Below are 109,451 nucleotides of genomic sequence, written 5' to 3'. Positions count from 1 at the left end.
CGGGGCAAGATGCTTGCCGGGGCGCTCGGTGTTGGGTTTCTCGCCCTTCAGCACCTTCTTGACGATCCCCTTGGGGAAGCCGCCCGGCGGCTGGCCGAGGTTGCCGCGCATCATGTCGATCACCGAGTCGGGGAAGCTGACGTCGCTCTTCGGATCCTCGACCTGCGCGCGGGTCAGCCCCTGGCTCACCATCATCAACGCCATGTCGCCCACGACCTTCGAGGACGGGGTCACCTTGACGATGTCGCCGAACATCATGTTGACGTCGGCATAGGTCTTGGCGACCTCGTGCCAGCGCTCTTCCAGCCCCAGCGAGCGCGCCTGCGCCTTGAGGTTGGTGAACTGCCCGCCCGGCATCTCGTGCAGGTAGACCTCCGACGCGGGGGCCTGCATGCCCGATTCAAATGCCGCGTATTGCCCGCGCACCGCCTCCCAGTAGTTCGAGACCTCGCGGATCACGTCGACGTCGAGCCCGGTGTCGCGCTCGGTGTGGCGCAGCGCCTCGACGATCGAGCCGAGGGTGGGCTGCGAGGTGTTGCCCGAAAGCGCGTCCATCGCCGCGTCCACCGCGTCGACCCCGGCGCGCGAGGCTTCCATGATGGTGGCGATCGCCGCGCCCGAGGTGTCATGGGTGTGGAAGTGGATCGGCAGGCCGACCTCCTCCTTCAGCGCCTTCACGAGCGCGCCGGCGGCGGAGGGCTTCAGCAGGCCCGCCATGTCCTTGAGACCCAGCACATGCGCGCCGGCGTCCTTCAGCTGCTTGCCCATCTCGACGTAGTACTTGAGATCGTACTTCGCGCGCGCCGGGTCGAGGATGTCGCCGGTGTAGCAGATCGTGCCCTCGCAGATCTTGCCGCTCTCGATCACCGCGTCCATGGCGACGCGCATGTTCTCGACCCAGTTCAGCGAATCGAAGACGCGGAAGACGTCGACGCCGCTCTCCGCTGCGCGGGCGACGAAGCTCTGCACCACGTTGTCGGGATAGTTGGTGTAGCCGACGCCGTTGGAGGCGCGCAGCAGCATCTGCGTCAGGATGTTGGGCATCTTGGCGCGGATGTCGCGCAGCCGCTGCCACGGGCATTCCTGCAAGAATCGGTAGGCCACGTCGAAGGTCGCGCCGCCCCAGCATTCCACCGAGAAGAGCCCGGGCAGGTTCGCCGCATAGGCCGGGGCGACCTTGATCATGTCGAGCGAGCGCATGCGGGTCGCCAGCAGCGACTGGTGGCCGTCGCGCATGGTGGTGTCGGTGATCAGCAGCTGCTTCTGCGCCGCCATCCAATCGGCCACGGCCTGCGCGCCCTTCTCTTCCAGCAGAGTGCGGGTGCCGGGCGGCGGCGTCTCGGCGCGCAGTTCGGGGGCGCGGGCGGGCTTCAGCTCGGCATGGGGCTTCGGGCGTCCCTGCACCTCGGGGTGGCCGTTGACGGTGATGTCGGCGATGTAGGTCAGCACCTTGGTGCCGCGGTCCCGGCGCTTCTTGAAGTCAAAGAGATCGGGCGTCGTGTCGATGAACTTCGTGGTGTACTGGTTGGTCAGGAAGGTCGGGTGCTTCAGCAGGTTGATCACGAAGTCGATGTTCGTGCTCACCCCGCGGATGCGGAATTCGCGCAGGGCGCGGTCCATGCGGGCGATGGCCTTCTCGGGGGTCGGCGCCTTGGCGGTGACCTTCACCAGCAGCGAGTCGTAGTAGCGGGTGATCACCCCGCCGGCGTAGGCGGTGCCGCCGTCGAGCCGGATGCCCATGCCGGTGGCCGAGCGGTAGGCGGTGATCCGGCCGTAGTCGGGGATGAAGTTGTTGGTCGGATCCTCGGTGGTGATCCTTGTCTGCAGCGCGTGGCCGGTCAGGCGGATGTCGTACTGGCTGGCCTTGCCGGTGGCCTCGGCGAGGCTCTTGCCCTCGGCGATCATGATCTGCGCCTGCACGATGTCGATGCCGGTCACCTCTTCGGTGACGGTGTGTTCGACCTGCACGCGGGGGTTCACCTCGATGAAGTAGAACTTGCCGCTGTCCATATCCATCAGGAATTCGACGGTGCCGGCGCATTCGTAGTTCACATGGGCGCAGATCTTGCGGCCGAGCTCGCAGAGCTCCTCGCGCTGCGCTTCCGAAAGGTAGGGCGCGGGGGCGCGCTCGACGACCTTCTGGTTGCGGCGCTGCACCGAGCAGTCGCGCTCGTAGAGGTGGTAGATGTTGCCCTGTTTGTCGCCGAGGATTTGCACCTCGACGTGGCGGGCGCGCAGGATCATCTTTTCCAGATAACCCTCGCCGTTGCCAAAGGCCGCCTCGGCCTCGCGCCGGCCCTCGAGCACCTTTTCCTTCAGCTCCTTCGGTCCCTCGATCGGCCGCATGCCGCGGCCACCGCCGCCCCAGCTGGCCTTGAGCATCAGCGGGTAGCCGATCTCCTCCGCTTCCTTGGCGATCGCCTCGAAATCATCGCCCAGCACCTCGGTCGCGGGAATGACCGGCACGCCGGCCTCCATCGCCACCTTGCGGGCGCTGGCCTTGTCGCCAAGCGCGCGCATGGTCGCCGCCTTGGGGCCGATGAAGGTGATGCCGGCCGCGTCGCAGGCATCGACGAACTCGGGATTCTCCGACAGCAGCCCGTAGCCCGGATGGATCGCGTCGGCGCCGGATTCCTTGGCCACCCGGATGATCTCGGGGATCGAGAGATAGGCCGCGACCGGCCCGAGCCCCTCGCCGATGCGATAGGCTTCGTCGGCCTTGAAGCGGTGGAGCCCCAGCTTGTCCTCCTCGGCAAAGACGGCGACGGTCTTCTTTCCCATCTCGTTCGCCGCACGCATGATGCGGATCGCGATCTCGCCACGGTTGGCGATGAGGATCTTCTGGAACTCGGGCATGTATTCCTCCTGAATGTGTGCGAAAAAGCCGCCCTCCTGGCTTCGCATTCCGAACTCAAGGGCATGCCGCGCTGCAGCGCAAGGGGCTTTGCAAATTATGCAAATGTTAGCGCAAGATTTGCAAATCCACCGAAGGTGACCCGACGTCCGTACGCCATTTCTAAACGACATTACATGATCCTGATGCGACAACCCGCTGCCATCAACCAACGCGGACAGCCAGCTCACGGAGGCCCTTCTTGGCGTTTGTCTTCGGAATCATCGAGCTTTCGAGCATCACCGGAACCGACCCGCTCAGCGGCTCGATATCGGATGACACCGCGACCGTGGGGTCCACCGTCGGCGACGTGCTGAGCTTTTCCAGCGCCGCCGACGTGCAGGCGCAGACCGCCGACGGCGACTATCCCGACGACGATGGCGCGCTGTTGACCGCCGCGGTGACCCTGAACGGCGTGACCTACCCCTCCGGCGCCGTGATCGAGGCGGACTGGGAGATCATCACGGTTGACCCGGATACGGGCCATTACTTCCGAATCACCGGTCTCTACATCGGGAACAGCCCGGTTGGTGTCGCGATTTCGCGGGCCTGGGACGCGGGCACGGGCAACTACATCGGTGGAGCGGCAGGAGTCTATCAGCCCGGCACCGATCTGGTGCACATCGATGGCGACGATCTTGACGGTACGCCCAACATTGGAAATTTCGCCACTGACACGGGCTACGCCACCTATGGCAGCCAGCACGGGATCGGCAATGATGCCCATTTGACCGACAGCAACGGCGTGATGCTGTGCTTCGCCGCGGGAACGCTGATCGAGACCGTCAGAGGGGCCGCCCCCGTCGAAACGCTGGACATCGGCGATCTGGTGATCACCGTGGATTCCGGCCCGCAGCCGCTGCGGTACCTCGGTCGCCACATCCTGAGCGGGGAAGACCTCGCTGCCCGGCCGCGGCTGAGGCCCGTGCGTATCCGGGCCGGCGCGCTCGGCCGCGGTTTGCCGAGCAGCGACCTGCTGGTCTCGCCGCAGCACCGGATCTTGCTGCGCTCGCGCATTGCCGAGCGCATGTTCGGAAGCCCCGAGGTGCTGGTCGCGGCGCACCACCTGCGCAGGCAGAGGGGTGTCACATCGATGCACCCTGATGGGGTAGACTACTTCCATCTGCTGCTTGATCGCCACGAGCTGGTGCTGGCCAATGGCACTCCTGCGGAATCCCTGCTTCTTGCCGCCCGCACGTTGCAGGGTCTGCCCGTCGGGCCTTGCCCCGACATTGGCGGCCTGGCCTCTGGGCGCGAGCGCGATGCGCGCGCCTCGGTCCGGCCGCTGGTCATCGGCGCAAGGGTGCGCAGCCTTTTGCGCCGCCACCGGCGCAACCGCCAGGAGCTGATCTGCAGCGGGTTTCGCCCCGCAGCCATCTGAGACCTGCGGCGGGCGCGGCAGGGCGGATCGCGTTCGATCAAAATTCCGAACAAAATGAGAACGCACCTTTCGCAGCGCCCTGCGGCGCGCTAGATTTGCGGCATGAGCAGTTTCGACGACATGGAAGCATTCGAGGGAGCCTCGCTGTCGCAGCGGGCCATGGCGGCGCGCCCTGCGCCCTATCTCGACGATCTCAACCCGGCGCAGCGCGAAGCGGTCGAGCGGCTCGACGGCCCTGTGCTGATGCTGGCGGGTGCGGGCACCGGCAAGACCAAGGCGCTCACCGCGCGGATCGCGCATCTGCTGACCACCGGCCGGGCGCGGCCGAACGAGATCCTTTCGGTGACCTTCACCAACAAGGCGGCGCGCGAGATGAAGGAGCGCGTCGCGCGGCTGCTCGGCCATGCGGTCGAGGGCATGCCGTGGATGGGCACCTTCCACTCGATCTGCGTCAAGCTGCTGCGCCGCCATGCCGAACTGGTCGGTTTGAAGACCAATTTCACCATCCTCGACACCGACGACCAGATCCGCCTGCTGAAACAGGTGATCGCCGCCAACAACATAGATGAAAAGCGCTGGCCTGCCCGGCAACTCTCGGGGCTGATCGACAACTGGAAGAACCGCGCCTGGACGCCCGACCGCGTGCCCGCGTCGGAGGCCTCGGCCTTCAACAACCGCGGCACCGAGCTTTACGCCCAGTACCAGACCCGCCTGCGCGAGCTGAACGCCTGCGACTTTGGCGACCTGCTGCTGCACGTGGTGACGATCTTCCAGCAGCACGCCGATGTCCTCGAGCAGTATCAGCGCTGGTTCCGTTTCATCCTGGTGGACGAGTACCAGGATACCAACGTCGCGCAGTACCTCTGGCTGCGGCTGCTGGCGCAGGGCCATACCAACATCTGCTGCGTCGGCGACGACGACCAGTCGATCTACGGCTGGCGCGGCGCCGAGGTGGGCAACATCCTGCGCTTCGAGAAGGATTTCCCCGGTGCGCATGTCGTCCGGCTGGAACAGAACTACCGCTCGACCGCGCATATCCTTGCCGCCGCCTCCTCGGTGATCCGCGGCAACGAGAACCGGCTCGGCAAGGAACTCTGGACCGAGGCGCAGGGCGGCGAAAAGGTGCGGCTGATCGGCCATTGGGATGGCGAGGAAGAGGCGCGCTGGATCGGCGAGGAGATCGAGGCGGCGCAGCGTGGATCGCGGGGGATGCACGCCTTCTCGCTCGACGACATGGCGATCCTCGTGCGCGCCTCGCACCAGATGCGCGCCTTCGAGGACCGGTTCCTGACCATCGGACTGCCGTACCGAGTGATCGGCGGCCCGCGCTTCTACGAGCGGCTCGAGATCCGCGATGCCATGGCCTATTTCCGGCTGGTGGTCTCGCCCGAGGACGATCTGGCCTTCGAGCGCATCGTCAACACCCCCAAGCGCGGCCTTGGCGACAAGGCGCAGCAGAAGATCCAGCTGAAGGCGCGCGAACATGGCGTGCCGCTGCTGGTGGGCGCGCGGCTGCTGCTGCGCGACAAGGAGATCACCGGCAAGGGCGCGGCCAAGCTCGCCACCTTCGTCGACCAGATCGAGCGCTGGCACGAGGTGGCCCGGCAGCAACTCGGCCTGCCCTCCGAGGTGCAGCAGGACGACGACGACCTGGTGCTGATCGACGAGGACAAGCCGCTGAGCCGTGCGGTCAGCCACATGGAACTGGCCGAGACCATGCTCGACGAATCGGGCTACACCGAGATGTGGCAGCTCGACAAGAACCCCGACTCGCCGGGCCGGCTCGAGAACCTCAAGGAACTGGTGAAGGCGCTCGAGAGCTTCGACAACCTGCAGGGGTTCCTCGAACACGTCGCGCTGATCATGGACAATGAGACCGAGGAAACCGGCGCCAAGGTCTCGATCATGACGCTGCACGCCGCCAAGGGGCTGGAATTCCCGGCGGTCTTCCTGCCGGGCTGGGAGGACGGGCTCTTCCCCTCGCAGCGCTCGATGGACGAGAGCGGGCTGAAGGGCCTCGAGGAGGAGCGGCGGCTGGCCTATGTCGGCATTACCCGCGCCGAGGAGCTCTGCACCATCTCCTTCGCCGCCAACCGCCGGGTCTTCGGCCAGTGGCAGTCGGCGCTGCCGTCGCGCTTCATCGACGAGCTGCCCGAGGCCCATGTCGAGATCCTCACGCCGCCCGGCCTCTACGGCGGCGGCTATGGCGCGGCGGGCATGAGCGGCGGCTTTGGTGGGGGTGGCTACGGCGGCTCCGGGCTGGAGTCCCGCGCCGCCGAGGCCAATGTCTACAATTCGCCCGGCTGGAAGCGGCTGCAGGAGCGCTCGTCGAGCGTGCGCCCGGTCAGCCAGCCGCGCGAGAGCCGCAACACGGTGATCGACCTTCAGGCGGTCTCGGCCTTCACGATGGGCGAGCGGGTGTTCCACCAGAAGTTCGGCTACGGGGCGATCATCGGGATCGAGGGCGACAAGCTGGAGATCGAGTTCGAGAAGGCCGGCGTGAAGAAGGTGGTGGCGCGCTTCGTCGCCGCGGCGGATTCCGCCGGTGACGTACCGTTCTGAGCGCATCGGCGGATGCAGCCCTGTGCCGGCAGGAACCGGGGGCGCTGCCCCCTCGGCGCTGCGCGCCTCACCCCCGGGATATTTCGGCCTAGAAGAATCGCGGTCGCGGCTGCGCCTTTCTTCTCTTTGACAAGTACGCCCGCCGGAGGCGGTCCGGCAATTGCGCTGGGCGGGAGCTCTCCGGGGCGGGGCCGAGGGCGGGACTTGGCGGCGGAGCTGCGGGCAGCCGGGAAAAGCATGTGGGCGTCTGGTGCGCGCCGCGCGGCTCTAGTAGGGTCGCGCGCATGACGGCGCCCGCGATCAGTTTTTCCGAGGATCAGGCCGAAGCCTGGGACCGCGTGGCCGAGATGCTGCGTGGCGCCGGCGTCGATTTGGATGAAGGCACCACCGAGCCCGCGCACGAGGGCCCGTCAAGGCTCATGGCGCTGATGGGCAAGGCCGGCTCGGGCAAGACATTGCTGCTGGCCGAGCTTTGCAAGGCGTTGCAGGAGGCGGGCTGCGAGATCGTCTCGGGGGATTTCGAGAGTCGCAGGAAGCGCGACAAGCGCACGCTGGCGGTGCTGGCGCCGACCAACAAGGCGGCCTCGGTGCTGCGCATGCGCGGCGTGCCGGCGACCACCATTCACCGCATTCTCTACACCCCGGTCTACGATCCGGTCTACGAGCGCATCGCCGAATGGCTGATGGGCAACGAGGAGCGCCCGGAGATCGAGGCGCTGACCGACGAGGCCCTCGATCGCGCCTATGCGTCCTACCAGGGACACAAGTCGGTTCCGGCTGCGCTGGCCGCGGCCGGGCTGCGCGGCAGCGATTTCATCACCGGCTGGAAGCGCCGCGAGGAGCCGCTCGATATCGGCTTCGTCGATGAGGCCTCGATGCTCGACGACCGGCAGTTCGAGGACCTTCAGGAGATCTTCCCGAACCTTCTGCTCTTCGGCGATCCGGCGCAGCTGGCGCCGGTGAACCAGTCGGGCAAGATGGTCTTCGACGCGGTGCCCGAGGACCGCAAGATGGAACTCAGCCGCGTCCACCGGCAGGAGGCCTCGAGCCCGATCCTCGATCTGGCGCATGCGCTGGCCGACCCGGAGGTGGATTTCTACCGTTTCGAGCGGCTGGTCGAGGAGATGGCGGCCAAGGACGACCGCGTCGTCTGGGGCCAGCGGGTCGAGGTCGATCTCATGGCGCGTTCGCCGGTGTTGGTCTGGCGCAACGCCACGCGCATCCGGCTGATCAACGCCTTCCGCGCCGTGCATGGCGCGCCCGAGACCGAGCTTCTGCCCGGCGAGCCGCTGATCTGCGACGGCATCGAGCTGCCGCTCAAGCACCGCAAGAAGCGGCTCGACCTCGAGGCGCGCGGCCTGATCAAGGGCGCGCAGGTGGTCTACCTCGGGCCGGGCAAGAAGCCCGGCTTCTCGCGCCTGCACGTGATCGGCGCGCCCGACCCGCAGGTCTCGGCCGCCTCGATCGTGAAGATCGAGAAGCCCGACGAGGAAGAGCCCTTCATCCCCTTCGCCGCGCGCATGGGGGCGACCTTCCTGCACGGGGCGGCGGTGACCATCCACAAGGCGCAGGGCTCGCAATGGGAAAACGTGCAGGTCTTTGGTCCGGATCTCTATGCCGCGGCGCGCATGGGGCGGGTCGAGGCGGGCCAGCCGCTGTGGAAGCGGCTCGCCTATGTCGCCGTCACCCGTGCATCGGACCGGCTGTACTGGATCGTGCGCAACAGGCTGTCGCGGCCGTCGGCTCCGCTGCGCGTGGATGACCTTGGCGGCGCGCCGGCGCCGCTCGAGCTGGAGATGCAGGGCGAGGACGCCGAGGGCTGAGGCACCTCGGCCCGCGCGGAGACCGGGATTTGGTCTTGCCAGCGGTCGGGCCGATCCGTCACTCTGCCTCGGACTTTTGGCTGATACAGGAGACGGGATGCGGCGGGTGACAACACCGGACGGGGGGCGGGCGGATGCCGGCTGAGGCAATATTGGAGATGGAGCCCAAGGTCTCGCGTTGGTTCCTGCTCGATGCTGATACCGTCGCCCGTTTCGGCGAGGTGACCGGCGATCTGAAGTTCTTTCACGCCGACGCCGAGCGCTCGGCGGAGTTCCTTTTCGGTGCGCCGGTGGCGCAGGGGTTCCTGACGCTGTCATTGCTCTCGGCGATGTGCGCCGATGCCGTGCCGCCGTTTCCCGGACAGATCGCGAATGTGAACTACGGCTTCGACCGGGTGCGCTTTGTCACCCCGGTGCCGGTTGGCGCGCGGGTCCGCGGGCATTTCACCGTCGGCGGCGTCGAGGAGGGGGACGAGCGGCTTACCGTTCACTGGGATGTCGAGATCGAAATCGAGGGCCATGGGCGCGATGCGCCGGCGCTGGTGGCGCAATGGCTCACCTTCCTCGAATTGCGCGATTGAGCCGCGCGGGTTGACGCTGCGCCGCGCAGGGCGGAGAACGGCGGCGCACAGCAGGAGAGCCCCATGGACACGCAGAGCGCGGATATGCCCGTCACCGAAGCCCCCTCGGGGTACCTGTCGCATCTTGGAATGCGGATGACCGGCTGGCGGGCCGATCATGCGCGTTTCGAGATCGCGCTTGGCCCGGAGCATCTCAACCGGCATGACAATCCGCACGGCGGGGTTCATGCCTCGATGCTCGACACGGCGATGGGGTACGCCGGCTGCTGGACCGGCGACGCCGACGACAAGCTCATGGCGCTGACCCTGTCGCTCAACGTGCAATACCTGTCGCGGCCGCGCGGCACCCGTCTGATCGCCGAGGGCGTCCGGACCGGCGGCGGCAAGAGCACCTTCTTTGCCGAGGCGACGATCACCGATGAGACCGGCGAGCTGATCGCCAAGGGCACCGGCGTCTTCCGCTACCGCAGCCGGGCTTGAGCCGTCAGGCCAGCGCTTCCAGCGCGGCCACATCCGCCGCCTCGAGCGCGGCGCGCGCGGCGGCGATGCGCGCCGGCGGCCAGTCCCACCACGCAAGGCGCAGCAGCCGGGCGATCTCGTCCTCGCGGAAGCGCAAGCGCACCACTTGGGCCGGGTTGCCGGTGACCACGGCATAGGGCGGCACCTCGCCGCGCACCACCGCGCCGGCGCCGATGATCGCACCCGAGCCGATCCGCGCGCCCGCCAGCACCACTGCGCCGGTGCCGAGCCAGACATCGTGACCGATCTCGATCCCGCGGCGGTCAGGCTGGTCGTCGTGCATCGCCTCGGGATCGAAGGCGGTGAACGGGTAGGTGGTGATCCCGCGCATTGCGTGATTGGCCGAGCCGCCGATGAAGCGCACACCGTGGGCGATCTGGCAGAACCTGCCGATCACCAGCCGGTCCTTCGAGAAGGGGAAGAGATAGGGTGCGAGCCGTGCCAGCCAGCCCTCGGGCGGGGGCGGGTCGAAGTCCGAGGCGTAGGTGTAGGCCCCGATCTCGACGCGGGGGTGGTCTGCGACCGTGCGCAGATGGACTGTGCCCGCGTGGGGCGTGCCATCGGGAAGGATGATGGGATACACGGCATCCGACAGGGGAAGGGCAAAGGGCATGGGGCCTCCTTTCTGAAACGCATCTTTCGGTGTTTCAAAGGTGCTGGTCCATGGCTCCCTCCCTTGGTGGTTGATCGGTGAACTAGGGCTGGGCGCGCCTGCGGAAAGCCGGCGCGCGCAACCCTGCCTTATTCCCCCGGCCGCTTCAGCGAGAAGACCTCGCGGATCACCGAGTAGTCGCGGTAGCCGAGCCGGGTGAGCGGCTGGAAGGTCGTGACGTCGAAGATGCCATCGACCAGGCAATCGTCGCGCATGTGCACGCCGGTCACCTCGCCGAACACCGCGTAGTTCGCCGCGCCCTCAAGCGTCACGATCTGCGTGACCTTGCACTCGAGCGAGGCGGGCGCCCCGGCGACGCGCGGGCAGTCGATGGTCGCGCATTCGGCCTTTTCGATCCCCGCCAGCTCGAATTCGTCCTTTCCCGCGGGCCAGGGGCCGGAGCTGAGGTTCATCACGTCGCGCGCCGCGTATTCCACGATGTTGACGCAGAAGACGCCGCTTTCGCGGACCTGGGCGACGCTGTCCTTGGTGCCCTCGCGATCGTCCTTGGCCGAGGTCGAGGCGAACATCACCTGCGGCGGCACGTAGGCCACGGCGTTGAAGAAGGAGTAGGGGGCGAGGTTGTCGCCCATCGTGCCGCGGGTGGAAATCCAGCCGATGGGGCGGGGCGTCACGATGGCATTGAACGGATTGTGCGGCAGGCCGTGGCCCTCTTCCGGACGGTAGAACATGCCTGTCCTCTCAGCTATTTGCGCGTGTGTCGGACCCGTGATAGGGCGGATTCGACCGAAACACCACGGGGAGAGCGGGCCTCTGTACAGTTTGTCTCAGGAACGCCCGGATGATCTCTGGGAGGTCGAGGCCCTCTATGACCTGTGCTTTGCGCCGGGTCGGACGCTGCTGTCCTCCTACCGCCTGCGCGACGGGGTTCCCCCCGTGGCCGAGTTATGTCGCGTCGCCAAGGACGAGGCCGGGGTGATCGGCGGGGTGATCCGCTACTGGCCCATCCGCATCGGTGCCGCGCAGGCGCTGCTGCTCGGGCCGGTTGCCGTGCATCCGACGGCGCAGGGCGAGGGGCTGGGCGCGGCACTGATCCGCGACACGCTGGAACGGGCACGCGATCTCGAATGGGGCCGGGTGCTGCTGGTCGGCGACGAGCCCTATTACCGCCGTTTCGGCTTTGCCAAGATCGAGGATGTCGAGATGCCTCCGCCGACCAACCCCGAACGGGTGCTGGCGCTGGAACTGCGCCCCGGTGCCTGGAGCGGCGTCACCGGCACGGTCACGCGCAAAACTTGAAATCCGGCGCGGCACGCCGATCTTCTAGGGAAGCCCCAAGGAGATGCCCATGACCGCCCCCGTTACCGGAACGCAGCTCGTGCCCCTCAGCATCGACGCCGAGATCGCCGCGCTGGCCCGTCGCCACCGTGCCGCGGGCGGCGTGGGAATGCAGGTGCTCAACATCATCGGCGGCAAGGCCGAGAACCTGCTCGAACGCCTGCCCGATCGGGTGAAGGAGCGGCTCGAGGGCAGCACGGCCAAGGCGCTGGAACTGGCGCTGAAGGCCGCGTCGGAATCGCGCCGCGCCGTGCCCGACCAGAAGGGCTGGCTGAACACCGCGCTCGCCACGGCGATGGGCGCGGCCGGCGGGGCAGGCGGGCTGCCCACGGCGCTGGCCGAACTGCCGGTCACGGTAACCGTGCTGCTGCGCGCCATCCAGGGGATCGCCGCGGAATACGGCTTTGATCCCGAGATGCCTGAAATCAAGCGCGAATGCCTGAGTGTCTTTGCCTCGGCTGGGCCGCTTGCGGCGGATGATGGTGCAGATCTGGGGTTCCTCGCGACCCGCGTGACGCTGACGGGCGCAACGGTGCACGGGTTGATCGGCAAGATCGCGCCGCGCCTCTCGCTGGCGCTGGGGCAGAAGCTGGCGGCACAGACCGTGCCCATTCTCGGGGCGGCGGCCGGGGCCGCGACGAATTACGCCTACACGAGTTACTACCAGCAGATGGCGCATGTGCAGTTCGGCCTGCTGCGGCTCTCGGAGCAGACCGGAAGGCCGCGCGAAGAACTGGTCGCGGCCTTGCAGGAGAAGCTGTCGCTTCGAGGTTAACCGCTTTGCAAGGTTAATGGCTTAGGTCCGGTTCGGGGCGCGGTGAAACCCGCGCCGCCGCGCCCGCGCAGAACGTGCGGGACGTGTCCCGTGCCAGAAGGGCCGGCGATGCGCGCGAAGTGATTATCGCCCGGTGCGCGGGGGACCGACGCGCCGGGCGAGCCTGAGAGCCGGAGCCGGGCAGCGCTGCCCCTGCCTCAGCCCGTGTCTCAGCCCGTGTCTCAACCTTGCCAGCGCATGTATTCCATGACCGCTCCACGCACCGATTGCTCGCCGCGCTCGCGGGCGTCGCAGATCACGTCATAGAGCGCATCCAGGTCGGTGCGCATGATCAGGCTCTTCACCGGCCCGATCGAGGCGGGGCGCATCGACAGCCGGTGCAATCCGATGGCGGCGAGGCAGATCGCCTCGATCGGACGGCCGGCATCCTCGCCGCAGAAGCTGAGGGGCGTGCCGGTGGCCGAACAGCGCTGCACAATCTGCTCGAGGAAGGTCAGGAAGCTGACGTTGAGCGTGTCGTAACGCCGCCGCACCCGCTCGTTCTCGCGGTCGGCCGCGAAGAAGAACTGCTTGAGATCGTTGCCGCCGATCGAGACGAACTCGACCTCTTCGAAGAACTTGTTCGAGGCATAGGCAAGGCTCGGGGTCTCGAGCATCGTGCCGACCGAGATTTTCTCGGGCACCACGTGACCAAGCTTGCGCTCGATGGCAATGGCCTTGTCGACCTCGGCGCGGGCGGCGCGGAACTCTTCCCATTGCGCGACGAAGGGGAACATCAAAGTTAGCGGCCGCCCCTCGGAGGCGCGCAGAAGCGCCTGAAGCTGCATCCGCATCACGCCAGGCCGGTCCAGCCCGACGCGAATCGCCCGCCAGCCGAGCGCCGGGTTGGGCTCGTCGGTGGGCTTCATGTAGGGCAGCACCTTGTCCGAGCCGATATCGAGCGTGCGGAAGATCACCGGCTTGTGGCCCGCCGTTTCGGCGGCCTCGATCACCCGTTTGTAGACCCTGACCAGTTCGGTGCGCGAGGGCATCTTGTTGCGTACGAGAAATTGCAGCTCGGTGCGGAACAGGCCCACGCCCTCGGCACCGGAGTTCTCCAGCGAGGGCAGGTCCGCCAGCAGCCCGGCGTTCATGTAGAGGCTGATCCGCTTGCCGCAGAGCGAGACCGCGGGCTTCTGCCGGATCGAGGCGTAGCGCTCCTGCGCCTCTGCCTGCATGGCGATCTTGTCGCGGAAGGCCGTGACCACCGTGTCGTCCGGGCGCAGGTGCACGATGCCCTGATCGCCGTCGACCATGATGTGATCGCCGTTCAGCGCCTCGGTGGTGATGCGCGGGGCGTTGATCACCAGCGGGATTGCCAGCGCGCGGGCGACGACGGCGGCATGGCTGCCAACCGAGCCTTCCTCGAGCACGATGCCGCGCAACTGGCGGCCGTATTCCAGAAGCTCGCCGGGACCGATGTTGCGCGCGACGAGGATCGGGTCGGCGGGCATCGAGGCGCCGGTGTCCTTGCCTTGTCCGGTCAGGATGCGCAGCAGCCGGTTCGACAGGTCATCGAGATCGTGCAGCCGTTCGCGCAGGTAATTGTCGGCGACCTGGCTCATCCGGGCGCGGGCGGCGGATTGCTCCTTTTCGACCGCAGCCTCGGCGGAGAGACCGCGCGAGATGTCCTCTTCCATACGCCGCCGCCAGCCCTTCGAGTTGGCGAACATGCGGTAGGCCTCGAGCACCTCGAGCTGCTCGGCATCCTCGACCGCTCCGGCCAGCATTTCGTCGACGCTGACCCGCAGTTGTTCGATGGCGGCGGCGAGCCGTTCGCTCTCGCGTTCGGGATCGTCGGCGACAAGATTGGTGACCATGACCCGCGGCTCGTGCAGCCAGACATGGCCTTCGGTGGTACCCTCCTGCCCGGTGCCGCCGCGCAGCATTGTCGGCTGGGTATGGCGCGCGGAAAGCGCCGCCGTGTCGCCGACGAAAGCGCCGAGCTCGGTCATCTCGGCCAGCACCATGGCGACCACTTCCAGCGCGTAGACCTCGTCCGAGGTAAATTCGCGCTTCTGTTTGGTCTGCACGACCAGCACGCCCAGCGTCTCGCCGAGGCGCTGGATCGGAACGCCGAGGAAGCTGGAGTAGATCTCCTCGCCGGTCTCGGGCATGTAGCGGAAACCCCGTTCCGAGGGCGCGTCGGCGGTGTTCACCACCTTGCCGCTGCGCGCGACCCGGCCGACAAGGCCTTCGCCCATGCGCATCCGGGTCTGGTGCACGGCCTCTTTCTTCAGGCCCTCCGTGGCGCAAAGCTCGAGCGTGTCCTCGTCCCGGAACAGGTAGATCGAGCACACTTCCGACCCCATGGAATCGGCGGTCAGATGCGTGATCTTGTCGAGGCGCGCCTGCCCGGCGGCATCCTCGGCCATCGTGTCCCGGAGCCGCCCCAGAAGCTTGCGGCTTTCGCTTTCCGTGCCATCCGGCATTTTCGTGCTCGACTTAATCCGTTCCGCTCTCGATCAGCTATATGCGGTTTGCGACAGGAAAGGAAATGGCATCAAATACCTCAAGGTAATTCCTGCGCGACCGAAGAAAGAATGCCGCGCGTTTCCGCTCTTGCGCCGGGAGAGAGAGGCGTCAATTGCGCTCGGTGATGAATAAACCGATGGTCATCGCGCGGAAAAAAAGCGGCGCCGGGAGGACCGGCACCGCTTTGGGAATTCGCTATCGGTTCATATCGCCGCGCGGCGCGGCGCCATGCCCGTTTCAGTCGGCCTTTTCGAGCTCGAAAGCGTCGTGCAGGGCCTGCACGGCAAGTTCCATGTACTTGCGCTCGATCAGCACCGAGATCTTGATCTCAGAGGTGGTGATGACCTGAATGTTGATGTTCTCGTCCGAGAGGATCTTGAACATCTTCGCCGCGACGCCGGCGGCCGAACGCATGCCGATGCCGACCACCGAGACCTTGGCGACCTCGGTTTCCGATTCGAGCTTGTCGAAGGTCAGCGTGCCAGCCGCCTGCGCATCGGCCAGCGCCTTCTCGGCGCGCTTCACCTGGTTCACCGGGCAGGAGAAGGTCATGTCGGTGACCCCGCCCTCGTGGCCCTGGTAGTTCAGTTCGGACACGTTCTGCACGATCATGTCCACGTTGACGCCCGCATCCGCCAGCGTGCCGAAGATGGCTGCCGCGATGCCGGGACGGTCCGCGATGGTGACGAGGGTCATCTTGGCCTCGTCGCGCGAGAAGGCCACACCGGCCACAACTTTCGATTCCATGATATCCTCCTCGTCACAGACGAGCGTACCTGCCTCGTCGGACTGTTCTTCGAAGCTGGAGAGCACCCGCAGCTTCACCTTGTAGCGCATTGCCAGCTCGACCGAGCGGGTCTGCAGGACCTTGGCGCCCAGCGACGCCAGTTCGAGCATCTCTTCGAAAGAGATGCGGTCGAGCTTGCGGGCCTTCTCGCAGACGCGCGGGTCGGTGGTGTAGACACCGTCGACGTCGGTGTAGATGTCGCAGCGTTCCGCGCCGAAGGCGGCGGCGAAAGCAACGGCGGTGGTGTCCGAGCCGCCGCGGCCAAGCGTGGTGATGCGGCCCTCGGGGCTGATGCCCTGGAAGCCGGCGACCACGGCCACTTTCATGCCTTCCCCGAACTTGCGGGTGATGTTCTCGGTCGGGATCTCCTCGATCCGCGCGGAGCTGTGCGCCGAGGTGGTGATCAGCGGCACCTGCCAGCCCTGCCAGCTGCGGGCCGGGACGTCCATTTCCTGCAGCGTCAGCGCCATGAGGCCGGCGGTCACGTTCTCGCCCGAGGAGACGACGGCGTCATACTCGCGCGCGTCGAACAGCGGCGAGGTTTCCTCGACGTAGCCGACGAGCTTGTTGGTCTCGCCCGACATGGCCGAGACGATGACGATCACGTCGTAGCCCTTGGCCACTTCCACGCCGACGCGTTTGGCGGCCCGGCGAATCCGGTCCAGCGTGGCGACGGACGTGCCGCCGAATTTCATCACGAGAACGGGCATGGCATTTCCCCGAGGGTGGTATCCTTGAATCAGCGGTCCTTTACGCGGGGGGGCGGGGCTGCGCAAGGGGATTGCGCCGCCGGGACGAGCGATCACTGCGCGGCAACCGGGGGTTTCGAGTATTTTCGCAAAGATGAAAGCGCCTGCATGTCGCGGTTCTGCCGGTGCCGGCTCCGGGCTCCTGTTTCAGCCGCGGCGATAGCTGGTCGGGGAAAGCCCGTCCCGCGCCAGGAAGGTCTCCTGTCCTGGCATGACCTCGGTGTTCTGCGCGGCGACCGCCTGCCAACCTGACGCCCCGCGTTCCAGCACGAAGATGAGGATGGTCTGCCGCGGCCCAGCCTCCGCACCGTCGGGCGCGCGCTGGCCGTCCATGTGGAAGCGGCAGCGCACCACGGCGTGCTGCGGGCCGAGTTGGCGGACCGAGACACGGCCGGGGCGCAGCGTTGTTTCTGCAAAGAAGCTCTTGAGGGCATAGTCATGCGGGCGGGCAATTGCGTCGCGCCCGGTCCACCACAGGCCGGTGACATTCACGAACTCGGCGTCTTCAGCAAAAAGCGCGGCGATGGCGGCACCGTCGCGCCGGGCCCAGGCGTCGGCGAAAGCGGCGGGAAAATCCTCGGGCCGCCGTGGCGGCTCAATAGGGGTGGGCGCGGCCATCCCAGGTCTCGAAGCAGCCGGTGGTCTCGAGGTTCAGCGCATCGAGCCGGTCGGCGAGCCCGGTCGCCGATTGCTCGGGCGTGAGATCCGCTTCGGCGCCGCCCATGTCGGTGGCCACCCAACCGGGATGATAGATGCCCACCGCGATGCCGCGCGGCTTGAGTGCCACGGCCAGGTTGGTGCCAAGGTTCAGTGCCGCCGCCTTCGAGGCGCGGTAGATCAGCGCGTTGCCCTTGGCGAGGGCGTTGGCACCCATCTGCGACGAGACGATCATGATCTTCGGCGTCGCAGTTCGCTCGAGCAGCGGCAGCATCGCCTGCACGGTGAGAAACACGCCGGTGACGTTCACCGCGAACATCTCGGCCCACATCTCCGGCGGGTAGCCGGTGTCGAGAGGCTCGGGCTTGTCGAGATAGGCTCCGGCGTTGCAGATCAGAGCGTCAAGCGCGGTGTCGCCCAGTTCACTTGCCAGAGCGGTGATCGAGGCAGGCTCGCTCACGTCTAGCGGAAGCAGGCCCGGCGTGTTGCGCGCGGTGCCCAAAACCCTGTTGCCGCGGGCTTCGAGGGTTCTTGCCAGTGCCGCGCCGATGCCGCGGTTTGCGCCGGTGATCAGCAGGGTCATGGGAATACTTTCAGTTGGATTTGCGTGTCGGCATGAAGGGCAGGGGGGCGACGGGCACCCCGTCCTCGATCAATGCCTTGGCCTCGTCGCCGCGGGTCTCGCCCCAGATCGGGCGGTGCGGCGCATCGCCAATGTGCATGGCGCGGGCCTCGCGCGCGAAGTCGCGGCCAACGTAGTCCGAGGTCTTCTCGACGTGCTCGCGCAGGGCGCGCAGGGCCTTTTCCGCCTCGGAGGCCGGTTCGGAGAGTTTGGGCTTCTCGGGGGCGGCGGCCGGTTCGGGCCGCGCCGCGCCGCTGTTGACCCGCGGGGCCATCAGCACCTTTTCGACTTTCGGCGATCCGCAGACGGCACAGGCTACCATGCCGGCGGCGTGCAGCTTGTCGAAGGCACCGGCCGATTGGAACCAGCTGTCGAAGCGGTGGTCCTCCGCGCATTTGAGAGAGTATTGGATCATGCGGCTTTTCCGAGATGATCTCTTTTACCTAGTCAAATTCGGCGCAGGTTCAAGCGGGTGTCAGTGCTTGCGCAGGTGCGGGTGGAACTCGCGCAGCAGCCGTGCGAGCTGCGGGTGCTCGACAAGTTCGGCGGCGCGTTTCGGGCTGACCCAGCGCTGCTTGCGCTCGCCGCGCTCGGGGAACTTCTTCTCCTGCGAGACCACCTCCAGCTGGTAGACCAGTGCCATGTGCGGATGCGGCGAGGTGCGCTTGGTGTAGGTGAAGCCGCCGACGCAGGTCTCCAGGACCTCGCCCCGGACGCCGGCCTCTTCCCAGGCTTCGCGGGCGGCGGCGCGCGCCGGGCTGAGCCCCGCCATCGGCCAGCCCTTGGGCAGGGTCCAGCGTTGGCGGCCCCGGCTGGTGATCAGCAGCACCTTCACCTTGCCCTCGCGGATGCGAAAGCACAGCGCGGCATATTGAACGTGGGTCCGCTTGGGCAGCTGCCGTGCGCCCGGCGCGGTAAGGTCGATGTTCAGTGAGGTGCCCATCCTGTTGCCCTGCTCGTTTTGAGCTGATGCTGCGCCGGTTTTTGTCAGGCGTCCATATGTTGTGTCAGATCTTTCACGAGTTCCGCCGCGGATGCTTCCGGTTCGAGCAGAGTTCGGGCCGCGGCACCGGCGCGCTGCTGCGCGGCATCGCCGCCGAGGGTGAGCAGCGCGGCGGCCAGCCCGGCGGCGTCCTCGACGGGCAGCGCGGCTCCGGCGGCGTCGAGCAGGGCAAAGGGGGGGCGGAAATTACGGACATCGGGTCCGTGGATCAGAGCCGCGCCGAAGGCGGCGGGCTCGTAGGGGGTGTGACCGCCGCGATCTGTGAGTGTGCCAGCGACGAAGACGCGCCCCGCGAGGCGGTAGAACAGCGCCATCTCGCCGAGCGTGTCGGCCAGGTAGACATCCGCGCCACGCGGAGTCTCGCCAAGGCTGCGCCGCGCGCAGCTGAGGCCCTGCGCGGCGGCGAGGCGGGCGATCTGCTCGGCCCGGCGCGGATGGCGCGGCGCGAGAATGAGCCGCAATCCGGGCTCCTGCCGACGCGCCTCGGCGTGGGCGGCGAGCACGGTCTCGTCTTCGCCCTCGTGTGTGGAGGCGGCAAGCCAGGTGCTTGCGCGGGCAAATTCCGCCTCAAGCTCCGGGTCGTGTTGTTCGGGAGGGGTGTAGAGCGCCTTGAGATCGACCACAGGGCCGAGCGCCGCCTTCGGAAGGCCAGCCGCAACGAAGCGCTCACGCGAGTCGGGATCCTGTGCCGAGAGGAAGGCGACCCGGTGCAGCACGCGGGTGTGCAGCCCGCCGAACAGCCGCCAGCCCTTGGCGGTGCCTTCGTTGAGTCGCCCGCCGAGCACCATGACCGGGCCGGGGCAGTTCAGCAGCCGGTGCGGCCAGAGCTCCGATTCCATCGTGATGTGGCTGCGCACGTTCCAGCGACGGAGGAAGCGCTTGCTGACGCGGGCAAGGTCCAGCGGTGCGAGTCGCGCGCAGAGTCCCCAGCTCTGCGCCAAGGCCACGCCCGACTCGGAATTGCAGGTGACCAGAAGCTTCATGTCCGGCCGTGCGGCGCAGAGCGCTTCAATCACCGGCTTGGCCGAGGCCAGCTCGCCGTTCGAGGCGGCATGCAGCCAGACATGCGCACCGGGATTCGCCCTGCCATGGCCGAGTCGCGCCCGCATTCCATCCCAGTCGCGCCTCAGCGCGGCGCGGCCCAGAACGACGGCCGCAAAGAGAGATAGGAGAAGGCGGTAACGCAGCATCGTCGGGGGCTGGGTCCTCGGGGCATGACCATGATATGAAAAAGGCACTTAGGCCGAAGGGCCAAGCGCCGCAACACTCTGGGGCGAGGTGATTCCGCACCGCCATCGCAACCTGGACAGATAGGGAGGGATTTCCGAAGGGGAAAGTGGTGGGCGACCCTGGAATCGAACCAGGCGTGCGTCTCCGCGAGGGAGTTACAGTCCCCTGCCACACCTTGCGGCCTGTCGCCCACTTTCCGCCAGTCTCTGGCGTCCTCCGCCGTATGACCGGCGTCGTGGGGCGCTGACTACAAGCACTCAAAAGGGTCGTCAACAGGAAAATATCTTGCAGCGCGTCACCGGGCGATGCAGAGACCGAAGCTCAGGAAAAAAGGACGCGTGCCATGGTCAAGAAACCGAAATGGGTGGTCGAGAAGGAACAGTCGAAGAAGGCCAAGGCAGCCGAGACCGTCTGGCTGTTCGGCCTGCATGCGGTGCGTGACGCGCTGATGAACCCGAAGCGCGAGAAACTGCGCTTGATCCTGACATTGAACGCAAAATCCAAGCTCGAAGACGCTTTGGAGGCGGGGGGTATCGAGCCCGAGATTCACGATCCGCGCAGCTTCGGGGCGCCGCTCGACCCGCAGTCGGTGCACCAGGGTGCGGCGCTGGAAGTGAAGCCGCTGAATTGGGGGCGACTCGAGGATGTGGCGCTCGGAGATGGCGAAACGCCGCCGCGCCTGGTGCTGCTCGACCGGGTGACCGATCCGCATAACGTTGGGGCAATCCTGCGCTCGGCCGAGGTTTTCGGCGCGCAGGCGGTGATCGGCACGCTGCACCATTCCGCGCCCGAGACCGGCGCGCTGGCAAAAACCGCCTCGGGCGCGCTGGAGCGTCAGCCCTACCTGCGCGAACGCAACCTCGCGGACACCATCGTGGCGTTGCAGGGGATGGGCTACATCGTGCTCGGGCTCGACGGCGAGGCAGAGATCAGCATCGATACGGCGATGGACGGCAAGCGCGACCGCGCGGTGGCGCTGGTTCTGGGGGCCGAGGGGCCGGGGCTGCGCCAGCGCACCAAGGAAACCGTCGACCAGCTGGTGAAGATCGACTTCGCGCGCGGTTTCGGCTCGCTCAACGTGTCGAACGCGGCGGCGGTGGCGCTCTACGCTGCAAGACCCTGAGCGGCGGGTGAGCTTGCGGCGCGGCGGCGGCGCGCCCATATCGGGCGCATGGTCCAGACGATTGCCACCTGTTGCTATTGCGGAAGCCGCGCCGCCCTCGTGCTGAACGGCACGCAGCGCCACGAACTCAGCTGCGCCTCCTGCGGCGCTCCGCTGCGCCAGTTGAAGAACCTGAAGTCCGAAACGGGGCGCGGCGCCACCGGGCCCGCCCCGTGGCAGGCGCGTCCGCTGCCGGATCCGTCGAAAGCGCAGCGCAAGGCCGACAAGGCGATGCGCAAGATGGCGCAAAAGCCGCGCAAGAAACGCCGATCTCCGGCGCAGCGGGCGGCCAGGGGGATCTTCGATCTGCTCGAGGACATCTTCGACTGAGCCGGCGCGCCCTGGCATGCACAGGGGGCAGCACAGTCCCGCACAAAAACCGGCCTAGTCTTTCTTGCCCTCCTGCCTTATTTGGCGGGGGACGAATTGCGAGGCGACATGGCGGACTACGAAAACCCCGGACCGGTTGAAGAAAACTGGAAAGACGCGATTTCCTCGGTCGAGGAGATCATCGAGGACGCCCGCAACGGGCGGATGTTCATCCTCGTCGACCACGAGGACCGCGAGAACGAGGGCGACCTCGTGATCCCGGCGCAATGGGCGACCCCCGACGCGATCAACTTCATGGCGACCCATGGTCGCGGGCTGATCTGCCTGTCGATGACTTCCAAGCGCATCGACGAGCTGGGCCTGCACCTGATGTCGGTGAACAACTCCTCGCGCCACGAGACGGCCTTCACCATCTCGATCGAGGCGCGCGAGGGCGTGACCACCGGCATTTCGGCCGCCGACCGCGCCAAGACCGTGGCCGTGGCCATCGACGCCTCGAAGGGCGCCGCCGACATCGCCACGCCGGGCCACGTCTTCCCGCTGCGCGCCAAGGATGGCGGCGTGCTGGTCCGTGCCGGCCATACCGAGGCGGCGGTCGACGTCTCGCGGCTTGCGGGGCTGAACCCCGCCGGGGTGATCTGCGAGATCATGAACGAGGACGGCACCATGTCGCGCCTTCCCGAGCTGGTGGCCTTCGCCCAGAAGCACGGTTTGAAGATCGGCACGATCTCGGATCTCATCGCCTACCGCCGCCGCCACGACAACCTCGTGCGCGTGCGCTCCGAAGAGGTCGTCCGCTCGGAGTTCGGCGGCGACTGGCACATGCGCATCTACACCGACCAGTCCCATGGCGACGAGCATATCGTGCTGACCAAAGGCGATATTTCCGGCCCCGAGCCGGTGCTGGTGCGGATGCACGCGCTTGATCCGATGCTCGACATCATCGGCACCGGTCACACCGGACGGTCCGACGAGTTCCGCGACTCGATGCAGGCGGTGGCCGAAGAGGGGCGCGGCGTGGTCGTGCTGCTGCGCGACACCTCGATGAAGCTGGAGTTGCATGATGACGTGTCTCCGCGCACCCTGCGTCAATACGGGCTCGGTGCGCAGATTCTCTCGTCGCTCGGCCTGTCGAAGATGGTGCTGCTGACCAATTCGCCCACCCCGCGCGTCGTCGGGCTCGAGGCCTACGGGCTCGAGATCGTGGGCACCCGCAAGATCGGAGAGTGACGATGGCCTCGAGCGAAACCCACTACACCCTGCCGCGCGCCGAGTTCGACAAGCCGGTGAAGATCCTCATCGTCGTGGCACCCTACTACAAGGATATCGCCGACGAGCTGATCGCCGGCGCCATCGCCGAGATCGAGGCGGCAGGCGGCTTTCACGAGATCGTCGAAGTGCCCGGCGCGCTGGAAGTTCCGACCGCCATCGGCATCGCCGAGCGCATGTCCAACTTCGACGGCTACGTGGCCCTGGGCTGCGTGATCCGCGGCGAGACCACCCACTACGAGACCGTCTGCAACGACAGCTCGCGCGGGCTGACGCTGCTCGGCCTGCAGGGGCTCTGCATCGGCAACGGCATCCTCACCGTCGAGAACTTCGAGCAGGCGCGCGTGCGCGCCGAATCGACGGGCCAGAACAAGGGCGGCGGTGCCGCGGCTGCAGCCTTGCATCTTGTGGCGCTGGCCCGTAGGTGGGGCGGCGCCCGCAAGGGGGTGGGATTCGTGCCCGCCCAGGATGAATACCAGATCGCGGGCGCTTCCAAAGGAAAGCATAGCGCATGACGACCCCGGTCCCCCCCTCCGGCAATCTCAAACGCCGTATGAAATCCGCATCCCGGCTCTATGCCGTGCAGGCGCTCTACCAGATGGAGATCTCCGGCACGACGGCTGAGAAGACGATGCGCGAATTCCTCGACTACCGTTTCGGTGCGGAAGTCGAGGAGGGCGTCGAGCTGATGGACGGGGACGTGGACCTTTTCGGCAAGATCATCAGCGAGGCGGTCAACTGGCAGGCGAAGATCGACCAGATGACCGACCGCGCGCTGGTGGCGAAATGGCCGATCGACCGGATCGACCCGATCCTGCGCGCGCTGTTCCGCGCCGCCGGTGCCGAGATGGTGGCGCTCGACACGCCGCCGAAGGTGGTGATCACCGAGTTCATCGACGTGGCCCGCGCCTTCTTCAACGAGGGCCGCGAGGTGCAGTTCGTCAATGCCGTGCTCGACCACATGGCGCGCGAGGCCAAGCCCGAGGCTTTCTGAGGCCCTGCGGGGCAGGGGGCGCTGCCCCCGCCGCGGCTGCGCCGCGACTCCCCCGGGATATTTGATCCTAGAAGAAAGGGCCGGTCGCGCGCGTCGTGACCGGCCCTTTTCTCGGCCGCCTTTGGCACCGCGCGCCGCTGTCCTCGGGGAAGCGCGGCTTGCGTTTCACTGCGGCATGCCTACATTTGAATGTGACGGAGCGGAATTCTCCGCGGGTCTTGTGCTTTGACGCGGGTCCGCTACGCTTCTTTCACCTGATGAAGGAGAGTCACATGCCGAAACTCGTCCGCCTCTACATCACCCAATGCGCGATCGGCTTCGGCCTGTCGGCGGGGTTCGTGGCGCTGCTGCTCTGGCAGAATGTCGCCAACCTGCAGCATCTGGTGACCCATTCCGACGCGGGCATGCTGGCGGTGTTTCTTTTGTGGATCTTCAACGGGCTGGTCTTTGCCGGTGCGCAATTCGCCATGACGGTGATGCGCCTGTCCGGCGATCAGGACCGGCCGACCGGGGGCAAGCGCATGGCGGTCGAGCCGATGCCGATCCGCATCCCCGTCGAGCAGAAGAAGCGCCGGCTGCTCTGACCGCGGATGACCTGTTGCGAATCGAAGCGCCTCCTCGCGGGGGCGCTTTCTTGTTGTCGGATGTCCCAGCCGACCGTGGCGCGCGGCTGCGCAGGGCGGGGATGTGCGACCATGTCGGTAGAGAAAGCGGCGGGAACCGGTCCTTCCGTGGGGTTATCTCATTCCCGAGGACCTGTATATACAGGTGGGCGTCAGGTAACCGGACCAGGGCCCGGACAGAGCCAACTCCCTCGGAATTGCTTAAGGCCACCGGAATGCAACCATGCACGCAAAGGTCAGAACCCGCCTGATCCCGAGATAGTGCCGGCAAGGCTCCGCGACAAGGGGCGAGGTGCCGGAGTCAGCCTTCCGGCGTCACGAATTTGTATCGGGCCAGTTCCTCGGGCAGCAGGATGTAGATCTGATCGGCGGGAGTGGCGAGGGCGGGGCGCAGCACCATCGGGTCAATGCCCATCTCTTGCAGGTATTCCATGACATCGCCCTGGCCGCGCTGGATCTGCTCGACGGCGACGAAGGCCGGCAGCAGGGTGCTTTCACCGAAATAATGCTGGTGCACGCCGACGGAGGCACCTTCGGGGATGTCGCGGGGGGTGCCGGCGGCCAGCAGGTAGGGGCAGGCGGAATAGCAGAATTCCCCCTCGAGCATCCGCGTGCCGAGGCCCATCTGCCGCAGGTGCCGCCCGATCGCGAGCGCGTCGGGCACCGAGCCGCCGGGGCTTTGCAGGATCAGCCGCTCGATGCCGGGGGCCCCGTCCAGCGCGGCGATGATGCGCTCGGCGTCTCCCTCGGCGATGGTGCCCTCGAGCCGCCATGTCCCGCCCTCGGCCTCAGTCAGCGCGAGGCGGTTCGGCAGCTTGCCGGGATCGCGCAGCGGCGACAGCGGCGGCAGGTCGCGATTCGGCGCGAAGGTGCGGCGCTGGTCGCCGGGGGTGACCGGTTGGGTCAGGCGCGGCGCTGACGGGCCGAAGCGCGGCAGGGAGAAATCGCCGCTGCTGAGATCGCCGAGCACGAGGAAGGCCCCGAGGGCGATTTGCAGCAACAGGGCGCCGGTGAGGGCGCGGGCGACGGTCAGATGCCTCATCTGCGGTGTCTCATGGCGTGCGCCCGGTGAAACGTGAGACCTCGGGAGCCTCGGGTTTTTCGGCGGCAGGCTCAGCGTGGTCGTCGCGCTGCGCGGAAATGGGCATGGGCGCGGCGGCGGTCGGGTGCAGCGTGCCCTCGACCTCGCGCATGGCGCGCAGCGCCGCGCGCAATTCGGCCAGCGTCAGCGTGTCCTCGATCTCGGCACCCTCGCGGCCGTGGCGGATCGCGCCGTGGGTGACGGCAAGGATCAGCACAAGCACCGCGGGCAGCAGGTCGATGGCGATGGCGCCGGCCCAGGAGGGGATGAAGTTGCGGGCGTACATGATCACCGCGTCGGCGGCCGAAACCGGCGTGTAGGTGACCTCGGCGGCGGGGGTCAGCGCCAGCACGTTCTGGGCGGCACGCTCCAGCGTGGTGGCGCGCTGCCCCAGGACCTCCAGCACGGAGGTGATCGCCGCCGCCTGGGTGCCGCGGTCGATATCATTGCGGCCATCGAGCTCGGGCAACACCACCGAGGCGGCGAGATCCTGCGCCGCGCGCTCGACCAGCGGCGCGACCGACAGCTGGCGGAGCTGCGCGATGAGGCCCTGCAGCTCTACCGCGGCCCCGGAGAATTCCACCGAGCGTGGCTCGACCGGGCCGGGCTCGACGGTGAGCGCGCGCATCCGCGACAGAATGGCGTTGCCCTGCGCGAAGGCGCTGTCCACCAACGGCGTCTGCTCGGCGATCTGCGTCTCGAGGGCGGAGAGTTCCGCCGATTTCTGCCGCAGCACGCGGAACACCGCGCCGCGCCCGGCGAGGCCGGAGAGCGATCCCTCGGCTTCCTGCTCGGAGAGATCCTCGAAGCTCTGCCGCACCCGCGCCACGTCGCGCTCGAGCGACTGGCCGGTCAGCGCGATTTCATGCGTGCGCTCCAGCGCGCCCTGGTAGTCCTGCACGGTTTCGGCCAGGTGCTGTTCGACTGCCGCCGAGCCGGCCAGGGCCGCGGCGTTCAGCCAGGAGGACATGGCGATGATCGCCAGCGAGCCGAGCCCCATCGCCCCCAGAAGCCCCATGCGGGAGCGGGTCGAGCGCATCGCCGGGAAGAGTCGCATCAGGTAGGACCAGAAGACGAAGATGCCGACCGAGACCGCCACCGAATAGGCGATGGCGGCAAAGACGGTGAAAGCGCCACCTTCTTCGAGCAGCGAGGAGACGCCGAGATAGGTATAGATGCCCGAGGCGACCGAGAGCACGCCGAGCGCGGTGCCGGAAAACGTGTCGAGCCAGCCAAGATGCTGTTCGAGCTCGCGCGCATGACGCAGTCCGCGGGTCTTCGAGCCGGGGGAGCGGATGTCGCCGGTCTCGTCGTGCATCGTGTCGGTCATCGCCGGGGCCTCCTGCAAGCATGTGACAGCAAATAGGCGTGCGCGCGGCGCAAAAAAGAGTGAGTGGGCTGCGACTTGCCTTTGTTCACCTAATGTTCATAGTGGGGGCATGACCCTTCTGAACGAAACCCCGATGATGCCCGGTCAGCTGCTGGCGCGCGGCGTGTGCCGTCACCTGGCCAGCCTGGGCTTCGCGCCGGTCGAGGAATTCGTGCCCGAGCGTGGCCGGCGCGTCGATGTGATGGCGCTGGGACCGAAGGGCGAGATTTGGGTGGTGGAGTGCAAGAGCAGCCGGGCTGATTTCATGTCGGACGGCAAGTGGCAGGGCTATCTCGACTGGTGCGACCGCTATTTCTGGGCGGTGGACGAGCTGTTCCCGACCGACCTTCTGCCCGAGGGCACCGGGCTCATCATTGCCGACGCCTATGACGCCGAGATCCTGCGCATGGCGCCCGAGCACAAGCTGAACGGCGCGCGGCGCAGCGCGCTCACCCGGCGGTTTGCCACCCATGCGGCGCGGCGGCTCCATGCGCTGCGCGACCCCGAGGCGCGCCTGGACGCCTGGGGGTGACGTGCCGGGAATCGCGCCTTAGCGACGTTTCTTGACGTTGCGCGCCGTGGCGGCGGCAGCGCGCAGCTCCTCGGCGATTTCCTCGGCTTCCTCGGGATCGAAATCCATCGGGATCTCGAGGTCGCCGGCATAGATGTAGAGACGCACCATGCCCTGATCGGTCGGGCCGATCTGCAGGTTGGCTTCGATGTCGCGTTCGGTGTTGATCCCCATGACCGTCCCCATGAAACTGGAATTGCGCGGGCTTAGACCCGCAGGGTGCATATTGCAAGCGCGGGGGGAGTGATGTCCATGTTGCACGCGGCGGGTGAGCCGATCGACCTGCGGGTCTACGGTCCCGGCGACCGGGAGTGGCTGGTGCGCCAGCATGCCGAGCTTTACGCCCGTGACGAGGGGTTCGACGCAAGCTTCGGGACCCTGGTCGATCGGATCCTGCGCGACTTCGACGCCAGCCATGATCCGGCACGCGAGCGCGGCTGGATCGCCTGGGAGGGGAGGCAGCGGCTTGGCAGCATCTTCTGCGTCGACGCGGGCAGCGACGGCGGCGCGGCGCTGGCCAAGCTGCGCCTCTTCCTGCTGCTGCCGGAGGCGCGCGGCCGGGGGCTGGGACAGCGCCTGCTCGACACTTGCTTGGGATTCGCGCGGGACGCCGGCTACCACCGCATGACGCTCTGGACCCATGAAAGCCATCGCGCCGCCTGCGCGCTCTACGCGAAGAACGGGTTTTCCCTTGTGTCTTCAACGCCCGTGACCAGCTTCGGCGTGCCGCTTGTCGAGCAGCATTGGGAGCGGGCAATTTAACTCAGGATTGGGGCTTGCAATCGAAAAGGGCTGGCGTTATTCCCCCCGAGCGTGCCGCCTTAGCTCAGTAGGTTAGAGCGCTTGATTGTGGATCAAGAGGTCTCCCGTTCGAACCGGGAAGGCGGTACCATTATAAATCAATGACTTATGCGTAAGTTAAAGCCCCTATCGCTAGGGGCTTTTGGTTTTTGGGGAACGCCGGGGGAACAATGGCCTTACATAGCGCGTGATGCGAACTCGCGTCAGACCATCTTGCCCGATTCCTGCCATCTGCTACCGTTCGCGGACCTATAGAAAGAGGAAGTGAAATGAGTAGCGATTCCGACAAGGGCTTGGCCGTCACAGCGCACGATATGGCTAAAAACATTTGGTACGACTCGAAGGGTACCAGCCCGAAAATTCAAGACGCTGGGGAGTTTCTGAAACTTGTCGATGCGTGCGCCAAGGCGCTGAAGGGAGCACTTATCAACGGGAACAGCTTTAAGTAAGGGTCCTACCCCTCGCGCTCCTAGGCTGCTTCTCAGCCCACGTAAGCGCGTAACGCACGGCCTCGGGGATGCCTACCTCGGGGCCATCAATCTCAGCCTCTATCACCGTCACACGGCCTAGACGGATCGCCACGGAACCGTCTTTGCGGGGCTTAGGGGTCTGATAGACAAATTCGCCGGTCTCTTCGCCCCGGTCATCGACCACCCGCGCAGCCTCTTCGATGCTTACCACGTTCCACCATTCGGGCGGGTAGAAGGCCAGCGGCTTGGAGCACTTGGCCCCTTGGTCGTGGAGCATGTAACGGACCCGGCGCTTACCCACGCCATAGCCAAGCTTTTCCTCCACCAGCGGCCACAGGTCGTCAGCACCATGGGGCGACATGCCGGATGGTGCAGGCGGATATTCCCCCGACACCACCTTTTGCGCCCAGACGACTTCAGAGAGTTTGACGGCCTTACGCATACTTCCGCAGCCTCTCGCGTTCCTTGGCCCGCCATTCCGGGTCTTTGGACTTCTCAGCGTGCCAAGCCCGACTTGCCGCCCGCATCTGCTCGGCTGCCTCGGGCTCATTCTCCCGCCGGTCGCGCCGCTGTTCGTTGTATTGGTCTACCTTGCCGGGGTTCGCCTCAAGCCAAGCCGCATTCACCGGACGCACGTACTCGCGATATTCCGGCGTCCGGTGGCGTTGCAGGACGCATTCAATACAGGTGCCACTGGAAACCCACCGCTCGGCGACATGCCCATACTTGCAGGGTTTGCCGGTGAAGAAGCGCACCAGTCCGATGCTGCGGGCGGTCTCGCGGTCCACCTCTGGCCCCCAGTAGTAGGTTACCGGGGGCGATTGCTTTTCAATGATGTACTTTGCGCGGCCTGCCATCACTCGCCCCAATCTACCAGTTTCATAGCGGCGTCAGGGTCCACGCCCGCCTCTTTCGCCATCGCCATTGCTTGAATGATGGTGGCAGCGGCACGGGCACGTCCGCCCGCATCAAAAGCTTGGAGCGGTCGCATAACGTCGAGCTTGACCGTTTGGCCCAGCTTGGCGCTGATCTCCTCGGCCATGAGCATGGCAATGGGTTGGAGCGTCCATTGAGCGAGATGCCGTTGAGCCTCGCGGATAAGCGGCCCTTGTGCGTTATCGGCCACCAGAGCGGGCAAAACGCCATAGGCATTCAGGATCGCGCCCTTTGCCGCCTTCCAGTTCTCCGTTGCCATGGTGCCCGTCATATCCGGCGACAAGCTGGACGGCTTCCAATCTTGCGCAGGAGCGGCCCCACCAGCCGCAGAGACGTTGACACTCTCGCGCAGCATGATGCGCCCACGACGCCCACGGAAGCCGCTTGCAAGGGTTTCTAGGTCAGTGCCAGGGGCTTCGGGGAACGGCACGATATGGGAGCCAAGAGGCGCGTTGGCGTAGACCTCGGCCAGCGACGTTTCCAGCGTGTGGAGCATGTCAGCGGAAAGCGTCGATCGGCGCAGCGGGGAAATGCCGTACCAAGGCGCGACAGGATCGGCACCAATGACGAAGTGCAGGACTTCAGCGGCAAGAGCGGTCACGGCATACGCGCCGCCGGTCTCGGGGATACTAAGGCGATACGCACGGGGCTTGCCGTTGCGGGTGGACATTTCCCAGTCAGCGGCAGGCAGTAGCCCGCTATCTGAGATGTAGAATACAGCCTCGCCACGGAGCGCCAGAGAGCGGGCAGCAAGGGCCATATCGCGCCGGGTCAGGAGCGACGTGCCGTCGATATCCGCAGCACACAGAGCGCCTTCCCAGAGGCTCACAGCGCCTTGCACGGTCGCGGTAAGTTCGCCAAGGCCAGTCTGCCCGGAAACATACGCTTCGCGCGCCGACATGACTTGAGCGGTATAGCCCGCCGCAGATACGGAACGGGTCTCTTGGGGTTCGGACTTCCGCTTGAACCAATCAAACATGAGCGGCACCTTCCTTGCGGTATTTCTTCAGGAGTTCGGCAGCGCCAGAGTTGCCCAGTGCGCCAAGATCCACGCGGCGGGACCAGCTTTCGCTAATGTCGCCAACGTCGATGGAATAGCGGGACACGCCCGTGAGCGAGGTTCCGGCGTAGTAGTCCGCGAGGCGCTTGTAAGCCTCTTCAACGCCATCCGTGACGGGCTGCCCGCCGATGGTGCAGCGAACAATGCACCGCTCGGAAATGGTCACCTCGCCAAACTCGTTAACCGTGGCCGCTTCCCCGTTCACCGTGTCGATGGTGGCCGGGAAATTGTAGGGCTTCCACAGCACCTCGCACGGCGGGTTCACCACGTAGTCAATCACAGCGGTAGACCAGCGGCAGGTTGTGTACCCTTCCAGCTTGGACCAGATCACTTCGGGCACAGTGCCAGTAACGCCGCTAGGAGCCGCCGGGAACGTGATGGAAACTTCGGTCTCGGATTCGATGTAACGGGAGGTCATGCGCGCCACCTGTATGCTGCCGGTTTGTGGTTGGGGACGATCAGCCCGCTATCGAGTTGGCGCATGTCCAGTTCGGTGCCGTCATAGGCGGGACGGGTCACGATGCTCATCTCAAACAGGATTGCCTCGAAGATGGTGCGGATAAGCGCGTTGCCTTCCTCGGGGTCTTCCTCTTCCACCGTCTCGGCCTCTTCCACGGCCTCGGGAGGCGCGACACGGAAGCCGGGGGAAATGCCAATCATCAGGCCAGACAGGAACGCGGCAAGGAAATCTTTCCACCATGTCGATTCCTGAATTTCGGGAACAATGATTGCCTCGAATAGCAGGGCTTCGTCTGTATCGTTAAACAGCAGCGTTCCCGCTTTCTTGCTGGCAAGCGGCTTATCGAAGCTATGGCCCACCAGAAGGTTAATATCCCGCTCGGGGTCATGAATCGCGAAGTTGAAGGAATGGGGAGCGAATTGCTCTTTCTGAGGTCTACGGCCATTCCCACCGGAATGGATCGTTGCCCGGTTCATATAGGGGAACCTGCCATGAAGGCGGCGAGTACCATCACCCGCCGCCCGCATTTCAAGCCCGCCGTTGAAAATGGGGGCTTCCATGTGTTTACCCGAAGTTGGTCAGAATACGGGTTTGCAGACCACGCGCCACGGTCACGTCAGCAGTGACAAGGCCGGTCAGGACAAGCTGTCCCGATGCTGCGCGGGTGTAGGGGTCGCGGATCATATCGACAGCGCCCCAGAGGCCCACAAAGGCCGGTGCAACGCCGTTAACCGTGGTGGTCATGATCGCGCTGCCAGCGGTGAGCTGGTTTGCCAGAATGGGCGACACGCCATGCTTGGTCATCCGGTCGAGTTCGGAAACCGCAGTGCCGGAAATCAGCGTATCGTCCAGATCACCCCAGATAGCGGGCGGGAATGCCAGCTTGACCTGCGAGGGGTCGGTAATGGCGTTCGCTTCCATGAAGGCGATGATCTCGGCGCGGAACGCAGCCCAGTCAGGCGCAGCGGCGGTCATATCGGTGGACGTGATGCCATAGGTTGCAGCGCCGGGGACGATGCCCAGAGGCTGGCCCGCAGCACCAGTGCCGTTGATAATCACGTTGTCCAGGGCGACGGCGATTGCCGCGCTCATGTCTTGGCGGACAGCGTTTTCCAGCCCTTGGCCCGTTTGCTTGAGGCTCTTGCGGGTAATAACCATTTGCGCGCCAAGGGTGTTGTCCGGCGACATGGTGACTTCGGTGGTCTGATAGGCCGAAGCTGCACCCACGTCCGACAGTTCGTCAGCCTGCCAGCCCGTAACGGCACCAGCGGTGGCAACAGGCCATTCAGCGGTCCCCTGCGGAATATTGACCGACGACACGCCCAGCTTGGCGGCAACGCTGTTCGGGAAGATGCGCCCGATGATGTTGCGGGTTGCCTTAGGGGAGAACAGGTCAGCCGAGACGGTCTCGCCAGCGCGTTGTTCCAGAGCGGCAAGGGGGAGCGGGATACCGCGATAACCACCAGCGGAGCGCAGTTCGTCCACAATCTCTTTGGTGGCACCATCGAGCGAACGGCCCTCATCGAGAGCAAGCGCGACTTGGCGGACCTCGAAGCGGTCGATCATGCCAGCCCATTCTTTGTCCGAACGGGTTTCCAGTTCCTCGCCAGCTTCCCGGCGCTCGGATTCTTCGGAAATCATAGCGGCACGAAACCGGACCTCGGCGGAACGATATTCCTTGTCCATTTCTTCCATAGAGCGGATCTCATCGGCGGTCGGGTTTTCCTTCCCGGCCAGTTCCGACAGAGCCTGCCGAATTTCAGATTGACGAAGCGAAATCTTTTTCGATTCCAGCATTAATTAAATCCTCGGATTGTTACAGTCATCATGACAACCGAAGAATATCAGCCGATAATCACTTTTCTAAATCGGGCAGGTCCCGCTTCAGGAATGCGTCCCATTCCTTCCGCTCAGGAGATTTATCGGGGAATCCCATTTCCAAGCGCGTCTTTCGCGCATGGCATGCAATGCAGAGCGTTTGCAGGTTATCGAGGTCATATTCCGCACCGCCGTCTCGAATGGCCTTGATGTGGTCCACCTCAAGACGGCCTCTATTGCCACATTCGACACAGCGCCAATCGTCACGGTCTTTCGCCTGCTTCCGTACCACCTTCCAGCGGGCCGTCTTGTAGATCGCGGAACCGTGGCGGGCATACCTCATGCCCATGCGAAGCGCGGCGCTCTGGTGGCAGGCTTGTTCACCATGCGGGCACCCTCGGCCACGGCCAGCAGAGAGGCCGCAGCGGCGTCAATACGGCCCAGAGAGCGCGCCTTTGCCAGCTTGTGGTTCCCGGCAGGGTCAACCAGCGTGATAGCGTCAGAGAAGGCGCTACGCAGCAGCAGGCTAGGAACGGTTTGCACCTTGCCCTCGAATAGCGCGCGGCGGAAGCGCTCGATATCTTCCGCGCCGTCCTTCCAGCCAAATCCGCGCCATATGAAGGGCACGCGGTCGAGACCGGCAGCCCGCATAGCCTCGACAAACTCAGCATGGCGGAAACGGTCCCCGACGATGCAGGCAATCCCATGACCATCCGCAAGCGCCACCACCTCGGCCAGCCACCGGCCCACGGGAACGGTCGTGTCCCCCATAGTGGTCAACTCGCCCCGATCCTGCATTTGCGTATAACGGTCAGACACGCCGTCAGAAGCCCCACGGTCGGCGAGAGACGGCACACACGGAAACGTCCCGACAGCCTCAAGACGGCCCGTCTCGGGCCAGTACAGCGCCGCTGCGGACATGCTACGGGAGCCGCCCAGATCCACACCCAGAACGCACGGCCCTTCGCGTGGCGGCAGTTCGTCCGGCGACACTTCGGCAGACAGCCATTCGTCCACCGTGACCAGCATAGAGCGGTCTTCCGTCGAGACCCGTTCATTGCGGTTGAGATTGCGGAACGACGACAGTGCGGAACCACCACGGGCGATAGCGCGGCGGGCTTGAGACACCAGCCATTCGGCGGTCGAGCCGATACCTTCCTTGGAGCCGGGGTTGGCGATCAGCAGGCTTTCCAGATCGTCAGCAGGGAGGCCGAACGCCGGGCGATGCTCTTGCACGTAGGAGCCGGGCGGCGGTTCATCGAGCCACCGGGAAAAGGTGTTGGCGTCATCAGGTGCGGACGTGGAAATGATAAGCGCCCGCCCGTCACGTTTACCAAGGCCGGACAGGATGGCGTTTTCTAGGTTGTCGCCTTTCTCGCGGTCCCAAGCGGCGCGCTCATCGAGGATAGCCAGAGTAGGGGCACCGCCAAGGATAGACTTGCCATCGGCAGCGATACAGCGGGCGAGACCGCCACCATTGCCGCTATACTCCACCTCCAGCTTGGATCCGCGACGGATGGTGAACAGCTCTTGCTCATGGTCGGGCAGCGTCTCCACGAAGCCCACGATGAAGTTGAAGGCGATCTTCGCTTGGTCACGGTTGCGCGCGGCAAGGATCACCTCGCGCTTGGGTTGGTCGGTCAGTTCCCCCATGACGTCAGCCAGAGCGAGACCAGCGGAAAGTGCGGTCTTGCCATTACCACGACCAATAGACAGGCAGCCCACCATGATACCGGGAGCAAGAGCGCCCTTGATGAATTGCTTTTGATAGGATGCCAGTTTAACCGGCTTCCCCGCCATTTTACCTTCGGGGATGCGCAATTTATTGAAGAACGCAATTGCGGAAGAGGCTTGTTTACTTGGTCTACCCGCCATTTTTCCCCCGAATTTTTCTGAGAGAGACTTCGCAACCCCGCTCCGCGTACGCCGGTTCACCCATATCGAGGGGCATTGGGACCTTATATGCAGTCATCGGCATATGATCCGAACGGCAACGGGATCACCAGCACCGGGCAGCGGATGCACAGCCAGCACAGCACGGGCAACGCCATCAACCTTCACTTGGTCGCCAGCATTGGGCATGTCCGTGGGGACACCACACTGCACACTGAGGTCAGTAGCTACGATGCTGCCGCTACCATTCACAAACTCTTCCGTCACGCCGCTCACAATGGCGTCTAGGGTTTCGTCGGTCTCCACTGTAGTTGGTGGATCCCAAGGGTTCGGGCCTGGCACTGTCTCGGTCTTGGTCAGCGTCACGCTGCCATGCCCATAGGACGCCATAAGACGCCCATGCGCTGCCCTTGCACGATCATAGAACGCCATCAGCTACGCGCCTTCACATTGCGAATGGCTTGGGCTTGCAATGCCTTGAACTTGGATGCGGTGATCTCAATGAAGAACTTACCGGACTCACCATCTCCGCCATAGTTCTCTTTGATCGCATAGGGGGCTGTCACGCTGATATAAGCTTTCTCACCAATCTTCATATTGGCAATGGTGGCCATGTTCTCGGCGGTCATATCCACGTATTGTTTGGCAGGGTCAGTATCCACCGGCACAAGCCCTGTATCCGTCACCAGCACACTACGCTTGAGATTGCCCGTCACCTCAGGCATTGCGCGCATTAGCTCTTGATAGACCAATCTCAGAAACTCTTGAAACGCTTCGTCCGGCAATGTCTTGGCCTTCTTCGTCCATGCGCCAACAGACGCGGCAAATCCCTTAGTGCTCATGTTCCACCCTCATAATCATTTGGTAATAATAAGCCCCGCACGGTGGCGGGGCTAATCGGGGTGGTTATAGCTTCTTCAAGAAAAGATCGTAGTGTTCGCCGACCGGATTGACCGACATAATCCTGTACCGATCCCCCTTTTCTTCTAAAATCTGCCCAACGGCAGGAACAAATCCACACTGCACCGTTGCGAGCTTTCCGCCACGCACAATTCCGAATGCAATCATTCCACCAATCTTCATACTCATCCTTCCTCAGTTATGGGCGGGACACGGGACACCCCTATAGGGGTGTGTCCCGTCTGTCCCGCTACATTGCATAACAACTGCCGATCGGGACAACGGGACATGTCCCGCAAATGTCCCGCTTGTCCCTCATAGCAAATCCTCCACGCCATGGCCTTTAAGAATGTAGAGATCATGGTTAACGTCAAAGAGGTCTTGGTTCTGCCGTTCCCGATTGAACGCACGACGCTTGCTGTCCGTGTTTTCGCCGGGATGCTTGCGATAGAAGTACTCGCGCCAGTCTTCGAGATAAACACCACGGAATCCGCCATCATCGCGAACGCCCTTTTCGTGTGCCGCCATCTTGAAGCTCTCGATAGCAATACGCTGGTTGGCATTCAGCTTGCCTTTCTTGGTCGGCACATCGGCTTGGCGCAAAACGGCAGACCCGAACGGATTGCCTTTTTTGTCCGTCCCAAGCGGCACGTCCACCAATTCAAAGCCGATCTCTTCCGGCTCTGGCGCATCCTTCATCTTTGTCGCGGTCATGCTAACGACGCCGTTTGACCTCTCAATCCGGTATTCAGCGTCTAGCGCACCCTTGAGCGCCATTGCGCCACGTGCTCGGCTCTTGTCCCCGTGTCCGGTGTGGTGGACTAGAAGAATGGTGGCACCGGGATAGCGCGCCCTTAGATCATCAACAGCGCAGATGAATGTCCCCATGTCTTGCGTGGAGTTCTCATCACCAGAGCCGAAGCTGCGGGCTACCGTATCTACGACGATCAGGCGGGGTTGACCGTGAGAGGCCGCAACAGCATCACACGCCGCACTGACGGCCTGCATGGTGGCACCGTCAAGGAAGTTCGCCGCCCGCTCGCTCTTGAAGAACGGCAAGCTGGCAGGGTCTTCAATGCCGTTCTCTTTCGCCCATGCCATGAAGCGCCGGATAATGCCGTTGTGTCCTTCACCAGCCATATAGACAACCGGACCGTGCATGACTTCACGCCCATGGAAGGGGATCCCGGCGGCAGTGCATCCCGCCAAGTCCAGTGCCAGGAACGTCTTGCCGCATCCGGGATCACCAAACAGAAGCGACAAAGTTTCCGTCTCGATCAGGCCATCAATCAGAAACTCAGGTTCCGTCAGTTCTAAGCTGCCAATGGGGACAAGGTTAAAGGCTTGGGGCGCTGGTGCCGCCTTTCCTTTGTAGGGCGCGGGCTGGAGGGGGACGACTTTCGCCGCCTCCTTCTGTTTATCTTCGACCTCTTTAGCCGCCAGCCAGCTATCCACCTCAGCCATACTGAGCCTCGCGGATCGCGATAGCGGCAGGGATGTATGCCACCGGACCCTCTTCCCAAAGAAGGCAATCTAGGTACCCAGCCCATTCCGCAATCTGGTCCGCAGCGCCGCAGGTTGCGATATCGCCGCGTTCGGATGCCACATTTCGGGTGCGAACGGCAGCGTCCATCCAAGCCTTCACCATGTCACGCCCACGACCATCAAACAAAAGGCTGCCGTCGTCCGACTTGGAAACCTTTGAAAGCGTAATTGCCACATGGTCCCGGATTTCCTCTTCATCGCCACCGACATACGTAAGTGCGCAAATGTCATAGAGGTCGCAAAATGCGGGGTGTTCGCGATAGGCAGAACGGGGCAGCGGTTTATCCGTCTTCTCACGGTACGCGGCAACGCGATCGTTCCATTTCGCGACCTCGGCCCGCTTGGCGTCAACCACAGCTTCAAATGCCTCTATTGTGCAATCAAAGGTATCTGTGATATCAAAGCCGTAAGTACCGTTATCCTTCATCTCTTGCGCCCCCAGTTCGCCGCTGGGGGTTTCTTTTTGATCAAGCATTCGTGGCGCACCCCTCAATCCATTCCGCAAGATCGGCTTCTTTCCAGTAGCGCCGGGTTCGGATGTAGATCGGTTTGGGGAAGGCCATCTCTTCGTCGTTAAGATAGCGCCAAAGGGTCATCTTCGTGACGCCGCCGAGGCGCGCGCACACGTCATTCGCAGTAATAAGGTTCGGCATTCTTGTTGCCCCATCATAGCAAGCAGTGCTAAGAAGGGGGCAGATCCTCGCAGGTATCTACCCGGCCCCTTGAGAGCGTTGGCGCGCTCTCGGGGCCTTTTCCTTCGTCAGAGTTCGCACGTTCGTCTCTGATGTGAACAGTTTAGCAAGAAGTATAACAACGCCGCAAATTGGGGATCCGCATCAATCGCGATTTCTTATATAAACAAGGGGTCATTCGTCTTCGTTGTTCCCCGTGATGCGCCGAATGTTTTCTGCCCAATGCTCAAGTGCTTCTCGCATCTCGATAGAATATTCGTGGTGATTGTAGCGGCCTGCGATGCCGCCATGCTTGCCGCTGACATGGTTTAGCGCCTTCTCTACAACCTCGATTCGCGCGTAGAACGCCAAGCCGGTTGCGCAGCAATGGCGCAGGTCGTGCCATGTCCAATGCGGGATTTCCCGCTCGGCAAGCTTTTCCATCTCTTTGGCGATGCGTTGCTGCCCCTTGGTGAAGCCACTTACCGGCGAGCGCCCGTTGGTGGTGAAGAGATAGCCCCTAGGATTTTCGATGCGGGGCAGGGCTTCGATGATGTCAAAGGCCATCTCAGAGAGCGGTACTGCATGCGCTCTGCCGTTCTTCGTTCGTCCGCTAGGCAGGGCGAGACTTTCGCCACGAAGTTCGTTGTCCGCCATGTGAGCGATTTCGTTGCGCCGTTGGCCCGTAAGAAGAAGTAGCTTACCGATGTCGCCCCATGGGTAGCCCACCTTATCGCAAGCCTGCCAGAACCACCTAATCTCATCCTCATCAAAGAGCCGATCTCGCTGCTTCTCTTTGACTGCTTTCTTGATCCTATCAGCCGGGCTGACTTCCAGCTTTCCGCGATCACAGCACCAATTCAAAAATGCCTTGGTGTACGCCAGACAGCGGTTTGCAGTGACGCCGCGTCCGCTGGTGTTGATGTCGTCAATGACGCTCTGCACGTCTTCTCGCGCTATGTCGGTCAATACGCGCTCTCCCAGCGCGGGCCGGATGAAACGTTCAAGCATTGCCTTGGCTTGATCGCCGGATTTCAGCGCCGCCAACTTGCGCTTGTAATAGTCATCCAGTGCGTCACTGACGGAGTTGGTGGGAGCTTCGGTCTTAGCGGTCCGCACCTGTGCCTGAGGGTCGAAGCCAGATTGCACCTCGCGGAAAACGTCCCGCGCTCTATCCCGTGCATCCGCTAGCGACATGTCAGGATACTTGCCCAAGGTCATGCGGGGCTGTTTGCCGCCGAACCTGTAGCGCACCTTCCAGCTTTTCTTACCGGTAGGCTGCACCACCAAATAAAGCCCTGGCATCATCGCGTCCGGTATCTCCTGCCGGGCGTCAGACGCCTTGATGTTCTTAACGGTCGCTGCTGTCAGCTTCATCCCTCGCCCCTTTCTGGGGAACAAATTGGGGAACGGTTAGCCCTATAGCTTCTGTTCCCCGGTGTTACGCACTAAGCATAACATATGCATAAAAGCCCTTGTTTCAAGGGGCTTGATCGGCATGGGATGTCTTGTCTTGATATGTGCTGTTATGGGGTGAATCTTGATTGTGGATCAAGAGGTCTCCCGTTCGAACCGGGAAGGCGGTACCATCTTCCCTCTTACATGACAGCGGCGTTGTCCACGGGTTGCGAGCCGTCGCGTGGCCGCACAGCGCTGTTTCGGGGCTTTGCCCCGTCCGCGCCTGCGCGCGGACTCCCCAGGATATTTGGACCTAGAAGAAGGCTGCCGCCCAGGAAGTCTCTCGGCGCGCGCCTAGTCGGCGGGGGCGATCGCGATGGTCTGGCGCAGCTGCTGCGTCTTGCGGTCGTAGATCAGGATGCGGTTGTCGGTGGTGACCACCGCATACCAGTCGCCGCCTTGGGTGAAGGCGCTGGCGGTGGCGCCGGCGGGCAAGGTGATTTCGCTGGGCAGCGGCACGGGTGCCCTGGTGGCTGCGGTGAAGCGGATGACAATCAGCGACACAATGGCTACAAGCCCTGCGATCATCACCGCCGTGAGCACGGTCACCAGCCGGCGCAGGAAGCGCAAGTTGGCCGGTTCGGGCAGGAGTTCGGGATCTTCAGGAGTATTGGACATGGAGCAGCCTCTGCGCGTCGTCATCGGGGAAAACCCGCCGCCGCGTCTTGATAAGGCGCTGGCACGCGATGTGCCAGAGGAAGCCGCGCTGTCGCGCACCCGCCTCGCGAAGCTGATCGCCGAGGGCGCGGTGACGCGCGGCGGCGAGGTGCTGTCCGATCCCAAGACGAAGGTCGAGGAGGGGGACGTGCTGGAGATCCGCGTGCCGCAGGCGGAGGACAGCCACATCGGTCCCGAGGATATCCCGCTCGACATCGTCTGGGAAGATGAGGACCTTGTGGTCGTCAACAAGCCCGCGGGCATGGTGGTGCACCCTGCGCCGGGCACGCCGACCGGCACGCTGGTCAACGCGCTGCTGTTCCATTTCGGCGACGCGCTCTCGGGTGTCGGCGGCATGAAACGGCCGGGCATCGTGCATCGGATCGACAAGGACACCTCGGGGCTGCTGGTGGTGGCGAAGTCCGACCGGGCGCACCATGGGCTGGCGGCGCAATTCGAGAAGCACAGCGCCGAGCGTGCCTATCTTGCGCTGGTCCACGGGGTTCCGAGCACCGCCGATCCGCGCCTGCACGGGGTGCGCGGCGTTTCGGTCGAGCCGGGCGAGGTGATCCGCATCCAGTCCGGGCTGGCGCGGCACAAGACCGACCGGCAGAAGCAGGCGGTCTATTTCGACGGGCAGGGACGCCACGCCACGACGCGGGCGCGGGTGCTGGAAACTTTTGGCACGCCGCCAGCACTGGCGCTGGTCGAATGCCGGCTGGAGACCGGGCGCACCCATCAGATCCGCGTGCACATGGCCCATGCCGGCCACGGGCTGATCGGCGATCCGGTCTACGGCGGGCGCCGCAAGATCGCCGCCAAGGCGCTGCCGCCGCAGGTCGTGGCTGAGATCGGCCGCTTCGAGAGGCAGGCGCTGCACGCGGCGCTGCTGGGCTTCGAACACCCGGTGAACGGCGAGCAGCTGCGCTTCGAGGCCGAGCTTCCCGCGGACATGGCGCATCTGTTGCAGACTTTGCGCGAGGGCTGACATATCCTTCGCATCTGCGTGAGATCGTCGAAATCCGGATCCGCGCGGCGGGACTGTGCGTTAAATACGTGAAAACCTTGAACACCCCTCGGTGCGCCGCTGCACAGTGGGGTGGTTGAATTCCATCGAGGGGCTGCCCATATGGCATGTTAACCCTCATAACATTGGAGGAAGGGGCACGTGAGCAACTATGCCAATCTGCCGGCGCCGTCGCCGGAAGCCGGCCTCAGCCGCTACCTGCAGGAGATCCGCAAGTTCCCGCTGCTGGAGCCGGAAGAGGAATACATGCTGGCCAAGCGCTGGGTCGAGGAGCAGGACGCCGAGTCGGCCCACAAGATGGTCACCAGCCACCTGCGTCTCGCGGCGAAGATCGCCATGGGCTACCGGGGCTACGGGCTGCCGCAGGCCGAGGTGATCTCGGAGGCCAACGTCGGGCTGATGCAGGCGGTGAAACGCTTCGATCCCGAGAAGGGCTTCCGCCTCGCGACCTACGCCATGTGGTGGATCCGCGCCTCGATCCAGGAGTACATCCTGCGCTCGTGGAGTTTGGTCAAACTCGGCACCACCTCGGCGCAGAAGAAGCTCTTCTTCAACCTGCGCAAGGCGAAGAACCGCATCGGCGCGCTGGAAGAGGGCGACCTTCGGCCCGAGCACGTCGAGAAGATCGCCACCGACCTCGGCGTCTCGGAGGACGAGGTGATCTCGATGAACCGGCGCCTGTCGGGCGGGGATGCCTCGCTCAACGCCACCGTCGGCTCCGAGGGCGAAGGGTCCATGCAATGGCAGGACTGGCTCGAGGACGAGGATGCCGATCAGGCCGCCGACTATGCCGAGCGCGACGAGATGGATGCGCGCCGGGCGCTGCTGGCGCAGGCGATGGATGTGCTCAACGAGCGTGAGAAGGACATTCTCACACAGCGCCGTCTCGCCGAGCAGGCGGTGACCCTCGAGGAACTGTCGGGCATCTACGATGTCAGCCGCGAGCGCATTAGGCAGATCGAAGTGCGTGCCTTCGAGAAGTTGCAGAAGCGCATGCGCGAGCTGGCGATCGAGCAGGGCATGCTCACCGACGCCTGAACCATCTCCGGCTTGAACCTTGTGAACGCCTGCCGCCTTGCGGCGGGCGTTTCGCTTGCGGGCCGCGCTGTGGGCGCTACCATCCGCCCGACTGAGGAAAGGGAGAGATCATGGCCAATCATGTCAGATGGGGCATTCTGGGCGCGGCGAATTTCGCGAAGAACCACATGGGCCCGGCGATCCATGCCGCGCGCGGCGGGGCCTTGAGTGCCATCGCCACCTCCAGCGCCGAAAAGGCCGCACCCTTCGCCGACTTCGCGCCCGGTCTGAGGGTGCATGAGAGCTACGAGGCGCTGCTGGCCGATCCCGAGATCGACGCCGTCTACATTCCGCTGCCCAATTCGCTGCATGCTCAGTGGACACGCAAGGCGGCCGAGGCAGGCAAGCACGTGCTCTGCGAAAAGCCCATCGCCATGCAGGCCGAGGAGATCGACGAGCTGATCGCCGTGCGGCAGGCGACGGGAAAGCTGGTGGCCGAGGCCTGGATGGTGGCGCATCACCCGCAGTTCGCCAAGGCGCGCGAGCTTTTGCAGGCGGGCGAGATCGGCGATCTGGTCCGGGTCGACAGCACGCACAGCTTCTTCAACGACGATCCGGGCAACATCCGCAATCAGGCCGCGGTGGGCGGCGGCGCGCTGCGCGATGTCGGCGTCTACGCCTTCGGTTCGGTGCGGCTGATCACCGGGCAGGAGCCGGGCGAGATCCTCGCGGCCGAGATCGACTGGCAGAACGGCGTGGATGGCGCGGCGCATGTGATGGCGCGGTTTTCGGGGTTTCTCTACACGGGCCGGGTCTCGACCCGCGCGGCCCCCTGGCAGGAAATCCTGCTGCACGGCACCAAGGCGGTGATGCGCCTGCCGGTGCCGTTCAACGTGCAGGTGTTCGGCGAGGCTCGGCTGGAACTGCACGGGCCGGGTCTGGAAACCCGAACCTGGCGCTGGCCGGCAGAGAATCATTACGTGCTGCAGGCCGAGGCGTTCAACGCGGCGGTGCAGGGGCGGGCCGACTATCCGCTGCCGCTGGAGTTCTGCCGCGGAACGCAGGAATTCATCGACCGGGTGTTCGCCGCTGCGCCGCAGGTGTGATGCTGCGCAGCATTTTTCCGGCCGCGGCGCAGAAACAGCGCGGCGGCCGTACAGCAAGTATCGGTGAAACTGAGGCTTTTCTTTTTTTCTGCGCTCGCATAGGCTTTTCATTGAGCTCTGCGTGGAGGGAGGCACCATCGTGGCCGACAAGGACAAACCGCTGCTGATCAAGCGCTATGCAAGCAGGCGGCTCTACAATACCGAGACCAGCGATTACGTGACACTCGAAGATATCTCGGGCTTCATCCGGGATGGGCGCGATGTGCAGATCGTCGATCTGAAGTCGGGCGATGACCTGACCCGCCAGTACCTTCTCCAGATCGTCGCCGAGCACGAGAGCCGCGGCGAGAGCGTGCTGCCGATCAACGTGCTGACCGACCTGGTGCGCAGCTATACCACGCAGGCGACTTCGGTGGTGCCGCAGTTCCTGGCCGCCAGCTTCGAGATGTTCCGCGACAGCCAGAGCAAATGGGCCGAAGGCATGAGCCAGATGAACCCCATGATGCCGAAGATACCGGGGCTCGAGGCGATGAAGGCGCAGCAGGAAGCCTTCCTCAAGGCAATGGCCGGCAACATGGGCAAGAGCTGGTCCGGCCCCGAGAAGGAAGCGCCGACGGCCGAGAGCGACGAGGATCTCGCGGCGATCAAGAAGCAGCTCGCCGAATTGCAGCAGAAGCTCTCGAAAATAGACAAGTGACGCAGCGGGCCCTTCGGGGCCCGATGTTTTTTCGCAGGATCCGGATTTCCTCTGCCCTCGGCATCGGGCAAAGCACGTCCATGGAACATTCGGCGTCTCCCCGTATCGACCGGCTCTCTGCCCTGCTGCTGCTCTCGCTGGCGGCGCTCTGGGGCAGCAGCTTCCTTTTCGCCAAGATCGCGCTGACCGAACTCAGCCCGATGCAGGTGACGCTGCACCGGGTGGTGCTGGCGCTGCCGGCGCTCTGGCTGGTGCTGCGCTGGCGCGGGCTGCGGGTGCCACTCTCGCCGCGCCTCTGGGGGTCCTACCTCGTGATGGGGGCACTGAACAACGCGCTGCCCTTCACCCTGATCTTCTGGGGCCAGACCCATATCGAGACCGGGCTGGCAGCGATCCTCAATGCCTCGACCGGGGTGCTGGGCGCGGTGGTGGCGGGGCTTCTGCTGCGCGACGAGCGGCTCAGCTGGCGCAGGCTGGCGGGGGCGGCGTTGGGGCTTGCCGGGGTGGCGGTGGTGATCGGCCCGGATCGGCTGACAACGCTCGATCCGCGAAACCTCGCGCAGGGCGCGGTGCTGCTGGCGGCGCTGAGCTACTCGCTCGCCAGCGTCTGGGCCAAGCTCCGTCTCTCGGGCCAGCCGCCGCTGCTCAACGCCTTCGGGATGCTGGCCGGCAGCGCGGTGATCATGCTGCCGCTGGTGGTCTGGCAGGAGGGCCTGCCGGGGCCGCACCATTCGGCCCGTGTCTGGGGCGCCTTGCTCGGCCTGTCGCTGCTGGCGACCGCGCTGGCCTTCATCCTCTATTTCGCCATCCTGGTGCGGGCCGGGGCGGCGAACCTCATGCTGGTGACGTTGCTGATCCCGCCCTTCGCCATCGTGTTCGGCCGGATCTTCCTCGGCGAACAACTCCCGCCCGGCGTCTATTTCGGGCTGGCGATCATCGCCGCGGGGTTGGTGGTGACCGACGGCAGGCTGGCGGCACGGCTGCGCCGCCGCAGGCCAGCCGCGGCCAGCAAAGACATGTCTCAGGTGCCATAGGCAGGCAGCGGCCCCATCACCCCTTCGGCGGCATCGACCAGCACCTCGGCCACGGCCGTGCACTCCGCCAGCGTGAGCCGTGCCGGCAGGCGGGTGTCACAGGCCCGTTCGAGCATCGCGCGGGTGCGCGGCAGCTCGGGCACCTCTTCGAGAAACTGCCAATTCCAGAAGGCGCGGGCGTTGTCGGTTGAAAGGCCGAACAACTGCACCTTCACGCCTGCGGCCTCGGCGGCGGAGAGAAACGCGCGCATGTCCTCTGCGCTCATCCCGGTCAGGTTGAACTGGAGCGAATCTGGCGCGCGGTCCTCCGGCGTCAGCTTCTCGGGCACCTCGATCCAGGGCGAACGGCGCAGGATCTCGGCAACGTGGTCGTGGTTGCGCCGTCCGTCGCGCACCCGGCGCTCGACATGGGCAAGCTGCGGACGGATCACCGCGGCGGCCAGGTTCGACAGGCGCAGGTTGTAGAGCGGCAGGCGGTTCTGCCAGCGCGCAAAGGCCTCCTCGAGCTCGGACGAATTGTCCCCCGGCGCCATGTGTTTTTTCCAGTTGTGCTCGTAGGCCCCCGAGAGGATCACCGCGCGGGCCACCAGTTCGGCGTCATCGGTGATCAGGATGCCGCCTTCGCCTGCGTTGACCAGCTTGTAGCTCTGAAAGGAAAAGCAGCCGATTCGACCGAGCGTGCCGATGTTGCGGCCAGCCCACTTGGTGCCGAGCGAATGCGCCGCATCCTCGATCACCGGCAGACCGCGCGCATCGCAGAGCCGCAGGATCGCGTCCATGTCCGAGGTATGCCCGCGCATGTGGCTGATGATCACCGCGCTGACGCCGTCCAGCTTGGCTTCGAAGTCGGACAGGTCGATGCGGTAGGTCTCGCCGACCTCGCAGAGCACCGGCACGCAGTCGGCATGCACGACCGCCGAGGGCACCGCGGCAAAGGTGAAACCGGGGATCAGCACGCGCGCGCCGCGCGGCAGGTCGAGCGCCTTCAGCGAGAGAAACAGGGCCGCCGAGCAGCTCGACACCGCCAGCGCGTATTTGGTACCGAGCAGCGCCGCGAACTCGCGTTCGAGCAGCGCAACGGGGGCATCCTCGGGGGCGGTGTAGCGGAACAGGTCGCCAGACAGCAGCAGGCGGTCGATCTCGGCGCGGGCCTCCTCGGGAATGGGTTCCGCGTCATGCATGTTCGGAAGACGGCTCATATTGATAAACCCAAATAGTTTCTTTTGAAAATCTTAAACATCACCCCTGTGACACCCAAGTGAAAATCCTTCCCCGTGGGAAGCATTCGCCCGAGATCAGCGGATTTTCTCTCAGAAGCCGAGACGATCGCGCAGCGCGTACCAGCTCATCGCCAGAGCCAGCAGCGGCGCGCGCAGCGCTGCGCCGCCGGGGAAGCCGGGCACCGGCAGGGCGGCCATGGCGTCGAAGCCGGCGGATTGGCCGCGCACCGCCTCGGCCAGCAGCCGACCCGCGTGCACGGCGGTGCCGACGCCGTGGCCGGAATAGCCCGAGGCGGTCAGCATGTTGGGCGCAAGCCGGGCGAGCAGCGGCAGGCGCTTCATGGTGATCGCCAGCGTGCCCCCCCAGGCGTGATCGATGCGCACGTCCGCCAGATGCGGGAAGATCTCCAGCATCGGTTTGCGCACCAGCGCGGCAATGTCGCGCGGGAAGCGGTAACCGTAGCTCTCCCCCCCGCCGAACAGCAGCCGCCCGTCATGGCTGAGCCGGAAGTAGTTCACCACGAACTTCGAATCGGCCACCGCCACGTCGCGGGTCAGCACCTCGTCGGCGCGATTCCCGAGCGGCTCGGTCGCGACGATGAAATTGTTGATCGGCATGACCCGCGCCGCGACCTTCGGTTCGAGCCCGCCAAGATAGCCGTTGCAGGCAAAGATCACCTGGCCCGCGCGCAGCGTGCCGCCGCTGGTGTGGATCAGCACCTCGCGGCCCTGCTCGACGCTTTCGACGTGGCTGGTTTCATAGATGCGTGCTCCGGCACCCGCGGCGGCCTTCGCCAGACCGAGCGCGAAGCGCAGCGGGTGCAGATGCGCCGCGCCCATGTCGAGCACGCCGCCGCGGTAGTCGGGCGAGGGGCAGAGCGCGCGGAAGGCCCCGCCGTCCAAGCTTTCGATCTCATATCCGTAGTTTTCGCCCATGTGCGCGGCGTAGTGATGCAGGTGTTCCACGTCGCTCTTCGACGAGCCGCACCAGGCCACGCCGTCGCGCAGGTGGCAGTCGATGCCGTGCTTGCTGATCAGCGACCGGCACAGGTCCTTGGCCTCTTCGCCAAGCTCCCAGAGCACGCGGGCGTTCGCCGTGCCGACCATCTTCTCGAGGCTCACCTGGTCCTGCCGCTGGCCGGAGCCGAGCTGGCCACCATTGCGCCCCGAGGCACCGAAGCCGACCCGATGCGCTTCCAGCAGCGCCACGTCCAGTCCCGCCTCGGCCAGGTGCAGCGCCGCCGAAAGCCCGGTGTAGCCGCCGCCGATGATGCAGACATCGGCGCGCGCCTCGCCCTCGAGCTTGGGAAAGGGCGGCAGCAGATCGGCCGTCGCCGCGTACCAGCTCTGCGGATACTCTCCGCGCCGATCATTGGAGAACAGCAGGTCCATGGCGCCGCCTTCCGTCTTCTTCTAGGTCCAAATATCTCGGGGGTCCGGGGGCAGCGCCCCCGGCTCCTGCCTGGATGCCGCGCAGCTCAGACGTTGAGCAGCAGGTGCTCGCGCTCCCACGGCGAGATCACGGCAAGAAATTCCTCGTACTCTGTGCGCTTCACGATCGAGTAGACGCGGGCGAACTCCGGTCCCAGCACCTCGTGCAGCTTGGTCGCCTCGTCGAAAAGGTCGAGCGCCTGTCCCAGCACGCGCGGGATGTCACCCTCGCCCTCGTAGGCGTCGCCGCGGAACTGCTTGGAGGGGCGGCGCTCCTCCATCAGGCCAAGATAGCCGCAGGCCAGCGAGGCGGCGATGCCGAGGTAGGGGTTGCAGTCCATGCCCGCGAGCCGGTTCTCGACCCGCCGCGCCTCGGGTCCCGAGATCGGGATGCGGATGCCGGTGGTGCGGTTGTCGCGGCCCCATTCGAGGTTGATCGGCGCGGCGCTGTCGCGCACGTAGCGGCGGTAGCTGTTCACGTAGGGGGCGAGCACCGCGATCGCGGCGGGCAGGTAGGTCTGCAGCCCGCCGATGAAGTGGAAGAAGGCGTCGGTCTCGCCGCCCGCCGGGCCCGAGAAGATGTTGCGGCCGGTCTCGCGGTCCATCACCGAATGGTGGATGTGCATGGCCGAGCCGGGCTCGTCGGCGATCGGCTTGGCCATGAAGGTGGCGAAGCAGTTGTGGCGCAGCGCCGCCTCGCGGATCAGCCGCTTGAAGTAGAAGATCTCGTCCGCCAGCTTCACCGGATCGCCGTGCTGGAGGTTGATCTCGAGCTGGCCGGCGCCGCCTTCCTGGGTGATGCCATCGATCTCGAAGCCCTGCGCCTCGGCGAAGTCGTAGATGTCGTCGATCACCGGGCCGAACTCGTCGACGGCGGTCATCGAATAGGCCTGGCGGGCGGCGGCGGGGCGTCCCGAACGGCCCATCATCGGCTCGATCTCCTTGGCGGGATCGACGTTGCGCGCCACAAGGAAGAATTCCATCTCGGGCGCGACGATCGGATCCCAGCCCTGCTCCTCGTAGAGCTTCACCACGCGCTTGAGCACGTTGCGCGGCGCGTTGGGGATCGGCTTGCCCTTGCGGTCGAAGGCATCGTGGATCACCTGCAGCGTCCAGTCGGCGGTCCAGGGCGCGGCGGTGGCGGTGGTCATGTCCGGGCGCAGGATCATGTCGCGCTCGATGAAGCCGACGGTCTCATCCGCGGCCTCGCCCCAGTCGCCGGTGATGGTCTGGTAAAAGATCGACTCGGGCAGGTGGAAATAGTCCTGCCGGGCGAATTTCGAGGCCGGCACGGCCTTGCCGCGGGCAATTCCGGGCAGGTCGGCGATCACGCATTCCACCTCGTCGAGGCGCCGGCCTTCCAGGTAGGCGGTGGCGGGGAGGGGAAGCTGGTTGGTCCAGTCTTCGGTCATGCGAGAGCCTTTTGCTTGAAGAAATGTGCGAACTGATCGGCAATGGCGCGCTGGTCGAGCGGGATGCCGAGGGCCTGGCCCGCGGCGTCGAGCCGCTCCTGCGGCACCACGCCGGGGCCGCGAGTCTCGATCAGCGCGCGGGTGAAATCGTCATTGAATTCCGGGTGCGGCTGTACCGTGTAGGCGTGGCCCGGATAGAGCAGCGCGGCATAGTCGCAGTAGTCGGAACTGGCCACGACCTCGGCCCCCTTGGGCAACTCGGTGACCTGGTCTTGGTGCCAGGCGTTGATCACTTTCTGCTGCCCGTCCCTGAACCGGTAGGTGGTCGGCCCGACGACCCAGCCGCCGGGGTGTTTCTCGACCTTGCCGCCGAGCGCCTGGGCGATGATCTGATGGCCGAAGCAGACGCCGATCAGAGGCTTTTCGGCGGCATAGATGTCGCGGATCAGCTGCTCGAGCGGCGGGATCCAGGCATGGTCCTCGTAGGCGCCGTGGCGCGAACCGGTGATGAGCCAGCCATCCGCCGCCTCGGGGCCGTCGGGAAATTCGCCGTTCACCACCGACCAGCTTTGGAAATCGAAGCCGTAGTCGGCGAGCAACCGGGCGAAGAAGTCGGGGTATTCGCCGGTCTCCGCCGCGAGTTCCGCGGGCACGAGGCCGGTTTGCAGTATGCCGATTTTCATGGATCACACGTTGGTTTTTCTGGCCTGAAGGTAATCTTGCCGCAAGGGCGCGGCAAGACCGTGGTCAGACCGTGTCGAGGTAGATCTCCACCTGTTCGAGCGGCGAGAGCTCGGTCATGTAGAGCTGCTCCTGCCGCTTGGTCAGCAGCAGGTTGCGGATCAGCTCCTGCGGCAGGATGCGCGGCATGATCTCGCTCGTCTCGAAGGCGTCCATCGCCGATTCCCAGTCCGCCGGGATCATCGGCAGATCCTGCGCATAGGCATTGCCGGTGATCGGCTCGGGCGGCTCGATCTCGTCCTCGATCCCGTTGAGCGCCGCGCCGAGGATGGTGGCCATCAGCAGGTAGGGGTTCACGTCGCCGCCTGCCACGCGGTGCTCGATGCGCCGCGCCGCCGGGCTCCCCGAGGGCACGCGGATCGCCGCGGTGCGGTTCTCGTAGGCCCAGGAGATGCCGCAGGGGGCGTGGTTCTCGGGGATCAGCCGTTCGTAGGAGTTCAGATGCGGCGCGAAGATCAGCGTGCTGTCGTGCATCGCGTTGACGCAGCCGCCGATGGCGTGGCGCAGCACGTCGGTGCCCTTCGGGCCGCCGTCGTCGAAGATGTTGTTGCCCTCTTCGTCGAGCACCGAGAAATGCATGTGCATCCCCGAGCCGGCATAATCCTCGTAAGGTTTCGCCATGAACGACGCGGCGAAGCCGTGACGGCGCGCCAGCCCCTTGAGCAGCATCTTGAAGAGCCAGGCGTCATCCGCCGCGCGCAGCGCGTCGTCCTGGTGCATCATGTTGATCTCGAACTGGCCCAGACCCGCCTCGGAAATGGCGGTGTCGGCGGGGATGTCCATGTCCTCGCAGGCGTCGTAGAGGTCAGTGAAGAAGATGTCGAAGGTATCGAGGGCACGGATCGACAGCACCTCGGCGGCCTTGCGGCGCTTGCCCGAGCGGGGCGAGACCGGGACCTGAAGCTTCTTGGCGCTGTCGTCGATCAGGAAGAATTCCATCTCGAGCGCGACCACCGGCGTCAGCCCGTGGCGCTTGTAGCGGTTGACGACCTGCGCCAGCGCGTGGCGCGGATCGCCCTCGTAGGGCTTGCCGCCCTCGTGGAACATCCAGATCGGCAGCAGGGCGCTCGGCGCCTCGAGCCAGGGCATCGGCACGAAGCCGCGCTCGGTGGGTTTCAGAACGCCGTCACGGTCGCCGGATTCGAAGACCAGCGGGCTGTCGTCGATGTCCTCGCCCCAGATGTCGAGGTTCAGCGCCGAGAAGGGGAAGCGGGTGCCGTCCTCGACGACCTTGTGCGCGAAGCGGGAGGGGACGCGCTTGCCGCGCGGCTGTCCGTTGAGGTCGCATGCGGCCACACGGATGGTGCGGACCTGGGGGTTCTTGCGGAGCCAGGTTTTCGGGTCTGTCATTTTCTGTCCAAGAATTTGATCAAATTCAGCGTAGCGAGTCGCATGCAGGCTGGCAAGCGGGGGCAGGGGGGAAGAAAGCGAGTATTTTTGGAAAGATGAATGGCTGGGCGCTGGACATTCGGCCGGGTCGCGGCGGGCCGGTCCGGCCAATAAGAAAGCCGGAGGCGCGCGGCGTCCGGCTTTCCTGTGCCTGTCTTGGCTCCCGCCTCACCGCATGAGAAGGCGCGGGCGCATCCGCATCTTCTGGCGGCGTTCCTTCGGCAGGTGCCGGTTCAGGCGCTTGTTGATCAGCCCGAAGACCCCCACCACGCACAGCGTCAGCAGGATGAAATAGCCCGCGAGGATCGGGTAGGGGACGAAGGGGTTGAAGGTCTTGTCGGCGAAGTAGTTGGCGTAATAGAGCGCGTCGCCGCGCTGCTGCCAGGCCGGGAAGCCCGAGAAGAACACCAGCGTGGTGGCGTGGAAGAGGAAGATCGCCTCGTTGGTATAGGCGGGCCAGGCCAGCCGCAGCATGGTTGGCCAGATGATGCGGCGGAAGCGCGGGAATCCGGAGAAGCCATAGGCGTCCGCCGCCTCGACGTCGCCTTTGGGCACCGACAGCAGCGCGCCGTAGAAAATCTCGCCGGTATAGGCGGCGGTGTTGAGAAACAGCACCAGCGCCGCCCCGAGCCAGGCGGAGGTCAGCGGATCAAAGGCTGAAGAAACGCTCTTCAGGCTGAGAAACAGGAAGTAGGCGAAGAAGAACTGGATGAACAGCGGCGAGCCACGGAAGACGAAGATCACCCATTCCGCGAGCTTGCGCAGCGGCGTGATCTTCGACGCCTTGCCGAGCGCCAGCGCGGTGGCAAGGAAGAAGCCGGTCACCAGCGCGACCAAGCCGAAGTAGATGTTCCACAGCATTCCCGAGCCGATCAGCGTGACCTGCTGACAGAGGGTAAAATTGTCGCGCGGCAGCAGCCGCTCGCCGATGCCGATCGAGCGCAGCCCGTAATCCGCGATGGTTTCCCAGCAGCTCATGACGCCTTCCTCTGCGCTTCGCCGCCCATGGTGGCCTGGCCGTGGGTGAGCCGCCTCATGATTCGGTCCAGCACGATTTCCGACACGCGGGTGAAGGCGAGGTAGAAGACCAGCAGCGCCAGGAAGTACCACACGCGCCAGTCGGGGTGCGGGTAGTCGGTGAACTTCGCGGTCTTCGAGCCGCCCAGCTCGCGCGCCCAGTAGACGATGTCCTCGACGCCCAGCAGGAACAGCAGCGGCGTGGCCTTGATCAGCACCATCCACAGGTTCGACAGGCCCGGCAGGGCATAGACCCACATCTGCGGCACGAGGATCCGCCAGAAGGTCTGGCGGCGGGTCATGCCATAGGCCTCGGCGGTCTCGAGCTGCGCGTGCGGGACGGCGCGCATGGCGCCGAAAAGCACGTTCGCGGCGAAGGCGCCGAAGACGATGGAGAAGGTCAGCACTGCAAGCGAGAAGCCGTAAGTCTCGTGCACCCATTGGGCGGCGGTCGAGAGCGGCAGCTTGGCCTCGGGGCAGACCACGAAATCATTGCCCTGCCGGATCGGCTGATCCCAGTCGGGGCATTTTACCTGGTGCCGCATCCACTCGAAGAATTGGTCGAGGGCGATCACGAAGAACAGGAAGAAGGCGATGTCCGGCACGCCGCGCACGATGGCGATATAGGCCTTGCCGAGCCAGGACAGCGGCGGGAAATGCGACCGTGCGGCCATGGCACCGCCGAAACCGAAGGCCAGCGCGACCGGAGCGGTGATTGCCAGCAGCAGCAGCACGGTGCCCACCGAGACATAGATCGACAGGTGCTTGCCCGTGGTCAGGTAGCAGCTCAGCCATGCCAGGCCGTCGATCGCGTTAGGGTCGGTACACCAGGAGAACATGTCTTATCAGCCGTAGGCGAGGGGGCCGCGCGGCCCCCTCCCGATTGTGCGCTCAGAAGGCCGCGCCGATTTCCCATTTTGCCAGCAGCGCGTTGAGCGAGCCGTCATCCTTCATCGACTGGATCGCAGCGTCGAACTTTTCCTTCAGCTCGGTGTCGCTCTGGCGCAGACCCATGCCGACGCCGCCGCCGATCAGCTCGTCCTTGTCGAGCAGAACCACGTCGTCGCTCTCGTCCGCGACCGGCACGAGGTAGCTCTTGTCCGCGAGCACCGCGTCGGCCTCGCCGTTGCGCACGGCGGCGACGGTCTCGTCGGGCGTGGCGTATTCCACCAGCGTTGCACCCATCTCGGCGACGAAGGCCGCCTGGATGGTGCCGGTCTGCGCGGCGATCACCGCAGCCGACAGGTCGATGTCCTCGTTGCCGGCCAGCGCCAGGTAAGCCGAGGGATCGGGCTGGGTGTAGTTCTGGGTGAAGCCGATGACTGCCTCACGGTCGGGCGTGATCGACATGCCGGCCATGATGGTGTCGTAGTTGCCCGACACCAGGTTGGGGATGATCGAATCCCAGTCGTTGGTCACCCACTCGCAGGTGACTTCGGCGCGCTTGCAGAGCTCGTCGCCGAGCTCGCGCTCGAAGCCGTCCACCTCGCCCTTGTCGTTGATGAAGTTGTACGGAGGGTAGGCACCCTCGGTACCCATGCGCACGACGTCCTGGGCCAGCGCCATCGAGGCGGTCATGGCCAGCGCAGCGGTGCCGAGAAGGATGGATTTCATAGTATTTGCTCCCTGGTTAGGTACGGGTCCGGGGTGGTCTTTGCCGCCCGTCAGACGTGGCTGGTCGACCGCAGGAAGCCCCGCAGCCGCTCTGATCTCGGCGCGCCGAACAGCTCGGCCGGTGCGCCTTCTTCCTCGATGAGGCCCTTGTGCAGGAACACCACGTGATCGCTCACGTCATGGGCCATCTTCATGTCATGGGTCACGATGATCATGGTGCGCCCTTCGGAGGCGAGATCCTTGATCACCTTGACGACCTCCTGTTCGAGCTCGGGGTCGAGCGCCGAGGTCGGCTCGTCGAAGAGCAGCGCCTCGGGTTCCATGCACAGCCCGCGCGCGATTGCCGCGCGCTGCTGCTGCCCGCCCGACAACTGCGCCGGCCAGGCGTCGGCCTTGTCGCCGATGCCGACCTTGTCGAGATAGCGCCGTGCAGCGGCCTCGACCTCGTCGCGCGGTCGGCCCAGCACGGTGAGCGGCGCTTCCATCACGTTTTGCAGGATGGTCATATGCGCCCAGAGGTTGAATTGCTGGAACACCATCGACAGGTTGGTGCGCATGCGCAGCACTTGCTTGGGGTCGGCGGGGCGGCGGTGATGACCGGTGCCATGCCAGCGCACCGGCTCGCCCTTGAACAGGATCTCGCCCTGCTGGCTGTCCTCGAGCAGGTTGCAGCAGCGCAGCAGCGTCGACTTGCCGGAACCCGAAGAGCCGATCAGAGACACCACGTCGCCGCGTTTCGCGGTGATGCTGACCCCCTTGAGCACTTCGAGCTCGCCGTAGGCCTTGTGCAGATCGCGGATCTCGATGACTGGAGCTTGGGCTGTATCGGTCAAGCCATACCTTCTTGGGCAATTGCTGATATTGGCGGCGAGAATGAGCGAAAATACGGCCGATTGTCCATGCGCAAAAAGGCCTGCCTTCTCTGGGTGGCGCGGCGTAAACGGATAGGTGCCCGGATTTCAGCCGCTCTTCGGACGGTTCAACCCGCGGCTTCCACCCTTTGCCGCGCCAGCGCCGAATCCCTGTCGTTGATGCCAAGCAGGTTCGACACGAGGCGCAACAGCGCATCCTCCTCGTCGTCGCGGGTCCCATCCGCCAGCGCCACCTGCCACAGCGCCTCGATCACCGCGATGCGATCCTCGTAGGCGACGGCGTCCTTGATGGCGCGGGTGAAGCGCACCGTGTCGGGCGCTTCGGCCTCCAGCGCCTCGGCGTCGCGGCGCAGGCGCGCGGCCTCGAAGGGCGAAAGCCCATAGCGCGTGGCGGCGATGCGATCGATCCGGTCCTGCTCGGACTGGTCATAGGTCTCATCTGCGCGCGCGACGCGCACGAGCAAAGCGCAGAGCGCCAACCGCGCATCGGCGTCGGGCAGGAGCTCGGGGCCGGGATCGACCAGCCGTTTCAGGAAATCCGCAAACATGTGCAAGATATAGCCGTGTCTTCGAGCCGCGCCAACGCCCTGCGCGCATTCGTGTCCAGAGGCTGCGCGCGGCGGCACTCGAGAGGTGGATTGTTGCGGGCGGCGGCTAGATCGCGCGGCTTTGCGAGAGGTCGCAGGGGGCGACGAATAGCAGATGCTCCGAGAGCCAGATCGCGGCTTGCAAATCGCTTGGCGCGGGATCGCTGCCGGCCATGACTTCGCAGAGGCAATGCGCCAAGGCCAGCCGGTCGCGATAGGCGACGGCGCGGGCGAGCATGGCAGCGAAACAGGCGGTGTCGGGCGCGGCGGCGGCGACCGCCTGGCAAGACAGCCGCATTTCCGCGGCTTCGCGTGGGGTCAGCTCGTGACGGCGCGCCAGCACCGCATCAACGAGCGCCACGCCGATGAGCGGCGTTTGCTCCTGTGCCTCGGCAGCGGCGCGCAGCAGCAGGGCCCCGAGCGCCAGCGGCACGTCGCAGGGTTCAAGAGGCGTGGCCTCGGGGGCCGCCATCCAGAATCTCAACCCGCGCGCCATAGGGATCGGGACCGGCGCGCAACGGCGTGCTGCAGGGGGGGACGTGGCATCTTGCTCCCGTTGGCTTGTGTCAACAGGATTACTTTGCGTCAGCTTTGAAGAGCGGGCAATGGCCGAAAACGATCAGCCCAGGGCACCGGCATTGTGCAGCCGATGCGTGAGGTCTGCGGCTGCCTCGGCAAGGCCCCAGGGCGGGTTCACGACGAACATGCCAGAGCCGATCATCCGATGGCCCTCGCGGACGGGGGGGAAGCGGATCTCGTGACAAAGCGCGTCGGGGAAGTCCTCGGTGAGGGCCGCGAGCATGGGCACATGCGCCGCCGAGCTGAGGATCGGATACCAAAGCGCCAGAACCCCGACGTTCCACTTCTTCGCAATCTGGCGAAAGAACTTTGGCAGTTCCACGTAATCCTGCTTCAGCTCGTAGGGTGGATCGACCAGCAAGACGCCGCGGCGAGGATCGGGGGGGCAGAGGCTCTGCGCGAGGTCGAAGCCATCCTGCCGATGGATCGAGATATTGGGCGCGCGCAGGGCGCGGGTCAGCGCTTGATGTTCCTGCGGGTGAAGCTCTGCGAGGTGGATCTTATCCTGCGGGCGCAGCAGCTTTGCCGCGATCAGCGGCGAGCCGGGATAGGCGTTCGACCCGTGCTCCCGGCGCACTTGGGCGAGCGCCGCGAGATAGGGGTGATCGCTGCGAAAGACCTTCTGATAGGCCTCGATTCCCTGCGCCGCCTCGCCGGTCTTCACCGCCTCCGCGGACGTCAGGTCGTAAAGCCCGCGGCCCGCGTGGGTCTCAATATAGCTGATCGGCTTGTCCTTTTTCGTCATGTAGGCAAGCAGTTCAGCGAGCAGCGCGTGCTTCTGGAGGTCGGCGAGATTTCCGGCGTGGAAAGCGTGTTGGTAGGAGAGCATCGCGGCCTCGGCAGCTGGGCGGATCGGGGAAGGGGCGGGCAAGGCGAGGACCCCTGCGTGCATGGCCCCGGCGCACCCCGTGTGCATCCTTGCGCAGATAGACCCTGCGCACCGCGAAGTCGAGTGCGCAGCAAATGGGCATTTGGCGCATCGGAGGGCGCGCGTGTGGCGGGACACCGCCAGCCGAGGCGAGCGAAGTGGCAACTGCACACTTCATGCTTGTCGCGGGTGAGAAGCTGGGCAACGCTCCCCGCCATTGTCCGAAGTGATATTTGAAATTTCTCGCGCACTCCCAGCCAGCGATTCCGAGGCCTCACTCCGGCGCAGACGCCAGGCCGTGCGCAAAGGAGCATACCGTGACCATCAATGATTACATGGACGCAGCCAAGGGACGGCCAAGCGGATTCGACTACATGCGGCTCATTCTCTCGGTTCTGGTTCTGGTGATTCACAGCGGGCAGATCGCCTACGGCCACACGATCTACATGAATGCCGTCTGGGGGCATTTCCCGATCGACGGGTTGGCGATGACCGTGCTGCCGATGTTCTTCGCCTTGTCGGGGTTTCTGGTCGCGGGAAGCCTATACCGATGCCGCACCCTGCTCAGTTTCATGGGTCTGCGGTTCATCCGCATCTACCCGGCGCTGGCGGTCGAGGTGACGATCTCGGCGCTGCTCATCGGACCGTTGGTCACCAGCCTCAGCTGGTCGGACTACTTCACCCACGAGGGCTTCTTCCGCTACCTGTTCAACGTCACCGGCCACGTCAGCTCCGCGTCGCTTTACCTGCCGGGGGCCTTCGAGGGAAATCCCACGCCGGGCATGGCGAACGGCCAGCTCTGGACAGTGCCCTACGAGTTGATGTGCTACATCGGCCTTGGCGTGCTGGCGTTGCTGGGCGCGCGCAAGGACCGGCGCGTGCTGCTTCTAGGCTTGCTGGCCTTTCTTGCGATGTCGGTGATCAAGATGGGGTTGAAGACCGGGTGGCAGTTCGACGCCTGGGTCGGGCCGGTGACCGGACGGGCGCTGGTGCTGGCCTTTCTCTGCGGGGTCACGCTGCACGCCTACCGCGACAGGATCCACGTTCGTGGCTACCTTGTGACCATCGCCGCGGCGGTGGCGGTGATCTCCTTCAGCCTGAGCGGGCTTGGTCAATACGTGGGAATCGCGGCGGCCTCCTATGTCACCGTGGCGCTGGGGATCCTGAACCTGCCGCGCCTCGATCTGCTCAAGCAGGCAGACCTGAGCTACGGCATCTTCCTTTATCACTTCATCATTCAGCAGCTGGTCGCATACCTGCTGCCGGGGGTGCACGAATGGTACTGGATCGCCGCCATCTCGCTGCCGGTCACCCTATTGGTCGCGCATTTGTCCTGGGTCGGCATCGAGCGACCGGCGCTGAAGCTGCGCCAGCAGGTCTTTGCGCTGGAATGCAGGATCATGCGCAGCCTGCCGGCGCTGTCGGGATGGCACACGCCGGTCTAGCGGAAGAGGGGCGGGAGCCGTGATTCCGCAAAAGAAAACGCCCCCGCGGATCTCCGCAGGGGCGTCCTTGTTTCAGCCGGTGCGCCGGGTCACACCAGGCGCGAGACCTCTTTCGCCGCGCGGACGAAATCCTTGAACAGGGGATGCGGGTCGAAAGGCTTCGACTTCAGTTCCGGGTGGAACTGCACGCCGATGAACCACGGGTGATCCGGCCATTCGACGATCTCGGGCAGGCGACCGTCGGGCGACATGCCAGAGAAGCACAGGCCGCCCTTTTCCAGCGCCTCGCGGTACTTGATGTCGACCTCGTAGCGGTGGCGGTGACGCTCGTCGATGGCGGTGGTGCCATAGACCTGAGCCACTTTCGAGCCCTCGGTCAGCACCGCGTCATACGCACCGAGCCGCATCGTGCCGCCCTTGTCGTCGGCCACCGAGCGGTTGACCTTCTGGTTGCCCTGCACCCATTCCTTGAGGTGGTAGACCACCGGCTCGAAGCGCTTCTCGCCCTTCTCATGGTCGAATTCTTCCGAGCCCGCCTTGGCCACGCCCGCGACGTTGCGCGCCGCCTCGATGACCGCCATCTGCATGCCGAGGCAGATGCCGAGGTAGGGCACCTTGTGCTCGCGCGCGAACTGCGCGGCCTTGATCTTGCCCTCTGTGCCGCGCTCGCCGAAGCCGCCGGGCACGAGAATCGCGTCGTAGCCTTCGAGATAGGGGGCCGGGTCTTCGCGCTCGAAGAGCTCGGCGTCGACCCAGCTGACGTTGACCTTCACCCGGTTCGCCATGCCGCCATGGGTCAGCGCCTCGGCGATCGACTTATAGGCGTCCTCGAGCTGCGTGTACTTGCCGACGATGGCAACGTTCACCTCGCCCTCGGGATTGTGGATGCGCTCGGAGACGTCTTCCCACTTCTCGAGGTTGGGGCGGGGTGCCGGGGTGATGCCGAAGGCGTCGAGCACCGCCTGGTCGAGACCCTCGCGGTGGTAGGCCAGCGGCGCGTCGTAGATCGACGGCAGATCCTGCGCGGCGATCACCGCGTCGGGGCGGACGTTGCAGAAGAGCGCGAGCTTTTCGCGTTCCTTCTGCGGGATCGGGCCTTCCGAACGGCAGACCAGGATGTCGGGCGCCAGACCGATCGAGCGCAGCTCCTTCACGGAGTGCTGCGTCGGCTTGGTCTTCAGCTCGCCGGAGGCCTTGATGTAGGGCAGCAGCGTCAGGTGCATGAAGACGCACTGGCCGCGCGGCTTGTCCTGGCTGAACTGGCGGATGGCTTCGAAGAAGGGCAGGCCCTCGATGTCGCCGACCGTGCCGCCGATCTCGCAGAGCATGAAGTCCACCTCGTCCTCGCCGATCGAGATGAAGTCCTTGATCTCGTTGGTGACGTGCGGAATGACCTGGATGGTCTTGCCGAGGTAGTCGCCGCGGCGCTCCTTCTCGAGCACGTTGGTGTAGATGCGGCCCGAGGAGATGGAATCGGTCTTGCGGGCCGGAACGCCGGTGAAACGCTCGTAGTGGCCGAGGTCGAGATCGGTCTCGGCCCCGTCATCGGTGACGAAGACTTCGCCATGCTCGAAGGGGCTCATGGTGCCCGGATCGACGTTCAGGTACGGATCGAGCTTGCGCAGACGGACCGAGAAGCCCCGCGCCTGTAGCAGCGATCCGAGCGCCGCCGAAGCAAGCCCCTTGCCGAGTGAAGAAACGACACCGCCGGTGATGAAGATGAAACGTGCCATTGGCAGCGCGACCCCGTGATTTGCGTCAAAAAGGAGGACACCCACGGTCCGAAGACCGCAGCATCACGGGAGTCCACGTATAAAGGATTCGGGCCGCACTGTCTAGTCAACCGCAAGATACTGTTGCGGCTGACAGGCGGCCCTCAAGCTGTTGTTAGTCGAGCAGTTCTTAGTCGGCGCTCGGAACCATCGGCGCATCTGCGCCTGCGTCATTTCCGCCCGACGGCGGGGGCAGAAGCCCATCGGTGTCCAGCGGAGCCGGTGCCGAGCCTTCGGTTTCAGTTGCCGGAGCGGAGCCGGAGAGACGGTCCATGACCGACACGCCGCTGGCATCGCTCGCCGCGAGCACCGTGAGGGTGATCGAGGTGATGATGAAGGCCGCGGCCAGACCCCAGGTGATCTTGCCAAGCGCGGTGGCAGCCGCACGCTGGCTCATCGCACCGCCACCGCCCATGCCGAGACCGCCGCCCTCGGAGCGCTGAAGCAGCACGACGCCGATCAGCGCGAGCGCAAGGAGGAGGTGCACGATAAGGATCACGTTTTCCATGGGGCGTCTCAGGCATTCCGGCTGTGTTGAACGGGCGCTATGTAGGCCATGGCGGATGCACACGCAACCCGACACTTGGCGACAGCGCCGATGCGCCTCGCAGATGGTGCCCGCCGAGCGCGGTCTCAATCCGCGCGTCCGCGGGCAAACGCTCCGGACTTGCTGTGAAAACTGCCAAGCTCACGGTGCGGGCGGATCGCAGTTGGAAGGTCCCGGGATGTCGCGAGCCCTGTGGACGCCGGCCGCGGATCGTGGCCGACGGAAGTTCTTGTTGCAGCGGGTGGAGGTGGCTAACGATGGTCGTCATGGTTGATGATCGTCCCCTTCGCGGTGTTCTGCTGATGCTTGGTTTCTGCGTCGTTGCCCCTATGGGAGACGCCGCGGCCAAGCTGCTGAGCGACAAGGTCTCGATCGGACAACTCCTTTTGTTTCGTTTCGCCATCCAGGCCCTGGTGCTGATTCCCCTCGTCATCGCGACGCGCGGCGTGTGGCGGCTGCGCGGCCGGGTGCTCTGGCTCACGGTGCTGCGCACGCTGATGCACATGCTGGGCATCGGCATGATGTTTGCCGCGCTGCGCCACCTGCCGCTGGCGGATGCGGTGGCCATCGCCTTCGTCATGCCCTTCTTCATGCTGTTGCTCGGCCATTACGTCTTGGGCGAAGAGGTCGGCTGGCGGCGCATGGCGGCCTGCGGCGTCGGCTTCATCGGGACGTTGCTGGTGGTGCAACCCGCCTTCGCCGAGGTCGGTTGGCCGGCGCTGCTGCCGCTGGGCGTGGCGTTGAACTTCTCGCTTTTCATGCTGGTCACCCGGCAGATTGCGCGCGAGATCGACGCGATCTCGCTTCAGGCGGTCTCGGGGGGGATCGCGGTGATCCTGATGACCCCGGTGATGCTGCTGGTGCCGGGCGGAATGGTTCCGGCGCTCGAGCTGACTTGGCCGGGCGCGCCGGTCTGGGGGCTGATCCTGGCGATCTCGCTGCTCGGCACGCTGGCGCACCTGCTGATGACGTGGTCGCTGCGGTTCGCGCCGGGGGCGACGCTGGCGCCGATGCAATACCTCGAGATCCCCTTTGCCACGCTCATCGGCTACGCGGTTTTCGGTGACCTGCCGAACGGGCTGGCGACGGTCGGCATCTGCATCACCGTCGCCTCGGGACTTTATATCCTCATGCGCGAGCGGGCCATCGCGCGGCGGCTTCGAGAAGCCCCCGCTCCAGCGCGGCCTGCGCCTGAACCGGCAGAATGACCAGCATCTTCGGGGCGTCGAGCCGCAGCTCGACGCGTGGCGCGTCGGTCTCGTTCGAGGTGCCGGTGAGCCGGTCGGGGGTGAAGCGCAACCCGTCGATGGGCCAGCGCAACCCCCGGCTGTGGCCGCCGACCTCCGCCATCGGGAAGAGCGAGGCGCGGGTGCCGAGCGGCAGCTCCAGCGCCAGTTCGGGCGGGCAGAGCGCGACCACATCCTCGCGCCCGACCAGCAGGCAGGGCCGCTCGGGCCGTCGGACCAGGACGGTCATCGCCGAGAGCTGGTGATCGAGCCGCGCACCCAGAAAGCCCGCCGCATAGACGAGCGGCGCGTCGATGTTGCGCAGGCATTTGTCGAAGTCGGTGCTGTTCTGCTCCGCGATGTGGTGAATCCGCGGGGCGGGGATGCGGGCGCGTGCGTCTGGGCCGAGCGAGTCGAGATCGCCGATCACCGCGTCGGGCATCACCCCGGCGGCCAGCAGGGCGGCGCCGCCGCCGTCGGCGCCCACGCGGACCGGGCAGCGCTCCAGCAGCGGCGCAAGCATCTCTGGCGGGCAGTCGCCGCCGCCGACCAGCAGAACGGGCAGTTGTGATCGGATCAGTCCGGAGTTCATGGCTTTTTAGTGGCTTTCCTTGAAAACGACCACAATCTGGTCATGAAATGATACTGTGAAAACCTCAGATTCGGTCAGCTTTGGTCTCCTAGTAGATGGTAAACAATCGGTTGCAGATTGAGTGAAAAGTGAGCGGAACATGGTGAGTTCGAGCAAGATCCTGACGGTGTCTTACGGCACTTTCTCCTGCACGGCAGAAGGCTTCGAGGATCCCCTTGGTGTGGTCAAGGACACCACGCAATTCTTCCGGGGGGTGGTGCGCGAGGACCGCTTCTTTGGGGCAGAACCGCCGCAATTCGATCCGGAACTTGCCGCCCAGCTTATGCAAGCGCAGATCGACGCCGAGGCGCAGGGGGGGCGGCTCATCCTGCGCGGCCCGCTTGCCGATGTGGCCGCTCAGGGTGCTGCTGCCGTGCCAAGGTCCGCTGCGACCTCGCAGCCGGCTTCCCAGCCGGTGATCGGGCCGGACGCCGACCGCGGCATGGAAGAGGCGCTGGCCATCACCGCCGCCCGCGCGGCCGCCGAAGCGCAGGCAGAACATGAGGCCGCCGAGGCCGCGGCCGCCGCGTCCAAGACCGCCGAGATGCCGGCAATTGCCGAGCCGCAGGGCGAGGACAGCCTTGCGGCCGAGGCTGCCTTCTTCGCGGCCGAAGCCGGTCAGGGTCCGACCGAGGACTATGACTACGAGGAAGCCGATTTTGCCCTGTCCACGTCTGCACCGCGCGCCGCCGCGCCGGTGACCGCGCTGCCAGACGAGGAGGAGGACAGCGTTGCCGCAAAGCTGCGCCGTATCCGTGCCGTGGTCTCGGGCGGGGCCGGTACCCCTGCGGGTCTGGCGCAGGTGGCCCAGGAGGACCCGGACCAGCAGAACACGGCGCTGGAGGGCGCGGACACGGTGGCAGCCGTCTCCGCCATGCTCGGTGCTTTGGCCTCTGAGGACGCGCAGACCGCTGCCTTCGAGCAAGAGCCCGAGCAAGATGACCTTGCGGCCACGCTGATCAATGAGGTCGTTGCGGCTGACAAGGTCGCGGCCGACAAGACCGTGGGCGCGGGGGCTTCCGGCCCGGCGGTCCCGCCGTTGGCGCTGACACCGGAGTTTTCCGCCGATGTCCCCGCACCCAAAGTCGCGGCGGAGCCGAAGCCGAGCCCGCGCCGGGTGCGCGTGGTCAAGGTGACCCGTGCCGCCTTTGATGCGGCGGTCGCGAGCGGTCAGCTCGAGCAGATGGACGAGCCCAAGCCGTCGAGCAGCCTGAGCGCCGAGGACGAGGCAGAACTCGCCCGCGAGCTCGAAGCGGTCAAGGCAGAGCTTGCCGCCGGCCTCGAGGACGAGTGGGACGAGGTGGAAGACCTCGATGCGCTCTCCGCGACTCCGGGCCGGGAGCTCCCGGTCGAGGCGGCGGCGATGCTTGCCGAGCTTGAGGCGGACAGCGCCGCGGGCGATGCCTGGGACGACGAGGCGCTGGACGACGACGCATCGGATGACGACGCCTGGGACGAAGCGGACTCCGAGGAGGCGGATTTGGACGCCGCGGCCTGGGATGACTCGGACGATGAGCAAGCGGCAGATTCCGCGCCGGAACCCTTGCCCGAGACCCTGCCGGAGGCCGCGGCAAGTGACGACGCCGAGCAGGACGACGAGGAAGAGGAGGCTGCCGCCTTCGCCGCGGCCTTCGACGATCTCTCCGAGCCTCAGGGTTCCGGCGATGCGCAGGCCGACGACCTGGAAAACGCCATTGCCCGCATGGCACGGGAAGATGTGCGCAAGGCGGTGAAGCTGTCGAGCCCGGCGCGGGTCATGCTCACCGAGCAGAGCGTCAAGGACAATGACGCCTCGCGCATCCTCGACGAGACCAACACCCAGCTGGAAGAGCCCGAGGGCAACCGCCGCCGCAGCGCCATCGCGCATCTGCGTGCCGCCGTGGCCGCAACCCGCGCCGATCGCCTGCTGGGACGGAAGAAGGACGTGGAGGCGCAGGCGCAGCCTTATCGCGAGGATCTCGCCGATGTGGTCCGCCCGCGCCGCCCTGCCGCCCCGCTGCGCAATGAGCGCCCGGAGCAGGAGCCCGCGCTGCGTCCCGCGCCGCTGAAGCTCGTCGCAGAGCAAAGGGTGGATGAAACCGCTGGCGCCATTGCGGCTCCGGCGGCCCCGCTGAGACCGCGCCGCGTGACGCTGGCGGACATCGAGACCGGCGACGGCGACGTGCCGGGCGGGTTCGCGGATTACGCCGAAAGTGTCGGGGCGCATGATCTTCCCGAGCTGCTCGAGGCCGCCGCGGCGTATCTTTCCTACGTCGAGGGCCGCACGCAGTTCTCGCGCCCGCAGCTGATGACCAAGGTGCGTCAGGTCGAGGGCCAGGATTCCAGCCGCGAGGACCGGCTGCGCAGCTTTGGCCAGCTCCTGCGCGAGGGCAAGATCGAGAAGACCGGCGGCGGGCGGTTCACCGTCTCTGACCGGATCAGCTTCAAGCCGTCGGCCCGCGCTGCGGGCTGAACGCAAAGACTGCCAAGACGTCGGATGGGCGGGGGCACGGCTCCCGCCCTTTTGACGTGCAGTCCCCTAGAAGGAAGGGGTTCGGCCGATTTGCCTGCATGTCGCGTGGAGGCGGCTTTGCCGATGCGTGTCCCAACGGATCGCATGCTTTTTCGATATTTGCGCCTGGTTTCCGCCTAGAGGAATGGCACCGGCGCGGCGGCGCGCGCCTGCGCCGCATCGGCGAAGAGTTCTTTTCTGTCGCCGCCTTGTCGTCGCAGCGGCGCGTGTCTACATCACCCGCATGCAAATTCCGATCCCCTTCCTGAAATCCAAGCCTCTCGTCTCGGTCGTGCGCCTGCAGGGTGCCATCGGCATGCAGGGGCGTGGTGCGCTGAACGACGCGGCGCTGGCACCGGTGCTCGAGCGCGCCTTTCGCCGCGGCAAGCCAAAGGCGGTGGCGTTGGAGATCAACTCGCCCGGCGGCTCGCCGGTGCAGAGCTCGCTGATAGGCGCGCGCATCCGCCGCCTGTCGGAAGAGACCAAGGTGCCGGTTTTCGCCTTTGTCGAGGACGTGGCGGCTTCGGGCGGCTACTGGATCGCCTCGGCGGCGGACGAAATCTTCGCCGACGAGAGCTCGATCCTCGGTTCGATCGGCGTGATCTCTGCGGGCTTCGGCGCGCAGGTCTTCCTCAACCGGCAGGGGATCGAGCGGCGGGTGCACACCGCGGGGAAATCCAAGAGCATGCTCGACCCGTTCCGCCCCGAGACCGAGGAGGATGTGGCGCGGCTGAACCGCATCCTGGGGCAACTGCATGAGACATTCATCGCGCAGGTCAAGGCGCGCCGTGGAGCCAAGCTGACGAACGATCCCGACCTGTTCACCGGTGAGATCTGGATCGGCCGCTCGGCGGTCGAGGTCGGGCTTGCGGACGGCGTTGCGCATCTCGTTCCGGGCATGAAGGCCCGCTTCGGCGACAAGGTCCGCTTCCGCCGCTACGGCGCAAAGAAGCGCCTGATCCCGCGACTGGGCCTGAGCCTCGCGGAAGAGACATTGGGGCTGATCGAGGAACGCGCGGGCTACGCGCGCTTCGGGCTCTGACATGCTTGCAAAGGTCGTCGCCCTTTTTCTCGTGGTGATCGCGGTGCTGGGGATTTTCGGCAAGCTGCGCATGCCCGGGTTGGGACGGCTGAGCCGCCGCGAGGCGGGAAGGAAATGTCCGCGCTGCGGCCGGCACAAGATCGGCAAGGGCCCATGCCCCTGCGGCGAACGAAAGGTCTGAAATGGTTTTTGTCTACGCGGCCCTGGGCCTTGTGATCCTGCTTCTGGCGGGGGATGCGCTGGTCAAGGGAGCGGTGAACCTGTCTTTGCGGATGGGTATCCCGGCGCTGATCGTCAGCCTGACCATCGTGGCTTTCGGAACCTCGGCGCCTGAACTGCTGATTTCGATCCAGGCGGCGCTCGATGGCGTGCCGGGCATCGCGCTCGGCAATGTGGTGGGCTCGAATACCGCCAATGTGCTGCTGGTGCTGGGCATTCCGGCGCTGATCACGGTAATCCACTCTTCGACGCATGACACGCGCAAGAGCTACCTGATCATGCTGGGCTCGACCGTCCTGTTCATCGCGCTCGCCTTCCGCGGGGTCTTTGACTGGATCGCGGGACTGGGGATGCTGGCGGTCATGGCACTGATCCTGTGGGATTCGGTGCGAGATGCGCTCTGCCACCGGCGCAACGGCAAGGAAGAGGCGGCGGCCTGCGAAGTCGAGGAACTCGAAGATCCCGAGGGCGCCGATCCCGACATGCCGGGCTGGAAGATCGCGCTCTACCTGCTGCTGGGCCTCGTCGGCCTGCCCGTCGGTGCCAATTTGCTGATCGACAGCGCCACCGAGATCGCCGAGATGTTCGGCGTGCCCGACACGGTGATCGGCCTGACGCTGGTGGCTCTGGGTACCTCGTTGCCGGAACTGGCGACCACGGTCATGGCGGCGATCCGCAAGCAGGCGGACGTTGCGCTGGGCAATGTGATCGGCTCGAACGTCTTCAACCTGCTGGCGATCATCGGGGTGGCCGCGCTGATCAAGCCGTTGCAGGTAGATCCGCAGTTCCTCCGCTTCGATCTCTGGGTGATGCTGGGGGCGTCGTTGATCCTCGTGCCTTTTGTCTTCCTCGGTCGCGACATTGGCCGTATCTGGGGGGCGATCCTGTCGGCTCTCTATGTCGGCTATGTGGTGGCCGTGCTGGTCTGAGTGAGTTTCGGGGGGAAGAAATATGGGTATCGAGACGCGCGCGCTGGTGACCGGCGCAGGAAAACGGCTGGGCCGCGCGATGGCGCTCTACCTCGGCGAGCGCGGCTTTGATGTCGCTGTGCATTACGGCGGATCGGCAGAGGCGGCCGAGGAGGTTGCCGGGCTGATCCGCGGCATGGGCCGCAAGGCGGTGGTGCTGCAGGCGGACCTGCTCGACGAGGCGCAGAGCGAGACGTTGGTGGCACGCGCCGCCGAAGCGCTTGGCGGTCCGCTGGGCGTGCTGGTCAACAATGCCTCGATCTTCGAGCATGACGACATTCAGACCGCGAGCCGTGAGAGCTGGGACCGCGCGATGGGGTCGAACCTGCGCGCGCCCTTCGTGCTGTTGCAGCACTTCGCCGCTCAGGCCCCCGAGGCCGAGACCGACACCCGCGGCGAGCCGCGGGCAAGGGCGCTCTGCGTCAACATGCTGGACCAGCGGCTGCGCAAGCTGACACCCGAGTTCATCAGCTACACGCTGGCCAAGTCGGCTCTTTGGACGCTGACCCAGACCGGGGCGCGGGCCTTGGCACCCAAGGTGCGGATCAACGCCATCGGACCGGGCCCGACCCTTCAGGGTGCGGACCAGAGCGCCGAGGGGTTCGCCAAGCAGCGCGCCGCCACCGTGCTCAAGCGCGGCTCGAACCCAGAGGACATCTGCGGCGCGCTCGGCTACTTCCTCGACGCGCCGGGCGTGACGGGGCAGTTCCTGTGTACCGATGGCGGCCAGCACCTGGCCTGGGAAACACCCGACACCTGCGACCGCGAGTAGGCGCGTGCCTTCCCCTGCGGCGCGCACCCTGCGGCAAGTTGTGCACCTGTCACGTTTGCTTCACGGAACCGTTAGGAAAGCGTCAAGCTTTCAAGGCTTTGTGGCGTGTTCTAGAAATCTTTCTAGTGTTTACAGTGCCTTATAAATGCGCCCATTTTTTGGGCAAATCAACGAAACCGCCCGGATTCAAGGGAAAATCGCGGTAGTCTGGATTTCCCCCTCAGGCTTATCCACAGGAATGGTGGATGTAATCTTCCTTGATCTCGGGGTCCCGGCATTGCAGCGGGATGCAGAATCAAGGCAAGCCGTGAACATACCGGAAACGACGTGATGACCGACGAACAAGACATCCCGAAAACGGTGCCGAAGCGCGGCTACGAGGTGATCCAGGGGTACCTCAGGACGCTGGATTCCAGTCCCGGCGTCTACCGCATGCTCGATGACCAGAGCCGCGTGCTCTACGTTGGCAAGGCGCGCAATCTCAAGGCGCGGGTGTCGAGCTACTCGCGGCCCTCGGCACAGCACTCGCGGCGGATCACCCGGATGATCTCGGACACCGCCTCGATGATGTTCCTCACCACGCGCACCGAGACCGAGGCGCTGCTGCTCGAACAGAACCTGATCAAGCAGCTGAAGCCGAAGTTCAACGTGCTGCTGCGCGATGACAAGAGTTTTCCGAACATCCTGGTCACCACCGAGCACGACTTCCCGCAGATCAAGAAACACCGCGGTGCCAAGACCGAGAAGGGGGCCTACTACGGTCCCTTCGCCAGCGCCGGTGCGGTGAACCGGACGCTGACGCAGTTGCAGCGGGTGTTCCTGCTGCGCAACTGCACCGACTCGATGTTCGAAGGTCGCAGCCGGCCCTGCCTGCTGTTCCAGATCCGCCGATGCTCGGGGCCCTGCACCGGCGAGATCAGCGGCGAGGATTACGCCGAGTCGGTTGCCGATGCGCAGCGCTTCCTGTCGGGCAAGTCCACCGAGATGCAGGCGCGGCTGGCGGACCAGATGATGGCGGCCTCGGAGGCGATGGAATTCGAGCGCGCCGCGGCGCTGCGCGACCGGATCCGGGCGCTGACGCAGGTGCAGTCGGTGCAGGGGATCAACCCGCAGGGGGTGGAGGAGGCCGATGTGGTGGCGCTTCACCTCGAGCACGGCCAAGCCTGCGTGCAGGTGTTCTTCATCCGCTCGGGCCAGAACTGGGGCAACCGCGACTTCTACCCGCGCGTCGGCGAGGACGTGGAAGAGGCCGAGGTGCTCGAAGCCTTCCTCGGCCAGTTCTACGACAGCAAGGAGCCGCCGCGACTTGTGCTGCTCTCCCATGAGATCGAGAATCCCGACCTGATGTCCGAGGCGCTTTCCGGCAAGCTCGGGCGCAAGGTCGAGCTCGCGGTGCCGAAGCGTGGCGAGAAGGCAGAGCTGGTCGAGGGGGCGGCGCGCAACGCCCGCGAGAGCCTCGCCCGGCGCATGGCCGAGACCGCGACGCAGGCCAAGCTGCTGCGCGGCGTGGGCGAGGCCTTCGGTCTCGACGCGCCGCCGCAGCGCATCGAGGTCTACGACAACTCGCACATCATGGGCACCAATGCCGTCGGCGGGATGATCGTCGCGGGCCCCGAGGGGTTCATGAAAAACCACTATCGCAAGTACAACATCCGCGGCGAGGACCTCGTGCCGGGCGACGACTTCGGCATGATGAAGGAGGTGCTGACGCGCCGCTTCACCCGGCTGTTGAAGGAAGACCCGGACCGCTCCAAGGGGCTGTGGCCGGATCTGCTGCTGATCGACGGCGGTGCCGGGCAGGTCTCGGCGGTCTGGGAGATCATGCAGGAGCAGGGGGTCGATGACATCCCGATGGTTGGCGTCGCCAAGGGTGTCGACCGCGACCACGGCAAGGAAGAGTTCCACCGCATCGGCACGCGACCCTTTGCGCTGCAGCGCAACGATCCCGTGCTCTATTTCATCCAGCGCCTGCGCGACGAGGCGCACCGCTGGGCGATCGGCACCCACCGCGCCAAGCGCGCCAAGGCGCAGATGGCCAACCCGCTCGACGAGGTGCCCGGCGTCGGCGCCACGCGCAAGCGCGCGCTCCTGCAGCACTTCGGCTCGGCGAAGGCGGTGGCGCGGGCGAATCTGGCGGATCTCAAGGCGGTGGACGGGGTCAGCGAGGCGCTGGCCGAGCGCATCTACGCCTTCTTCCACGAGAAGGGGTAGGGGCAAGTTTCTTCCAAGAAACTTGCAAAAGCCTTCGAAGGCTTTTGCCCGCGCGTGCGGCGGCCATAGTTTATCTGCCACGACGTCTCTGCTATAGGGGCGCCACGGTTACCCAAGGAGAGAGGCCATGGCCCACAAGGTGTTCATCGACGGCGAGGCCGGTACGACCGGTCTGCAGATCCGCGAGCGGCTCGAGCAGCGCGCGGACATCACGCTCGTTCAGGTGGACCCGGCCCGACGCAAGGACGCCGGTGCGCGCTCCGAGGCGCTGGCCGAGGCCGATGTCGCCATCCTCTGCCTGCCCGACGATGCCGCGCGCGAGACCGTGACGCTGGCCGAACCGCACGGCACCAAGATCATCGACGCCTCGACCGCGCACCGCGTCGCCGAGGGCTGGGTCTTCGGCTTTGCCGAGATGGCCGAGGGACAGCGCGCGGCGATTGCCGGCGCGAGATACGTGTCGAACCCGGGCTGCTGGTCGACCTGCGCCATCGCGCTGATCCGCCCGCTGGTCGGCGCGGGACTGATCGATCCGGCGTCTGGTCCGGCGATCTCGGGCGTCTCGGGCTACACCGGCGGCGGCAAGGGCATGATCGCCGAGTATGAGAGCGGCGAGGTGAACGGCTCGTTCCTCTATGCGGCCTCTCAGGGTCACAAGCACCTGCCGGAGATCGTCAAGCACGGGCTGCTGAGTGCGGTACCGGTCTTCGTCCCCTCGGTGGGGGCCTACGCGCAGGGCATGGCGGTGGCGGTGCAGCTTCCGGCCATGGGCACGGAGGGCATCGCGGCGGCAGAAGCGGCGCTGAAGGCGGCCTACGCCGGCGAGCGCTTCGTGTCGGTGGTTGACGCGTCGGTGCACGAGCCGCGGGTGATGCCGCAGCGTCTCAACGGCACCAACGCGCTGGAGCTATCGGTGCACGGCAACCCGGCGACCGGCGCGGTGACGCTGGTGGCGGTGCTCGACAACCTCGGCAAGGGGGCTTCGGGGGCTGCGGTGCAGAACCTCAACATCATGCTCGGCTGCGACGAGGCGGCAGGGCTCGAGGCGGCGGCCTCCGCCGCGGCCTGAGCATGATCGGGCGGCGCTTCATGCGCCGCCTGCCCGGATGGACCGGGCGCGCGTCTCGGCCGTTCCGGGAAGTCGTACCGGGAAGTCCCTGTCACGCAGATCCCCAAGCTCGTGCCCTTCGCGCGCGGGCTCGGCCCGGAGCCGCGGCATCGGCGCCGCGCAGATCGCCGTCTGCCTGTCGCCTTCCGTCAGCCCCAAAGCGGTTGACGGGGTGTCGATCCGTTCCGGACCCGGCGCCCGAGGCAGCTTCCGTGCGGCCTGTGCCTAGGGAGTTTCGTCCGGCATTTGGTCACAGTCCGATGTCGCAAGCCCGAGGGGCGTCTGGGTCGACGGCAAGGGCGCAACGTCGAAGGTCTCGGCGCGGCTCCGGTTGAAGGCGGTGACGTAACCGTCGAGCCAGCCGCCCTGGAGCAGCAGGTCTTTCGAACTGCCTGTCCAGCTTGTCCTGAAACCGGCGCAGCTTTGTTCCCCCCTTGAAGGCGAAGGTCCTGGAGACGTTGGCGGCGAGGATCGGTCCGGGCGGCGCGAGGCAGCCGAGAACGGCAAGGGCGAAGACGTGGCTGGAGATCGAGAACATATTGAAATCGCTTCTTCTGGAAGGTGCAGGGCACGTCGCGCCCCCTGCATGACCAGCTCAGGCGGACCGGCGGCGGCGCAACAGACCGGCACCGAACATGCCGGTGAGCAGCAGGGGGCGGCCAGTGAGTGTTTTCGGAAGCCGCCATCCAGGCGCGCCTGACACTGAAACAGCTCTTCGGCCTTTCCCTTCGACAGACGGCTGGCCTGGTCGAAAGCCCGGTCCGGATGGCTGGGCTAATGGTCGCTTCCGGGCTGTTCGACGCTGTGCCGACGGCGGGTGCGGATCGGCGCGCGGATCCCGTATCGCCGTTCCGGGAAACCCTTGAAACTTCCTGTGGACAGCACCGGGATCGAATGTCGCGTCGCAGGCAATTGAGGACGGTCCACATTGTCGGGACGGCCGCGCCTGGAAGGAAGACTGCCCCGCGGCATTGCCATGAAACGACACCCTGCGGGCGACGCAACACCTCTGCAGGGGACCCTGGAGGAAGCGGGCCGGTGAGCATGTCCGGAGTCGGGCCTAGGCTCAATTGATTTGCCTGAAGCTTTTCGGCGAGCGGATCATGTCACGAGAACCCGACCGCCAGACAGTCGAAATTCGGATCCGCATCGCCATCAGCAACCGGGTCTTGGCCCGCGGCAGGGCCGAGATGGGGGCCGTCGCCTGAACAGGCGCGGGAAAAGGGCCCTCAAGACCGAACGCTGTATCGCGCAACAACGCCCCTCACTGCGCTGAGTGTTCGGACGCATCGACGGGCGACCGGGGGTCCCTCAAAGTGGACGGTGTGGCGCGCCGGCTGCTCGCAGCAGCGCCGGGCAAAGAAAATGCGGCGCTCCGGGGGAGCGCCGCACCGTGTCCGTCACGCCTTTAGGGGCGGATCAGGTGTTGAAGAGGAAGTGCAGGACGTCGCCGTCCTTGACCACGTAGGTCTTGCCCTCGGCGCGCATCTTGCCGGCTTCCTTGGCGCCCTGTTCGCCCTTGTTCGAGACGTAATCGTCATAGGCGATGGTCTCGGCGCGGATGAAGCCGCGTTCGAAGTCGCCGTGGATCACCCCGGCGGCCTGCGGCGCCGCGGTGCCCTGCCGGATGGTCCAGGCGCGGGCTTCCTTGGGGCCGACGGTGAAATAGGTCTCGAGGTGCAGCAACTCGTAGCCGGCGCGGATCAGGCGGTCGAGACCGGCTTCTTCGAGCCCCAGCTCCGAGAGGAACATCTCGGCTTCCTCGGCGTCGAGCTGGCTGATCTCTTCCTCGATCTTGGCGGAGATCACCACGTGGCTGTTGCCCTGCGCGGCGGCCATCTCGGCGACCTGCTGCGACAGCGCGTTGCCGGTGGCGGCCTCTTCCTCGGAGACGTTGCAGACGTAGAGCACCGGCTTCGAGGTCAACAGCTGCAGCATCCGCCACTGCTTGGCGTCCTCAGCGTCGACCTCGACGAGGCGCGCCGGCTTGCCCTGCTCGAGCATCGCCATGGCGTCCTTCATGAGACGCTCCTGCTGGACCGCCTCCTTGTCGCCGCCGCGCACCTTGCGGGTGATGTTCTGCAGGCGCTTTTCCAGCGATTCCATGTCGGCGATGATCAGCTCGGTCTCGATCGTCTCGGCGTCCGAGACCGGATCGACGCGGCCGTCGACGTGGGTGACGTCGTCATCCTCGAAGCAGCGCAGCACGTGGGCGATGGCGTCGGTCTCGCGGATGTTGGCGAGGAACTGGTTGCCGAGGCCCTCGCCCTTGGACGCGCCCTTCACCAGGCCCGCGATGTCGACGAAGGTCATCCGGGTGGGGATGATCTGCTTCGAGCCGGCGATCTCGGCCAGCGTGTCCAGCCGCGGGTCGGGCACCGCCACGTCACCGACGTTGGGCTCGATGGTGCAGAAGGGGAAGTTGGCCGCCTGCGCGGCGGCGGTCTTGGTCAGGGCGTTAAAGAGGGTCGATTTGCCCACGTTGGGCAGACCCACGATCCCCATGCGAAATCCCATGTCGTGCTCCTTGGCTCGGGCTTGGCGTATGATCGCGCCGCTTCTAGTCGGCGTCCGCCGCCCTTGCAAGCGCGAGGCCCGACAGATGCGGGACCTTGCGATGCCAGAAGCGCCAGTAGAGCAGCACCGAGGCCAGCCCCAGCCCGATGCTCAGGCCCATCCAGACCCCGCCGGCGCCGAAGCCGAGCGGGAAGCCGAGCACGTAGGCCACCGGCATGCCGACGAGCCAGTAGGAGATCGCGGCGATCAGCATCGGGGCCCGGGTGTCCTGCATCCCGCGCAGCACGCCGAGCACGATCACCTGGATCGAGTCGACCAGCTGGAACACCGCGGCCATCGCGAGAAGCAGCGTGCCGATGCGCAGGATCTCGGACCGCTGCGGATCGTCCGGCGACAGGAACAGGGCGATCAGCCTCTCGGGGACGCCGAGGAAGAGGATCACCGTGATCACCACGATTCCGAGCGACAGGACCTGCGCGGCGACCGTGCTGCGGGTGAGGAAGGACAGGTCCCTGCGGCCCATCGCCTGTCCCGCGCGCACGGTTGCGACGTTCGACAACCCGAGGTGGACCATGAAGATCGCCCCCGAGAGCTGCATGGCGATGCCATGCGCCGCCAGGGGCACCGTGCCAAGCCAGCCGACCATGACGGCGGTGGCGGCGAACAGGCCGACCTCGGCCAGCGTGGTCAGCCCGATCGGCCAGCCGAGGTGGAAGACTTCGCGCAGCATCTCCGTGTCGGGGCGCCAGAAGTGATACCAGATCTGGTGTTCCGGCAGCCGCAGCCGGGCGTAGAACACCACTCCGGCGAAGGCTGCGCCATGCGCGAAGAGCGAGGCGACGGCAGCGCCGGTGATGCCGAGCTCTGGCGCGCCCCAGTTGCCGAAGATCAGCGCGTAGTTGGCAAAGCCGTTGACCAGCGCGGCGGTGACGGTGATCCAGAGCACCGCGCGGGTGTGCTCGAGCGCCGCGAGGTAGCTCTTGAACACCATGACGCCGAGCGCCGGTAGCAGTCCGCAGCCGGCGATGCGCAGGTAGGTCTGGGCGTGGCCGGCGACCAGCTCGGTCTGGCCGAGGGCCAGCAGCAGCGGTTTCGCGAACCAGAACAGCGGCAGAGCCAGCAGGAAGAAGCCGGTCGACAACCAGAGCGCCATGCGGGTGGCGCGGCGCACGTGCCGCTCGTCACCGCGCGCGGCGTATTGCGCCACCATCGGCATGACCGCGAAGGCAAAGCCCGAGCCGAACAGGAAGAGCACCGAGAATACCGTCATCGACAGACTGAGTGCGGCCAGCTCGGGAACGCCGTATCGGCCCATCATTACCGTGTCGGTGAGACCGATGGTCAGCTGCGCCAGATGACCGCCGATCAGCGGCAGACCCATCACCAGAACGGCGCGGATATGGGCGGAATAGGGGAGTTCCTGCGTCATGATTGGGCTTTAGGTGGCCGCAGGGAGTCGCGCAACCTCAGACTGAGCGCAGCAGCAGCTGCCCCGCCAGGACTGTGACCAAAGCGCCCGCCGTCGTCTCGAGCAAGGCCAGCGCCCGTAGGGTGGTTGGGCCGGAGGCAAGCCGCGACAGGGCTCCCTCGCGCAGGGTGACCGAGGCGAGGGCGACCACCAGCGTCACGCTCGCCGTGCCGAGCCCCATGGCAAAGGCGCCGAGGATGCCGGCACCGCTGATGCCCATGCGCCAGGTCAGGATCAGCAGGAACAGCGCGCCGGTGCAGGGACGCAGGGCGATGGCACCGACCAGCAGCAGCGCGTCGCGCGGCGAATGGATGGCCTGCGCCTGCTCGAGGCTCGGGCCATGAGCATGACCGCAGCTGAGGCAGACGCCCCGATGGTCGTTGTCATGGGCAGTGTCATGGGCAGTGTCATGGGCGGTTTCATGGGCGTGCGCGTGCGGCCGTGCCGCCCGGCGCGCGGCCCAGAGCTTGCGGCCTCCGCGGGTCAGCAGCCACAGGCCGACCGCCACGATCGCCGCATAGCTCGCCGGGGCGAACCACGCCTCGGCCGCCAGCGTCATCTGCTCGCGCCCCCAGCCCAGCAGCCACACGCCAGCGTAGACCAGCAGCACCGCCGCGCCCGCCTGCGCCAGGCTCGAGACCACCGCCAGCGCCGAGAGCCGCCAGAGCGCAATGCGGCGGCCCAGCCCGTAACCGCCGATCAGCAGCTTGCCGTGGCCCGGCCCGGCGGCATGGAAAAAGCCGTAGCCGAAGCAGACCGTCATCAGCGCCATAAGTGCGCCGGGCTCGCCGGCGCGCAGCGCCCGCAGACCTCGTGCCATGGCGTTCTGCGCCTCGCGCTGGCCCTCGATTGCCAGCAGCGAGACGCGGTCGGCCCCGCCGAACCCCCAGAGCCAGATCGCGAGACAAAGCACCGCCAGGGCCGCCAGCGTCACGAGCCGCCGCATGTCACCTCGATCCGGTCGGCAAAATCGCGTCCCGGTTCAATCTCGAGAAATTGGTCTTCGGGAATCTGTGCCAGCTCGGCCTGCATCTTGCGTGCCGCGGCGTCGAGGTCGGGCTTGAGCACCGTGGCGGCACAGGGGGAGGGCAGGGTGATCGGCAGGCTCGCGGTGAAGGCGATGTAGTAGGTCGGATCATAGGGCTCGATCACCAGCCCCTCGGCCGGGGTCGGCGTGACACTGCGGCGGTGCACCGAGGTGATCCGCCCCTCGTCGATGCTGACCGAGACGAACTCGGGCGCACCGAGCCCCAGCTTCTCGCCGCCCGAATAGAGGTAGAGATCGCCCTCGAAGCCTTCGTACCAGTTGTCGAGGTCGAACCGCTCAAGGCTTTCCAGCTCCGAGGGGGTGAGCGCGCCGTCGCCGTCGGCGTCGAGCCCCATGTCCTGCAGGACCAGCAACGAGAAAAAGTCGTCGTAGCGCCAGGTGACATCAACCGAGACAACCCGGCGCTCGGAATCGAGGTCGAGCGCCAGCCCGACATCCGCGAAGACATGCGGATGCGCGAGGGCCGGCGCCGCGGGCCCAAGCCCCGCGAGCAGGGTGCAAATGCGCGCCGCGTGGCGGCGGCGCGGGACTGCGTCAGATTTTTGTCTAGCTAGGGACATGCCATTCCGCGGCTTCGTGATAGTCTGGCCATATTTGAGACATGATTCCCTTGGGAAATTTTTTATGGCTAGTTTGATTGATCTGACGGCGTTTGCGCCGCAGGCCCGGCGTTTTCTGTCCGAGCTCGAGGCGAACAATGACCGGGCGTGGTTCAACGCCAACAAGCAACGCTACGACACCGAGGTCAAGCGTCCCGCCGAGCTGATGATGGCCCAGATCACCCCCGACCTCGAGGTGTTGAGCGGAGATCGGCCGAGACCGAAGCTGTTCCGGCCGCATCGTGACGTGCGCTACAGCGACGACAAGCTGCCTTTTCACACCCATCTTCATGCGCTGTGGTCGTTGCCGGACGGGCGGGCCTGGTATTTCGCGCTGTCGAAGGACTACGCGACCGCGGGGGCCGGGCTGCTGACATTCGACGCTCGGCAGATGCTGGCCTGGCAGGCGGCGCTCATGGGGCGCGAGGGCGACGAGCTCGAGCGGATCATCGCCCGCAGCGGCGCACGGATCGATCCGGCTCCCGATCCCGGTACGGAGGTCCCGCCGGGTCCGCGTGCCGAGCTGATGCGGCGTCCCGGCTGCGTGCTGTGGATCGATGGCATCTACGAAGACCTCACGCCCGACCCCGTGGCAGCGCTGTTGCACTGCTACGCGCGGCTCCAGCCGTTGCAGGACTGGCTTGGCAAGCGCCTCTGATCGCGGCGATCAGGCGCTTCCGTTCGGCCCCGGCGTGGTGCCGAGGATATGTTCCGAGCGATGGATGACATGGGCGGCGCCGCCGACGATCAGCGGATCGGGCGGGCTGGCGACTCGGAGATCCTTGCCGGGATAGTCCAGTGTCGACAGGAAGTGCCGCATGCAGTTGAGGCGGGCGCGCTTCTTGTCGTCGGATTTGACCACGGTCCAGGGCGCATCGGCGGTGTCGGTGTAGAAAAACATCGCTTCCTTGGCCTCGGTGTACTCGTCCCACTTGCCAAGGCTCGCCTTGTCGATGGGCGAGAGCTTCCATTGCTTCAGCGGATCGGTCTCGCGGCTCAGGAATCGGGCTTTCTGCTCGTCGCGGGTGACCGAGAACCAGTACTTGTAGAGCCGGACCCCCGAGCGCACGAGCATCCTCTCGAGCTCGGGGGTCTGACGCATGAACTCGAGGTATTCGTTCGGCTCGCAGAACCCCATCACCCGCTCGACCCCGGCGCGGTTGTACCACGAGCGGTCATAGAGAACGATCTCTCCGGCGGTGGGTAGATGCGCGACGTAGCGCTGGAAATACCATTGCCCGCGTTCCTCGAGGCTGGGCTTGTTGAGCGCCACGACACGGGCGGCGCGCGGGTTGAGATGCTCGGTGAAGCGCTTGATCGTGCCGCCCTTGCCGGCGGCGTCGCGCCCCTCGAACAGCAGGACGAATTTCTGCCCGGTCTCCTGCGCCCAGATCTGCACCTTCAGCAGCTCGGCCTGCAACTTCGCCTTCTGGCGCTCGTAGCTGCGTCGCGCCATCTTCTGGGCATAGGGATATTCGCCTGTCTCGAAGGCGCGGCGGATCTCGTCCGGTGTCGGCGCGCCGCGCCGCGCCAGCCGGTCAGGCGTGGCGACGGGCGGCGGCGCGGTCGAAGGCACCGGAGCGCTGCCCGCCGTGCCTTCGGGGCCGCCTCGCGCCGCGACCTCGGAGGCAGGCACGTCTGGATCGGGCGATTTCGGCATCTCGGTCATGGCGGCGTCCTCCGGGCCTGCTGAACACAGCCTGCGCCCTGCCTCAAAGCCTGTCAAACCGCGCGGCGCCGATCAGCCCTCGAGCGCGCTGCGCCAGTCGTGCTGCGGCGAAAACCCGAGCATCTCACGCGCCTTGGCGTTGCTGTAGAAGGCCTGCCGCGCCTGCATCGGCTGCGTCACGGGAACGCCGTCGTAAAAGCGCGCGCGGAGCGTCTCGTTGTCCTGCGGCACCGCAAGGTCGTCATTGGCGACGTTGAAGAGCTGGAAGCCGAGCCCGTCGGTGGCGAGGCAGCGGCTGACCATCTGAGCCAGGTCCCGCACGTCGATATAGCCGAAGATGTTGCGCAGGCGCGGGGCAGGGTCCTCGGCGTAGGCCGGGAAGTCACGGTGATAGTCCTCGATCTCGCAGACGTTGGAGATGCGCAGGCCATAGATGTCCTGCCCGCTGCGCCGCTGGATGCCGCGCGCGGTGACCTCGTTCGCCACCTTCGACAGCGCATAGGCATCCTCGGGCACCACCGGGTGCTCCTCGTCGATGGGCAGGTAGTCGGGCCGCCGCTCGCCCTGCGCGAAACAGATGCCGTAGGTGGTCTCGGAACTGGCGAAGACCACCTTGGGGATGCCGAGCTTCGCCGCCGCTTCGAGCACGTTGTAGGTCGAGAGCGTGTTGACCCGGTAGGTCTCGCAGTCGGGTTTGATGAGGATGCGGGCGAGCGCGCCGAAATGCACCACGGCGTCGAAGCCCGCAGCATTCGGCCCCGCGTCCAGATCGTCGAATCCCGCGAGCGAGGTCATCGCCCCCCAAACCTGACCCGGATCGGTCAGGTCGGTGATCAGGTCGTGCACCCCCGGATGGCCCAGCGGCGCAAGGTCCGCGTTCAGGATGCGGTGGCCCTGGTCGGCCAGATGCCGCACCACGTGCCGCCCCGCCTTGCCGCTGCCACCGGTGAACAGAATGCGCATGTCGTCCTCCTTCGCTCCTTGGGCACAGCATTCCGGTCAATGGCGGGAAGGTCCAGAGGGGCCATTGATTTTCCCCTACGTATCCGGCACAGGTTTCGCGACATACCCGGGGGCCCTCGCGCCCCCACCAAAGAGCCGCCTGCGAAGGGAAGGACCGCCATGACCCGCATCGACGCCAAGTTCGCCGCCCTGAAAGCCGAGGGAAAGAAGGGCTTCGTCGCCTATGTGATGGCCGGGGATCCCGACTACGACAGCTCGCTCGAACTGGTGCGCGGCCTGCCGGATGCAGGCGTTGACGTCATCGAACTGGGCCTGCCGTTCACCGACCCGATGGCCGATGGCGAGACCATCCAGCTTGCCGGCCAGCGCGCGCTCGAGGCCGGCATGACACTGAACCGCACGCTGCAACTGGTGCGCGATTTCCGCACCGGCGACGAGACCACGCCGATTGTCATGATGGGCTATTACAACCCGATCTACAGCCACGGCGTGGACAAGTTCCTCGAGGATGCACGCGAGGCTGGTATCGACGGGCTGATCATCGTCGACCTGCCGCCCGAAGAGGATGAGGAGCTCTGCATCCCGGCGCAGAAGGCGGGTCTCAACTTCATCCGCCTCGCGACGCCGACCACCGACGACAAGCGCCTGCCGAAAGTGCTGCAGAACACTTCTGGTTTTGTCTACTACGTCTCGATCACCGGAATCACCGGCGCGGCGGCGGCGCAGGCCACCGATGTCGGCCCCGAGGTCGCGCGGATCAAGGCGGGGACCGACCTGCCGGTCATCGTCGGCTTCGGCATCCGCACCCCCGAGGCGGCAGAGAGCATCGCTGCCGTGGCCGATGGCTGCGTCGTGGGCTCGGCGATTGTCGGGGCCATGGCCGAGGGCAAGCCGGTGTCGGAAGTGCTGGGCTTCGTGAAGTCCCTGGCCGACGGCGCCCACCGCGCCTGAACGCCGACCCATCCCGATCCCGAGTAAGCCGCGCCGCCCGCCGAGCGCGGCTTTCTCATGCCTGCCCCATCCTTGCCCGCCCGGCGCGGCTTCACCCCTTCTTCTCTTTTCAAATACGCCGGGGAGCGCGAGGGGCAGCGCCCCTCGCTTGACGTCTGCCGCGCCCCTGGCGCGCGGGGCTTCGCGTCCGCCGCGCGGTCAGGCGCGTTAACGCCACCAGCCGCATTGACTCTGCCCTGCACAGGCTTCATCCTCATTTGGTATACCATTTTGCGGGAGGAGCACTTTGGCAGAGATCACGGTGATCGGGCTCGGCTCGATGGGCATGGGCATGGCACAATCCCTGCTGCGCGCGGGGCACGTGGTGCACGGTCTGGACATCTCGAGCGAGCGGACGGCGGCCTTCGAGGCCGAGGGCGGGGCTCCTGGCAGCCTCGCTGAGGCGCTGGGCGCAAGCTCGATCCTAGTTTGCGTGGTGCTCAACGCCGCTCAGACGCACGAGGTGCTCTTCGCCGAGGGCGGCGCGGCAGCGCATTTGCCCGAGGGCGCGGCGATCATCTCCTGTGCAACCATCGCGCCCAGCCAGGCGCGTGAGTTCGCGGACATGGCCTCTGCCAAGGGCCTGCACTACCTCGACGCGCCGATCTCAGGCGGGGCCATCAAGGCGGCGCAGGGGCAGCTCTCGATCATGGCCTCGGGTGCACCCGAGGCCTTTGCCGCCGCCGAGCCGGCGCTCGACGCCATGGCTGCCACCGTGCACTGTCTGGGCGACGACGCCGGGGCGGGCAGCGCGATGAAGGCGGTGAACCAGCTTCTCGCGGGGGTGCATATCGCCGCCATGGGCGAGGCGATGGCGCTCGGCATCAGCCAGGGGCTCGATCCGGCGCGCATCGTCGAGGTGATCTCCGCCTCGGCGGGCAGCAGCTGGATGTTCGAGAACCGCGGCCCACATGTGGTCGAGGGCGACTACACGCCGCGCTCGGCGGTCAATATCTGGCCCAAGGATCTGGGGATCGTCGGCGGCATTGCAGGCGAGGCGAAACTGCCGGTGCCGATGACCGAGGCCGCGCTGGCGCAGTTCAAGTCCGCCGCCGAGGCAGGGGACGGGCTGGTCGATGATGCCGCGGTGATCAAGGTCTACGCCCGCGCGGCCGGCCTCACCCTGCCCGGAGACGCCTGATGCTGCTGGGCTGTATCGGCGACGATTTCACCGGCTCGAGCGATCTTGGCAACACGCTGGTCAAGCAGGGCATGCGCACCGTGCAATACGTCGGTGTGCCGAAGGACGATGCCGCGCCCGAGGTCGAGGCCGGGGTGGTGGCGCTCAAATCGCGGTCCATCCCCGCCGCCGAGGCGGTGAAACTGTCGCTGGAGGCTCTGGAGTGGCTGAAGGCGCAGGGCTGCGAGCAATTCCTCTTCAAGTATTGCTCGACCTTCGACTCGACACCCGAGGGCAATATCGGCCCGGTCGCCGAGGCGCTGGCGGATGCGCTCGGCACCCGGAGCGTGATCTTCTGCCCGGCCTTCCCGGCGACAGGGCGGACGATCTACCAGGGCCATCTCTTCGTGCAGGATCACCTGCTCTCGGAGTCGGGCATGGAAAACCACCCGCTGACCCCGATGACCGATCCGGACCTGCGGCGCGTGCTCGCCGCGCAGGTATCGCGCGGCGTCGGCCATGTGCCCGCCAGCACCGTCTGGCAGGGGCCCGAGGCAATCCGCGCGCGGCTGGCCTCCGAAACGGAGGCGGACCGCGGCTTCGTCATCGCCGACGCGATCCGCGACGAGGACCTGCTGACCTGGGGCAAGGCGCTGAAAGGCACCACGCTGCTCACCGGCGGTTCGGGCATCGCGCTCGGTCTGCCGGGCAACTTCGCGCTGTCGGGCAAGGCCGGGGCATGGACCGGGCAGGGCGGGCGAGCGGTCGCGCTGTCGGGCTCCTGCTCGAACGCCACGCGGGCGCAGGTCGCTGCCCACGAAGGCCCGAAGCGCGAGGTCACCGCCGAGGAGGCGCTCGGCGGGCTCTCGGCGGACACGCTTGCGGACTGGGCGCTGGCGCAGGACGGGCTGCCGCTGATCTATTCCTCGGCCGAGCCCGCGACGGTGGCTGAGGCACAGCGTAGGCATGGCCGCGAGAAGGTCGCCGCCGCGCTCGAGGGGCTCTTTGCCCGGACCGCTGCCGCGCTGGCCGCCAAGGGCGTGAAGCGCATCATCAGCGCCGGGGGCGAGACCTCGGGCGCGGTGGTCGAGGCGCTGGCCCCCGAGGCGCTTGAGATCGGCCCCGAGATTGACCCCGGCGTGCCGGTCATGCGCGCCGGCGAGATGGTGCTTGCGCTGAAATCCGGCAACTTCGGCGCGGTGGATTTCTTTGCCAAGGCGGCGCGGGTCATGGAGCAGGGCGCATGAGCGAGAGCAAGCTGCGCGAGCAGATCTGCGAGATGGCCGCGTCGATGTTCGCGCGCGGCCTCACCGGCGGCGCCTCGGGCAACATCTCGGCGCGCACCGAGGATGGCGGGCTGCTGGTCTCGCCCACCGGCTCGAGTTTCGGCAGCCTCGATCCGGCGCGGCTGTCGCGCTTCGATGCGCAGGGCACCCTCATAAGCGGTGACGCCCCGACCAAGGAAATGCCGCTGCACAGCGCCTTCTACGAGACGCGCGGCAAGACCGGGGCGGTGGTGCACCTGCATTCGTGCCACGCCGTCGCCTGGTCGATGATGCCCGACATCGACCCCGAGAACCTGCTGCCTCCGCTCACCGCCTATGCGGTCATGCGGCTCGGCAAGGTGCGGCTGCTGCCCTTCTTCGTGCCGGGCGATCCGGCCATGGGCGACGCGGTGCGCGGGCTTGCCGGCAAGCGCTCGGCGGTGGTGCTGGCCAACCATGGCCCCGTGGTGGCGGGCAAGGACCTCGAGGCCGCCGTCTACGCGATGGAAGAGCTCGAGGAGACCGCCAAGCTTGCGCTGCTGCTGCATGGCCGCCAGCCGCGGATTCTGACCTCCGGACAGGTGAAGAAGGTGGTCGACAAGTTTGACGTGGACTGGGACTGAGACATGAAGTTTTCCGCCAATATCGGCTTTCTTTACACCGAACTGCCGCTGCCCGAGCGCATCCGCGCGGCGAAACGCGACGGCTTCGACGCGGTGGAATGCCACTTCCCCTATGACGTGCCCGCTGCCGAGATGAAGGCGGCGCTGGACGAGACCGGCTTTGCCATGCTCGGGCTCAACACCATACCGGGCAACCCCGCGGCGGGCGACTTCGGCCTCGCCGCCCTGCCGGACCGGCGCGAGGACGCGGCGGCGGCGGTGCGGCAGGCGGTGGCCTACGGCGCGGCGATCGGCGCGCGCAACGTGCACGTGATGGCGGGCCGCACCGATGGCGGCGCGGCGGCCGAGGCGGCCTACCGCGAGACGCTCTCGCTCGCCTGCGATCTGGCAGGGGCTGCGGGCATGGGCGTGCTGATCGAGCCGATCAACCACCGCGACGTGGCGGGCTATCACCTTGCCCGCGTCGAGCATGCCGCCGAGATCGTCGAGGCGCTCGGCCGCGACAACCTGCGCATCATGTTCGACTGCTACCACACGCAGATCATGCAGGGCGACCTGACGAAACGCTTCGCCGCGCACCTGCCGATGATCGGCCACGTGCAGATCGCCGCAGTGCCCGATCGCGGCGAGCCCGATGGCGGCGAGATCTGCTTCGAACGCCTGCTGGCCTCCTTCGCGGACGCCGGGTGGGAAGCGCCGGTGGGTGCGGAATACAAGCCGCGCGGCGGGGACACGAAGGCCGGTCTCGGCTGGCTGGCCCCCCTGCGCGCGGCGCTGGCTTGAACCGAGAAGGATTGAACGGATGACGGACGTACTGGCAGTCGGCAAGCCCGACCAGATGAGCCGCGAGGCGCTGGCCGGGCTGGGCTGGACCCACGTGGAAAGCCTCGATGCCGCGCAGGCGCTGGACGAAGAGACCCGCAAGGGCGTGAAGGCCATCGCCTTCTACGGCCACACCCCCTTTGCCGGCGCAGAGATGGACGCCTTTCCCGCGCTGGGTCTGATCGCCAACTTCGGCGTGGGCTATGACGCAATCAACGTCGGCGACGCCTCGGCGCGCGGCATCAAGGTGACCAACACGCCCGACGTGCTGAACGACGACGTGGCCGATCTTGCCGTGGCCATGCTGCTCGACTTCTGCCGCGACATGCGCCGGGCCGAGGCGCGGGTGCGCTCGGGCGCCTGGGGCAAAGAGGGGTCGCACCCGCTGCAGCGCAAGATGAGCGGCCAGAAGGTGGGCATCCTCGGCATGGGCCGGATCGGCCGCGAGATCGCCGACCGGCTGGCGGCCTTCAAGATGGAGATGCACTACCACGCGCGCTCCGAGAAGGAGACGCCCGGCTGGACCTTCCACGCCGATCCCGTGTCGCTGGCGCGCGAGGTGGACTTCCTGGTGATCGCGCTGGTTGGCGGGCCGGCCACCGAGGGCTACGTGTCCAGGGAAGTGATCGAGGCGCTCGGCCCGACCGGCGTGTTGATCAACATTTCCCGCGGCACCACCGTGGACGAGGAGGCGCTGATCGCGGCACTGCAACAGGGCACGATCCAGGGCGCGGGCCTCGACGTCTTCCTCAACGAACCGAACCCCGACGCGCGCTTCTTGGCGCTCGAGAACGTGGTGCTGCAACCGCACCAGGCCTCGGCGACCAAGGAGACGCGCAGCGCCATGGGCCAGCTCCAGCGCGACAACATCGCGGCCTTCCTTGCCGGCAAGGCGCTGCTGACGCCGGTGAACTGACGCCTGTCGACCGGGCCGCAAGGTCCTTCGAAGGACCTTGCAAATCTCTTCGAAGAGATTTGGCCCCCGCCCTTGCGGGGGTCTTTTCATTCAGGCCGAGCGCGCGCCTGTCTTGTCTGCCCCGGCAAAGCCCGCGTCGAGACGTCTCCAGGCCCAGACGGTCAGCACGATGACCCCGGCTGCGGCGGCGACAAAGGGCATCTGAAGCGCCAGCGCGCGGGGCATCCCCGCCTCGGCGAGGCGGATCACCAGCCCAGACAGCAGCAGGCCGAGCGGCATCATCCCCCAGGCGAAAAGCCGGTAGGTGGCATTGACCCGTCCGAGGATCTCGTCGGGCACGTGGCGCTGCCGGTAAGAGACCGAGACCGTGTTCCACACCAGCCCGCAGAACTCGAACGCCGCCAAGACCGCCGCCAGCGCCCAGCCGGTCGGCGCCAGCGGCAGCGCGGCGAAGGCCAGCGCCGAGGCCAGCGTCATCCATTGCGCCGAGGGGCCGTTGCCGAGCCTGCGCACGATGCGCTCGGCGAAGATCCCGCCCAGCACGCCGCCCACCGCCCCGGCGGCGAGGATCAGCCCGTAGCCCGAGGCGCCGAGCCCGAGGTTCTCCTGCACGTGCAGCACAAGCGCGATCACCACCATCTGGTGCAACAGGTTCCACACGCCGGTGATCACTGCCAGGAGCCGCAGCAGCGCCGAGCCGCGCAGAAAGACCAGCCCCTCGCCGAGATCCTGCTTCCAGTCGCGGGCTTCGGCGCGGCGCGGGGCAAAGCGGCCGCGCAGCGACCGCATCAGACCGACCGCGAGAAGGAAGCAGACGGCGTTCAGCGCGAACGGCAGCCAGACCACCGAGGCGATGAGAAACGCCCCGACCGCTGGGCCGAGCAGCGCGTTGCCAACCATTTCGACGCTCCACAGCCGCCCGTTGGCGCGCTCCAGCTGATCGTGGGGGACGATGGCGGGCAGCATGGTCTGCGCGGCGCTGTCGCGGAACACCTCGGCGGTGCCGACCAGCAGCGCACAGGCCAGCAGCGCGGCGAAGAGGGTGGGGCTGGCGGTGCCGCTGTCCGGCGCGGGCGGCAGCGGCAGTGCCAGCCAGATCGCCAGCGCCGCCAGCGCGAAGGCGCAGGCGCGGACCACGTCCATGCAAAGGATGAGACGCCGCCGGTCCGTGCGGTCGGTGATCACCCCGGCGGGCAGTGCAAACAGGAACCACGGCAGCCGCAGCGTGATCGGCATCAGCGTGACCAGCAGCGGATCGCGGGTCAGCAGCGTGGCGAGCCAGGCCCAGACCACAACCGCGACGCCATCGGCGAGGTTGGTCACGCCGCTGGCCAGAATGAATCGGCGCAGGGGGCTTGAGGCAGACAGGGTCACGGCGTGTCCTTCGAAGGGTCAGTCGAGTCGCAAGGACCGTAGTTCCCCAAGTCCGGTTGAGGTCAACAGGAACCCGCCGGCACGCCGCCACAATGCTCCGTGTCGTGGCGGCAGGCGGCGCATCGCCGCCTGCGCCGGGCTCAGCCGAAGATCGAGGGCACCAGCGCGCCGCGCGCCTGGATTACCTTGGCGGCGAGCTGCATGGCTTCTGCGGCGGCGGCCTGCGGGGCCTTGCCCTGCGCCAGCCCGGCCAGCAGCCCGGCGGCAAAGCTGTCGCCCGCGGCGGTGGTGTCGACCACCTCGGTCACGAGCTCTGCGGCGATCTCGTGCTGACCCGCCTCGCGCTGCCACAGGTGCAGCGCCGCGCCGCCCTGTTTCACCGCCACCATATCCGCGCCTCCGGTGCGATAGCGCTCGATGGTCTCCAGCGGCGAGGCGTCGCCGAAGAGCTCTTCTTCCTCGTCGAAGCTCGGCAGCACGATGTCGGCGGTGCGCGCGCCCATGGTCAGCCCGGCGCGCATGGCGTCGGCACTTTCCCAGAGGCGCGGGCGCAGGTTGGTGTCGAAGGACACGATCGCCCCCTTGGCGCGGGCGCGGGCCAGCGCGCCGCAGAAGGCCTCGCGCTGCTTCGGCGGCAGGATGGCGAGCGTGATGCCAGAGAAGTGGATCATCTCGCGGCCCTTGAGGATGCCGTCGAGCCAGCCAAGGTCGTCGGCCATCAGCTTGGCCGCGGACTGGCCGCGCCAATAGGAGAAGCTGCGCTCGCCGTTCTCGAGCGAGATCATGTAGAGCCCGACGGTGCGGTCCGCGACGCGGCGCACGGTCGAGACATCGACGCCTTCGCCCGAGATGAACTCGAGCATCTCGCTGCTCACCGCATCCTCGCCCACGCAGGTGCCGTAGCTCACCGTCCAGTCCTGCGGCAGCAGGCGGCGGGCATACCAGGCGGTGTTGAACGTGTCGCCGGCAAAGCCGCGCTTGTAGAGGCCGTCTCCGGCCTGCGACAGTTCCACCATACATTCTCCGAGGGCGAGGAAGGCGGTCACAGAAGATTTCTCCGGGCAAGGTTACGCATCAGCGCGCCGGTGCCGAAGGTCCATTCCGGGGCCTCGGTGGAGAGCCGGACGGTGTTCTGCAGCGCGCCGAGCGCGGGTTCGGAGATCGTTACAACGTCTCCGACGTGATGTGTAAACCCCTGACCGGGTGCATCGCGGTCCTCGGTGGGCGCAAAGAGCGTGCCGAGGAACAAAACGAAGCCGTCCGGGTACTGGTGATGGCGGCCGATGGTCTGCGCCACGATCGATGCCGGGTCGCGGCTGATCTGGCTCATCGACGACGCGCCGTCGAGCACGAATCCATCCTCGCCCTTGACCGTCATCGTGAGTTCCGCCCTGCGCACGTCGTCGAGCGTGTAGGTCTCGTCGAAGAGGCGGATGAACGGGCCGATGGCGCAGGAGGCGTTGTTGTCCTTGGCCTTGCCGAGCAGCAGCGCCGAGCGCCCCTCGACGTCGCGCAGGTTGACGTCATTGCCCAGCGTCGCGCCGAGGATGTCGCCGCGCGAGTTGATCGCCAGCACGATCTCGGGCTCGGGGTTGTTCCACTTGCTGATCGGGTGCAGGCCGACCGTCGCGCCGAAGCCGACCGCCGCCATGGGCTGCGACTTTGTGAAGACCTCGGCGTCGGGGCCGATGCCCACCTCGAGGTATTGCGACCACATGCCTTCCTGCTGCAGCACGCGCTTCACCTCCATCGCCTTCTCCGAGCCGGGCTCGATGCCCGAGAGCGAGTCGCCGATGATGGATTTCACCTTGGCACGGATCGCCTCGGCGGCGTCGGGATCGCCTGCCGCCTGCTCCTCGATGACCCGCTCGACCATCGACTGCGCGAAGGTCACGCCCGAGGCCTTCACCGCCTGCAGGTCGCAGGGGGCGAGCAGGTGCAGCACGTCCTCGCCCGCGCCTTCTGTCGAGCCCGCGACCAGATCGGCCAGCGTGCCGATCTCCTCGCCACTGGCGGCGCGCAGGGTGGCGGCGGGGTTTTCGCTCTCCAGCAGGTCGCGCATGGTGGGGAGGGTCTTGCTGGTGATGTCCACCAGCACCTCGCCGCGCAGGGCGACGATCGCCGGGCCGACGCCGGGGCGCCAGACGCGGCCAACGAGAAGCGCTTCGGGGGTGGGGTTGCTCTGCGGCAGCATGGGGGTCTCCTCCGTCTTCAGTCTTGCATGTCAGGTGTGGGGCGGGCGGTCAGTCCGCCGGCGGCAGCAGCTTGCCCGGGTTCAGGATGCCCTGCGGGTCGAAGGCGGTCTTGATCCGCCGCATCCAGTCGAGCGCGGGCCCGTGCTCGGCCTTCATGTATTTCTGCTTGCCGATGCCGATGCCATGCTCGCCGGTCACCGTGCCGCCGAGCCGCAGCGCGGTCTCGTTGAGCTTGCCGGCAAAGGCGTGAACGGCTTCGACCTCGGCGGGAGCGTTCGGATCGAAGCGCACGGCGCAGTGGAAGTTGCCGTCGCCGACATGGCCGACGATGGTGCAGACGAGATCGGCGGCGCGGGCATCGGCCTGTGCCTGCAGCACCGCCTCGGCGAGTTGCGAGATCGGCACGCAGACGTCCGTGGCCAGCGTGCCGAACTCTGCGCCGGGGCGCAGCGCCGAAGAGGCGAAATGCGCGCCGTGGCGCATCTTCCACAGGGCATTGCGGGCCTCGGTGGTGTTCGCCTCGGCCCAGGCCTCCATGCCGAATTCCTCGGCGATCTCGCGGAAGCTCTGCGACTGCTCGGCAACGCCCGCCGGGCTGCCGTGGAACTCGACGAAGAGATGCGGCTGCTCGGGCAGGTCGGACCCGGCGTGGATGTTGAAGCCGCGCACCATCATCTCGTCCACCAGTTCGATCCGCGCCATCGGCAGGCCAGACTGGATGGTCAGGATCACGCAGTTCACCGCCTCCTCGACCGAGGGGAAGCGGCAGGTGGCCGAGGCGATGCCCTCGGGCAGCCCATGCAGCTTCAGCGTCAGTTCGGTAATGATGCCCAGCGTGCCTTCGCTGCCCACCAAGAGGTGCGTCAGGTCATAGCCGGCCGAGCTTTTCCGCGCCTTGGTGCCGGTGCGGATGATGCTGCCGTCGGACATCACCGCCTCGAGCGCCAGCACGTTTTCGCGCAGCGTGCCGTAGCGCACCGCCGTGGTGCCCGAGGCACGGGTCGCCGCCATGCCGCCGAGCGAGGCGTCGGCACCGGGGTCGATCGGGAAGAAAAGCCCGGTGGCGCGCAGTTCCTCGTTCAGCTCGGTGCGGGTGACGCCGGGCTGAACGACGACGTTGAGGTCCTCGGCGTTGATCGCCAGCACCTTCTTCATGCGCGAGAAGTCGAGGCTGATGCCGCCCTTGATCGCGAGGTGCTGCCCCTCGAGCGAGGTGCCGGTGCCGAAGGGGGTGACCGGCGTGCCGGTCTCGGCGCAGAAGCGGACGATGGCGGCCACTTCCTCGGTGGTCTCGGGGAAGGCCACGGCATCGGGCATCGCCAACGGGAAATGCGCCTCGTTGCGCGCGTTCTGCGCGCGGATGGCGTCGCTGGTCGCAAGGCGCTCGCCGAGGAGCTGTTCGAGGGGCGCGAAGAGGGTCATTGCGTGGGTCTCCAAAGGTGGCGTGCCGGGCGCAGCTCCGTCCTCAACCGGGGCAGGGGCCAGCGCCTCGGGAGCCGGGCGGTTGACCGCCCGGCGGCTTTGCCTTGCGTCCGGGCGGACCGGCGCGGGGTTACTTGCCCCAGTTCAGCACGAGCGGATCGAGCGGCTTGATCAGCTCGATCAACATCGAAGCGGTGTCCGGATGCAAGGGGGCAATCGGGTGGCGGCAGAAGGCCGACTTGATCACCCCGCCGACCATCATCGCATGCTTGGCCGAACGGAAGCCGCATTGGCGGTTCTCATGGTTCACCGCCGGCAGGATGCGGGCGTAGCCGTCGAAGGCCGCCTGCCGGTTGCCGGCGAGGAAGTCGAAGACGATGGGGCGGATCTGGTCGGGGATCATCGCCGAGGTCATGCAGCCCGTCGCACCCGCGTCGAGATCGGCGAGCAGGGTGATCGCCTCTTCGCCGTCGAAGGGTGCCTCGATGGCGGCGCCTCCCTCGGCGATCAGGCTGCGCAGCTTGGCGGCGGCCTGCGGGCACTCGATCTTGAAGAGCTTCAGCATCTCGATCTCGTTCGCCATCTTGACCAGCAGCGGCACCGGCAGATCGACGCCCGAGAGCGGCGCATCCTGCAGCATGATCGGGATGCCGACCTCGCCCACCTGCCGGAACTGCTCGAAGGTCTGCTCGGCGGTGCCCTTTAGCAGCGCGCCGTGGTAGGGCGGCATCATCATCACGATGTCGGCGCCAAGATCCTTGGCGCTCTGCGCACGCTCCACGACGATGGGCGTGGCGTAATGCGAGATGGTCACGATCACCGGCACCCGGCCCGCCACGTGCTCGAGGCAGAGCTTGGTGAGGATGGCGCGCTCGTCGTCCGAGATCAGGAACTGCTCGGAGAAGTTGGCAAGGATGCAGATGCCGTCTACGCCCATGTCGATGGTGCAGTCCAGAACGCGCTTCATGCCCTCGAGGTCGAGCGTGCCGTCCTCGTGGAAGGGGGTCGGCACGACGGGCCAGCATCCGGTGTAAGTGGTCATTATGGGTCCTCCCGATAGGTCGTCATGTGTCAGGACGCGCCGAAGGCCGACACGAGGGCCAGCGCGACGACGCCCAGCATGGCCAGCGCCATGCCGTAATTGATCAGCCGCTGGGTGCGGTAGCTGAGGTTGAGACGGTGCAGGGTCACCCCGGCCTTGAGCCATGCAAGGTGCACCGGGATCCAGATCGCGTTCATGATGAGGATCTTGGACGCGGTCTCGAAGCCGAGCGCCTCGGGCGCAAAGGAAAACCCGGTGAACATGGCGGTGTTGACCGCGTAGGCCTTGGGGTTGATCGCCTGCAGCAGGATGCCGGCACGGACGCCGGGGGCGCTCTTGGCCTCGATGAAGGCGATGCGGCTGCCTGCCAGCGCGATGCGGGCTGCGAGGTAGACCAGATAGCACACCGACAGCGCCATCAGCACCACGCGCACCGCGGGGACGGCAAGCACCACCGCGGCAAACCCGGTGAGCACCAGCGTCATCACGAGGTTGGTGCCAATGAATAGCCCGGTGCCGTAGCGCAATCCGTTGTGCCAGCCATAGGCCGAGCCCACCCCGGCCAGCGACAGCACCCCCGGACCGGGGGTGATGAACAGCAGGAAAACGGCAGCGGCAAAGCTCAGCATGGGCCGCGCTCTCGGTCCAACAGGGCTGCGCCGGGTCTCCTCACCTCGCCTCGTCCTCCTCGTCGTCCCTGGCGCGAGAGCCGCGCGGTCGCGCCGCGCCCGCTTGCATCCGGGAACATTTGGTATACCATTTTCCTGAATACGGTCCCGCCCCTGTTTGTCAATGGGGGTTGCGGATCACCGCAGCCCTCCCGCGCCTTGCGGTGGGGCCAGGGGAAGAGGAGCAACTATGTCCCTGTTTGATCTGACGGGCCGCACCGCGCTGGTGACCGGCTCGACCATGGGTATCGGCTACGCGCTGGCGCGGGGCCTTGCGCAGGCGGGCGCCAAGGTGCTGCTGAACGGGCGCAACCCGCAGCGGCTGGAAGAGGCGGTCGAGGCGCTGAAGGCCGAGGGGCATCAGGCCGAGGCGCTTGGCTTCGACGTCACCGACCACGAGAGTGCCCGCGCCGCCATCGACGGCTACGAGGCAGAGGCCGGCCCCATCGACATCCTGATCAACAACGCCGGGATGCAGCACCGCGGCCCGCTCGAGGACTTCGAGCCCGAGGCCTTCGACCGGCTGATGCGCACCAACGTCTACTCGGCCTTCTACGTCGGGCAGGCCTGCGCGCGGCACATGATCGGGCGCGGGCAGGGGCGGATCGTCAACATCGCCTCGGTGCAGAGCGCGCTCGCGCGGCCGGGGATCGCGCCCTACACTGCCTCGAAGGGGGCGATCACCAACCTGACAAAGGGCATGGCGACCGACTGGGCGAAACACGGGCTCAACTGCAATGCCATCGCGCCGGGCTACTTCAAGACGCCGCTCAACGCTGCGCTGGTTGCCGATCCGGAGTTCAGCGCCTGGCTGGAGAAGCGCACCCCGGCGGGCCGCTGGGGCGAGGTCGATGAGCTGGTCGGCGCCTGCGTCTTCCTCTGCGCCCCGGCATCGAGCTTCGTGAACGGTCACACGCTGTTCGTCGACGGCGGCATTACCGCCTCGCTGTAAACCATCTTTGGGAGGAGAGATTCATGGGCGACACACCCGTAGTGGGCTTCATCGGCGTCGGCCTGATGGGCCACGGCATGGCAAAGAACATCCTAAAGGGCGGTTACCCGCTCTGGGTGAAGGGCAACCGCGACCGCGCGCCGGTCGAGGATTTGCTGGGGCGGGGGGCGCAGGAGGCGGCCTCGCCCAAGGCAATGGCCGAGACCTGCGACATCATCCACCTGTGCCTGTCGAACTCGCCGCAGGTCGAGTCGGTGATGCGCGGCGAGGATGGCATCCTCGCCGGTGCGCGGCCCGGCCTGATCGTGGTCGACTGCTCCACGGCTGACCCGGCTTCGACCGAGGCACTGGCGGCCGAACTGGCCGAAAAGGGTGGGGCGATGGTCGATGCGCCGCTTGGGCGCACGCCGAAGGAGGCCGAGGAAGGGGCGCTCGACGCGATGGTCGGCGCCGATGACGAAACCTTCGAGAAGGTGCGCCCGGTGATCGAATGCTGGGCGGGCAACATCAACCGCGTCGGCGGGGTCGGCGCGGGCCACAAGATGAAGCTGGTGATGAACCTCATCTCGATGAGCTACGCCGCGCTCTACGCCGAGGCGACGGTGCTGGCGGCCAAGTCCGGCATCTCGCCGCAGACCGTCAGGCAGGTGATCGGCTCGAGCCGCCTCGGCAACGGCTTCTTCGACACTTTCATGCGCTACGCGGTGGATCGGGACATGGAGGCGCATAAGTTCAGCATCTTCAACGGCGGCAAGGACGTGCGCTACGCCAATGCCATGGCCGCCAAGGTCGGCGCTCCGGCGTTGATCGCCAGCGCGACGCGGCACTATTTCGCCACCGCCGAGGCGACCGGGCACGGTGCCGACTACGTGCCGAGCCTGTCGGACCGGATCGCCGAGATGGGCGGGATCGATCTGGCCGAGGAGGTGCGCAAGGGCGCGGAGTGATCCGCGCTGGCCACCTCAGGTCGTCGCGCGCCGGACCAGCGTGAAGCCCATGTCCTCGCGCAGCCCCATCGGCAAGTCGCCCGAAAGGATCAGCTCTGCGGCGCGGCGGCCGATGGCGGCACCGTCGATGCGGATCGTGGTCAGCGCCAGCGCCGAGACGCCGGCCATGTCGAAATCGCCGAAACCCGAGATCGCCAGCCGCCCCGGCACGTCGATGCCGCGCCGCCAGGCCTCGCAGAGCGCGCCGCTCGCCAGCATGTCGCTGACGCAGACCACCGCCTCGGTGTCGGGCCAGCGCCGCAGGATCTCGGCCAGACCGGCGGCGCCCATGTCGGGGCCGCTGCGATCCGGCGCGGGCGGCAGCGCCACGATCCGCTCGCCTGCCAGCTGGCCGACGCAGTCGCGGTAGCCCTCGAGCCGCAGCTTGGCGCGCGTGTCATGCGGCCGGTCGAGCCCGAGGAAGGCGACCCGCCGCCGCCCGGTCTCGACCATGTGCCGGGTGATCGCCGCCCCGCCCGCGCGGTTGGAAAACCCGACCGCCGCGTGCACCGGCTCATCCGGCAGCCCCCAGAGTTCCAGCACCGGGATCCCGGCGCGCGAGAGCAGCGCGCGGGCGGAGTCGGTGTGCCGGTCCGAGGTCAGCACCAGCGCCTCGGGGCGGCGTCCGAGCAGTGTGGGGATCAGCGCCGCCTCGGTCTCGGGGTCGTATTGCGTGGTCGAGAGCATGAGCTGCAGCCCGGCCTCCGCCAGCCCCTCGGTGAGGCCCCGGATCGTCGCGGCGAATACCGGCTCCTCGAGCGTCGAGACAAGCGCCGCCACCACCCGCGAGCGCTGCGAGCTGAGCGCCCCCGCCGTCTCGTCGAGCACGTAGCCCAGCTCGTCCACCGCCGCGCGCACCTTGCGCAGCGTCTCGGGGCGCACCTTGCCCGGCGTGCGCAGCGCGCGGCTGACGGTGATCGTGCCGACCCCCGCACGCTGCGCCACATCGCCCATCGTCACCCATTTCCTGCCGTCTGCCATGTTCTGCCCGCCTGCCGTCGTTGCGCCTTCGCATAACTGATGGTATCGATACCATGAAAGTATGGTATCGATACCATAGAATCGCAGGTTCGTGAGTCGCGATGGAGGAGAAGCGATGCTGACGGCTGACCAGAAGGCATTTTACGACGAAAACGGCTACCTCATGGTCGAGGACGTGCTGCGCCCGGAGGAGCTGGCGCGGCTGCGGGAGATCACCTACGGGCTGATCGAAAGCTCGCGCGGGGTGACCGAGAGCAACGAGGTCTACGACCTCGACAAGGGGCATTCGGAGGCGCAGCCGAAGCTCACGCGGATCAAGCTGCCGCACAAGCAGGACCCGTATTTCTGGGACCTCCTGCGCGGCTCGCGGGTGACCGAAGTGCTGAACGACCTGCTGGGGCCGGACACGACGATCCTGACCTCGAAGCTGAACACCAAGGCACCGGGTGGCGGCGCGGCGGTGGAATGGCACCAGGACTGGGCCTTCTACCCGCATACCAACGACGACCTTCTGGCCTTCGGGATCATGCTCGAGGACGTTGACGAGGACACCGGCCCTCTCATGGTGATCCCCGGCACCCACAAGGGGCCGATTCTGAGCCACATGGCCAATGGCGTCTTCGCCGGGGCGATCAACCCCGAGGATCCGCTCTTCGAACGCGACAGGGCGGTGACGCTGACGGGCAAGGCGGGCAGCATGACGGTGCATCACGCGCGCATCCTGCACGGCTCGGCACCAAACGTGTCGGACCGGGCGCGGCTGCTGCTGTTCTACGAGATCGCCAAGGCCGACGCCTGGCCGATCCTCGGCAGCAATTCGTATTTCCATGCGCTCGGGCAGAAGAGGTTCTGGGACGATCTTCAGAGCCGGACGATCACCGGCGAGCCCTGCCTGACGCCGCGGCTCGAATCGGTGCCGGTCACCATGCCGCTGCCGCCGGCGCCGGACACCGGCTCGATCTTCCGCATGCAGCAATCGGCGGGGGCCAAGAGCGCCTTCGCCTGACGGATTGCGGGGCCCGCCGCCCTCGCAACCGGCGGAGCCTCGCAGGGGGCCGGTCTCGGAGGAGGAGACCGGCCCTCACCTTTTTCAGGGGTGCCTCAGAGCAGCGCCTGCATCAGATAGAGCGTGCCCATCCCCGCCAGCAGCGCGCCGGTGACCGACAGTCGCAGCGCCACGAGGAAGGTGACCAGCGCCGCGATGACGCGGGCGGGGTCGGTCTCGCCGCCGGTGGCCTGCGGCCAGAGCACCAAGGGTGTCACCATGGCGGGCAACACCCCGACGCCCACGTATTTCAAATGCAGCACGACCCAGTCGGGCAGTTGCCTGCGCCCGAAGAAGCCGAGGAACGAAAAGCGGATGAGGAAGGTGCCGATGCCCAGCAGGACCGTCAGTGTCCAGAAGGTTGCGTCGTCGATCATGCCCGGCCCTCCGCCTCGCGCCGGGCCGCGCGGCGGCGCAGCGCAAGTTCGGCCTGCGCGCCGACCAGCATTGCCACCAGCGCCGCGGCGATGAGGCCAAGCCCCGCCGGGAAACCTGCGAAGAGGATTGCGCAGCCCACCGAGACCGCCGCCGCCAGCATGTGTGGCAGCGAGCGCAAGAGCGGCGCGGCGATCGCGATGAAGCAGACGGGGGCGGCGAAATCGAGCTGGAGCGAGGTCGGGATCGCCGTGCCCACAAGCGCGCCGATCAGCGTGCAGCCGTACCAGAAGGGGCAGATCAGCGCCATGACACCGAAGTAGTAGGCGACCTTCTCCGCGCGACTCATGCCGGGCTTTTCCTCGTAGGTCTTCACCGCGACCGCGTAGGCCTGATCGACCATCAGATAGGCCATCAGGGCCCGGATCCCCAGCCGCGCGTGGCCCACGTGCGGCACCAGCGCCGCCGAGTAGAGCGCCATGCGCAGGTTGACTGCCAGCGCCGCGATGAGCGCGATGAAAACCGGTGCGTGCTCCTGGAGGAGCGCCAAGGCGGTGAACTGCGAGGCCCCCGCGATGACCAGCACCGCCATCGCCATCACCTGCAGCAGGTCGAGCCCGGCGTCGCGCGCGACGACTCCGAAGAGCAGCGAGAAGGGCACGACGACCGCGATGAAGGGCGCGCAGTCGCGGTAGCCCTGCCAGAACGCTTTGCGTGTCATGCGCGTGCCTTCAGAACGTCGCCACATGAAATACGCATCGCTCTGAAAATGCGCGGAAATAGCCAGACGGCGAGCGAAATTTCACGCATCTTCGCGCCCTCCTCCCATGATTGCTCTTGCATTTGGTATACCAAATTGGGAAGCTGCTGCAAGAACGAGCGCGTCACGCGGCGCGCCTGAGGAAGGCGCGCGGGGAGGCGCGTCAAGGAGAGGAAGCTACCCGTGTCCGACACACGCGCCAACAAACGGTTCCGCTCGCAGGAGTGGTTCGACAACCCCAACAATCCCGGCATGACCGCGCTCTATATCGAGCGCTATCAGAACCAGGAATACACCCGTGACGAGCTGCAGGCGGAGAAGCCGATCATCGGCATCGCCAACAGCGGCTCGGACATCGCGCCCTGCAACAAGATCCACGTCTTCCTGATGGACCGGATCAAGGCGGGCATCCGCGAGGCGGGCGGTATCCCGATGGAATTCCCGGTGCACCCGATCCAGGAAACCGGCAAGCGCCCCACCGCGGCGCTCGACCGCAACCTCAGCTACCTCGGTCTCGTCGAGGTGCTGCACGGCTACCCGCTCGACGGCGTGGTGCTGACCACCGGCTGCGACAAGACCACCCCGGCGATGCTGATGGGCGCGGCCACGGTCGACATCCCGGCCATCGCGCTCAACGGCGGGCCGATGCTGGATGGCTGGTGGAAGGGCAAGCGCGCCGGCTCGGGCACCATCGTCTGGGAATCGCGTCGGCTGCTTTCCGAGGGCAAGATCGACTACGACGAGTTCATGTCGCGGGTCTGCTCCTCGGCGCCCTCGCTGGGGCACTGCAACACCATGGGCACCGCTTCGACGATGAACGCCATGGCCGAGGCGCTCGGCATGTCGCTCACCGGCAACTCCGCGATCCCGGCGCCGTTCCGCGAGCGCATGGCCATGGCCTATCAGACCGGCAAGCGCATCGTCGAGATGGTCTACGAGGACCTCAAGCCCTCGGACATCCTGACCCGCGAGGCCTTCGAGAACGCCATCGTCGTCAACGGCGCCATCGGCGGCTCGACCAATGCCCCGCCGCATCTGCAGGCGGTGGCCCGTCATGCAGGGGTCGAGCTGAACGTCAAGGACTGGGAGACCATCGGCTTCGACGTGCCGCTGCTGGTCAACATGCAGCCCGCCGGTGAATACCTCGGCGAGAGCTTCTTCCGCGCCGGCGGCGTTCCCGCGGTGATGGAAGAGCTGCGCAAGGCCGGCCGCATCCACGAGGGCGCGATGACCGCCACCGGCAAGACCATGGGCGAGAACGTCACCGGGCTGGGCAGCCAGGACACCGACGTGATCAAGACCTACGACGCGCCGATGCGCCAGAACGCCGGGTTCAAGGTGCTCTCGGGCAACCTCTTCGACTCTGCGCTGATGAAGACCTCGGTGATCTCCGCCGACTTCCAGAAGCGCTTCCTGTCGGAGCCGGGCAGGGAGGGCATCCTCGAAGCCCGCGCCATCGTCTTCGAGGGGCCGGAGGATTACCACGACCGGATCAACGATCCGGCGCTCGAGATCGACGAGCACTGCATCCTGTTCATCCGCAACGTCGGCTGCGTCGGCTATCCCGGCTCGGCCGAGGTCGTGAACATGCAGCCACCGGATGCGCTGATCCGGCAGGGCATCACGCACATGCCGACGGTCGGCGACGGGCGCCAGTCCGGCACCTCGGAAAGCCCCTCGATCCTCAACGCCTCGCCCGAGGCGGTGGTCGGGGGTGGGCTCGCCTTCCTGCAGACCGGCGACCGGGTGCGGCTCGATCTCAATGCCAGCACGATGAACGCGCTGGTCGCGGATGCCGAATGGGAGAAGCGCAAGGCCGAGTGGACCGCGCCCGAGCTGGTGCACCAGACCCCCTGGCAGGAGATTTACCGCAAGCATGTGGGTCAGCTGTCGGATGGCGGCTGCCTCGAGCTGGCGACCGCCTACCAGAAGGTCGCCCGCAGCCTGCCGCGCGACAACCACTGACACGAAGCTTTTCCGGCGCGGGCGAGACCAACGCCCGCGCCGTTTCCTTGGGAGGAAATTCATGCAGAGCATCATCATCACCGGTGCCGGCAGCGGCATCGGCCGGCTGACCGCGAAGGCCTTTCTCGACGCGGGCTGGAAGGTCGGCCTGGTCGGTCGCCGCGAAGCGCCGCTGGAAGAGACGGCGGACGGCCACCCCAATGCGCTCGTTCTGCCCTTCGACGTGGCGGACCCCGAGTCGGTCGAGGCCGGCTTCGACAAGGCGATGGCCGAGTGGGGCCGCATCGACGCGCTGTTCAACAACGCCGGCGTCGGGCTCAAGGGCGCGATGATCGACGAGATCCCGGCCGAGGACTGGCTGAAGCTCTCGTCCATCAACATCACCGGGGTGTTCCTCTGCGCCCGCGCCGCCTTCGGCCGGATGCGCCGGCAGGACCCGCAGGGCGGGCGGATCATCAACAATGGCTCGGTCTCGGCGCATGTGCCGCGCTGGGGTTCGTCGCCCTACACCACCTCGAAACATGCGGTCACCGGGCTGACGCGCTCGCTGTCGCTGGACGGGCGGGCGTTCAACATCGCCTGCGGCCAGATCGATATCGGCAACGCGCTGACCGACATGGCGCAGGCGATGACCCAGGGCGTGCCGCAGGCCGATGGCTCGATTGCCGTCGAGCCGGTGATGGATGCCGCCCATGTCGCCAGCACGGTGCTGCACATGGCGACGCTGCCGCTCGATGCGAACGTGCAGTTCGTCACCGTGATGGCGCCGGGCATGCCGTATATCGGGCGCGGCTGAACCAGCAGGAGCCCCGGCGATTTACAATCGGCGGGCTCTGTCCTATCGGGGACGCACCAGAAGGATGAGGCGGCCCCTGATGCCCAAGACTCTCGTGACCGGCGCCGCCGGCTTTATCGGTTTCCACCTGTGCAAGCGCTTGCTCGAGGACGGGCACGAGGTCGTCGGCCTCGACGCGGTGACCGACTATTACGACACGGCGCTCAAGCGCGCCCGCCTGGCGCAGCTCGAAGGCGCGGGCTTCACCTTCGTCGAGGAACGGGTCGAGACGCGCGGTGTGCTGATCGACCTTTTCGACGCGCATCGCTTCGACTATGTCTACCACCTCGCCGCGCAGGCCGGCGTGCGCCATTCCATCGAGAAGCCGCGCGACTATCTCGACAGCAACATCATCGGCACCTTCGAGCTGCTCGAGGCGGCGCGGGCCTACCCGCCGAAGCACATGCTGATCGCCTCGACCTCCTCGGCCTACGGCTCGAACACCGAGATGCCCTATCGCGAGACGATGAAGACCGACCACCAGATGTCCTTCTACGCGGCGACGAAGAAGGCCACCGAGAACATGGCGCACAGCTACGCGCATCTCTACGACCTGCCGGTCACCATGTTCCGCTTCTTCACCGTCTACGGTCCCTGGGGCCGTCCGGACATGGCGCTTTTCAAGTTCACCAAGGCGATCCTCGGCGGCGCGCCGATCGACGTCTACAACCACGGTGACATGATGCGCGACTTCACCTACGTCGAGGACCTGGTGGCGGCGCTGCTCCGGCTCGCCCCCGCGGCGCCGCAGCGCGGCGCGCCGACCGGCCCCGAGGACAGCCTCTCTCCCGTCGCGCCCTGGCGCGTGGTCAATATCGGCAATGGCAGCCCGGTCAAGCTCGGCGCGTTCATCGAGGCGATCGAGGCGGCCACCGGGCTGCCTGCCAAGCGCAACCTGATGCCGATGCAGCCTGGCGACGTGCCCGCCACCTGGGCCGACACGGCGCTGCTTGCGCAGCTCGCGGGCGAGTCGCAATACACCCCGGTGACCGAGGGCGTGCGCCGCTTCGTCGACTGGTATCGCGCCTATTACGCCGCCTGAGACGACCTGAACGGGCCCGAGGCGGCCCGAGGCTGCGGTTCTTCTCTTTGAAACTACGCCGGGGGAGCCCGCAGGGCGGGGGCGGAGCCCCCTGTCGGCCCCCTCAGAGCCGGGGGGTGATCTTCGAATGGGGCACCCCGCGCCGCCGTTCGCGGTGCCAGATGTAGAGCCCCGCGCCGATGATGATCAGCGCCCCGAGCAGCGTCCAGACCGTCGGCCAGCTGCCGAAGATCAGCAGCCCTGCCGCTGCCGCGCTCATCAGCTGCAGGTAGACCATCGGGGCCAGCACCGAGGCGTCGGCATAGCGGTGCGCCGCTGTCGCCAGCATGTGCGACACCGCTCCGAAGATGCCGATGATCACCAGCACGACGCTGGTGCCGGTGGTTTCCGGCACCTGCCAGTGCGGCAGCACGAAGGGTGCCAGCAGCAGCGTCGGCAAGGCACCGCCCCAGACCTGCGAGGTGGCGTTGCTCTCCTTGCCCGCCAGCTGCCGGGTCAGGATGAAATAGAGCGCTGCGCAGCAGAGCGCGCCCATCGACAGCAGCATCGCCGGGTGAAACTCGGCCCCCCAGGGTTGCATCACCACCAGCACGCCCAGGAAGCCCACGCAGACCGCGCCGATGCGGTGCGGGCCGACCTTCTCGCCCAGCATCGGGATCGCCAGCAGGGTCACCACGATGGGGCCGGCGAACATGATCGTGGTGGTCACGGTGATCGGCAGGTAGGCCAGCGCGAGGAAGTTCAGCATGGTGCTGCCGAAGAGCCCGGCGGCGCGCATCGTCTGTTTCCAGGGATGCGCCGTGCGGAACAGCGCCACCCCCTCGCGCGGCAGGAAGGTCAGCAGCACCAGCACGAGGTGACCGGCGTAGCGGCACCAGACCACCTGCAACGCCGGCTGCCCGTGCTGCAGCAGCCATTTGGCCGAGGTGTCGATGCAGGTGAAGCCGAGCACGGCAAGCGCCATCAGCGTCAGGCCAAAAGCCGTCCGGTCTTCGCGGGGGGCAATCGCCATGGCTCAGCGCGTCCGCGCCGGGAGGAGGGACATAAACTCAGCCTTTCAGGTGCTTGGAGAGGTAGTCGACCATTTCCGGCACCATGTGCCCGGCGAAGCCGTTCCGCAAGGCCTCGGCCAGCGTTTCCGATGCACAGCCGGACATGCGCGATTGCGCCCCCAGCTCCTCGGCCATGGCGCGGTAGTAGCCCACGTCCTTGGCGGCGTTGTCCACCGAGAAGGCGAGGTCGATCTTGCCGTCCATTGCCCAGCTCTTCACGAAATCCATCATGCCGGAATGGTTCGGCCCCGCCGCGAGCACGCCGTAGAGCTTGTCGCGCGGCACGCCCGCGGCATCGGCCATGGCAAAGGCCTCGGACATGGCCATGGCGGTGGTCATGGCGAAGAAGTTGTTGATCAGCTTGATCGTATGGCCCGCGCCGAGCGGGCCGAGGTGGAAGACGTTCTCGCCTAGCACGTCGAGCACCGGCTTGACCTGCGCGTAGGCCGTCTCGTCCCCGGCGCACATGATGTTGAGCTTGCCTTCCTTGGCGTGGGCGGGCGTCCGGCCCAGCGGTGCGTCGAGATAAGTGGCGCCCTTCTCGGCCAGTTCGGCGCCGATGCGCTTGGTCGAGCCGGGCAGGGAGGTGCCGAAGTCGATGACGATCTGGCCCTCCCTTGTGCCGGCCAGCACGCCGTCCTCGCCGAAGATGCGGCTCTCGACCTGCTCGGAGGTGCCGACGCAGAGCATCACGATGTCGCTCGTCTCGGCCAGCGCGCGGGCCGAGGGGGCCTCGCTGCCGCCGCGGGCCAGCGCCTCCTCGACACCGCTGCGGTCGCGGTTGCCGAGGACGGTCACGTCGTAGCCCGCCGTCTGCAGGCATTCGACCATGGCCCGGCCCATGAGGCCGAGCCCGATGAACCCGATACTGGGCTTGCTCATGTCTTGTCCTTCCTGTGTGGAGAGGAAGGCGCGGCGGTCACATCACCGCGCCGACCTGCCAGGGCACGAACTCGTAGTCGCCAAGCCCCAGCGCTTCGGATTTGCTCTGCTCGCCCGAGGCCATGCGCAGCCACATCTCGTAGATCTCGCGGCCGACCTCCTCGACCGTCGCGCCCTCGGTGAGAATGCGCCCGGCGTTGACGTCCATGTCCTCGGTCTGGCGCTGGTAGAGCTCGTTGTTCGAGGCGACCTTCATCGAGGGGCTGGGCTTGGCGCCGAAGGCCGAGCCGCGGCCGGTGGTGAAGCACACGAGGTTGCAGCCCGAGGCGATCTGGCCAGTGACCGACGCAGGGTCGTAGCCGGGGCTGTCCATGAAGGTGAAGCCCTTCGCGGTGACCTGCTCGGCGTACTTGTAGACACCGTTGAGCGGCGTGGTGCCGCCCTTGGCCGCCGCGCCGAGGGATTTTTCGAGGATGGTGGTCAGACCGCCCTTCTTGTTGCCCGGCGAGGGGTTGTTGTCCATCGAGCCGCGGTTGCGCTCGGTGTAATCCTCCCACCAGTGGATCAGGTCGATCAGCTTGTGGCCCACTTCCGGCGTCGCGGCGCGGGCGGTGAGCAGGTGTTCGGCGCCGTAGATCTCGGGCGTCTCGGCCAGCACGCCGGTGCCGCCCTGCGCCACCAGCAGGTCGCAGGCGTAGCCGACGGCGGGGTTGGCGGTGATGCCCGACCAGGCATCCGAGCCGCCGCATTGCAGGGCGACCATCAGTTCCGAGGCGGGGCAGGGGGTGCGGGTGGCCTTGTTGACCTCGGGCAGCATCTTCTCGACCTGCGCGATGCCGTGCTCGACGGTCTTGCGCAGCCCGCCCTCGTCCTGGATGTTCATCTTCTGGAAGAGCGGGCCGGGCTCGAGCCCGTAGGCCTGCACCAGCCAGTCGATCTGCATGACCTCGCAGCCGAGCCCCGCCATCAGCACGCCGCCGATGTTGGGGTTGCGGGCATAGCCCCAGAGCACGCGCTGCAGGAACTCGAAGCCGGTGCCGTCGCCGCCCATGGCGCAGCCGGTGCCGTGCACGAAGGCGACCACCCCGTCGACATTGGGATAGGCGGCGAGCTTCTCGGGGGTGAAATGCTGGGCGATCATCCGCGCGGCGGTGGCCGAGCAGTTCACCGAGGTGAGGATCGCGAGGTAGTTGCGCGTGCCGACGCGGCCGGTGGCGCGGCGGTAGCCCATGAACGTGTCCTGCTGCGCCGCGGGGGCGACGGGGTGCAGGTTGGTGCCGAACTCGTACTCGGCTTCGACGTTGCGGAATTCGAGGTTGTGGGTGTGGATATGGGCGCCCTGCGGGATGTCCTCGGCGGCATAGCCGATGATCTGGGCGTATTTGCGCACCGCCTCGCCCTTGGCGATGTCGCGGGTGGCCATCTTGTGGCCGCGCGGGATCAGCGCGGTCGCGCCCTCGTCACCCACTTCCAGCGGGACGACTGCGGTGACGACGTTGTCATGTTCGGAAAGGCGGACGGTTTTCATCTTGGCTTCAGCTCCATGGAGCGGCTGGGGAGTGTCGGATGTGGAGAGGGGCGGCGCACAGGGGCCAGCGGCTCTCGTGGGGGAACTCTCTGCCTCCCTGCGGGGAGGGTCAAGCGAAGGGGCGGCGCGGGCCGCCCCTTCGGGGTCGCGTTACAGGAACAGCGTGACGATCGGCGGCCAGGCCAGCAGCACCAGAAGCGCCAGCAGTTGCAGCCCGATGAAGGGCAGGAAGCCGCGGAAGATGTCGGTCAGCGAGATATGCGCCGGGGCGACGGACTTCAGGTAGAAGGCCGCGGGGCCGAAGGGCGGCGACAGGAAGCTGACCTGCATGTTCATGCAGAAGACCACGCCGAACCAGATGCCGATGTAGCTGCTGTCCACATGGCCGAGCCAGCCGATCTCTTCGGCGGGCAGGCGCATGACGATCGGCAGGAACACCGGCATGATCAGCAGCACGATGCCGACCCAGTCCATGAACATCCCCATGATCAGGAAGATGAACATCATCACCAGGATGATCCCCATGGTGGGCAGGTCCGAGCCGACGATCATGTTGGCCACGTAGGTCGGGCCGCCCGCCAGCGTGTAGGCCGCCGCGAGGGCTGCCGCGCCGATGGTCACCCAGATGATCGTGCCGGTGGACTTGAGCGTGCGCATGACCGCATCCCAGACCACCTCGAAGCTCATCTCGCGGCGGATGAGGCCGATGACGAAGACCGCCACGACGCCCATGCCCGCGGCCTCGGTGATGCCGGTGATGCCGCCGTAGATCGAGCCCAGCACGACGCCGATCACCACGGTCGGGGCGATGAGGCCCTTGCCCATCTCCCAGCCGACGGCGGTGCGCTCACGGCCGACGATGAAGAAGACCACGATGGCAAAGATCACCAGCGCGCCGACGAGCCACGGGATGTCCGAGACCATGCCGAGCGGGATCGGGTCCACGCCCTCGGTCACCACGTTGGCACCGGTCACGGTGAAGAACAGCGCGCGCAGGGTGAGCGCCGCCACGATCCACATGCCGAAGCGCGAGATGAAGCCGAGGAACATGAGGGCCTTTTCACCGCCCGCCGGGGCATTGGGGTCTGCCGGGGGCAGGGGGGCCTCGTCGGGGTTCATCCGGGTGCGGACGAAGATGTAGATCATGAAGAACGAGGCCAGCATGAAGCCGGGCAGGAAGGAGGCGGTGAACAGCGCCTTGATCGAGGTCTCGGTGACGAGGCCGTAGAAGATCAGGACGATCGACGGCGGGATCATCGTGCCGAGCGAGCCCGAGGCACAGATCGTGCCGATGGCGAGGTTCTGGTTGTAGCCGAGACGCAGCATCTGCGGCAGGGCGATGAGGCCCAGCAGCACGACCTCGCCGCCGATGATCCCCGACATTGCGGCCATGATGACGGCCATGATCGAGGTCACGAAGGCGATGCCGCCACGGGTGCGCGACAGCCACACGTTGAGCGAGCTGTACATGTCCCGCGCGATGCCGGAGCGTTCGAGTAGCGAGGCCATGAATATGAACAATGGCACCGATATGAGAACGTAGTTCACCATCTGCCGGTAGACCGCCTGGCCGAGCACCGCGAAGGGTCCCATGCCAAAGCGCCCGAAAAGAAGGTCGGGGCCGAATTTCATGACAAGTGTCGCAACTGCCAGGAAAGCGGAGGCGAAGCCCAGAGGCATCCCGATGGCCAGCAATGCGAACATTGCCAGCAGCAGGATCAGGCTGATTGTGCCGATATCCACCATGTAAGTCAGTCCTCCAGGGTGCGACGGATGTTCTCGATCTCGACTTCGTCGATCTCGTCCGCGGGCGAATGGTGTTCGGGGGCCTTGTTCCAGTCGGCGATGAGGTTGGACAGCGCCTGCAGGGCCACGAGGCCGATGATGATGATGAGCCCGATCTTGAGCGTCGCAGGCAGGGGCGGATCCCAGGCGGTGCCGAAGGTTTCCATCCGGCCAAGCTTCTGCATGGCCTCGTTGTAGCCACCCCAGAGCAGGCAGAAGAAGAACACCCAGATCAGCGAGACCGAAATGACGTCGGCCAGCTTCTGCATCCAGCGCGGGAACATGTCGTAGATGATGTAGATGCGGATGTGGCTGCGCTGCTGCATGGCGTAGAGCCCGGCAAGCAGGAACACGAAGGAGGCGATCCACAGCGACAGCTCGTTGGCCCAGAGCGTGGGCTTCTCGAAGACGTAGCGCGCCACGACCTCGTAGAACATCACCAGCACCACGGCGACGATGCCGATCATCGACAGGCGAGAGAGCACCAGTGACAGGATGTCGAGCGGGCCGGTGGGTTCGATCTCGATCGAGCCGCGACGGTCTGACAGGAAGATCGAGCCGAAGAGCAGGGCGGCAAAGAGCGCCCAGAGCATCACCGACACCAGCGGTCGGCCCTCGGGGCGCAGCATCTCGTACATGCCGATCGGTTCGGCCGAGATGAACTGGCTTAGGACGAGCCAGGCGAAGACCGCCAGCGCCAGCCCGGTGCTGGCGAGCGCCAGTAGCCGCACAGGTCCGCGCAGCGCGCCGAGCCAGAGGCTTTGATTGGACATAGGTTAACCCTTTCGGAGGAGTCACAGGGTTCCTGAGACAGGAGCGGCGGGCCCGGTCGTGGGCCCGCCGCATGGCCTTTTCAGGTCAGGCGCGGGCGCGCCTTATTCCGCAGAGATCAGGCCGAGTTGGCCCAGGTACGCCTTGTGGCTCTCGACCAGCGCCTTGGCTTCCGGCGACTTCTCGGCCCAGACATCCCAGGCCGACTGTGCCGCCTTGCGGAAGGTGGCGCGGTCCTCGACCGACCAGTCGTGCAGCGTGACGCCGGCTTCAGTCAGACGGGCAGCGGCCTCGTTGTTGGCCTTCTCGAAGTAGAGCGCCGAGCGCAGGGCCAGCTTTTCCATGGCGGTTTCGATGATGCGCTTGTTCTGGTCCGACAGGCCGTCCCAGACGGTCTTGTTGCACGCGAGGTGGTCCGACGGCATCGAGTGGAAGCCGGGGTAGGTGGCGTGCTTGGCCAGATCGAACAGGCCGATGGATTCGTCGTTCGCCAGACCCGAATAATCGGTGCCCTCGATGATGCCGGTCTCCATCGCGGTGAAGACCTCGGTGAAGTCCATCACGATCGGCGAGGCGCCGAGGTTGGCGAAGATCTCGGTCTCCATCCCCGGCGGCGAGCGGAACTTCCAGTCCTTCAGGTCTTCGGGGCCGGTGATCGGGGTCGAGGAGACCAGCGATTCCTGGCCATAGACCCACCAGCCGATGAGCTGCATGCCGAACTGGTTGTACAGTTCCTGCGCCTGCTCGAGACCGCCGCCGTAATAGAGCCACGACAGCTGCTGGTAGGGCGTGTCATAGCCGCCCATGATGTCGCCGACGAACTGGAAGCCGGCGTTCTTGCCGGTCTGGTAGGCACCGCCGGTCATGTCGCAGTCGAGAATGCCGTTGGCCGCCGCGTCGAAGGTCTCGACTGTGGCCACCACGGAGGAGGCGTAGAACATCTCGATGTCGATCGCGCCGCCGGACATCATCTCCACGTCATCGACGAATTCTGCGGCAAGTTTGCCCGAGGTCTGCTCGGGGTTGTAATGCGTCTGGATGCGCAGCGTCACGTCCTGAGCCAGAGCCGGGCCAGCAAGCACCGTGGCCGCGGTCGCAGCCTTCAGCAAAGTCTTAACTTTCATGTCTTCCTCCCAGAAGCTTGGGGTTTTCCCCCGGTTGCGGCGCTCCCTCACAGCGCCGGATGGTATACCATCTGGAATCGAGGCTACCTCAGGGTGGGATCGACAATCAACAATTTTTGGTATACCAGATGAGGAAAGCACGGGTCTCCTTCCCCTCAGCGGGGACCTCGGTCTATATACCGCACCGCTTCGACCACGGGGCGCATGACAAGAGCCGCAAAGGCTGAGACTGAGAGGCCAACCATGTCCGATAGCCCTGCCGAGCCCACCTTGGCCGAGCAGATCGCCGCCCAGCTGCGCCGCGACATCCTGCGCGGCAAGCTGCCGCCCGACACGGCGATCAAGGAGCGCGACAATGCCGCCGAGCTGGGGGTCAGCCGCACGCCGATGCGCGAGGCGATCCGTATTCTCGCACAGGAAGGCCTGGTGGTGCTGCGCCCCTCGCGCAGCCCGATTGTTGCCCGGCCGACAGTGAAGGAGGTGCACGACCAGGTCGTCGTGCTGCTGGCGCTGGAAAAGCTCTCGGCGCAGATCGCCTGCGAGCGCGCCACCGAGCAGGACCTCGCCCGGCTTGCCGAGCTCAACGAGAAGATCGCCGAGGCCTACGACCAGGTCGATGCACTCGACCTCTTCGAGATGGACATGGCCTTTCACCGGCTGATCGCCGAGTCCGCGCATAACGCGGCGCTGGCCGAGACCCACCATGCCTATCTCGCCCGGCTGTGGCGCGCGCGCTTCCTCTCGGCCACCATGCGGCGCAACCGCGAGCGCGTCGTGTCGCACCACGGGGCGATCATGGAGGCGCTGCGGGCGCGGGATCCAGTGGCGGTGGATGCCGCCCTGGACCAGCACCTGTCGAACCTGGCCGAGGATATCTCCGCCGCGATCGAGGCGGAGAATGCCGCCGCGGTTCGGGCAGGCGGGTAGGGCGCAAGCTGTCGCGGCGCCATGGCATGAAGAGACGCAGGACGGGCGGTCGCGGCAGCGGCCGCCCGTCCTGCGTTTGGCCCGTCCGCGCCGTTCGGCGGATGCCCCGCGCCGCGCCGCCCCCCTTTGAGACGCCAGAAGCGCAGGGGTGACTCGCCCGCTGCTTGGGGTTGGATCGCCTGTGACTCGCCTGTGACTGGCCGGTGACTCGGGGCCTTTTGTGGACCGTCTTGTTGATAACTCTGTGGAGGGCCCAAGATGTGGGTTTCGCGGCCGTTCGCGGACCCTGGGGAAAGCGCGTTCCGCTGCGGGGACGCGCAAAAAATCTCCGGTGTAAGGCGTTGTTTTCAGGCGCTATTGTAAGTTTTTTCAAAAAACCTTCGCGCATCCCGGAAAATCCGCTTGCAGCCCCCCGGCACTCTCCGTAAAAGCCCCTTCACCGGCGGCGCTGAGGCGCACGACGGGACGCCAGACGGGGCGGCGGCGAGCGGAAACGCGGGGCTGACGCAGACGAGGCGGAACAGACTTCGAGAGACGGGCAGGCGGGCGCGCCGGAAGTTAGGGCGCACTGGTCTGGTTTTG

At 66.3% G+C, this 109,451-nt stretch carries 107 protein-coding genes, 2 tRNA genes and 2 pseudogenes (1 of these 111 running past the window's edge); 45 read left to right on the top strand and 66 right to left on the bottom strand.

The genetic code is table 11. The annotated features are described in order from the left end of the window. Positions 1 to 2,856: the 5' portion of a pyruvate carboxylase gene (locus IQ782_RS06990; protein WP_194133909.1), read on the bottom strand. Its footprint begins 588 nt before the window's first position; 2,856 of the gene's 3,444 nt are visible here — the first part of the coding sequence; its start codon is at positions 2,854 to 2,856; its stop codon lies off the left edge, out of view. Positions 2,857 to 3,095: 239 nt separating this feature from the next. Here IQ782_RS06990 and IQ782_RS06985 point away from each other — a divergent pair, with 239 nt between their 5' ends. From IQ782_RS06985 to IQ782_RS06965, 5 genes are all read left to right on the top strand, one after another. Next, positions 3,096 to 4,274, top strand: coding sequence for a Hint domain-containing protein (locus IQ782_RS06985; RefSeq protein WP_194133908.1), 1,179 nt, complete (start codon positions 3,096 to 3,098; stop codon positions 4,272 to 4,274). A 102-nt stretch (positions 4,275 to 4,376) separates the two neighbouring features. Beyond that, complete coding sequence (locus tag IQ782_RS06980) at positions 4,377 to 6,836, top strand: ATP-dependent helicase (protein ID WP_194133907.1); 2,460 nt, start codon at positions 4,377 to 4,379, stop codon at positions 6,834 to 6,836. A 284-nt stretch (positions 6,837 to 7,120) separates the two neighbouring features. Beyond that, on the top strand, positions 7,121 to 8,659 hold the full coding sequence (locus IQ782_RS06975) for an ATP-dependent DNA helicase (RefSeq protein WP_194133906.1): 1,539 nt from the start codon (positions 7,121 to 7,123) through the stop codon (positions 8,657 to 8,659). 134 nt (positions 8,660 to 8,793) lie between these two features. After that, the gene (locus IQ782_RS06970; RefSeq protein WP_194133905.1) at positions 8,794 to 9,240 is read left to right on the top strand and encodes a MaoC/PaaZ C-terminal domain-containing protein; all 447 of its coding nucleotides are present in this window, start codon (positions 8,794 to 8,796) and stop codon (positions 9,238 to 9,240) included. 63 nt (positions 9,241 to 9,303) lie between these two features. Beyond that, entirely contained in the window at positions 9,304 to 9,720 is a 417-nt protein-coding gene (locus tag IQ782_RS06965; RefSeq protein WP_194133904.1) for a PaaI family thioesterase, read from the top strand. Between the two features lie 4 nt (positions 9,721 to 9,724). Here IQ782_RS06965 and IQ782_RS06960 read toward each other — a convergent pair whose 3' ends face one another. Further along, complete coding sequence (locus IQ782_RS06960) at positions 9,725 to 10,372, bottom strand: CatB-related O-acetyltransferase (protein ID WP_194133903.1); 648 nt, start codon at positions 10,370 to 10,372, stop codon at positions 9,725 to 9,727. 128 nt (positions 10,373 to 10,500) lie between these two features. Next, positions 10,501 to 11,103, bottom strand: a complete 603-nt coding sequence (locus tag IQ782_RS06955; protein ID WP_194133902.1) for a flavin reductase family protein — start codon at positions 11,101 to 11,103, stop codon at positions 10,501 to 10,503. Between the two features lie 82 nt (positions 11,104 to 11,185). Here IQ782_RS06955 and IQ782_RS06950 point away from each other — a divergent pair, with 82 nt between their 5' ends. Together IQ782_RS06950 and IQ782_RS06945 are read left to right on the top strand one after the other, a co-directional pair. Further along, entirely contained in the window at positions 11,186 to 11,671 is a 486-nt protein-coding gene (locus IQ782_RS06950; protein ID WP_194134082.1) for a GNAT family N-acetyltransferase, read from the top strand. A 49-nt stretch (positions 11,672 to 11,720) separates the two neighbouring features. Further along, a complete protein-coding gene (locus IQ782_RS06945) occupies positions 11,721 to 12,485 on the top strand; it encodes an EcsC family protein (RefSeq protein ID WP_194133901.1) in 765 nt (254 codons plus the stop codon). A gap of 221 nt (positions 12,486 to 12,706) precedes the next feature. Here IQ782_RS06945 and ptsP read toward each other — a convergent pair whose 3' ends face one another. From ptsP to IQ782_RS06905, 8 genes are all read right to left on the bottom strand, one after another. Then, a complete protein-coding gene (gene ptsP / locus IQ782_RS06940; protein WP_194133900.1) occupies positions 12,707 to 14,956 on the bottom strand; it encodes a phosphoenolpyruvate--protein phosphotransferase in 2,250 nt (749 codons plus the stop codon). 280 nt (positions 14,957 to 15,236) lie between these two features. After that, the gene (locus IQ782_RS06935; protein ID WP_194133899.1) at positions 15,237 to 16,496 is read right to left on the bottom strand and encodes an aspartate kinase; all 1,260 of its coding nucleotides are present in this window, start codon (positions 16,494 to 16,496) and stop codon (positions 15,237 to 15,239) included. A gap of 186 nt (positions 16,497 to 16,682) precedes the next feature. Next, positions 16,683 to 17,153: a YybH family protein gene (locus tag IQ782_RS06930; protein ID WP_194133898.1), complete on the bottom strand. Its 471-nt coding sequence runs from the start codon at positions 17,151 to 17,153 to the stop codon at positions 16,683 to 16,685. Further along, positions 17,131 to 17,775 carry an SDR family oxidoreductase gene (locus IQ782_RS06925; RefSeq protein WP_194133897.1) on the bottom strand — a complete coding sequence of 215 codons (645 nt, stop codon included), beginning with the start codon at positions 17,773 to 17,775 and terminating at the stop codon, positions 17,131 to 17,133. Before IQ782_RS06925 ends, IQ782_RS06930 begins: the two co-directional genes overlap by 23 nt. Before the next feature lie 10 nt (positions 17,776 to 17,785). Further along, complete coding sequence (locus IQ782_RS06920; RefSeq protein ID WP_194133896.1) at positions 17,786 to 18,229, bottom strand: DUF1178 family protein; 444 nt, start codon at positions 18,227 to 18,229, stop codon at positions 17,786 to 17,788. Positions 18,230 to 18,289: 60 nt separating this feature from the next. Continuing rightward, entirely contained in the window at positions 18,290 to 18,757 is a 468-nt protein-coding gene (locus IQ782_RS06915; protein ID WP_194133895.1) for an NUDIX hydrolase, read from the bottom strand. Between the two features lie 44 nt (positions 18,758 to 18,801). Beyond that, positions 18,802 to 20,007 (bottom strand): 3-deoxy-D-manno-octulosonic acid transferase, encoded by a 1,206-nt coding sequence (locus IQ782_RS06910; RefSeq protein ID WP_194133894.1) that lies wholly within the window; start codon positions 20,005 to 20,007, stop codon positions 18,802 to 18,804. A 147-nt stretch (positions 20,008 to 20,154) separates the two neighbouring features. Further along, a tRNA-Tyr gene (locus tag IQ782_RS06905) sits at positions 20,155 to 20,238 on the bottom strand. A gap of 152 nt (positions 20,239 to 20,390) precedes the next feature. Here IQ782_RS06905 and rlmB point away from each other — a divergent pair. The 6 genes from rlmB to IQ782_RS06875 all read left to right on the top strand — a co-directional run bounded on the left by rlmB (position 20,391) and on the right by IQ782_RS06875 (position 24,386). Continuing rightward, complete coding sequence (gene rlmB / locus IQ782_RS06900) at positions 20,391 to 21,170, top strand: 23S rRNA (guanosine(2251)-2'-O)-methyltransferase RlmB (protein WP_194133893.1); 780 nt, start codon at positions 20,391 to 20,393, stop codon at positions 21,168 to 21,170. Positions 21,171 to 21,218: 48 nt separating this feature from the next. Next, positions 21,219 to 21,539, top strand: a complete 321-nt coding sequence (locus tag IQ782_RS06895) for a hypothetical protein (RefSeq protein ID WP_194133892.1) — start codon at positions 21,219 to 21,221, stop codon at positions 21,537 to 21,539. A gap of 108 nt (positions 21,540 to 21,647) precedes the next feature. Next, entirely contained in the window at positions 21,648 to 22,769 is a 1,122-nt protein-coding gene (ribB, locus tag IQ782_RS06890; RefSeq protein WP_194133891.1) for a 3,4-dihydroxy-2-butanone-4-phosphate synthase, read from the top strand. A gap of 2 nt (positions 22,770 to 22,771) precedes the next feature. Then, positions 22,772 to 23,323 carry a 6,7-dimethyl-8-ribityllumazine synthase gene (locus tag IQ782_RS06885; RefSeq protein WP_194133890.1) on the top strand — a complete coding sequence of 184 codons (552 nt, stop codon included), beginning with the start codon at positions 22,772 to 22,774 and terminating at the stop codon, positions 23,321 to 23,323. Beyond that, on the top strand, positions 23,320 to 23,802 hold the full coding sequence (gene nusB / locus IQ782_RS06880; RefSeq protein WP_194133889.1) for a transcription antitermination factor NusB: 483 nt from the start codon (positions 23,320 to 23,322) through the stop codon (positions 23,800 to 23,802). The genes IQ782_RS06885 and nusB overlap by 4 nt, the downstream gene beginning before the upstream one ends. A gap of 272 nt (positions 23,803 to 24,074) precedes the next feature. Beyond that, a complete protein-coding gene (locus tag IQ782_RS06875) occupies positions 24,075 to 24,386 on the top strand; it encodes a hypothetical protein (protein ID WP_194133888.1) in 312 nt (103 codons plus the stop codon). 340 nt (positions 24,387 to 24,726) lie between these two features. Here the strand turns inward: IQ782_RS06875 and IQ782_RS06870 are convergent, their stop codons facing one another. Together IQ782_RS06870 and IQ782_RS06865 are read right to left on the bottom strand one after the other, a co-directional pair. Next, positions 24,727 to 25,467, bottom strand: coding sequence for a COG3904 family protein (locus tag IQ782_RS06870; protein ID WP_194133887.1), 741 nt, complete (start codon positions 25,465 to 25,467; stop codon positions 24,727 to 24,729). Between the two features lie 10 nt (positions 25,468 to 25,477). Then, entirely contained in the window at positions 25,478 to 26,824 is a 1,347-nt protein-coding gene (locus tag IQ782_RS06865; RefSeq protein ID WP_194134081.1) for a coiled-coil domain-containing protein, read from the bottom strand. Positions 26,825 to 26,945: 121 nt separating this feature from the next. Between IQ782_RS06865 and IQ782_RS06860 the strand changes: the two genes are divergently transcribed. Further along, the gene (locus IQ782_RS06860; RefSeq protein ID WP_194133886.1) at positions 26,946 to 27,407 is read left to right on the top strand and encodes an MmcB family DNA repair protein; all 462 of its coding nucleotides are present in this window, start codon (positions 26,946 to 26,948) and stop codon (positions 27,405 to 27,407) included. Between the two features lie 18 nt (positions 27,408 to 27,425). Here IQ782_RS06860 and IQ782_RS06855 read toward each other — a convergent pair whose 3' ends face one another. Beyond that, the gene (locus tag IQ782_RS06855; RefSeq protein ID WP_194133885.1) at positions 27,426 to 27,620 is read right to left on the bottom strand and encodes a DUF6324 family protein; all 195 of its coding nucleotides are present in this window, start codon (positions 27,618 to 27,620) and stop codon (positions 27,426 to 27,428) included. A 72-nt stretch (positions 27,621 to 27,692) separates the two neighbouring features. Here IQ782_RS06855 and IQ782_RS06850 point away from each other — a divergent pair, with 72 nt between their 5' ends. From IQ782_RS06850 to IQ782_RS06840, 3 genes are all read left to right on the top strand, one after another. Continuing rightward, positions 27,693 to 28,208 (top strand): GNAT family N-acetyltransferase, encoded by a 516-nt coding sequence (locus IQ782_RS06850; RefSeq protein WP_420832628.1) that lies wholly within the window; start codon positions 27,693 to 27,695, stop codon positions 28,206 to 28,208. Between the two features lie 53 nt (positions 28,209 to 28,261). Continuing rightward, positions 28,262 to 28,338 (top strand) — tRNA-His (locus IQ782_RS06845). Between the two features lie 178 nt (positions 28,339 to 28,516). Beyond that, positions 28,517 to 28,696, top strand: coding sequence for a hypothetical protein (locus IQ782_RS06840; protein ID WP_194133884.1), 180 nt, complete (start codon positions 28,517 to 28,519; stop codon positions 28,694 to 28,696). On the opposite strand, the gene IQ782_RS06835 is transcribed toward IQ782_RS06840, so the two are convergent. The 16 genes from IQ782_RS06835 to IQ782_RS06760 form a co-directional block, all read right to left on the bottom strand. After that, positions 28,689 to 29,159, bottom strand: coding sequence for a hypothetical protein (locus IQ782_RS06835; RefSeq protein ID WP_194133883.1), 471 nt, complete (start codon positions 29,157 to 29,159; stop codon positions 28,689 to 28,691). The two genes, IQ782_RS06840 and IQ782_RS06835, sit on opposite strands and share 8 nt — an antisense overlap. Then, a complete protein-coding gene (locus IQ782_RS06830; protein WP_194134092.1) occupies positions 29,152 to 29,574 on the bottom strand; it encodes a hypothetical protein in 423 nt (140 codons plus the stop codon). Before IQ782_RS06830 ends, IQ782_RS06835 begins: the two co-directional genes overlap by 8 nt. Next, entirely contained in the window at positions 29,574 to 30,632 is a 1,059-nt protein-coding gene (locus IQ782_RS06825; protein ID WP_194133882.1) for a phage portal protein, read from the bottom strand. The genes IQ782_RS06830 and IQ782_RS06825 overlap by 1 nt, the downstream gene beginning before the upstream one ends. After that, positions 30,625 to 31,131, bottom strand: a complete 507-nt coding sequence (locus IQ782_RS06820; protein ID WP_194133881.1) for a hypothetical protein — start codon at positions 31,129 to 31,131, stop codon at positions 30,625 to 30,627. The genes IQ782_RS06825 and IQ782_RS06820 overlap by 8 nt, the downstream gene beginning before the upstream one ends. Continuing rightward, on the bottom strand, positions 31,128 to 31,733 hold the full coding sequence (locus IQ782_RS06815) for an HK97 family phage prohead protease (RefSeq protein WP_194133880.1): 606 nt from the start codon (positions 31,731 to 31,733) through the stop codon (positions 31,128 to 31,130). The genes IQ782_RS06820 and IQ782_RS06815 overlap by 4 nt, the downstream gene beginning before the upstream one ends. 4 nt (positions 31,734 to 31,737) lie before the next feature. Then, on the bottom strand, positions 31,738 to 32,970 hold the full coding sequence (locus tag IQ782_RS06810; RefSeq protein WP_194133879.1) for a phage major capsid protein: 1,233 nt from the start codon (positions 32,968 to 32,970) through the stop codon (positions 31,738 to 31,740). A 58-nt stretch (positions 32,971 to 33,028) separates the two neighbouring features. Beyond that, the gene (locus IQ782_RS06805; protein ID WP_240989159.1) at positions 33,029 to 33,334 is read right to left on the bottom strand and encodes an HNH endonuclease; all 306 of its coding nucleotides are present in this window, start codon (positions 33,332 to 33,334) and stop codon (positions 33,029 to 33,031) included. Next, positions 33,331 to 34,866 carry a terminase large subunit domain-containing protein gene (locus IQ782_RS06800; RefSeq protein WP_194133877.1) on the bottom strand — a complete coding sequence of 512 codons (1,536 nt, stop codon included), beginning with the start codon at positions 34,864 to 34,866 and terminating at the stop codon, positions 33,331 to 33,333. The genes IQ782_RS06805 and IQ782_RS06800 overlap by 4 nt, the downstream gene beginning before the upstream one ends. A 93-nt stretch (positions 34,867 to 34,959) precedes the next feature. Continuing rightward, positions 34,960 to 35,316, bottom strand: coding sequence for a hypothetical protein (locus tag IQ782_RS06795; protein ID WP_194133876.1), 357 nt, complete (start codon positions 35,314 to 35,316; stop codon positions 34,960 to 34,962). Next, positions 35,316 to 35,726 (bottom strand): hypothetical protein, encoded by a 411-nt coding sequence (locus tag IQ782_RS06790; RefSeq protein ID WP_194133875.1) that lies wholly within the window; start codon positions 35,724 to 35,726, stop codon positions 35,316 to 35,318. Before IQ782_RS06790 ends, IQ782_RS06795 begins: the two co-directional genes overlap by 1 nt. A 64-nt stretch (positions 35,727 to 35,790) precedes the next feature. Beyond that, positions 35,791 to 35,973 carry a hypothetical protein gene (locus tag IQ782_RS06785; protein WP_194133874.1) on the bottom strand — a complete coding sequence of 61 codons (183 nt, stop codon included), beginning with the start codon at positions 35,971 to 35,973 and terminating at the stop codon, positions 35,791 to 35,793. A 126-nt stretch (positions 35,974 to 36,099) separates the two neighbouring features. After that, the gene (locus tag IQ782_RS06780) at positions 36,100 to 37,248 is read right to left on the bottom strand and encodes an AAA family ATPase (protein ID WP_194133873.1); all 1,149 of its coding nucleotides are present in this window, start codon (positions 37,246 to 37,248) and stop codon (positions 36,100 to 36,102) included. After that, positions 37,241 to 37,804, bottom strand: a complete 564-nt coding sequence (locus IQ782_RS06775) for a hypothetical protein (protein ID WP_194133872.1) — start codon at positions 37,802 to 37,804, stop codon at positions 37,241 to 37,243. The genes IQ782_RS06780 and IQ782_RS06775 overlap by 8 nt, the downstream gene beginning before the upstream one ends. Next, a complete protein-coding gene (locus IQ782_RS06770; RefSeq protein ID WP_194133871.1) occupies positions 37,797 to 37,982 on the bottom strand; it encodes a helix-turn-helix transcriptional regulator in 186 nt (61 codons plus the stop codon). Before IQ782_RS06770 ends, IQ782_RS06775 begins: the two co-directional genes overlap by 8 nt. Before the next feature lie 213 nt (positions 37,983 to 38,195). Then, on the bottom strand, positions 38,196 to 39,377 hold the full coding sequence (locus tag IQ782_RS06765) for a tyrosine-type recombinase/integrase (RefSeq protein ID WP_194133870.1): 1,182 nt from the start codon (positions 39,375 to 39,377) through the stop codon (positions 38,196 to 38,198). 375 nt (positions 39,378 to 39,752) lie between these two features. Then, entirely contained in the window at positions 39,753 to 40,076 is a 324-nt protein-coding gene (locus tag IQ782_RS06760) for a DUF6476 family protein (RefSeq protein WP_194133869.1), read from the bottom strand. Here IQ782_RS06760 and IQ782_RS06755 point away from each other — a divergent pair. The 5 genes from IQ782_RS06755 (at position 40,075) to IQ782_RS06735 (ending at position 44,996) form a co-directional block, all read left to right on the top strand. Then, positions 40,075 to 41,103 (top strand): RluA family pseudouridine synthase, encoded by a 1,029-nt coding sequence (locus IQ782_RS06755; RefSeq protein WP_194133868.1) that lies wholly within the window; start codon positions 40,075 to 40,077, stop codon positions 41,101 to 41,103. The genes IQ782_RS06760 and IQ782_RS06755 overlap by 2 nt on opposite strands. A gap of 180 nt (positions 41,104 to 41,283) precedes the next feature. Beyond that, the gene (rpoH, locus tag IQ782_RS06750) at positions 41,284 to 42,180 is read left to right on the top strand and encodes an RNA polymerase sigma factor RpoH (protein ID WP_194133867.1); all 897 of its coding nucleotides are present in this window, start codon (positions 41,284 to 41,286) and stop codon (positions 42,178 to 42,180) included. Between the two features lie 110 nt (positions 42,181 to 42,290). Continuing rightward, positions 42,291 to 43,265, top strand: coding sequence for a Gfo/Idh/MocA family protein (locus IQ782_RS06745; protein WP_194133866.1), 975 nt, complete (start codon positions 42,291 to 42,293; stop codon positions 43,263 to 43,265). 139 nt (positions 43,266 to 43,404) lie between these two features. Further along, positions 43,405 to 43,962, top strand: a complete 558-nt coding sequence (gene phaR / locus IQ782_RS06740) for a polyhydroxyalkanoate synthesis repressor PhaR (RefSeq protein ID WP_194133865.1) — start codon at positions 43,405 to 43,407, stop codon at positions 43,960 to 43,962. A gap of 80 nt (positions 43,963 to 44,042) precedes the next feature. Beyond that, positions 44,043 to 44,996, top strand: coding sequence for a DMT family transporter (locus IQ782_RS06735; RefSeq protein ID WP_194133864.1), 954 nt, complete (start codon positions 44,043 to 44,045; stop codon positions 44,994 to 44,996). Here the strand turns inward: IQ782_RS06735 and IQ782_RS06730 are convergent. The 12 genes from IQ782_RS06730 to IQ782_RS06675 all read right to left on the bottom strand — a co-directional run bounded on the left by IQ782_RS06730 (position 44,984) and on the right by IQ782_RS06675 (position 56,687). Continuing rightward, positions 44,984 to 46,195: a DegT/DnrJ/EryC1/StrS family aminotransferase gene (locus IQ782_RS06730; protein ID WP_194133863.1), complete on the bottom strand. Its 1,212-nt coding sequence runs from the start codon at positions 46,193 to 46,195 to the stop codon at positions 44,984 to 44,986. The genes IQ782_RS06735 and IQ782_RS06730 overlap by 13 nt on opposite strands. 111 nt (positions 46,196 to 46,306) lie before the next feature. Continuing rightward, entirely contained in the window at positions 46,307 to 47,608 is a 1,302-nt protein-coding gene (locus IQ782_RS06725) for an NAD(P)/FAD-dependent oxidoreductase (RefSeq protein WP_194133862.1), read from the bottom strand. Positions 47,609 to 47,694: 86 nt separating this feature from the next. After that, the gene (locus tag IQ782_RS06720; RefSeq protein WP_194133861.1) at positions 47,695 to 49,059 is read right to left on the bottom strand and encodes a glutamine synthetase family protein; all 1,365 of its coding nucleotides are present in this window, start codon (positions 49,057 to 49,059) and stop codon (positions 47,695 to 47,697) included. Beyond that, positions 49,056 to 49,742 (bottom strand): type 1 glutamine amidotransferase, encoded by a 687-nt coding sequence (locus IQ782_RS06715; RefSeq protein ID WP_194133860.1) that lies wholly within the window; start codon positions 49,740 to 49,742, stop codon positions 49,056 to 49,058. Before IQ782_RS06715 ends, IQ782_RS06720 begins: the two co-directional genes overlap by 4 nt. A gap of 64 nt (positions 49,743 to 49,806) precedes the next feature. Further along, positions 49,807 to 51,150 carry a glutamine synthetase family protein gene (locus IQ782_RS06710; protein WP_194133859.1) on the bottom strand — a complete coding sequence of 448 codons (1,344 nt, stop codon included), beginning with the start codon at positions 51,148 to 51,150 and terminating at the stop codon, positions 49,807 to 49,809. A 207-nt stretch (positions 51,151 to 51,357) separates the two neighbouring features. Next, the gene (locus IQ782_RS06705; RefSeq protein ID WP_194133858.1) at positions 51,358 to 52,167 is read right to left on the bottom strand and encodes an ABC transporter permease; all 810 of its coding nucleotides are present in this window, start codon (positions 52,165 to 52,167) and stop codon (positions 51,358 to 51,360) included. Continuing rightward, on the bottom strand, positions 52,164 to 53,045 hold the full coding sequence (locus IQ782_RS06700) for an ABC transporter permease (protein ID WP_194133857.1): 882 nt from the start codon (positions 53,043 to 53,045) through the stop codon (positions 52,164 to 52,166). Before IQ782_RS06700 ends, IQ782_RS06705 begins: the two co-directional genes overlap by 4 nt. Positions 53,046 to 53,097: 52 nt before the next feature. Further along, entirely contained in the window at positions 53,098 to 53,820 is a 723-nt protein-coding gene (locus tag IQ782_RS06695) for a transporter substrate-binding domain-containing protein (RefSeq protein WP_194133856.1), read from the bottom strand. Between the two features lie 50 nt (positions 53,821 to 53,870). Continuing rightward, a complete protein-coding gene (locus IQ782_RS06690) occupies positions 53,871 to 54,653 on the bottom strand; it encodes an ABC transporter ATP-binding protein (RefSeq protein WP_194133855.1) in 783 nt (260 codons plus the stop codon). Positions 54,654 to 54,799: 146 nt separating this feature from the next. Next, the gene (locus IQ782_RS06685; protein WP_194134079.1) at positions 54,800 to 55,240 is read right to left on the bottom strand and encodes a tellurite resistance TerB family protein; all 441 of its coding nucleotides are present in this window, start codon (positions 55,238 to 55,240) and stop codon (positions 54,800 to 54,802) included. Positions 55,241 to 55,346: 106 nt separating this feature from the next. Next, a complete protein-coding gene (locus IQ782_RS06680; RefSeq protein WP_194133854.1) occupies positions 55,347 to 55,751 on the bottom strand; it encodes a TerB family tellurite resistance protein in 405 nt (134 codons plus the stop codon). A gap of 147 nt (positions 55,752 to 55,898) precedes the next feature. Then, on the bottom strand, positions 55,899 to 56,687 hold the full coding sequence (locus IQ782_RS06675) for a 23S rRNA (adenine(2030)-N(6))-methyltransferase RlmJ (protein WP_194134078.1): 789 nt from the start codon (positions 56,685 to 56,687) through the stop codon (positions 55,899 to 55,901). A 356-nt stretch (positions 56,688 to 57,043) separates the two neighbouring features. Here IQ782_RS06675 and IQ782_RS06670 point away from each other — a divergent pair, with 356 nt between their 5' ends. After that, positions 57,044 to 58,171: an acyltransferase family protein gene (locus IQ782_RS06670; RefSeq protein WP_194133853.1), complete on the top strand. Its 1,128-nt coding sequence runs from the start codon at positions 57,044 to 57,046 to the stop codon at positions 58,169 to 58,171. Positions 58,172 to 58,260: 89 nt separating this feature from the next. On the opposite strand, the gene IQ782_RS06665 is transcribed toward IQ782_RS06670, so the two are convergent. After that, positions 58,261 to 59,904, bottom strand: coding sequence for a CTP synthase (locus tag IQ782_RS06665; RefSeq protein ID WP_194133852.1), 1,644 nt, complete (start codon positions 59,902 to 59,904; stop codon positions 58,261 to 58,263). Between the two features lie 169 nt (positions 59,905 to 60,073). Beyond that, positions 60,074 to 60,451, bottom strand: a complete 378-nt coding sequence (gene secG / locus IQ782_RS06660; RefSeq protein ID WP_194133851.1) for a preprotein translocase subunit SecG — start codon at positions 60,449 to 60,451, stop codon at positions 60,074 to 60,076. Positions 60,452 to 60,756: 305 nt separating this feature from the next. Here secG and IQ782_RS06655 point away from each other — a divergent pair, with 305 nt between their 5' ends. Beyond that, positions 60,757 to 61,698, top strand: a complete 942-nt coding sequence (locus IQ782_RS06655) for a DMT family transporter (RefSeq protein WP_194133850.1) — start codon at positions 60,757 to 60,759, stop codon at positions 61,696 to 61,698. Here the strand turns inward: IQ782_RS06655 and IQ782_RS06650 are convergent. After that, entirely contained in the window at positions 61,619 to 62,308 is a 690-nt protein-coding gene (locus tag IQ782_RS06650) for a thiamine diphosphokinase (protein WP_194133849.1), read from the bottom strand. The genes IQ782_RS06655 and IQ782_RS06650 overlap by 80 nt on opposite strands. Before the next feature lie 139 nt (positions 62,309 to 62,447). Here IQ782_RS06650 and IQ782_RS06645 point away from each other — a divergent pair, with 139 nt between their 5' ends. From IQ782_RS06645 to IQ782_RS06615, 7 genes and pseudogenes are all read left to right on the top strand, one after another. Further along, positions 62,448 to 64,799: a hypothetical protein gene (locus IQ782_RS06645; RefSeq protein WP_194133848.1), complete on the top strand. Its 2,352-nt coding sequence runs from the start codon at positions 62,448 to 62,450 to the stop codon at positions 64,797 to 64,799. Positions 64,800 to 65,082: 283 nt separating this feature from the next. Continuing rightward, on the top strand, positions 65,083 to 65,880 hold the full coding sequence (locus IQ782_RS06640; protein WP_194133847.1) for a S49 family peptidase: 798 nt from the start codon (positions 65,083 to 65,085) through the stop codon (positions 65,878 to 65,880). Between the two features lie 182 nt (positions 65,881 to 66,062). Beyond that, positions 66,063 to 67,028, top strand: a complete 966-nt coding sequence (locus tag IQ782_RS06635; RefSeq protein ID WP_194133846.1) for a calcium/sodium antiporter — start codon at positions 66,063 to 66,065, stop codon at positions 67,026 to 67,028. Positions 67,029 to 67,050: 22 nt separating this feature from the next. Further along, entirely contained in the window at positions 67,051 to 67,839 is a 789-nt protein-coding gene (locus tag IQ782_RS06630; RefSeq protein WP_194133845.1) for an SDR family oxidoreductase, read from the top strand. Between the two features lie 330 nt (positions 67,840 to 68,169). Next, a complete protein-coding gene (uvrC, locus tag IQ782_RS06625; protein ID WP_194133844.1) occupies positions 68,170 to 70,050 on the top strand; it encodes an excinuclease ABC subunit UvrC in 1,881 nt (626 codons plus the stop codon). Between the two features lie 127 nt (positions 70,051 to 70,177). Next, entirely contained in the window at positions 70,178 to 71,119 is a 942-nt protein-coding gene (gene argC, locus IQ782_RS06620) for an N-acetyl-gamma-glutamyl-phosphate reductase (RefSeq protein WP_194133843.1), read from the top strand. 708 nt (positions 71,120 to 71,827) lie between these two features. Beyond that, positions 71,828 to 72,366, top strand: a pseudogene (locus tag IQ782_RS06615) (transposase); the annotation flags it as partial. Between the two features lie 211 nt (positions 72,367 to 72,577). Here IQ782_RS06615 and ychF read toward each other — a convergent pair. Genes ychF through IQ782_RS06595 form a run of 4 tightly spaced genes read right to left on the bottom strand, consistent with a single transcriptional unit; the run spans position 72,578 to position 76,751 of the window. After that, positions 72,578 to 73,675, bottom strand: coding sequence for a redox-regulated ATPase YchF (ychF, locus tag IQ782_RS06610; protein WP_194133841.1), 1,098 nt, complete (start codon positions 73,673 to 73,675; stop codon positions 72,578 to 72,580). A gap of 43 nt (positions 73,676 to 73,718) precedes the next feature. After that, positions 73,719 to 75,104, bottom strand: a complete 1,386-nt coding sequence (locus IQ782_RS06605; protein ID WP_194133840.1) for an MATE family efflux transporter — start codon at positions 75,102 to 75,104, stop codon at positions 73,719 to 73,721. A gap of 37 nt (positions 75,105 to 75,141) precedes the next feature. Next, the gene (locus IQ782_RS06600; protein ID WP_194133839.1) at positions 75,142 to 76,089 is read right to left on the bottom strand and encodes a nickel/cobalt transporter; all 948 of its coding nucleotides are present in this window, start codon (positions 76,087 to 76,089) and stop codon (positions 75,142 to 75,144) included. Further along, positions 76,074 to 76,751: a DUF1007 family protein gene (locus tag IQ782_RS06595; protein ID WP_194133838.1), complete on the bottom strand. Its 678-nt coding sequence runs from the start codon at positions 76,749 to 76,751 to the stop codon at positions 76,074 to 76,076. Before IQ782_RS06595 ends, IQ782_RS06600 begins: the two co-directional genes overlap by 16 nt. A 64-nt stretch (positions 76,752 to 76,815) precedes the next feature. Between IQ782_RS06595 and IQ782_RS06590 the strand changes: the two genes are divergently transcribed. Further along, entirely contained in the window at positions 76,816 to 77,448 is a 633-nt protein-coding gene (locus tag IQ782_RS06590) for a DUF2461 family protein (RefSeq protein ID WP_194133837.1), read from the top strand. Between the two features lie 9 nt (positions 77,449 to 77,457). Here IQ782_RS06590 and ppk2 read toward each other — a convergent pair whose 3' ends face one another. Both ppk2 and IQ782_RS06580 read right to left on the bottom strand, forming a co-directional pair. Further along, positions 77,458 to 78,450, bottom strand: a complete 993-nt coding sequence (gene ppk2, locus IQ782_RS06585) for a polyphosphate kinase 2 (RefSeq protein WP_194134077.1) — start codon at positions 78,448 to 78,450, stop codon at positions 77,458 to 77,460. Positions 78,451 to 78,531: 81 nt separating this feature from the next. Next, the gene (locus IQ782_RS06580) at positions 78,532 to 79,422 is read right to left on the bottom strand and encodes an NAD-dependent epimerase/dehydratase family protein (protein ID WP_194133836.1); all 891 of its coding nucleotides are present in this window, start codon (positions 79,420 to 79,422) and stop codon (positions 78,532 to 78,534) included. A 159-nt stretch (positions 79,423 to 79,581) separates the two neighbouring features. Between IQ782_RS06580 and trpA the strand changes: the two genes are divergently transcribed. The 6 genes from trpA (at position 79,582) to IQ782_RS06550 (ending at position 85,158) form a co-directional block, all read left to right on the top strand. Then, the gene (gene trpA / locus IQ782_RS06575) at positions 79,582 to 80,373 is read left to right on the top strand and encodes a tryptophan synthase subunit alpha (protein WP_194133835.1); all 792 of its coding nucleotides are present in this window, start codon (positions 79,582 to 79,584) and stop codon (positions 80,371 to 80,373) included. Between the two features lie 286 nt (positions 80,374 to 80,659). Then, positions 80,660 to 81,553: an L-threonate dehydrogenase gene (ltnD, locus tag IQ782_RS06570; protein WP_194133834.1), complete on the top strand. Its 894-nt coding sequence runs from the start codon at positions 80,660 to 80,662 to the stop codon at positions 81,551 to 81,553. Further along, positions 81,553 to 82,779 carry a 3-oxo-tetronate kinase gene (gene otnK / locus IQ782_RS06565; RefSeq protein ID WP_194133833.1) on the top strand — a complete coding sequence of 409 codons (1,227 nt, stop codon included), beginning with the start codon at positions 81,553 to 81,555 and terminating at the stop codon, positions 82,777 to 82,779. The genes ltnD and otnK overlap by 1 nt, the downstream gene beginning before the upstream one ends. Beyond that, positions 82,776 to 83,420: a 3-oxo-tetronate 4-phosphate decarboxylase gene (gene otnC / locus IQ782_RS06560; protein WP_194133832.1), complete on the top strand. Its 645-nt coding sequence runs from the start codon at positions 82,776 to 82,778 to the stop codon at positions 83,418 to 83,420. The genes otnK and otnC overlap by 4 nt, the downstream gene beginning before the upstream one ends. A 3-nt stretch (positions 83,421 to 83,423) precedes the next feature. Further along, a complete protein-coding gene (locus IQ782_RS06555) occupies positions 83,424 to 84,203 on the top strand; it encodes a hydroxypyruvate isomerase family protein (protein WP_194133831.1) in 780 nt (259 codons plus the stop codon). Positions 84,204 to 84,222: 19 nt separating this feature from the next. Then, the gene (locus IQ782_RS06550; RefSeq protein WP_194133830.1) at positions 84,223 to 85,158 is read left to right on the top strand and encodes a 2-hydroxyacid dehydrogenase; all 936 of its coding nucleotides are present in this window, start codon (positions 84,223 to 84,225) and stop codon (positions 85,156 to 85,158) included. Positions 85,159 to 85,248: 90 nt separating this feature from the next. On the opposite strand, the gene IQ782_RS06545 is transcribed toward IQ782_RS06550, so the two are convergent. From IQ782_RS06545 to IQ782_RS06520, 6 genes are all read right to left on the bottom strand, one after another. Then, positions 85,249 to 86,532, bottom strand: coding sequence for an MFS transporter (locus IQ782_RS06545; RefSeq protein WP_338092560.1), 1,284 nt, complete (start codon positions 86,530 to 86,532; stop codon positions 85,249 to 85,251). A 140-nt stretch (positions 86,533 to 86,672) separates the two neighbouring features. After that, entirely contained in the window at positions 86,673 to 87,578 is a 906-nt protein-coding gene (locus IQ782_RS06540) for a PfkB family carbohydrate kinase (protein WP_194133829.1), read from the bottom strand. Beyond that, entirely contained in the window at positions 87,575 to 88,726 is a 1,152-nt protein-coding gene (locus tag IQ782_RS06535) for a fumarylacetoacetate hydrolase family protein (protein WP_194133828.1), read from the bottom strand. The genes IQ782_RS06540 and IQ782_RS06535 overlap by 4 nt, the downstream gene beginning before the upstream one ends. Positions 88,727 to 88,775: 49 nt before the next feature. Continuing rightward, positions 88,776 to 90,149, bottom strand: a complete 1,374-nt coding sequence (locus IQ782_RS06530; protein WP_194133827.1) for an FAD-binding oxidoreductase — start codon at positions 90,147 to 90,149, stop codon at positions 88,776 to 88,778. Between the two features lie 130 nt (positions 90,150 to 90,279). Next, positions 90,280 to 91,191: a dihydrodipicolinate synthase family protein gene (locus tag IQ782_RS06525; protein WP_194133826.1), complete on the bottom strand. Its 912-nt coding sequence runs from the start codon at positions 91,189 to 91,191 to the stop codon at positions 90,280 to 90,282. A 29-nt stretch (positions 91,192 to 91,220) separates the two neighbouring features. Beyond that, entirely contained in the window at positions 91,221 to 91,820 is a 600-nt protein-coding gene (locus IQ782_RS06520; RefSeq protein WP_194133825.1) for a LysE family translocator, read from the bottom strand. Positions 91,821 to 92,049: 229 nt separating this feature from the next. Between IQ782_RS06520 and IQ782_RS06515 the strand changes: the two genes are divergently transcribed. Then, a complete protein-coding gene (locus tag IQ782_RS06515) occupies positions 92,050 to 92,811 on the top strand; it encodes an SDR family oxidoreductase (RefSeq protein ID WP_194133824.1) in 762 nt (253 codons plus the stop codon). 23 nt (positions 92,812 to 92,834) lie between these two features. Continuing rightward, positions 92,835 to 93,758, top strand: coding sequence for an NAD(P)-dependent oxidoreductase (locus tag IQ782_RS06510; protein WP_194133823.1), 924 nt, complete (start codon positions 92,835 to 92,837; stop codon positions 93,756 to 93,758). A 15-nt stretch (positions 93,759 to 93,773) separates the two neighbouring features. Here IQ782_RS06510 and IQ782_RS06505 read toward each other — a convergent pair whose 3' ends face one another. Continuing rightward, a complete protein-coding gene (locus IQ782_RS06505; protein ID WP_194133822.1) occupies positions 93,774 to 94,778 on the bottom strand; it encodes a LacI family DNA-binding transcriptional regulator in 1,005 nt (334 codons plus the stop codon). Positions 94,779 to 94,893: 115 nt separating this feature from the next. On the opposite strand from IQ782_RS06505, the gene IQ782_RS06500 reads away from it, so the two are divergent. After that, the gene (locus tag IQ782_RS06500) at positions 94,894 to 95,784 is read left to right on the top strand and encodes a phytanoyl-CoA dioxygenase family protein (RefSeq protein ID WP_194133821.1); all 891 of its coding nucleotides are present in this window, start codon (positions 94,894 to 94,896) and stop codon (positions 95,782 to 95,784) included. Positions 95,785 to 95,879: 95 nt separating this feature from the next. Here the strand turns inward: IQ782_RS06500 and IQ782_RS06495 are convergent, their stop codons facing one another. Continuing rightward, positions 95,880 to 96,200: an AzlD domain-containing protein gene (locus IQ782_RS06495; protein ID WP_194133820.1), complete on the bottom strand. Its 321-nt coding sequence runs from the start codon at positions 96,198 to 96,200 to the stop codon at positions 95,880 to 95,882. After that, positions 96,197 to 96,919, bottom strand: coding sequence for an AzlC family ABC transporter permease (locus IQ782_RS06490; protein WP_194133819.1), 723 nt, complete (start codon positions 96,917 to 96,919; stop codon positions 96,197 to 96,199). The genes IQ782_RS06495 and IQ782_RS06490 overlap by 4 nt, the downstream gene beginning before the upstream one ends. Before the next feature lie 222 nt (positions 96,920 to 97,141). Between IQ782_RS06490 and IQ782_RS06485 the strand changes: the two genes are divergently transcribed. The 3 genes from IQ782_RS06485 (at position 97,142) to IQ782_RS06475 (ending at position 100,800) form a co-directional block, all read left to right on the top strand. Further along, the gene (locus IQ782_RS06485; RefSeq protein WP_194133818.1) at positions 97,142 to 98,923 is read left to right on the top strand and encodes a dihydroxy-acid dehydratase; all 1,782 of its coding nucleotides are present in this window, start codon (positions 97,142 to 97,144) and stop codon (positions 98,921 to 98,923) included. A 61-nt stretch (positions 98,924 to 98,984) separates the two neighbouring features. Next, the gene (locus IQ782_RS06480) at positions 98,985 to 99,719 is read left to right on the top strand and encodes an SDR family oxidoreductase (protein ID WP_194133817.1); all 735 of its coding nucleotides are present in this window, start codon (positions 98,985 to 98,987) and stop codon (positions 99,717 to 99,719) included. A 79-nt stretch (positions 99,720 to 99,798) separates the two neighbouring features. Further along, a complete protein-coding gene (locus IQ782_RS06475; protein WP_194133816.1) occupies positions 99,799 to 100,800 on the top strand; it encodes an SDR family NAD(P)-dependent oxidoreductase in 1,002 nt (333 codons plus the stop codon). A 103-nt stretch (positions 100,801 to 100,903) separates the two neighbouring features. Here IQ782_RS06475 and IQ782_RS06470 read toward each other — a convergent pair whose 3' ends face one another. The 6 genes and pseudogenes from IQ782_RS06470 to IQ782_RS06445 form a co-directional block, all read right to left on the bottom strand. Beyond that, on the bottom strand, positions 100,904 to 101,812 hold the full coding sequence (locus IQ782_RS06470; protein WP_194133815.1) for a DMT family transporter: 909 nt from the start codon (positions 101,810 to 101,812) through the stop codon (positions 100,904 to 100,906). Between the two features lie 37 nt (positions 101,813 to 101,849). Then, a pseudogene (locus IQ782_RS06465) lies at positions 101,850 to 102,737 on the bottom strand (NAD(P)-dependent oxidoreductase); the annotation flags it as partial. Between the two features lie 34 nt (positions 102,738 to 102,771). Next, positions 102,772 to 104,262 (bottom strand): UxaA family hydrolase, encoded by a 1,491-nt coding sequence (locus IQ782_RS06460; RefSeq protein WP_194133813.1) that lies wholly within the window; start codon positions 104,260 to 104,262, stop codon positions 102,772 to 102,774. Between the two features lie 150 nt (positions 104,263 to 104,412). Continuing rightward, positions 104,413 to 106,008 carry a TRAP transporter large permease gene (locus IQ782_RS06455; RefSeq protein ID WP_194133812.1) on the bottom strand — a complete coding sequence of 532 codons (1,596 nt, stop codon included), beginning with the start codon at positions 106,006 to 106,008 and terminating at the stop codon, positions 104,413 to 104,415. A 5-nt stretch (positions 106,009 to 106,013) separates the two neighbouring features. Beyond that, a complete protein-coding gene (locus tag IQ782_RS06450) occupies positions 106,014 to 106,820 on the bottom strand; it encodes a TRAP transporter small permease subunit (RefSeq protein ID WP_194133811.1) in 807 nt (268 codons plus the stop codon). 102 nt (positions 106,821 to 106,922) lie between these two features. Then, positions 106,923 to 107,942, bottom strand: coding sequence for a TRAP transporter substrate-binding protein (locus IQ782_RS06445; RefSeq protein WP_194133810.1), 1,020 nt, complete (start codon positions 107,940 to 107,942; stop codon positions 106,923 to 106,925). A 243-nt stretch (positions 107,943 to 108,185) separates the two neighbouring features. Between IQ782_RS06445 and IQ782_RS06440 the strand changes: the two genes are divergently transcribed. After that, complete coding sequence (locus tag IQ782_RS06440; RefSeq protein ID WP_194133809.1) at positions 108,186 to 108,869, top strand: GntR family transcriptional regulator; 684 nt, start codon at positions 108,186 to 108,188, stop codon at positions 108,867 to 108,869. Positions 108,870 to 109,451: the final 582 nt, after the last annotated feature.

Origin of the sequence: Salipiger mangrovisoli, assembly GCF_015223355.1 — a bacterium.
Lineage (GTDB): Bacteria > Pseudomonadota > Alphaproteobacteria > Rhodobacterales > Rhodobacteraceae > Salipiger > Salipiger mangrovisoli.
The sequence above is the reverse complement of the archived record's forward strand: the minus strand, read 5'-3'. Positions and strand labels throughout refer to the sequence as shown.

What these genes read in the sequence shown, in the direction of transcription:
- IQ782_RS06800 (WP_194133877.1), bottom strand. Translation starts at nt 34,866, where the DNA reads ATGGCGGGTAGACCAAGTAAACAAGCCTCTTCCGCAATTGCGTTCTTC.
- IQ782_RS06895 (WP_194133892.1), top strand. Translation starts at nt 21,219, where the DNA reads ATGGTCCAGACGATTGCCACCTGTTGCTATTGCGGAAGCCGCGCCGCC.
- IQ782_RS06535 (WP_194133828.1), bottom strand. Translation starts at nt 88,726, where the DNA reads ATGCTGCCGCAGAGCAACCCCACCCCCGAAGCGCTTCTCGTTGGCCGC.
- IQ782_RS06930 (WP_194133898.1), bottom strand. Translation starts at nt 17,153, where the DNA reads ATGGCCGCGCCCACCCCTATTGAGCCGCCACGGCGGCCCGAGGATTTT.
- IQ782_RS06910 (WP_194133894.1), bottom strand. Translation starts at nt 20,007, where the DNA reads ATGCTGCGTTACCGCCTTCTCCTATCTCTCTTTGCGGCCGTCGTTCTG.
- IQ782_RS06450 (WP_194133811.1), bottom strand. Translation starts at nt 106,820, where the DNA reads ATGTCCAATCAAAGCCTCTGGCTCGGCGCGCTGCGCGGACCTGTGCGG.
- IQ782_RS06530 (WP_194133827.1), bottom strand. Translation starts at nt 90,149, where the DNA reads ATGACCCTCTTCGCGCCCCTCGAACAGCTCCTCGGCGAGCGCCTTGCG.
- IQ782_RS06835 (WP_194133883.1), bottom strand. Translation starts at nt 29,159, where the DNA reads ATGCGTAAGGCCGTCAAACTCTCTGAAGTCGTCTGGGCGCAAAAGGTG.
- IQ782_RS06855 (WP_194133885.1), bottom strand. Translation starts at nt 27,620, where the DNA reads ATGGGGATCAACACCGAACGCGACATCGAAGCCAACCTGCAGATCGGC.
- trpA (WP_194133835.1), top strand. Translation starts at nt 79,582, where the DNA reads ATGACCCGCATCGACGCCAAGTTCGCCGCCCTGAAAGCCGAGGGAAAG.
- IQ782_RS06725 (WP_194133862.1), bottom strand. Translation starts at nt 47,608, where the DNA reads ATGGACCTGCTGTTCTCCAATGATCGGCGCGGAGAGTATCCGCAGAGC.
- IQ782_RS06505 (WP_194133822.1), bottom strand. Translation starts at nt 94,778, where the DNA reads ATGGCAGACGGCAGGAAATGGGTGACGATGGGCGATGTGGCGCAGCGT.
- IQ782_RS06760 (WP_194133869.1), bottom strand. Translation starts at nt 40,076, where the DNA reads ATGTCCAATACTCCTGAAGATCCCGAACTCCTGCCCGAACCGGCCAAC.
- IQ782_RS06955 (WP_194133902.1), bottom strand. Translation starts at nt 11,103, where the DNA reads ATGTTCTACCGTCCGGAAGAGGGCCACGGCCTGCCGCACAATCCGTTC.
- IQ782_RS06555 (WP_194133831.1), top strand. Translation starts at nt 83,424, where the DNA reads ATGAAGTTTTCCGCCAATATCGGCTTTCTTTACACCGAACTGCCGCTG.
- secG (WP_194133851.1), bottom strand. Translation starts at nt 60,451, where the DNA reads ATGGAAAACGTGATCCTTATCGTGCACCTCCTCCTTGCGCTCGCGCTG.
- IQ782_RS06590 (WP_194133837.1), top strand. Translation starts at nt 76,816, where the DNA reads ATGGCTAGTTTGATTGATCTGACGGCGTTTGCGCCGCAGGCCCGGCGT.
- IQ782_RS06480 (WP_194133817.1), top strand. Translation starts at nt 98,985, where the DNA reads ATGCAGAGCATCATCATCACCGGTGCCGGCAGCGGCATCGGCCGGCTG.
- IQ782_RS06515 (WP_194133824.1), top strand. Translation starts at nt 92,050, where the DNA reads ATGTCCCTGTTTGATCTGACGGGCCGCACCGCGCTGGTGACCGGCTCG.
- IQ782_RS06735 (WP_194133864.1), top strand. Translation starts at nt 44,043, where the DNA reads ATGGAACATTCGGCGTCTCCCCGTATCGACCGGCTCTCTGCCCTGCTG.
- IQ782_RS06495 (WP_194133820.1), bottom strand. Translation starts at nt 96,200, where the DNA reads ATGATCGACGACGCAACCTTCTGGACACTGACGGTCCTGCTGGGCATC.
- IQ782_RS06640 (WP_194133847.1), top strand. Translation starts at nt 65,083, where the DNA reads ATGCAAATTCCGATCCCCTTCCTGAAATCCAAGCCTCTCGTCTCGGTC.
- IQ782_RS06580 (WP_194133836.1), bottom strand. Translation starts at nt 79,422, where the DNA reads ATGCGCATTCTGTTCACCGGTGGCAGCGGCAAGGCGGGGCGGCACGTG.
- IQ782_RS06715 (WP_194133860.1), bottom strand. Translation starts at nt 49,742, where the DNA reads ATGAAAATCGGCATACTGCAAACCGGCCTCGTGCCCGCGGAACTCGCG.
- IQ782_RS06765 (WP_194133870.1), bottom strand. Translation starts at nt 39,377, where the DNA reads ATGAAGCTGACAGCAGCGACCGTTAAGAACATCAAGGCGTCTGACGCC.
- IQ782_RS06675 (WP_194134078.1), bottom strand. Translation starts at nt 56,687, where the DNA reads ATGCTCTCCTACCAACACGCTTTCCACGCCGGAAATCTCGCCGACCTC.
- IQ782_RS06470 (WP_194133815.1), bottom strand. Translation starts at nt 101,812, where the DNA reads ATGGCGATTGCCCCCCGCGAAGACCGGACGGCTTTTGGCCTGACGCTG.
- IQ782_RS06475 (WP_194133816.1), top strand. Translation starts at nt 99,799, where the DNA reads ATGCCCAAGACTCTCGTGACCGGCGCCGCCGGCTTTATCGGTTTCCAC.
- IQ782_RS06665 (WP_194133852.1), bottom strand. Translation starts at nt 59,904, where the DNA reads ATGGCACGTTTCATCTTCATCACCGGCGGTGTCGTTTCTTCACTCGGC.
- IQ782_RS06840 (WP_194133884.1), top strand. Translation starts at nt 28,517, where the DNA reads ATGAGTAGCGATTCCGACAAGGGCTTGGCCGTCACAGCGCACGATATG.
- IQ782_RS06860 (WP_194133886.1), top strand. Translation starts at nt 26,946, where the DNA reads ATGACCCTTCTGAACGAAACCCCGATGATGCCCGGTCAGCTGCTGGCG.
- ribB (WP_194133891.1), top strand. Translation starts at nt 21,648, where the DNA reads ATGGCGGACTACGAAAACCCCGGACCGGTTGAAGAAAACTGGAAAGAC.
- IQ782_RS06935 (WP_194133899.1), bottom strand. Translation starts at nt 16,496, where the DNA reads ATGCCCGTTCTCGTGATGAAATTCGGCGGCACGTCCGTCGCCACGCTG.
- IQ782_RS06780 (WP_194133873.1), bottom strand. Translation starts at nt 37,248, where the DNA reads ATGGCTGAGGTGGATAGCTGGCTGGCGGCTAAAGAGGTCGAAGATAAA.
- IQ782_RS06825 (WP_194133882.1), bottom strand. Translation starts at nt 30,632, where the DNA reads ATGTTTGATTGGTTCAAGCGGAAGTCCGAACCCCAAGAGACCCGTTCC.
- IQ782_RS06830 (WP_194134092.1), bottom strand. Translation starts at nt 29,574, where the DNA reads ATGGCAGGCCGCGCAAAGTACATCATTGAAAAGCAATCGCCCCCGGTA.
- nusB (WP_194133889.1), top strand. Translation starts at nt 23,320, where the DNA reads ATGACGACCCCGGTCCCCCCCTCCGGCAATCTCAAACGCCGTATGAAA.
- IQ782_RS06695 (WP_194133856.1), bottom strand. Translation starts at nt 53,820, where the DNA reads ATGAAATCCATCCTTCTCGGCACCGCTGCGCTGGCCATGACCGCCTCG.
- IQ782_RS06745 (WP_194133866.1), top strand. Translation starts at nt 42,291, where the DNA reads ATGGCCAATCATGTCAGATGGGGCATTCTGGGCGCGGCGAATTTCGCG.
- IQ782_RS06630 (WP_194133845.1), top strand. Translation starts at nt 67,051, where the DNA reads ATGGGTATCGAGACGCGCGCGCTGGTGACCGGCGCAGGAAAACGGCTG.
- IQ782_RS06525 (WP_194133826.1), bottom strand. Translation starts at nt 91,191, where the DNA reads ATGACCACTTACACCGGATGCTGGCCCGTCGTGCCGACCCCCTTCCAC.
- IQ782_RS06680 (WP_194133854.1), bottom strand. Translation starts at nt 55,751, where the DNA reads ATGGCGGCCCCCGAGGCCACGCCTCTTGAACCCTGCGACGTGCCGCTG.
- IQ782_RS06795 (WP_194133876.1), bottom strand. Translation starts at nt 35,316, where the DNA reads ATGGCGTTCTATGATCGTGCAAGGGCAGCGCATGGGCGTCTTATGGCG.
- IQ782_RS06965 (WP_194133904.1), top strand. Translation starts at nt 9,304, where the DNA reads ATGGACACGCAGAGCGCGGATATGCCCGTCACCGAAGCCCCCTCGGGG.
- IQ782_RS06915 (WP_194133895.1), bottom strand. Translation starts at nt 18,757, where the DNA reads ATGGGCACCTCACTGAACATCGACCTTACCGCGCCGGGCGCACGGCAG.
- IQ782_RS06645 (WP_194133848.1), top strand. Translation starts at nt 62,448, where the DNA reads ATGGTGAGTTCGAGCAAGATCCTGACGGTGTCTTACGGCACTTTCTCC.
- uvrC (WP_194133844.1), top strand. Translation starts at nt 68,170, where the DNA reads ATGACCGACGAACAAGACATCCCGAAAACGGTGCCGAAGCGCGGCTAC.
- IQ782_RS06455 (WP_194133812.1), bottom strand. Translation starts at nt 106,008, where the DNA reads ATGGTGGATATCGGCACAATCAGCCTGATCCTGCTGCTGGCAATGTTC.
- IQ782_RS06870 (WP_194133887.1), bottom strand. Translation starts at nt 25,467, where the DNA reads ATGAGGCATCTGACCGTCGCCCGCGCCCTCACCGGCGCCCTGTTGCTG.
- IQ782_RS06925 (WP_194133897.1), bottom strand. Translation starts at nt 17,775, where the DNA reads ATGACCCTGCTGATCACCGGCGCAAACCGCGGCATCGGCGCGGCACTG.
- IQ782_RS06510 (WP_194133823.1), top strand. Translation starts at nt 92,835, where the DNA reads ATGGGCGACACACCCGTAGTGGGCTTCATCGGCGTCGGCCTGATGGGC.
- IQ782_RS06605 (WP_194133840.1), bottom strand. Translation starts at nt 75,104, where the DNA reads ATGACGCAGGAACTCCCCTATTCCGCCCATATCCGCGCCGTTCTGGTG.
- IQ782_RS06960 (WP_194133903.1), bottom strand. Translation starts at nt 10,372, where the DNA reads ATGCCCTTTGCCCTTCCCCTGTCGGATGCCGTGTATCCCATCATCCTT.
- IQ782_RS06710 (WP_194133859.1), bottom strand. Translation starts at nt 51,150, where the DNA reads ATGACAGACCCGAAAACCTGGCTCCGCAAGAACCCCCAGGTCCGCACC.
- IQ782_RS06790 (WP_194133875.1), bottom strand. Translation starts at nt 35,726, where the DNA reads ATGAGCACTAAGGGATTTGCCGCGTCTGTTGGCGCATGGACGAAGAAG.
- IQ782_RS06980 (WP_194133907.1), top strand. Translation starts at nt 4,377, where the DNA reads ATGAGCAGTTTCGACGACATGGAAGCATTCGAGGGAGCCTCGCTGTCG.
- argC (WP_194133843.1), top strand. Translation starts at nt 70,178, where the DNA reads ATGGCCCACAAGGTGTTCATCGACGGCGAGGCCGGTACGACCGGTCTG.
- IQ782_RS06460 (WP_194133813.1), bottom strand. Translation starts at nt 104,262, where the DNA reads ATGAAAACCGTCCGCCTTTCCGAACATGACAACGTCGTCACCGCAGTC.
- otnC (WP_194133832.1), top strand. Translation starts at nt 82,776, where the DNA reads ATGAGCGAGAGCAAGCTGCGCGAGCAGATCTGCGAGATGGCCGCGTCG.
- IQ782_RS06815 (WP_194133880.1), bottom strand. Translation starts at nt 31,733, where the DNA reads ATGGAAGCCCCCATTTTCAACGGCGGGCTTGAAATGCGGGCGGCGGGT.
- IQ782_RS06445 (WP_194133810.1), bottom strand. Translation starts at nt 107,942, where the DNA reads ATGAAAGTTAAGACTTTGCTGAAGGCTGCGACCGCGGCCACGGTGCTT.
- IQ782_RS06705 (WP_194133858.1), bottom strand. Translation starts at nt 52,167, where the DNA reads ATGAGCTGCTGGGAAACCATCGCGGATTACGGGCTGCGCTCGATCGGC.
- ychF (WP_194133841.1), bottom strand. Translation starts at nt 73,675, where the DNA reads ATGGGATTTCGCATGGGGATCGTGGGTCTGCCCAACGTGGGCAAATCG.
- IQ782_RS06755 (WP_194133868.1), top strand. Translation starts at nt 40,075, where the DNA reads ATGGAGCAGCCTCTGCGCGTCGTCATCGGGGAAAACCCGCCGCCGCGT.
- IQ782_RS06850 (WP_420832628.1), top strand. Translation starts at nt 27,693, where the DNA reads ATGTCCATGTTGCACGCGGCGGGTGAGCCGATCGACCTGCGGGTCTAC.
- IQ782_RS06700 (WP_194133857.1), bottom strand. Translation starts at nt 53,045, where the DNA reads ATGTTCTCCTGGTGTACCGACCCTAACGCGATCGACGGCCTGGCATGG.
- IQ782_RS06440 (WP_194133809.1), top strand. Translation starts at nt 108,186, where the DNA reads ATGTCCGATAGCCCTGCCGAGCCCACCTTGGCCGAGCAGATCGCCGCC.
- IQ782_RS06785 (WP_194133874.1), bottom strand. Translation starts at nt 35,973, where the DNA reads ATGAGTATGAAGATTGGTGGAATGATTGCATTCGGAATTGTGCGTGGC.
- IQ782_RS06595 (WP_194133838.1), bottom strand. Translation starts at nt 76,751, where the DNA reads ATGTCCCTAGCTAGACAAAAATCTGACGCAGTCCCGCGCCGCCGCCAC.
- IQ782_RS06655 (WP_194133850.1), top strand. Translation starts at nt 60,757, where the DNA reads ATGGTTGATGATCGTCCCCTTCGCGGTGTTCTGCTGATGCTTGGTTTC.
- IQ782_RS06805 (WP_240989159.1), bottom strand. Translation starts at nt 33,334, where the DNA reads ATGAGGTATGCCCGCCACGGTTCCGCGATCTACAAGACGGCCCGCTGG.
- IQ782_RS06820 (WP_194133881.1), bottom strand. Translation starts at nt 31,131, where the DNA reads ATGACCTCCCGTTACATCGAATCCGAGACCGAAGTTTCCATCACGTTC.
- IQ782_RS06635 (WP_194133846.1), top strand. Translation starts at nt 66,063, where the DNA reads ATGGTTTTTGTCTACGCGGCCCTGGGCCTTGTGATCCTGCTTCTGGCG.
- IQ782_RS06875 (WP_194133888.1), top strand. Translation starts at nt 24,075, where the DNA reads ATGCCGAAACTCGTCCGCCTCTACATCACCCAATGCGCGATCGGCTTC.
- otnK (WP_194133833.1), top strand. Translation starts at nt 81,553, where the DNA reads ATGCTGCTGGGCTGTATCGGCGACGATTTCACCGGCTCGAGCGATCTT.
- rlmB (WP_194133893.1), top strand. Translation starts at nt 20,391, where the DNA reads ATGGTCAAGAAACCGAAATGGGTGGTCGAGAAGGAACAGTCGAAGAAG.
- IQ782_RS06520 (WP_194133825.1), bottom strand. Translation starts at nt 91,820, where the DNA reads ATGCTGAGCTTTGCCGCTGCCGTTTTCCTGCTGTTCATCACCCCCGGT.
- IQ782_RS06810 (WP_194133879.1), bottom strand. Translation starts at nt 32,970, where the DNA reads ATGCTGGAATCGAAAAAGATTTCGCTTCGTCAATCTGAAATTCGGCAG.
- IQ782_RS06885 (WP_194133890.1), top strand. Translation starts at nt 22,772, where the DNA reads ATGGCCTCGAGCGAAACCCACTACACCCTGCCGCGCGCCGAGTTCGAC.
- IQ782_RS06775 (WP_194133872.1), bottom strand. Translation starts at nt 37,804, where the DNA reads ATGCTTGATCAAAAAGAAACCCCCAGCGGCGAACTGGGGGCGCAAGAG.
- ptsP (WP_194133900.1), bottom strand. Translation starts at nt 14,956, where the DNA reads ATGCCGGATGGCACGGAAAGCGAAAGCCGCAAGCTTCTGGGGCGGCTC.
- IQ782_RS06720 (WP_194133861.1), bottom strand. Translation starts at nt 49,059, where the DNA reads ATGACCGAAGACTGGACCAACCAGCTTCCCCTCCCCGCCACCGCCTAC.
- IQ782_RS06865 (WP_194134081.1), bottom strand. Translation starts at nt 26,824, where the DNA reads ATGCACGACGAGACCGGCGACATCCGCTCCCCCGGCTCGAAGACCCGC.
- IQ782_RS06490 (WP_194133819.1), bottom strand. Translation starts at nt 96,919, where the DNA reads ATGACACGCAAAGCGTTCTGGCAGGGCTACCGCGACTGCGCGCCCTTC.
- IQ782_RS06550 (WP_194133830.1), top strand. Translation starts at nt 84,223, where the DNA reads ATGACGGACGTACTGGCAGTCGGCAAGCCCGACCAGATGAGCCGCGAG.
- IQ782_RS06970 (WP_194133905.1), top strand. Translation starts at nt 8,794, where the DNA reads ATGCCGGCTGAGGCAATATTGGAGATGGAGCCCAAGGTCTCGCGTTGG.
- IQ782_RS06975 (WP_194133906.1), top strand. Translation starts at nt 7,121, where the DNA reads ATGACGGCGCCCGCGATCAGTTTTTCCGAGGATCAGGCCGAAGCCTGG.
- IQ782_RS06770 (WP_194133871.1), bottom strand. Translation starts at nt 37,982, where the DNA reads ATGCCGAACCTTATTACTGCGAATGACGTGTGCGCGCGCCTCGGCGGC.
- IQ782_RS06500 (WP_194133821.1), top strand. Translation starts at nt 94,894, where the DNA reads ATGCTGACGGCTGACCAGAAGGCATTTTACGACGAAAACGGCTACCTC.
- IQ782_RS06945 (WP_194133901.1), top strand. Translation starts at nt 11,721, where the DNA reads ATGACCGCCCCCGTTACCGGAACGCAGCTCGTGCCCCTCAGCATCGAC.
- IQ782_RS06920 (WP_194133896.1), bottom strand. Translation starts at nt 18,229, where the DNA reads ATGATCCAATACTCTCTCAAATGCGCGGAGGACCACCGCTTCGACAGC.
- IQ782_RS06730 (WP_194133863.1), bottom strand. Translation starts at nt 46,195, where the DNA reads ATGAGCCGTCTTCCGAACATGCATGACGCGGAACCCATTCCCGAGGAG.
- IQ782_RS06600 (WP_194133839.1), bottom strand. Translation starts at nt 76,089, where the DNA reads ATGCGGCGGCTCGTGACGCTGGCGGCCCTGGCGGTGCTTTGTCTCGCG.
- IQ782_RS06685 (WP_194134079.1), bottom strand. Translation starts at nt 55,240, where the DNA reads ATGTTTGCGGATTTCCTGAAACGGCTGGTCGATCCCGGCCCCGAGCTC.
- ppk2 (WP_194134077.1), bottom strand. Translation starts at nt 78,450, where the DNA reads ATGCCGAAATCGCCCGATCCAGACGTGCCTGCCTCCGAGGTCGCGGCG.
- IQ782_RS06650 (WP_194133849.1), bottom strand. Translation starts at nt 62,308, where the DNA reads ATGAACTCCGGACTGATCCGATCACAACTGCCCGTTCTGCTGGTCGGC.